This is a genomic window from Rhizobium ruizarguesonis (genome assembly GCF_012349115.1).
Taxonomy (GTDB): Bacteria; Pseudomonadota; Alphaproteobacteria; order Rhizobiales; family Rhizobiaceae; genus Rhizobium; species Rhizobium ruizarguesonis.
The window spans coordinates 1-112316 of sequence record NZ_PQIG01000144.1 but is presented as its reverse complement, the minus strand read 5'-3'; the positions used below and the strand labels follow the sequence as shown (position 1 = coordinate 112316).

108 protein-coding genes, 1 tRNA gene and 3 pseudogenes (1 of these 112 running past the window's edge) are annotated in these 112316 nt (G+C 60.6%); 73 read left to right on the top strand and 39 right to left on the bottom strand.

Annotated elements, in window-relative coordinates; translation table 11 throughout:
- The 17 genes from C3Y91_RS37000 to C3Y91_RS36920 all read left to right on the top strand — a co-directional run.
- Positions 1-228, top strand: the 3' end of a protein-coding gene (locus tag C3Y91_RS37000; protein WP_018070249.1) for an ABC transporter ATP-binding protein. Its footprint begins 1092 nt before the window's first position; the window shows 228 of its 1320 coding nt (coding positions 1093-1320); its start codon lies beyond the left edge, outside the window; the stop codon is at positions 226-228.
- Positions 225-1205: an NAD-dependent 4,6-dehydratase LegB gene (locus C3Y91_RS36995; protein WP_018070248.1), complete on the top strand. Its 981-nt coding sequence runs from the start codon at positions 225-227 to the stop codon at positions 1203-1205. Before C3Y91_RS37000 ends, C3Y91_RS36995 begins: the two co-directional genes overlap by 4 nt.
- Positions 1198-1911 carry a nucleotidyltransferase family protein gene (locus C3Y91_RS36990; protein WP_003545678.1) on the top strand — a complete coding sequence of 238 codons (714 nt, stop codon included), beginning with the start codon at positions 1198-1200 and terminating at the stop codon, positions 1909-1911. The genes C3Y91_RS36995 and C3Y91_RS36990 overlap by 8 nt, the downstream gene beginning before the upstream one ends.
- Positions 1904-2749: an NAD-dependent epimerase/dehydratase family protein gene (locus tag C3Y91_RS36985; RefSeq protein ID WP_164567305.1), complete on the top strand. Its 846-nt coding sequence runs from the start codon at positions 1904-1906 to the stop codon at positions 2747-2749. The genes C3Y91_RS36990 and C3Y91_RS36985 overlap by 8 nt, the downstream gene beginning before the upstream one ends.
- Before the next feature lies 1 nt (position 2750).
- The gene (locus tag C3Y91_RS36980) at positions 2751-3821 is read left to right on the top strand and encodes a radical SAM/SPASM domain-containing protein (protein WP_003545680.1); all 1071 of its coding nucleotides are present in this window, start codon (positions 2751-2753) and stop codon (positions 3819-3821) included.
- Positions 3822-3937: 116 nt separating this feature from the next.
- Positions 3938-4954: an N-acetylneuraminate synthase family protein gene (locus C3Y91_RS36975; RefSeq protein WP_164567304.1), complete on the top strand. Its 1017-nt coding sequence runs from the start codon at positions 3938-3940 to the stop codon at positions 4952-4954.
- Positions 4951-5628: a cytidylyltransferase domain-containing protein gene (locus C3Y91_RS36970; protein ID WP_018070245.1), complete on the top strand. Its 678-nt coding sequence runs from the start codon at positions 4951-4953 to the stop codon at positions 5626-5628. Before C3Y91_RS36975 ends, C3Y91_RS36970 begins: the two co-directional genes overlap by 4 nt.
- Complete coding sequence (locus C3Y91_RS36965) at positions 5610-6575, top strand: PseG/SpsG family protein (RefSeq protein ID WP_018070244.1); 966 nt, start codon at positions 5610-5612, stop codon at positions 6573-6575. Before C3Y91_RS36970 ends, C3Y91_RS36965 begins: the two co-directional genes overlap by 19 nt.
- Positions 6572-7273, top strand: a complete 702-nt coding sequence (locus tag C3Y91_RS36960; protein WP_018070243.1) for a WbqC family protein — start codon at positions 6572-6574, stop codon at positions 7271-7273. Before C3Y91_RS36965 ends, C3Y91_RS36960 begins: the two co-directional genes overlap by 4 nt.
- A complete protein-coding gene (locus C3Y91_RS36955) occupies positions 7270-7902 on the top strand; it encodes a PIG-L deacetylase family protein (RefSeq protein ID WP_018070242.1) in 633 nt (210 codons plus the stop codon). The genes C3Y91_RS36960 and C3Y91_RS36955 overlap by 4 nt, the downstream gene beginning before the upstream one ends.
- Complete coding sequence (locus tag C3Y91_RS36950; protein ID WP_164567303.1) at positions 7887-8753, top strand: motility associated factor glycosyltransferase family protein; 867 nt, start codon at positions 7887-7889, stop codon at positions 8751-8753. Before C3Y91_RS36955 ends, C3Y91_RS36950 begins: the two co-directional genes overlap by 16 nt.
- The gene (locus tag C3Y91_RS36945) at positions 8750-9664 is read left to right on the top strand and encodes a TIGR04325 family methyltransferase (protein WP_018070240.1); all 915 of its coding nucleotides are present in this window, start codon (positions 8750-8752) and stop codon (positions 9662-9664) included. Before C3Y91_RS36950 ends, C3Y91_RS36945 begins: the two co-directional genes overlap by 4 nt.
- A 3-nt stretch (positions 9665-9667) precedes the next feature.
- Entirely contained in the window at positions 9668-10546 is an 879-nt protein-coding gene (locus tag C3Y91_RS36940) for a glycosyltransferase family 2 protein (protein ID WP_018070239.1), read from the top strand.
- Positions 10543-11550 carry a class I SAM-dependent methyltransferase gene (locus C3Y91_RS36935; RefSeq protein ID WP_018070238.1) on the top strand — a complete coding sequence of 336 codons (1008 nt, stop codon included), beginning with the start codon at positions 10543-10545 and terminating at the stop codon, positions 11548-11550. The genes C3Y91_RS36940 and C3Y91_RS36935 overlap by 4 nt, the downstream gene beginning before the upstream one ends.
- 11 nt (positions 11551-11561) lie before the next feature.
- Positions 11562-12695, top strand: a complete 1134-nt coding sequence (locus C3Y91_RS36930) for a CgeB family protein (RefSeq protein WP_130685948.1) — start codon at positions 11562-11564, stop codon at positions 12693-12695.
- Entirely contained in the window at positions 12695-13507 is an 813-nt protein-coding gene (locus C3Y91_RS36925) for a class I SAM-dependent methyltransferase (RefSeq protein ID WP_168576415.1), read from the top strand. The genes C3Y91_RS36930 and C3Y91_RS36925 overlap by 1 nt, the downstream gene beginning before the upstream one ends.
- Positions 13504-14475, top strand: coding sequence for a hypothetical protein (locus C3Y91_RS36920; RefSeq protein WP_130742868.1), 972 nt, complete (start codon positions 13504-13506; stop codon positions 14473-14475). Before C3Y91_RS36925 ends, C3Y91_RS36920 begins: the two co-directional genes overlap by 4 nt.
- Before the next feature lie 43 nt (positions 14476-14518).
- Here C3Y91_RS36920 and rfbB read toward each other — a convergent pair whose 3' ends face one another.
- On the bottom strand, positions 14519-15574 hold the full coding sequence (rfbB, locus tag C3Y91_RS36915) for a dTDP-glucose 4,6-dehydratase (RefSeq protein ID WP_130742870.1): 1056 nt from the start codon (positions 15572-15574) through the stop codon (positions 14519-14521).
- A gap of 181 nt (positions 15575-15755) precedes the next feature.
- Between rfbB and gmd the strand changes: the two genes are divergently transcribed.
- Both gmd and fcl read left to right on the top strand, forming a co-directional pair.
- Positions 15756-16817: a GDP-mannose 4,6-dehydratase gene (gene gmd, locus C3Y91_RS36910; RefSeq protein ID WP_164567302.1), complete on the top strand. Its 1062-nt coding sequence runs from the start codon at positions 15756-15758 to the stop codon at positions 16815-16817.
- Positions 16818-17768 (top strand): GDP-L-fucose synthase, encoded by a 951-nt coding sequence (gene fcl / locus C3Y91_RS36905; RefSeq protein WP_130742874.1) that lies wholly within the window; start codon positions 16818-16820, stop codon positions 17766-17768.
- Positions 17769-17828: 60 nt separating this feature from the next.
- Here fcl and C3Y91_RS38810 read toward each other — a convergent pair.
- Positions 17829-18023: pseudogene (locus tag C3Y91_RS38810) on the bottom strand (IS5 family transposase); the annotation flags it as partial.
- Positions 18024-18215: 192 nt separating this feature from the next.
- On the opposite strand from C3Y91_RS38810, the gene C3Y91_RS36900 reads away from it, so the two are divergent.
- On the top strand, positions 18216-19238 hold the full coding sequence (locus tag C3Y91_RS36900; protein ID WP_018070231.1) for a class I SAM-dependent methyltransferase: 1023 nt from the start codon (positions 18216-18218) through the stop codon (positions 19236-19238).
- 335 nt (positions 19239-19573) lie between these two features.
- Here C3Y91_RS36900 and C3Y91_RS36895 read toward each other — a convergent pair whose 3' ends face one another.
- Both C3Y91_RS36895 and C3Y91_RS36890 read right to left on the bottom strand, forming a co-directional pair.
- Complete coding sequence (locus C3Y91_RS36895; protein ID WP_020397433.1) at positions 19574-21556, bottom strand: acyltransferase family protein; 1983 nt, start codon at positions 21554-21556, stop codon at positions 19574-19576.
- Between the two features lie 507 nt (positions 21557-22063).
- Positions 22064-22137 (bottom strand) — tRNA-Gln (locus C3Y91_RS36890).
- Positions 22138-22379: 242 nt separating this feature from the next.
- Between C3Y91_RS36890 and C3Y91_RS36885 the strand changes: the two genes are divergently transcribed.
- The 3 genes from C3Y91_RS36885 to C3Y91_RS36875 all read left to right on the top strand — a co-directional run bounded on the left by C3Y91_RS36885 (position 22380) and on the right by C3Y91_RS36875 (position 25217).
- Positions 22380-23945 (top strand): Ppx/GppA phosphatase family protein, encoded by a 1566-nt coding sequence (locus tag C3Y91_RS36885; protein WP_168576414.1) that lies wholly within the window; start codon positions 22380-22382, stop codon positions 23943-23945.
- A 9-nt stretch (positions 23946-23954) separates the two neighbouring features.
- Positions 23955-24674 carry an RlmE family RNA methyltransferase gene (locus tag C3Y91_RS36880; RefSeq protein WP_018497452.1) on the top strand — a complete coding sequence of 240 codons (720 nt, stop codon included), beginning with the start codon at positions 23955-23957 and terminating at the stop codon, positions 24672-24674.
- A gap of 159 nt (positions 24675-24833) precedes the next feature.
- Entirely contained in the window at positions 24834-25217 is a 384-nt protein-coding gene (locus tag C3Y91_RS36875) for a VOC family protein (RefSeq protein WP_018497453.1), read from the top strand.
- A gap of 110 nt (positions 25218-25327) precedes the next feature.
- Here the strand turns inward: C3Y91_RS36875 and C3Y91_RS36870 are convergent, their stop codons facing one another.
- On the bottom strand, positions 25328-26752 hold the full coding sequence (locus C3Y91_RS36870; protein ID WP_168576413.1) for an MFS transporter: 1425 nt from the start codon (positions 26750-26752) through the stop codon (positions 25328-25330).
- Positions 26753-27022: 270 nt separating this feature from the next.
- Here C3Y91_RS36870 and C3Y91_RS36865 point away from each other — a divergent pair.
- The 3 genes and pseudogenes from C3Y91_RS36865 to C3Y91_RS36855 all read left to right on the top strand — a co-directional run bounded on the left by C3Y91_RS36865 (position 27023) and on the right by C3Y91_RS36855 (position 30335).
- Positions 27023-28014, top strand: a pseudogene (locus C3Y91_RS36865) (MBL fold metallo-hydrolase).
- A gap of 279 nt (positions 28015-28293) precedes the next feature.
- Entirely contained in the window at positions 28294-29778 is a 1485-nt protein-coding gene (gene guaB, locus C3Y91_RS36860; RefSeq protein WP_075224348.1) for an IMP dehydrogenase, read from the top strand.
- Positions 29779-29780: 2 nt separating this feature from the next.
- Positions 29781-30335, top strand: coding sequence for a hypothetical protein (locus C3Y91_RS36855; RefSeq protein WP_130764981.1), 555 nt, complete (start codon positions 29781-29783; stop codon positions 30333-30335).
- Between the two features lie 8 nt (positions 30336-30343).
- On the opposite strand, the gene C3Y91_RS36850 is transcribed toward C3Y91_RS36855, so the two are convergent.
- Positions 30344-31261 (bottom strand): LysR family transcriptional regulator, encoded by a 918-nt coding sequence (locus C3Y91_RS36850; RefSeq protein WP_130765437.1) that lies wholly within the window; start codon positions 31259-31261, stop codon positions 30344-30346.
- A gap of 91 nt (positions 31262-31352) precedes the next feature.
- Here C3Y91_RS36850 and C3Y91_RS36845 point away from each other — a divergent pair, with 91 nt between their 5' ends.
- The 3 genes from C3Y91_RS36845 (at position 31353) to C3Y91_RS36835 (ending at position 33558) form a co-directional block, all read left to right on the top strand.
- Positions 31353-32108 (top strand): SDR family oxidoreductase, encoded by a 756-nt coding sequence (locus C3Y91_RS36845; protein ID WP_168576412.1) that lies wholly within the window; start codon positions 31353-31355, stop codon positions 32106-32108.
- Between the two features lie 110 nt (positions 32109-32218).
- Entirely contained in the window at positions 32219-32635 is a 417-nt protein-coding gene (locus tag C3Y91_RS36840; protein ID WP_018070193.1) for an MAPEG family protein, read from the top strand.
- Positions 32636-32916: 281 nt separating this feature from the next.
- Positions 32917-33558: a TetR/AcrR family transcriptional regulator gene (locus C3Y91_RS36835; protein WP_075224352.1), complete on the top strand. Its 642-nt coding sequence runs from the start codon at positions 32917-32919 to the stop codon at positions 33556-33558.
- 6 nt (positions 33559-33564) lie between these two features.
- Here the strand turns inward: C3Y91_RS36835 and C3Y91_RS36830 are convergent, their stop codons facing one another.
- Positions 33565-34521: a LysR substrate-binding domain-containing protein gene (locus C3Y91_RS36830; protein ID WP_032989108.1), complete on the bottom strand. Its 957-nt coding sequence runs from the start codon at positions 34519-34521 to the stop codon at positions 33565-33567.
- A 214-nt stretch (positions 34522-34735) separates the two neighbouring features.
- On the opposite strand from C3Y91_RS36830, the gene C3Y91_RS36825 reads away from it, so the two are divergent.
- Positions 34736-35038, top strand: a complete 303-nt coding sequence (locus C3Y91_RS36825) for a DUF1127 domain-containing protein (RefSeq protein ID WP_075224353.1) — start codon at positions 34736-34738, stop codon at positions 35036-35038.
- A gap of 265 nt (positions 35039-35303) precedes the next feature.
- On the opposite strand, the gene C3Y91_RS36820 is transcribed toward C3Y91_RS36825, so the two are convergent.
- From C3Y91_RS36820 to C3Y91_RS36800, 5 genes are all read right to left on the bottom strand, one after another.
- A complete protein-coding gene (locus C3Y91_RS36820; protein ID WP_018497464.1) occupies positions 35304-36158 on the bottom strand; it encodes a DUF937 domain-containing protein in 855 nt (284 codons plus the stop codon).
- 344 nt (positions 36159-36502) lie between these two features.
- Positions 36503-37876: a glutamate--cysteine ligase gene (locus C3Y91_RS36815; RefSeq protein WP_018070188.1), complete on the bottom strand. Its 1374-nt coding sequence runs from the start codon at positions 37874-37876 to the stop codon at positions 36503-36505.
- Positions 37877-38023: 147 nt separating this feature from the next.
- The gene (locus tag C3Y91_RS36810; protein WP_168576411.1) at positions 38024-38761 is read right to left on the bottom strand and encodes a 16S rRNA (uracil(1498)-N(3))-methyltransferase; all 738 of its coding nucleotides are present in this window, start codon (positions 38759-38761) and stop codon (positions 38024-38026) included.
- 120 nt (positions 38762-38881) lie between these two features.
- Positions 38882-40381: an inorganic phosphate transporter gene (locus C3Y91_RS36805; RefSeq protein ID WP_075224355.1), complete on the bottom strand. Its 1500-nt coding sequence runs from the start codon at positions 40379-40381 to the stop codon at positions 38882-38884.
- Positions 40382-40443: 62 nt separating this feature from the next.
- Positions 40444-40974, bottom strand: a complete 531-nt coding sequence (locus C3Y91_RS36800; RefSeq protein WP_018497468.1) for an NUDIX hydrolase — start codon at positions 40972-40974, stop codon at positions 40444-40446.
- 233 nt (positions 40975-41207) lie between these two features.
- On the opposite strand from C3Y91_RS36800, the gene C3Y91_RS36795 reads away from it, so the two are divergent.
- A complete protein-coding gene (locus tag C3Y91_RS36795; protein ID WP_024321330.1) occupies positions 41208-42116 on the top strand; it encodes a LysR substrate-binding domain-containing protein in 909 nt (302 codons plus the stop codon).
- Positions 42117-42208: 92 nt separating this feature from the next.
- Positions 42209-43372, top strand: a pseudogene (locus C3Y91_RS36790) (adenosylhomocysteinase); the annotation flags it as partial.
- Between the two features lie 19 nt (positions 43373-43391).
- Here the strand turns inward: C3Y91_RS36790 and C3Y91_RS36785 are convergent.
- The gene (locus tag C3Y91_RS36785) at positions 43392-44387 is read right to left on the bottom strand and encodes a zinc-dependent alcohol dehydrogenase family protein (RefSeq protein ID WP_024321328.1); all 996 of its coding nucleotides are present in this window, start codon (positions 44385-44387) and stop codon (positions 43392-43394) included.
- A gap of 143 nt (positions 44388-44530) precedes the next feature.
- Here C3Y91_RS36785 and C3Y91_RS36780 point away from each other — a divergent pair, with 143 nt between their 5' ends.
- Entirely contained in the window at positions 44531-45382 is an 852-nt protein-coding gene (locus C3Y91_RS36780) for a LysR family transcriptional regulator (RefSeq protein WP_018070181.1), read from the top strand.
- Between the two features lie 13 nt (positions 45383-45395).
- Here C3Y91_RS36780 and C3Y91_RS36775 read toward each other — a convergent pair whose 3' ends face one another.
- A complete protein-coding gene (locus tag C3Y91_RS36775) occupies positions 45396-46292 on the bottom strand; it encodes a LysR family transcriptional regulator (protein WP_024321327.1) in 897 nt (298 codons plus the stop codon).
- Positions 46293-46453: 161 nt separating this feature from the next.
- Between C3Y91_RS36775 and C3Y91_RS36770 the strand changes: the two genes are divergently transcribed.
- From C3Y91_RS36770 to C3Y91_RS36755, 4 genes are read left to right on the top strand one after another with little or no spacing between them, the layout of a single operon-like run.
- Positions 46454-47893, top strand: coding sequence for an FAD-linked oxidase C-terminal domain-containing protein (locus C3Y91_RS36770; RefSeq protein WP_018070179.1), 1440 nt, complete (start codon positions 46454-46456; stop codon positions 47891-47893).
- Positions 47890-49089 (top strand): glycolate oxidase subunit GlcE, encoded by a 1200-nt coding sequence (gene glcE, locus C3Y91_RS36765; RefSeq protein WP_024321326.1) that lies wholly within the window; start codon positions 47890-47892, stop codon positions 49087-49089. The genes C3Y91_RS36770 and glcE overlap by 4 nt, the downstream gene beginning before the upstream one ends.
- Before the next feature lie 56 nt (positions 49090-49145).
- On the top strand, positions 49146-50456 hold the full coding sequence (gene glcF / locus C3Y91_RS36760; RefSeq protein ID WP_130654713.1) for a glycolate oxidase subunit GlcF: 1311 nt from the start codon (positions 49146-49148) through the stop codon (positions 50454-50456).
- Positions 50457-50498: 42 nt separating this feature from the next.
- On the top strand, positions 50499-50939 hold the full coding sequence (locus C3Y91_RS36755) for a hypothetical protein (RefSeq protein WP_018483290.1): 441 nt from the start codon (positions 50499-50501) through the stop codon (positions 50937-50939).
- A 21-nt stretch (positions 50940-50960) separates the two neighbouring features.
- Here C3Y91_RS36755 and C3Y91_RS36750 read toward each other — a convergent pair whose 3' ends face one another.
- The 3 genes from C3Y91_RS36750 to C3Y91_RS36740 form a co-directional block, all read right to left on the bottom strand.
- On the bottom strand, positions 50961-51635 hold the full coding sequence (locus tag C3Y91_RS36750; RefSeq protein ID WP_018070175.1) for an outer membrane protein: 675 nt from the start codon (positions 51633-51635) through the stop codon (positions 50961-50963).
- A gap of 123 nt (positions 51636-51758) precedes the next feature.
- The gene (locus C3Y91_RS36745) at positions 51759-52451 is read right to left on the bottom strand and encodes a L,D-transpeptidase (protein ID WP_018070174.1); all 693 of its coding nucleotides are present in this window, start codon (positions 52449-52451) and stop codon (positions 51759-51761) included.
- A 239-nt stretch (positions 52452-52690) separates the two neighbouring features.
- Complete coding sequence (locus C3Y91_RS36740; protein ID WP_018483287.1) at positions 52691-53440, bottom strand: L,D-transpeptidase; 750 nt, start codon at positions 53438-53440, stop codon at positions 52691-52693.
- A gap of 228 nt (positions 53441-53668) precedes the next feature.
- On the opposite strand from C3Y91_RS36740, the gene C3Y91_RS36735 reads away from it, so the two are divergent.
- Positions 53669-54298 carry a DNA-3-methyladenine glycosylase I gene (locus C3Y91_RS36735; protein ID WP_130763236.1) on the top strand — a complete coding sequence of 210 codons (630 nt, stop codon included), beginning with the start codon at positions 53669-53671 and terminating at the stop codon, positions 54296-54298.
- On the top strand, positions 54295-54798 hold the full coding sequence (locus C3Y91_RS36730) for a hypothetical protein (RefSeq protein WP_018070171.1): 504 nt from the start codon (positions 54295-54297) through the stop codon (positions 54796-54798). The genes C3Y91_RS36735 and C3Y91_RS36730 overlap by 4 nt, the downstream gene beginning before the upstream one ends.
- 21 nt (positions 54799-54819) lie before the next feature.
- On the opposite strand, the gene C3Y91_RS36725 is transcribed toward C3Y91_RS36730, so the two are convergent.
- Positions 54820-55524, bottom strand: coding sequence for an HAD family hydrolase (locus C3Y91_RS36725; protein WP_018070170.1), 705 nt, complete (start codon positions 55522-55524; stop codon positions 54820-54822).
- Between the two features lie 239 nt (positions 55525-55763).
- On the opposite strand from C3Y91_RS36725, the gene C3Y91_RS36720 reads away from it, so the two are divergent.
- On the top strand, positions 55764-56813 hold the full coding sequence (locus tag C3Y91_RS36720) for an aldo/keto reductase (RefSeq protein ID WP_130763237.1): 1050 nt from the start codon (positions 55764-55766) through the stop codon (positions 56811-56813).
- Between the two features lie 66 nt (positions 56814-56879).
- Here C3Y91_RS36720 and copM read toward each other — a convergent pair whose 3' ends face one another.
- From copM to C3Y91_RS36705, 3 genes are all read right to left on the bottom strand, one after another.
- On the bottom strand, positions 56880-57236 hold the full coding sequence (gene copM, locus C3Y91_RS36715; RefSeq protein ID WP_130666597.1) for a CopM family metallochaperone: 357 nt from the start codon (positions 57234-57236) through the stop codon (positions 56880-56882).
- 75 nt (positions 57237-57311) lie between these two features.
- A complete protein-coding gene (locus tag C3Y91_RS36710) occupies positions 57312-57677 on the bottom strand; it encodes a hypothetical protein (protein ID WP_130688317.1) in 366 nt (121 codons plus the stop codon).
- Between the two features lie 53 nt (positions 57678-57730).
- On the bottom strand, positions 57731-58492 hold the full coding sequence (locus C3Y91_RS36705) for a hypothetical protein (protein WP_026170759.1): 762 nt from the start codon (positions 58490-58492) through the stop codon (positions 57731-57733).
- 232 nt (positions 58493-58724) lie between these two features.
- Between C3Y91_RS36705 and hisS the strand changes: the two genes are divergently transcribed.
- From hisS to hisG, 3 genes are read left to right on the top strand one after another with little or no spacing between them, the layout of a single operon-like run.
- On the top strand, positions 58725-60248 hold the full coding sequence (gene hisS, locus C3Y91_RS36700) for a histidine--tRNA ligase (protein WP_130654717.1): 1524 nt from the start codon (positions 58725-58727) through the stop codon (positions 60246-60248).
- A gap of 42 nt (positions 60249-60290) precedes the next feature.
- Positions 60291-61412 (top strand): ATP phosphoribosyltransferase regulatory subunit, encoded by a 1122-nt coding sequence (locus C3Y91_RS36695; RefSeq protein ID WP_027689606.1) that lies wholly within the window; start codon positions 60291-60293, stop codon positions 61410-61412.
- The gene (hisG, locus tag C3Y91_RS36690; protein WP_018070162.1) at positions 61409-62104 is read left to right on the top strand and encodes an ATP phosphoribosyltransferase; all 696 of its coding nucleotides are present in this window, start codon (positions 61409-61411) and stop codon (positions 62102-62104) included. Before C3Y91_RS36695 ends, hisG begins: the two co-directional genes overlap by 4 nt.
- Positions 62105-62184: 80 nt before the next feature.
- Here hisG and C3Y91_RS36685 read toward each other — a convergent pair whose 3' ends face one another.
- Entirely contained in the window at positions 62185-62622 is a 438-nt protein-coding gene (locus C3Y91_RS36685) for a DoxX family protein (RefSeq protein ID WP_018070161.1), read from the bottom strand.
- Between the two features lie 313 nt (positions 62623-62935).
- Here C3Y91_RS36685 and C3Y91_RS36680 point away from each other — a divergent pair, with 313 nt between their 5' ends.
- The gene (locus tag C3Y91_RS36680) at positions 62936-63646 is read left to right on the top strand and encodes a glutathione binding-like protein (protein WP_024321324.1); all 711 of its coding nucleotides are present in this window, start codon (positions 62936-62938) and stop codon (positions 63644-63646) included.
- 63 nt (positions 63647-63709) lie between these two features.
- Here the strand turns inward: C3Y91_RS36680 and C3Y91_RS36675 are convergent, their stop codons facing one another.
- The 3 genes from C3Y91_RS36675 to groES form a co-directional block, all read right to left on the bottom strand.
- Complete coding sequence (locus tag C3Y91_RS36675) at positions 63710-64156, bottom strand: hypothetical protein (protein ID WP_018496414.1); 447 nt, start codon at positions 64154-64156, stop codon at positions 63710-63712.
- A 633-nt stretch (positions 64157-64789) separates the two neighbouring features.
- The gene (gene groL, locus C3Y91_RS36670) at positions 64790-66433 is read right to left on the bottom strand and encodes a chaperonin GroEL (RefSeq protein ID WP_003545786.1); all 1644 of its coding nucleotides are present in this window, start codon (positions 66431-66433) and stop codon (positions 64790-64792) included.
- 72 nt (positions 66434-66505) lie between these two features.
- A complete protein-coding gene (groES, locus tag C3Y91_RS36665; protein ID WP_003545797.1) occupies positions 66506-66802 on the bottom strand; it encodes a co-chaperone GroES in 297 nt (98 codons plus the stop codon).
- Positions 66803-67193: 391 nt separating this feature from the next.
- On the opposite strand from groES, the gene C3Y91_RS36660 reads away from it, so the two are divergent.
- From C3Y91_RS36660 to C3Y91_RS36645, 4 genes are all read left to right on the top strand, one after another.
- Positions 67194-68042 (top strand): TIGR01459 family HAD-type hydrolase, encoded by an 849-nt coding sequence (locus C3Y91_RS36660; protein ID WP_024321322.1) that lies wholly within the window; start codon positions 67194-67196, stop codon positions 68040-68042.
- A 31-nt stretch (positions 68043-68073) separates the two neighbouring features.
- A complete protein-coding gene (locus C3Y91_RS36655) occupies positions 68074-69057 on the top strand; it encodes a bifunctional riboflavin kinase/FAD synthetase (protein WP_024321321.1) in 984 nt (327 codons plus the stop codon).
- A gap of 286 nt (positions 69058-69343) precedes the next feature.
- The gene (gene ileS, locus C3Y91_RS36650) at positions 69344-72235 is read left to right on the top strand and encodes an isoleucine--tRNA ligase (RefSeq protein ID WP_024321320.1); all 2892 of its coding nucleotides are present in this window, start codon (positions 69344-69346) and stop codon (positions 72233-72235) included.
- 133 nt (positions 72236-72368) lie between these two features.
- Complete coding sequence (locus tag C3Y91_RS36645; protein WP_018070153.1) at positions 72369-72998, top strand: hypothetical protein; 630 nt, start codon at positions 72369-72371, stop codon at positions 72996-72998.
- 50 nt (positions 72999-73048) lie between these two features.
- Here C3Y91_RS36645 and C3Y91_RS36640 read toward each other — a convergent pair whose 3' ends face one another.
- On the bottom strand, positions 73049-73486 hold the full coding sequence (locus C3Y91_RS36640) for a nucleoside deaminase (RefSeq protein ID WP_024321319.1): 438 nt from the start codon (positions 73484-73486) through the stop codon (positions 73049-73051).
- 90 nt (positions 73487-73576) lie between these two features.
- Here C3Y91_RS36640 and C3Y91_RS36635 point away from each other — a divergent pair, with 90 nt between their 5' ends.
- Genes C3Y91_RS36635 through C3Y91_RS36625 form a run of 3 tightly spaced genes read left to right on the top strand, consistent with a single transcriptional unit; the run spans position 73577 to position 77132 of the window.
- Entirely contained in the window at positions 73577-75697 is a 2121-nt protein-coding gene (locus C3Y91_RS36635; RefSeq protein WP_130674770.1) for a pseudouridine synthase, read from the top strand.
- Positions 75678-76238: a 16S rRNA (guanine(966)-N(2))-methyltransferase RsmD gene (gene rsmD, locus C3Y91_RS36630; RefSeq protein ID WP_168576410.1), complete on the top strand. Its 561-nt coding sequence runs from the start codon at positions 75678-75680 to the stop codon at positions 76236-76238. Before C3Y91_RS36635 ends, rsmD begins: the two co-directional genes overlap by 20 nt.
- Before the next feature lie 12 nt (positions 76239-76250).
- The gene (locus tag C3Y91_RS36625; RefSeq protein WP_024321316.1) at positions 76251-77132 is read left to right on the top strand and encodes a patatin-like phospholipase family protein; all 882 of its coding nucleotides are present in this window, start codon (positions 76251-76253) and stop codon (positions 77130-77132) included.
- A gap of 207 nt (positions 77133-77339) precedes the next feature.
- Here the strand turns inward: C3Y91_RS36625 and C3Y91_RS36620 are convergent, their stop codons facing one another.
- The 3 genes from C3Y91_RS36620 to C3Y91_RS36610 all read right to left on the bottom strand — a co-directional run bounded on the left by C3Y91_RS36620 (position 77340) and on the right by C3Y91_RS36610 (position 80238).
- Entirely contained in the window at positions 77340-77885 is a 546-nt protein-coding gene (locus C3Y91_RS36620) for an EVE domain-containing protein (RefSeq protein WP_075224766.1), read from the bottom strand.
- 3 nt (positions 77886-77888) lie between these two features.
- Positions 77889-78260: a VOC family protein gene (locus C3Y91_RS36615; RefSeq protein WP_024321314.1), complete on the bottom strand. Its 372-nt coding sequence runs from the start codon at positions 78258-78260 to the stop codon at positions 77889-77891.
- 163 nt (positions 78261-78423) lie between these two features.
- Positions 78424-80238, bottom strand: coding sequence for a monovalent cation:proton antiporter-2 (CPA2) family protein (locus C3Y91_RS36610; RefSeq protein WP_024321313.1), 1815 nt, complete (start codon positions 80236-80238; stop codon positions 78424-78426).
- A gap of 119 nt (positions 80239-80357) precedes the next feature.
- Here C3Y91_RS36610 and C3Y91_RS36605 point away from each other — a divergent pair, with 119 nt between their 5' ends.
- From C3Y91_RS36605 to lpxK, 6 genes are all read left to right on the top strand, one after another.
- Positions 80358-81704, top strand: coding sequence for a TldD/PmbA family protein (locus tag C3Y91_RS36605; RefSeq protein ID WP_168576409.1), 1347 nt, complete (start codon positions 80358-80360; stop codon positions 81702-81704).
- A gap of 182 nt (positions 81705-81886) precedes the next feature.
- A complete protein-coding gene (locus tag C3Y91_RS36600) occupies positions 81887-82696 on the top strand; it encodes a 3'(2'),5'-bisphosphate nucleotidase CysQ (RefSeq protein ID WP_024321311.1) in 810 nt (269 codons plus the stop codon).
- Between the two features lie 62 nt (positions 82697-82758).
- Positions 82759-83007 carry a DUF4170 domain-containing protein gene (locus C3Y91_RS36595; RefSeq protein WP_017962996.1) on the top strand — a complete coding sequence of 83 codons (249 nt, stop codon included), beginning with the start codon at positions 82759-82761 and terminating at the stop codon, positions 83005-83007.
- A 171-nt stretch (positions 83008-83178) separates the two neighbouring features.
- A complete protein-coding gene (gene waaA, locus C3Y91_RS36590) occupies positions 83179-84498 on the top strand; it encodes a lipid IV(A) 3-deoxy-D-manno-octulosonic acid transferase (protein ID WP_018070144.1) in 1320 nt (439 codons plus the stop codon).
- A 9-nt stretch (positions 84499-84507) separates the two neighbouring features.
- The gene (locus tag C3Y91_RS36585; RefSeq protein ID WP_018070143.1) at positions 84508-85230 is read left to right on the top strand and encodes an HAD family hydrolase; all 723 of its coding nucleotides are present in this window, start codon (positions 84508-84510) and stop codon (positions 85228-85230) included.
- Between the two features lie 103 nt (positions 85231-85333).
- Entirely contained in the window at positions 85334-86407 is a 1074-nt protein-coding gene (gene lpxK, locus C3Y91_RS36580) for a tetraacyldisaccharide 4'-kinase (protein ID WP_024321310.1), read from the top strand.
- Between the two features lie 51 nt (positions 86408-86458).
- Here the strand turns inward: lpxK and C3Y91_RS36575 are convergent, their stop codons facing one another.
- Positions 86459-87343, bottom strand: coding sequence for a GntR family transcriptional regulator (locus C3Y91_RS36575; protein ID WP_018070141.1), 885 nt, complete (start codon positions 87341-87343; stop codon positions 86459-86461).
- Positions 87344-87442: 99 nt separating this feature from the next.
- Between C3Y91_RS36575 and C3Y91_RS36570 the strand changes: the two genes are divergently transcribed.
- From C3Y91_RS36570 to C3Y91_RS36560, 3 genes are all read left to right on the top strand, one after another.
- A complete protein-coding gene (locus C3Y91_RS36570) occupies positions 87443-88501 on the top strand; it encodes an ABC transporter permease (protein ID WP_018070140.1) in 1059 nt (352 codons plus the stop codon).
- On the top strand, positions 88498-89262 hold the full coding sequence (locus C3Y91_RS36565) for an ATP-binding cassette domain-containing protein (RefSeq protein ID WP_017963002.1): 765 nt from the start codon (positions 88498-88500) through the stop codon (positions 89260-89262). Before C3Y91_RS36570 ends, C3Y91_RS36565 begins: the two co-directional genes overlap by 4 nt.
- 78 nt (positions 89263-89340) lie before the next feature.
- Positions 89341-90258 carry a sugar ABC transporter substrate-binding protein gene (locus C3Y91_RS36560; protein ID WP_168576408.1) on the top strand — a complete coding sequence of 306 codons (918 nt, stop codon included), beginning with the start codon at positions 89341-89343 and terminating at the stop codon, positions 90256-90258.
- 507 nt (positions 90259-90765) lie between these two features.
- Here the strand turns inward: C3Y91_RS36560 and C3Y91_RS36545 are convergent.
- Both C3Y91_RS36545 and mutL read right to left on the bottom strand, forming a co-directional pair.
- Positions 90766-90996, bottom strand: a complete 231-nt coding sequence (locus tag C3Y91_RS36545; protein ID WP_003588271.1) for a DUF2093 domain-containing protein — start codon at positions 90994-90996, stop codon at positions 90766-90768.
- A gap of 171 nt (positions 90997-91167) precedes the next feature.
- A complete protein-coding gene (mutL, locus tag C3Y91_RS36540) occupies positions 91168-92970 on the bottom strand; it encodes a DNA mismatch repair endonuclease MutL (RefSeq protein WP_018070139.1) in 1803 nt (600 codons plus the stop codon).
- 183 nt (positions 92971-93153) lie between these two features.
- On the opposite strand from mutL, the gene C3Y91_RS36535 reads away from it, so the two are divergent.
- Both C3Y91_RS36535 and C3Y91_RS36530 read left to right on the top strand, forming a co-directional pair.
- Positions 93154-94875, top strand: coding sequence for a response regulator (locus C3Y91_RS36535; protein ID WP_130764986.1), 1722 nt, complete (start codon positions 93154-93156; stop codon positions 94873-94875).
- Positions 94876-95206: 331 nt separating this feature from the next.
- On the top strand, positions 95207-96571 hold the full coding sequence (locus tag C3Y91_RS36530; RefSeq protein ID WP_018070137.1) for a putative bifunctional diguanylate cyclase/phosphodiesterase: 1365 nt from the start codon (positions 95207-95209) through the stop codon (positions 96569-96571).
- 53 nt (positions 96572-96624) lie between these two features.
- Here the strand turns inward: C3Y91_RS36530 and C3Y91_RS36525 are convergent, their stop codons facing one another.
- The 5 genes from C3Y91_RS36525 to C3Y91_RS36505 form a co-directional block, all read right to left on the bottom strand.
- A complete protein-coding gene (locus C3Y91_RS36525; protein WP_018483249.1) occupies positions 96625-97230 on the bottom strand; it encodes a PRC-barrel domain-containing protein in 606 nt (201 codons plus the stop codon).
- Positions 97231-97463: 233 nt separating this feature from the next.
- Positions 97464-98351 (bottom strand): SMP-30/gluconolactonase/LRE family protein, encoded by an 888-nt coding sequence (locus C3Y91_RS36520; RefSeq protein WP_018070134.1) that lies wholly within the window; start codon positions 98349-98351, stop codon positions 97464-97466.
- Entirely contained in the window at positions 98348-98989 is a 642-nt protein-coding gene (locus C3Y91_RS36515; RefSeq protein ID WP_130681048.1) for a 2-dehydro-3-deoxy-6-phosphogalactonate aldolase, read from the bottom strand. The genes C3Y91_RS36520 and C3Y91_RS36515 overlap by 4 nt, the downstream gene beginning before the upstream one ends.
- A gap of 13 nt (positions 98990-99002) precedes the next feature.
- Positions 99003-99920 carry a 2-dehydro-3-deoxygalactonokinase gene (locus C3Y91_RS36510; protein ID WP_130664132.1) on the bottom strand — a complete coding sequence of 306 codons (918 nt, stop codon included), beginning with the start codon at positions 99918-99920 and terminating at the stop codon, positions 99003-99005.
- Positions 99920-100684, bottom strand: coding sequence for an SDR family NAD(P)-dependent oxidoreductase (locus C3Y91_RS36505; protein WP_024321305.1), 765 nt, complete (start codon positions 100682-100684; stop codon positions 99920-99922). Before C3Y91_RS36505 ends, C3Y91_RS36510 begins: the two co-directional genes overlap by 1 nt.
- A gap of 109 nt (positions 100685-100793) precedes the next feature.
- Here C3Y91_RS36505 and C3Y91_RS36500 point away from each other — a divergent pair, with 109 nt between their 5' ends.
- On the top strand, positions 100794-101591 hold the full coding sequence (locus C3Y91_RS36500) for an IclR family transcriptional regulator (protein WP_024321304.1): 798 nt from the start codon (positions 100794-100796) through the stop codon (positions 101589-101591).
- 253 nt (positions 101592-101844) lie between these two features.
- Positions 101845-102579 (top strand): LuxR family transcriptional regulator, encoded by a 735-nt coding sequence (locus C3Y91_RS36495; protein WP_029767938.1) that lies wholly within the window; start codon positions 101845-101847, stop codon positions 102577-102579.
- Here C3Y91_RS36495 and C3Y91_RS36490 read toward each other — a convergent pair.
- Entirely contained in the window at positions 102556-102882 is a 327-nt protein-coding gene (locus tag C3Y91_RS36490) for a hypothetical protein (RefSeq protein ID WP_130687647.1), read from the bottom strand. The two genes, C3Y91_RS36495 and C3Y91_RS36490, sit on opposite strands and share 24 nt — an antisense overlap.
- Before the next feature lie 229 nt (positions 102883-103111).
- Here C3Y91_RS36490 and C3Y91_RS36485 point away from each other — a divergent pair, with 229 nt between their 5' ends.
- Entirely contained in the window at positions 103112-104290 is a 1179-nt protein-coding gene (locus C3Y91_RS36485; RefSeq protein WP_075224758.1) for an Mrp/NBP35 family ATP-binding protein, read from the top strand.
- A 226-nt stretch (positions 104291-104516) separates the two neighbouring features.
- Here C3Y91_RS36485 and C3Y91_RS36480 read toward each other — a convergent pair whose 3' ends face one another.
- On the bottom strand, positions 104517-104753 hold the full coding sequence (locus C3Y91_RS36480) for a hypothetical protein (protein WP_018495067.1): 237 nt from the start codon (positions 104751-104753) through the stop codon (positions 104517-104519).
- Between the two features lie 39 nt (positions 104754-104792).
- On the opposite strand from C3Y91_RS36480, the gene C3Y91_RS36475 reads away from it, so the two are divergent.
- The 8 genes from C3Y91_RS36475 (at position 104793) to C3Y91_RS36440 (ending at position 111987) form a co-directional block, all read left to right on the top strand.
- Positions 104793-105770, top strand: a complete 978-nt coding sequence (locus C3Y91_RS36475; RefSeq protein ID WP_032989077.1) for a magnesium transporter CorA family protein — start codon at positions 104793-104795, stop codon at positions 105768-105770.
- A gap of 18 nt (positions 105771-105788) precedes the next feature.
- Positions 105789-107687, top strand: a complete 1899-nt coding sequence (locus C3Y91_RS36470) for a potassium transporter Kup (protein ID WP_024321301.1) — start codon at positions 105789-105791, stop codon at positions 107685-107687.
- A gap of 199 nt (positions 107688-107886) precedes the next feature.
- Complete coding sequence (locus tag C3Y91_RS36465) at positions 107887-109080, top strand: cell wall hydrolase (protein WP_029767934.1); 1194 nt, start codon at positions 107887-107889, stop codon at positions 109078-109080.
- Between the two features lie 271 nt (positions 109081-109351).
- Positions 109352-109684: an AtpZ/AtpI family protein gene (locus C3Y91_RS36460; RefSeq protein ID WP_018070123.1), complete on the top strand. Its 333-nt coding sequence runs from the start codon at positions 109352-109354 to the stop codon at positions 109682-109684.
- A 62-nt stretch (positions 109685-109746) separates the two neighbouring features.
- A complete protein-coding gene (locus C3Y91_RS36455; protein ID WP_024321300.1) occupies positions 109747-110499 on the top strand; it encodes a F0F1 ATP synthase subunit A in 753 nt (250 codons plus the stop codon).
- A gap of 67 nt (positions 110500-110566) precedes the next feature.
- Positions 110567-110794, top strand: coding sequence for a F0F1 ATP synthase subunit C (locus tag C3Y91_RS36450; RefSeq protein WP_003545854.1), 228 nt, complete (start codon positions 110567-110569; stop codon positions 110792-110794).
- 77 nt (positions 110795-110871) lie between these two features.
- Entirely contained in the window at positions 110872-111495 is a 624-nt protein-coding gene (locus C3Y91_RS36445; RefSeq protein ID WP_024321299.1) for a F0F1 ATP synthase subunit B, read from the top strand.
- A gap of 3 nt (positions 111496-111498) precedes the next feature.
- Positions 111499-111987 carry a F0F1 ATP synthase subunit B gene (locus C3Y91_RS36440; protein ID WP_024321298.1) on the top strand — a complete coding sequence of 163 codons (489 nt, stop codon included), beginning with the start codon at positions 111499-111501 and terminating at the stop codon, positions 111985-111987.
- The last annotated feature ends 329 nt before the right edge of the window (positions 111988-112316 follow it).

Here is a 112316-nt window from a genome sequence, read left to right as displayed (position 1 = left end):
AAATTTCCGGGATTTCTTCTCAACACGGGCACCTTTTATCTGCGACTGGGCATATCAAGCCGGTTCTCGATCTATTCGGTCGCTGAAGGAATCCGGTTTGACGTGGAGGATAATGTCGGAATTATCCAGATGCTGGGTCAGCAACGTAAGCCGTCGATTTCGGCGATCCAGTTGCCTTGGGAAGTGGAGAAGCTCTTCCTGCGCGATTCTGAGGGTGTTTTGAAATGAAGAGAGCGCTTGTTACTGGGGCAGATGGGTTTATCGGTTCTCATCTTGTTGAGACGCTGGTCAGGTCGGGCGTCGAAGTCCGCGCCCTTTGCCAGTACAACTCGTTTTCCAGCTGGGGCTGGCTGGACCAGTCTGAATACCGCGGCAAGTTCGAGGTGATCCTCGGCGACGTCCGCGATCCAGCTCAGATGCGCAGCGTTGCCAAAGAGGTGGATACGATATTTCACCTGGCCGCTCTCATCGCTATTCCCTATTCCTATCAGGCGCCGTCCAGCTATGTGGACACCAACATTAATGGCACGTTGAATGTGCTTCAGGGCGCTCTCGATGCCAGCGTTGGCCGCGTCATCCAGACCTCGACCAGCGAGGTCTACGGAACGGCTCGCTTTGTCCCAATCAGCGAAAGTCATCCGCTGCAGGCACAGTCGCCCTATTCGGCGTCAAAAATCGGTGCTGACGCGATGGCATACAGTTATCATTCGAGTTTTGACCTACCGGTGACGATCGCACGGCCTTTCAACACTTTCGGCCCGCGACAATCTGCAAGGGCGGTTATTCCGACTGTGATTTCGCAGCTTCTGAGTGGACGAACGACGCTGAAGCTTGGTGCGCTCTCGCCCACCCGGGATTTCAATTTCGTGCAGGATACATGCGACGGCTTTCTGGCACTCGCGGCCTGCGACGAAGCCATCGGACAGACGGTCAATATCGGCTCGGGCAGCGAGATATCGATCGGCGATACCGTCCAGCTGATCGCCGACATCATCGGCGTCAGCGTGGAGATCGAATGCGACGAACAGCGTTTGCGTCCGGCAAACAGCGAAGTGGAGCGTCTGTGCTGCGACAACAGCCTGATCAAATCTCTGACAGGATTTTCGCCGCGTTACAGCTTGGAAGATGGTCTGAAAGCGACGATCGACTGGCTGCGTCAGCCGCAGAACCTGGCGAGATACAAGGCGGATATCTTCAATGTCTAGGCGCGCAGTCATTCTGGCGGGCGGAATGGGAACGCGGTTGCGGCCGTATACTGTCGTGCTTCCCAAGCCACTGATGCCGATCGGCGACTATCCTATTCTTGAGGTGATTATTCGTCAGCTGATATCAGGCGGATTTCAACATATAACACTTGCCGTCAACCACCAGGCCGAGCTGATCAAGGCTTTCTTCCAGGATGGCGACAAGTGGGGTGTACGCATCGACTATTCGCTCGAGGACGAGCCTCTTGGCACCATGGGGCCGCTGCGGCTGATAAAGGATCTGCCGGAGAATTTCCTGGTGATGAACGGCGACATTCTGACGGATCTCAACTATGCCGATTTTCATGATGCTCACGTCCGCGACGGGAATATATTCACGATCTCGTCCAAGACGCGTCAGCATCGCATAGACTATGGCGTTCTTGACACCGGCGAGGCCGGGCTGCTGACCGGTTTTCGAGAGAAACCGACGGCTGAATACAAAGTCAGCATGGGCGTCTACATGGTGTCTTCGAGGGCCGTGGAGCACATACCACAAGGTGGTGCCTACGGCTTCGATCAGTTGATGCTTGATCTTCTTGCGGCCGGCAAGCCGGCCACGGTTCGAGATTTTGCAGGCTATTGGCTCGATATCGGACGGCCTGACGATTATGCCTTGGCGATCGAGCAGTTTGAATCCATGCGGTCCAGGTTCTTGAATGGTTGATGCCATCGTCACCGGTGCTGGCGGTTTTCTCGGGAGCCGTCTGGTCAGACGGCTCAAGGAGGCCGGTTTTGACGTGCTTGCGCTTGACCGAACGCATGGTGACATAAGCGAAGAAAAGGTTTGGCAGGAGCTTCCAGCCGCACGCACGCTGTTTCACCTTGCCGGCAGGACATTTGTTCCAGATAGCTGGAGCCAAGGACCGAGTTTCACGGCCGCCAACGTCCTCGGAACGCAACATGCTTTGAACTGGTGCAAGCGGCACAAGGCCAAATTCGTGTTCGCAAGCGCCTATGTTTACGGAGTGCCTGACCGGCTACCGATCCATGAAAGCGATCCGGTCAGGCCGAACAACCCTTACGCTCTCTCCAAACATCTTGCCGAACAGCTTTGTGAGTTCGCCGCCACGCACGAGCAGATACCGGTGGTGGTATTGCGTCTTTTCAATATATATGGCGCAGGGCAGCGACCCGAATTTCTGATACCGACGCTTCTGAACCAGATACGGGCGAAGCAGGAAATACAGGTCCTGGATCTCAGTCCCCGGCGTGACTATATCTTCGTTGACGATGTCCTGAGCGCCTTTGCCAAGGCCATGGACGTCTTGGAAGGCTACCATTGCATCAATATCGGCTCCGGAACGTCGTATTCGGTGCAGGAAATAATCGACATCTTGCAAGAAGCTGCCGGCACTGCTCTACCTGTAGCGTCATCTTGCACAGTTCGGCGGAATGAAATACCTGACGTGCGGGCCGATATCACGCGGGCTCGCGCCGTTCTCGGATGGCGACCGGAATGGGATCTGCCGGCCGGAATCCGCGCGACGATGAAGGAGTCGTAAATTGAACGAACGTTACGTTCCGATCAACAAGGGCAACTACTCGATGGACACCGTCGAGCGCGAAGCCGCGTTCGACAAATTCCGGGGCGAAGGGTGGGAAGCCGAATACGCAGATTACCGTCGCAAGTGGTCGGAATATGCCCTGAACCAGCAGGTTTCGGATTATCCGCTGCTCGTCGATCTCGAGTTGGCATCGATCTGCAATCTGCGCTGCCCGATGTGCTATACGATCAGCGACGAGTTCAAGAAAAGTGTGAACACGACGCGGATGGACTGGGATCTCTACTGCCGTATCATCGATGAGATCGGCGGCAAGGTTCCTGCGATCCGTCTGTCGCTGCGTGGCGAGGCCACACTGCACAAGCGCTTCGCTGACTGCGTGCGCTATGCCAAGGACCATGGGATCAAGGAAGTCTCGACCCTCACCCACGGCTTCAAGCTCAACAGAGATTATTTCGCTCAGCTTGTCGACGCCGGCATCGACTGGATCACCGTTTCGATCGACGGCACCGGTGAGACCTACGAAAAGATCCGCAAGCCGATCAAGTTCGAGGCGCTACTCGACAAGATCAAGGACATCAAGAAGTACAAAGACGAGCGCGGGCTCCATCGTCCGGTCATTAAGGTGCAGGGCATCTGGCCGGCGATCAGGGAAAATCCGGATCTTTACTATGAGACGTTTGCACCTCACGTGGATCTAGTCGCCTTCAATCCGCTGATCGATTATCTCGGAAACGATTCTGACGTTCAATATCTGGATAACTTCACCTGCCCACAACAATACCAGCGCCTCGTTATCGGCGCCGACGGGCTTGTGATGAAGTGCTCGAACGATGAGGAAAATCGCGAAGTCATTGGTGACGCGACGACGGAGACGGTACACCAGATTTGGCACGGCGAAAAAATGAATGCAGTCCGCGCCTTGCACAAAGAACCGCAGGGCTTCTTGAAAAGCGAAGTATGCCGCCGATGCTACCTGCCTCGCCTGACGGATGACGAGCCGACCGAAATCTGCGGCCGGAAAGTGATCGTCCGGAATTACGTGGATCGGGCTCAGGAAATCGGAAAGTAGAGAAGCAGCCGGGAGTCGTATACCGGTCGTGTGCGGGATGACATCGCACAGAGCTGGACTGAGCTGTGTTACCGCTATTGGAACGCCGGCTGTATAGTGAATTGCGGGAGTAGCAGATGTTCCGGAACTACCGACCTGACCGGTGTTATATTATCGCCGAAATCGGCGGGAATTTTACGACTTTTGATCAGGCAAGACGGCTGATCGACGAGGCCAAGGCGTCCGGCGTGGATGCTGTCAAGCTCCAGACTTATCGCGCAGAGACCCTGTCGAGCCGGAACGCCATGTTCGATATGGAAAACACCGGCGTTACCTCGCAATTCGAGCTTTTCCGTAAATATGAAATCGGTCACGAGCTTCACGAAGCGGTTTTCCGCTATGCCGAGGAGCAAGCGCTGGACTGGTTTTCGTCGCCCTCACACGAAACGGATGTCGATCTGCTCGAGCAGTGTGGAGTTGGTGCCCACAAGGTAGGTTCGGACGATGCAGTCAACATTCCCTTTCTTCGCTATCTGGCAAAAACGGGCAAGCCGATAATCTTGTCGACGGGGATGTCGACGCTCGAAGAGGTTCGGGAATCTGTCGCCGCAATCAAGGAGGCTGGCAATCAGAAGCTCATTCTGCTGCACGCCATCACAAGCTATCCGACGCATCCGGAAAATGTGAACCTGCGTGCAATGCAAACGATGATGGAGGCGTTTCCGGATCTCGACGTTGGCTATTCCGACCATACATTGAACCCTGTCGCGAGCCTTTGTGCGGTCGCGATGGGCGCCCGGGTCATCGAGCGGCATTTCACCTACGACAAGGCCGCTGATGGTCCCGACCACATGCTCTCGGCCGATCCGGCGGAAATGAAATGGCTTGTGGATGCGATCCGTGCGTTCGAGGTCATGAAAGGCAGTGGTCGCAAGGAACCGGCCGCCAGTGAAGCGACGACAAGATTGAACAACCGCAAGAGCATTGTCGTCAATCGACCGCTCAAAACCGGCCATGTCATCTCTGCCGGTGACATCTCGGTCAAACGGCCTGGGACAGGGATTGAACCTAAGCATCTCGAAACTCTTGCGGGGCGGCGGCTCGTAAAGGATCTCGATGCGGACGCCGTTCTCCAGTGGAGCGATCTGGCGTGACGCTTGGAATCATTATCCAGGCGCGCATGGGATCGACTCGATTACCTGGAAAGGTGCTTCGCGACATTTCCGGCAAGCCGCTTCTCGAACATGTCCTGGGTAGGCTTCAGATGTTGAAGCGGCCTGCTAGGGTTGTCGTTGCAACATCATCGGCCAGCGAGAACGATGTTGTCGAAGCCTGGTGCCTTGAGCATGGCGTAAGCTGCTTTCGTGGCGACGAAGCCGATGTTCTCGATCGTTATTTTCAATGCGCAAAATCGCTCGGAATGTCCGACATTGTTCGATTGACCGCGGATAATCCTTTCACTGACATCGAGGAGCTCGAAAGGCTGATCGATTTGCACCAAAGACAGGGATTCGACTACACGCATGCGTTCGGCCAGTTGCCTATAGGCGTCGGCGCCGAAATATTTACCTTCGAAGCGCTCTCACGCAGTCATCGCGAGGGAAAGCTGCCGCACCATCGCGAGCACGTGAATGAATACTTCACCGACCGGCCGGAGTTGTTCAAGATTGGCCAGCTCGATGTGCCTCCAGCCAAAATATCCCCAAATCTGCGTCTGACGGTAGATACTGAGGAAGACTGGAGACGTGCTTGTGCTCTGGCAGCGCGGGGGGGTGGGAACTGGCTCGGGACAGAAGAAGCAATCAGACTATGTTCGTCTTCTGCATAGAAAGTTCACATGCACGCGGCATGGGGCATCTGTTTCGGTCGTTGACGCTCGCCACCGAACTGCGTTCACGCGGTCATCCGGTCCTATTTTTAGCGAACGATCATCCGAATTCGTTGAGAATCATCCGAGAGCGCGGCTTTGATGTGGCGCTTCATGACCTCGCCTCCGTGACCGGATGGGAGAATGGCTTTATCGAACCCGATGCATCATCTTCAGTCTGGATTAATGACCGCCTGAACACGCAGCGATCCCACAGCGAGACGATTAAGCGTTTGGGCGCCAAGCTCGTTACCTTTGATGATCGTGGTGATGGCGCGGAACTTGCCGACGTGAATATCTGCGCTCTCCTGTTCGAAAAGACTGAGGGTCTCAAGGGCAAGGATGTTCGGCTGGGGGTGGAGTATATGATACTCAATCCTGAAATCGCGGCGTTTCGCAGACTTCGGCAAAGCCTTGCATCAATCCTTGTCACGCTCGGCGGCGCCGATACCTACGGAGTGACCGTCCGCGTTGCCAAATGGCTGAGCAGCAAGCCTTTTCCTGTCACCATCGTTACAGGCCCGAGCTTCCAACACATGGCGGAGCTTGAAGAGGTCGTCGCGACCGCTGCACCGGGTCGGTTCAAACTGCTCAACCAGGTGCCATCGCTTGCGGCAGAGATGCATGGACACGATCTGGCGATTACCGGCGGCGGTGTTACCCCATTCGAAGCCTGTGCGGCTGGCTTGCCGTGTGTGGTGATCGCCAACGAACCTTTTGAAATCCCGGTCGGGCGTGCGCTCGAAGATCTGGGAGCGGCGTTCTTTGCGGGGCATCACTCGGCGTTCGACCTCGGCATCCTGGAAACGCCGATCCCCATCAGGAGCATGAGCGAGACTGCCATGACCAAGGTGGACCTTGGCGGGGTCGGCCGCGTTGCCGATTTGCTGGAAAGACTGGCTGCATGACCATCACAGCGGTTATTCATCAGCCGGATTTCGCCTCATATCTCGGCTTTTTTCAGCGTTTTTTGAATGCCAATCTCTATATCGTTCTCGATCACGTTCAGTTTGTGCATGGTACGAGCAAGAGCTGGACGCACCGTGACAAAATAAAGACGGCACAGGGCGATCGGTGGCTCACCGTCGGAATTAGAAAGCCGAGGCTCGGCACCCCGATCAACGAGGTGGAACTGGCGCCCGGCACCGGCTGGATAGACCAAAACCTTTCCCTGCTTCGCGAAAATTATCGCAAGTCTGCCGGTTGGAGCGAGGTCTTTCCCCACATCGAGGCCCTCTACGGCAAGCGGTTTGACCTGTTGGTCGATTTTAACATGCATTTCCTGGAGGGCATCCTGGATATGCTTGAAATTACCATGCCGACGGTGCGGTCGAGCACGTTAAACCCGGAAGGGCATAAGAACGAGTTGCTTGTCGAACTGCTGCGCAAAGTGGGAGCGAGTCGTTATCTCTCAGGTCTGGGTGCACGCGACTATATGCGGCCTGAGGTGTTCGAGACAGCCGGGATCGAGATCGAATGGCAACATTTCGTCCATCCGGTTTATCCACAGCCCTTCGGCGAGTTCATGCCCTATCTCAGCATTCTCGACACACTGCTGAATTGTGGTATTGCAGGCACGCGTGACCTGCTCTGGAGTTGCAAATGAATATTCTCGCGATCGGTGCCCATTTTGACGACGTGGAACTGGGCTGTGGCGGTGCACTGGCACGCCATGCTGCAAACGGCGACACGGTGTATGTCTATGTCGCGACCGTATCCGGCTTTTCCAACCAGTATGATCAGTCCGTGCGCAGCAGCCAGGTTGCCAGAGCGGAAGCGGATGCTGCGATGGAAATTCTCGGCGTCGACAAGATGTTTTGCGGCGAATTCAAAACGCTCCAGATCGAATTCGTCGATCCGCTGAATATCGAGATCCTCAAGCTCGTGCAGGATCTGAAGATCGATATGGTTTACACCCACTGGGTCGGAGACATCCACCATGACCATCTGGCCTTGTCGCGGGCGTCACTGCACAGCTGCCGCCATGTGCCCCGCCTCCTGATGTACCGCAGCAACTGGTATCATTCGACGGTGGATTTCAGGGGAAATTTCTACGTCGACATCACCTCCCATTGGGACCAGAAGGAAAAGGCGATCCTTGCCCATGAATCCGAGATGGAGCGCACGGGGCGGAAATGGGTGAGCTTCTTCCGCAATGAAGCCGAGAACGCCGGCCAGCGCATCGGTGTAAAATACGCGGAGGTTTTCGAGGTGGTAAAGTGGCTGCAGCTTTGAGAAAGATTTTGACCTTTGGCTCCATGCTGCTCCCCTATGGTGTGCATGAGCTGAAGCGCAGGCTAAAAAATCGTCACAAATTCTCTGCTGATGTCGCGAGTTCGCTGGCAGAAAATACACAGCTTGCTGGTCTGCACGCGGGGCAGCGCTGTTTTATTTTAGGCAATGGCCCAAGCGTCAAGGGCTTGGATCTGTCGCGACTTCAGGGCGAAACCGTTATAACCGTTTCCAATGGTTACCTGCACTCCGATTTCGACAAGTTCCAGTCTCGTTATCATTGTGTTCCGCAAATTACCTACGTATCGATGACATCGGAGGATGTGATCGACTGGTTTAAAGAGATGCATTCGCACTTGGGCGCCGCGGAACTGTTTCTCAGTTCCACTGAAGCGGAGCTGGTTCGAAAACACAATCTGTTTTCAGGGCGAACGGTTCGGTATCTCGTGCTCGGTGAAAGCTTCGACGAAAAAACATCAGAGGAAATCGTCGATATCTCTCAACCGGTCCCTCGTGTCGAGTCGGTGCCGGTGATGGCCTTGATGATAGCGATGTATCTTGGTTTCAAAGAGATCATCCTGCTCGGCGTCGACCACGATCGTTTCCTGTCTTCAACCTACCAATATGCGTTTGACCTTAAGGCGCAAAAGGGAAAAGATTTCACCGTAAATGCGGACGGCACGCTGACAAGGGGCCGCCACGACGAGTTTCAGCAGCTGGCGCGGCTGTGGCGACAATATCGAGCCATCGCAAATATCGCGAGAGCGAGTGATATCCGCATCTTCAATTCCACACCCGGCGGAGCACTGGACGAATTTGAGCGACGGCCATTCGAAGCTTGGTTCGAGAAATGAGGCACATTGGTTTTTCGCTACCAGGTCTTCACTGTTTGCTTGAGGTGACGCGGGATTCGCCGCAGGCCCGTCAACAGGACATCTGGAGCGAGTTTCGGCGTCATAACGTCTATTTCGACGGGCCTCACGACGATTGGCGCTCGGCCATGGCTGCTTCAGAGGGATATGATGCGCCGGCTATTCTTGCCAAGGCTCTTGACGCGACACGCGCAGTTGTTCAGGGACGTGCCTCCTACGAGCGAGACACCGTCGTTTTCACGGAAAGAAGCTACTCGCACCCTCTGCTCGCCTGGCTTCTTTATGCAGCGTCCCGGTCCGATCTTCGTTTGAGGGTGGTCGACTTCGGAGGCGCTTTGGGAAGTTCTTACTTCCAGCATCGCTCGGCATTTGCCCATCTCGCGGAATTGAAGTGGTGCGTGGTTGAGCAGCCCCATTTTGTCAACGCAGGTCGAGCAGAATTTGAAAATGAGAGTTTGAGTTTTTGCGATAGCTTGGATGAAGCGATTGAACGTGTGAAGCCTGATGTCGTTCTGCTCTCCGGTGTGCTCCAATATCTTGAATATCCTCATGAGGATCTTGCGAGCCTTCTGTTGAAGGGCGCCAAGTTCATACTAATTGACAAGACAACAGCGCAGTTCGAAATGGCTGACGCACCGTTTGTGCAGCATGTGCCGGCGTGGATCTACAGCGCGAGCTACCCGGTATGGTTCTTGAACGCGCATGAAATGCAGGCCAGTTTTTCCAAGCATGATTATAAAGTTGTGGATCGTTTCCAGCCAGCTGGAGCATTTGGCTTAGTGACGCCGCCGCCCTTGCAAGAATTGAAGCGTTGGGGCATTGGCGTTACACCAGCGCCTCAGCAGCACGAATGGCCTTATGTTGGCTGGTTTCTCGAGAAGCTGGAAATCTAGCGAATGCGCGTGAACGTCATTATCCCTGTCTTCAATCGTCTTGAACACACCCGTAAGGTGTTGGAAGCTCTCAGGAGGCAGACCATCTTTGACGCCTTGACGATTGTCATCGTCAACGATGGTTCGACCGACGGAACGGCAGGATATCTGCAGTCGCAGAGCGATGTGATTGAAATTCGCGGTGACGGCAATCTTTGGTGGGGGGGCGCCGTCGAGGAAGGACTCAAACATGTGCTTCCGTCCTGCCAGCCGGACGACTATGTCCTGCTGCTGAATAATGATACCTGGTTCGACGTGAATTATGTTGAGACCTTGGTGCAGACATCCAGGGAAAATGGCGAGGCCGCTGTCGGGAGCGTCATCCACGAAGAGGGCCGGGATCCGCCCCTTGTCAGTATTGGGGCGAAGGTCAACGTTAACAGACTTGCCGTATGGGATCTGCTTTCGGAATTGAGCGAAACGGAAAAACGATCGCCCAAAAGCCAGTACCCCGTCGATGCGCTGAGTGGTCGGGGAACGCTCTATCCTGCGCCCCTGTTCAAGAAACATGGCGGCATGCGACCGTCCCTTCTACCGCACTATATGGCTGACTACGAGGTCGCCATGCGCTTCGCGCGCGCGGGTGTGCCCCTAGTTGTCAGCAGCAACGCAATCGTTTATTCGCCTCCGATATATGGAAATGACACATCCAGACTTTCCTGGCGGAAGCAGTTATTTGGCAGGCGTTCGCCTCACAACGTGTTTCAGCGCCTCATATTCTATTCGCTTGTCGGTTCACCAGTGCAACGCATGACCGCACCGATCCGAATGGCGTATTTCTCGTGCAGCCGCGCATTTTCGACGTGGAGGTCATTGGCGAAACGAAGGGAAGGAACAATATGAGTGGCGGCCAGCATCAGCAGTGCATCGCATGCGGATCGAAGATGCAAACTTTCATCGAGCGCATCAGCGATGATCGATATGGTTGCCCAGGCGTCTACTCGATAGACCGATGCGTTTCCTGTGGCCACATGTCGACGACACCACGGTTGACGGAAGAGGATCTGCCGGCGCTCTACAGCAATTATTATCCCCGTCGGGAGATCGATTTTGATTCGCTGGAAAAAGAGGCCGCTCTCGTCGAGAAACCTCTCGCCGGGTTCCGCCGATGGATTGCTGGTACCGACAACCAAGGACACTATCTGGCCAAGCCGGGACAGAAGGTACTGGATATCGGCTGCGGTTCGTGCCTCTCCCTTCTGGAGATGCGCAGGCTCGGCGTCGAATGCTGGGGTGTCGAGGCTGATCCGAACGTTCGTACGATCGCGGAGAAATATGCTTTACGCGTTCATATCGGCAACATCTATGACGTGCCGTTCGCCGATCAGAAATTCGACCTCATCGTGCTGAACCAGGTCATCGAACATGTGCCCGATCCGCTTGCAATGCTGGCTGCCCTCAGGGATCGTCTCAATAGAGGCGGACGCGTCGTACTGGCTTTCCCGAATACCGGTTCCTTTCATCGCAAGCTCTGGAAAGAGCGTTGGATAAACTGGCACATTCCATACCACCAGAACCACTTCAATCGAACGTCCTTTGCTCTACTTGCTCGAAAATCCGGTTATGATGTCGAGCGTATCAGGACGATTACGCCCAATCTTTGGTCGGTGCTTCAGCTTAGAATGTCTCGGGAGCAGCGACAGGAGGGCAAGGCGTCCAATACCTGGTCGGAAAGCGGCGACTCTCAGAAGCCGCCGAGCTTTATTCAAAAGGTCCGCAACGTCGCAGTCTCGCGGGGCGAACGCCTTGCCGGTGTGATGATGGGCTTTGGAAACCGAGCTCTGGACGTCATGGGGCAGGGCGATAGTCTCCTGGTAGAACTGCGCCTCTCCGCGACAAAAAACTAGGATTTAGCGTTATGCGGATTGCCGTATTCGATACCTACTATTCCCGATTTCTGACGATGCATTATCGTCGCAATCGTGATCTGAGGTCGGCCTCTTCCCAAAGGCAGACGGACGCTCTGCTTGAGGCAGCGTTCGGCACGTCCGATTTCTATTCGCGCCACCTGAAGGAACTGGGTTGCGACGTCATCGATATCGTCGGCAATTGTGTTCCGCTTCAATCGGCTTGGGCGCGAGAGAACAGCGAACCATTCAGCCCTTGGGCGATGAAGTTGCCGCATCGGTTTTTCAGATTGCCTTATATTGGTGCGCGCCTGGCGGCTCTCCCCGGCTTGCTGGAGGTCGCGATGGCGCGGGTCCGCGCATTCAAGCCTGACGTGCTCTACTGCCAGGATCTGAGCTTTTTTCCGCCTCATGCGCTGAATGAGTTGAAAAAGACGGTGCCGCTCATCGTCGGGCAGATCGCTTGTCCATTGCCGCCCGACGGCTTTCTGCGGCCCTATGACCTCATTCTGACATCCTTCCCTCATTTCGTGCCGCGTTTTCGCGAGATGGGGATAAAATCCGAATATTTCAGGATTGGTTTCGATACCCGGGTGCTCGATATCCTTGGCGATATCACGCGCGATGTGCCGGTGAGCTTCGTCGGCGGCATAAGCCGTCATCATGGCAAGGCGATCCCTTTGCTCGAACATCTTGCCAACACGACGCCGATACAATTTTTCGGCTACGGTTCCAGGACGCTTCCGCGCTCCTCTCCGATTCGAAAACGCCACAATGGCGAAGTCTGGGGTCCGGATATGTATCGTGCTCTGGCGCGCAGCCGGATCACCGTCAACCGGCATATCAATGTTGCCGAGAACAATGCCAACAACATGCGGCTCTATGAGGCAACCGGTGTCGGATCGCTGCTCATAACCGACAGGAAGGATAATCTCGAAGAGATCTTCGAGGTCGGCAAGGAGGTGGTTGCCTATTCCAGTCCTCAGGAAGCCGCCGAACTCATTCGTTACTATATAGACCACCCCGACGAGGCCTATGCGATCGCAAAGGCTGGTCAGGCAAGGACGCTGAGGGACCACACCTACAAATCGAGAATGGGAGAATTGATGCCGATCCTCGAGCGATATCTGGAGAAACAGGGCTGATGTCGTTTCTGCGCGCGAGTCTCAACCGCTTTCCGGGTGTGAAGAGCCAGTTGAAGCGACTGCGTGAACATCTGTCGCCTGCGACATCCGTATCATCACGCTATGTCGAGATAGACGCGGCTCGTAGAGACAGTGAAAGTTCGCGGCTTGCTGCATCTTGGAAGGCGAGTGATCTGCCCGGACGTCAGAGGGCCCTCGTCGAGCGCCAGCTGAAGGAATATCGCAGCGGCGCTTCCATCGATGTATTCGACGTTTTTACCGCCGCTCTGCGCAGCATCGACAATCTGCCGGCGAATGGCTCGCTCCTCGAAATCGGCTGCTCCAGCGGATATTACTCTGAAGTGCTTGAGGTGAGTGGCTCACCTTTGCGCTATCGGGGCTGTGATTATTCCGACGCTTTCATCGATATGGCACGCAGCATCTACCCGGGACTGTTATTCGACGTAGAGGATGCGGCGCGGCTCAGCTATCAGAATGATGCTTTCGATGTCGTGGTCTCGGGATGCTGCCTGCTGCATATTCCCGATTATGAAGCAGCGATCGCCGAGAGCGCCCGTGTCGCCAGGGACTACGTGATTTTTCACCGCACTCCGGTTGTTTATGGCGAGCCGACCAAGTATTTCCGCAAGCAGGCCTATGGCGTCGAGACCATAGAGATCCATTTTTCCGAGCCGCAGCTATTGGATATGTTTCAAGTTCATGGCCTGGAAGTTCAGGCGACCTTCACGCTGAACGAGAACGCCGATCCACGTGACAGTAGCAAGGGCAATGCAAGCCGCACCTATTTGTGCAGGAAACAATCCCAATCATGACGACCTACTTTTGTACCCTTTTCGACAGCGGCTATCTCATCAAGGGGATGGCCATGATGGAGAGCCTCGTCCAGTGGTGTCCCGACGCACATGTTTTCGTGCTTTGCATGGACCAGCAGACGCAGGAGATTTTGATCGCCTCCAAGAGGTCCTACATCACCTGCATTGCACTTGCCGATATCGAGACACCGGAACTCCTGGAAGCGAAGAAATCGCGCGGCGTCGCCGAATATTGCTGGACCCTGTCTCCGTGCCTGCCGAACTTCGTGCTGCAGCACCATTCGGAAATTGATTTCATAACCTATCTCGACTCCGATCTGCTGTTCTATTCACCGCTCCGTCCCATTTTTGATGAGATCGGTAATAGTTCCATCGCCATTATCGAACACCGCTTTGCCCCGCGGCTGCAGAACAGGGAAGTAAACGGCCGCTTCTGTGTGGAATGGGTGAGTTTCCGACGCGATGAAGAGGGAATGCGCTGCCTTGCGCGCTGGCGCGAGCAGTGCATCGAATGGTGCTACTATCGCCTGGAAGACGGCAAAATGGGTGACCAGAAATATCTGGACGAATGGCCGGATCTCTATCCGAATTGCCATATAATCGAGCATCCGGGAGCTGGGGTTGCTCCCTGGAATTACGAAAAGCTGCATTTTACGCAGGATGCATCAGGCAAGATCGAGGTCGATGGTTCGCCTCTGATTTTTTATCACTTTCACCAGTTTCAGTTGCTGACCAATGGCCTGTTCGATCGGTTGTCGACTTTCTACACCGCCGTTTGCGAGGAGCCGGCGGCTGTCTACGAGGCTTACGAGCGCGCTCTGATGCGAGCCCTGAAGGTGATCAGGACGATTTCCCCAGGCTTTTCCGGCGGCCTTCGCCCCTTTTTCAAGGTTATAGCGCGCAGATGGGTGCAACGCCATGTGCCCCTGCCGGTCAAACGCTTCCTGCACAATTTCATCAGGTATTGACGTCACGCTCGGGAGGAGGAGCCGCCTTGCCTCCTCCGACCCGTTATTGATACTGGTGGTCGATCCATTGGCGGTAGCCGCCGCTTGTGACGTTTTCGATCCATGCTCGGTTGGCGAGATACCACTCGACGGTCTTACGAATGCCTGTCTCGAATGTTTCAACCGGGCGCCAGTCCAGCTCCCGCTCGATCTTGGTCGCATCGATGGCGTAACGGCGATCATGACCAGGCCGATCGCGCACAAAGGAGATCTGGGCCTTGTAGCTCGCCCCGTGTGGCAGGGGCCTCAATTCATCGAGGATCTCGCAGAGCGTATTGACCACCGATAGATTGGTCAGCTCGTTTCTGCCGCCGACATTATAGGTCTCCCCAACCTTTCCGTTCTCCAGGACGCGTCGAATCGCGCTGCAATGATCTTTGACGAAGAGCCAGTCGCGTACCTGCATCCCGTCGCCGTAGACTGGAATCTGTTTCCCCGAGAGGGCATTGTGAATGACCAGGGGAATAAGCTTCTCGGGAAAATGATAGGGACCGTAGTTGTTCGAACAGTTCGTGGTCAGAACCGGTAGGCTGTAGGTGTGATGATAGGCGCGAACCAGATGGTCGCTCGCTGCCTTGCTCGCGGAATATGGGCTGTTGGGTTCGTATTTGCGATGTTCGCTGAAGGCCGCCTCCGCCGGGGCAAGCGAACCGTAGACTTCGTCCGTCGACACGTGAAGAAAACGGAAGCTGCTTCGGAAGGCTTCATCCTGTGAGGCAAGAAATCCGCGGATAGCCTCCAACAGGCGAAAAGTGCCGACGATATTCGTCTGGATAAATTCTTCAGGCCCGTGGATCGATCGATCGACGTGACTTTCGGCAGCGAAATTCAGTATTGCGCGAGGCTGATGCGAATGGAGCAATTCTTCAATAAGATCATAGTCCGCGATGCTGCCTTTGACGAAGAGGTGGCGCGGGTCCTCCCAGACGGAGGCGAGGTTCTCCAGGTTGCCGGCATACGTCAGCACATCGAGGTTGACGATCGGTTCATCATGAAGCGCAAGCCAATCGAGTACGAAATTCGCACCGATGAAACCGGCTCCCCCCGTCACCAGGATCATATTTTCCCCCTTGGAGATCTGATAATTTGGAAAAATCTAGTCTCATTGTGGCAGTCCTACGTCAACCGCAGAGATCCGCAATGGCCATTTCGCTTGTCTGGCTCGGTTACATGGGGGTTGCGCTGGTTCGGCCGTTTCCATAAACACATCCCGAAGATTGCATCGAAAGACGACTAAAAAAATGACAAAAACCGCGCTTATCACTGGGGTGACTGGTCAGGATGGTGCCTATCTGGCCGAATTGCTTCTGAGCAAAGGCTATACGGTGCATGGTATCAAGCGGCGATCCTCGTCTTTTAACACCGGCCGTATTGAGCATATCTATCAGGATCCGCATGAAGCGCATCCTCGCTTCATTCTCCACTATGGCGATATGATCGACTCGACCAACCTGCTGCGGATCGTGCAGCAGACGCAGCCCGATGAAATCTACAATCTTGCCGCACAAAGCCATGTGGGTGTCAGCTTCGAAACGCCTGAATATACGGCGGATGCCGATGGCGTCGGGACGTTGAGGTTGCTCGAAGCGATCCGTATCCTGGGGCTCGAGGCAAAGACCCGGTTCTACCAGGCATCGACCTCGGAACTCTACGGTCTTGTGCAGGAAGTGCCGCAGAACGAGAAGACGCCCTTTTACCCGCGTTCTCCCTATGCCGCAGCCAAGCTCTATGCCTACTGGATCGTCGTGAATTATCGCGAGGCCTACGGCATGCATGCGTCGAACGGCATTCTTTTCAATCACGAAAGCCCGCTTCGCGGCGAAACCTTCGTCACGCGCAAGATCACGATGGCGGTGGCTGCCATCCACCTGGGGCGGCAGGATAAGCTTTTCCTCGGCAATCTCGACGCCAAGCGTGACTGGGGCCACGCGCGTGAATATGTCGAGGGTATGTGGCGCATGCTGCAGCAGGACAAGCCGGATGACTACGTCTTGGCGACCGGTGAAACGACGAGTGTCCGCCAGTTTGTGGAGTGGGCTTTTGCCGACGTAGGCATTGCTTTGGAATGGAAGGGGTCAGGCGTCGATGAAAAGGGCTATGACGCCGCGTCCGGTGCGTGCCTTGTAGAAATCGATCCTCGGTATTTCCGCCCGACGGAAGTCGATCTTCTGCTTGGCGACCCGACCAAGGCACGTCAGAAACTCGGCTGGCAGCACAAGACGCCAGTTCGCGAGCTTGCCGCTGAAATGGTGCGGGAGGATGTCAAGCACTGGAAGGCTCAAAACAGCCGGAAAGAGATCTGAGTGTACGACCTGTCCAACAAGAAAATCTGGGTTGCCGGCCATCGCGGTATGGTCGGCAGTGCTCTTGTGCGCCGGCTTCAATCCGACGATTGCAACGTCGTCACGGCCACGCGCCGGGAGGTCGATTTGACGCGGCAGGAGGAGGTCGAGAAATTTGCTGAAGCAACCCGGCCTGACGCGATCATTCTCGCCGCCGCCAAGGTTGGCGGTATCCTCGCGAATGACAGCTATCCCGCAGAATTTATCTATGACAATCTTATTATCGAAGCGAACATCTTCGAAGCCGCCCACCGGGCGGGAGTGGACCGGCTGCTGTTCCTGGGTTCAAGCTGCATTTATCCCAAACTCGCTCCGCAGCCGATTCCCGAAGAGGCTCTGTTGACCGGTCCGCTTGAGCCGACCAACGAATGGTACGCGATTGCCAAGATCACCGGTATCAAACTCGCGGAAGCATATCGTAAGCAATATGGTCGGGATTACATTTCGGCCATGCCCACCAATCTATACGGCCCAGGCGATAATTTCGACCTGAATTCCAGTCATGTGCTGCCTGCGCTTATCCGCAAGGCGCATGCCGCGAAACTTCGCAATGACCCGCATATGGTGGTCTGGGGCACAGGAACCCCGCGCCGAGAATTCCTTCACGTCGACGACTGCGCCGACGCGTTGGTGTTTCTCCTCAAAACCTATTCGGGCTCGCAGCACGTCAATGTCGGCTCGGGTACAGATCTCGAAATTATCGAATTGACGCGTTTGGTATGCCGCGTTGTCGGTTACGAAGGTGAGATCATTCATGATCTTTCCAAGCCCGATGGCACGCCGCGAAAATTGATGAGCAATCAGAAGCTGCAGGACATGGGCTGGAAACCGCGCATTTCGCTTGAGGATGGTATCCGCGCTACTTACGCTTGGTTTCTTGAGTTCGAAAACAGATCTGATCCAGCGGTCTGATACCAGGCCGGTGATGACCGGCATTCTCTGTTCTAGGCTATCCCGTGAATGATGGCAGCAGACCCGCGCGGCAGCCGGAGCGAGGAATGCAGCGAATGACCTTTCCTTTTTGTCGTAACGGGTGGCGATGGCCCGAAACTGCTTGAGCCGGCTGAACAGAAGCGATCTGGGCTTGCCCGCCGGAATGGCCAGCAGGTCCGGAACGGCCTTGTCGCCTGAAGCTCCACCACCCGTCAGGATAAAGCCGAGAGGGCGCTTCGATCTGCAGTTTGCCGACGAGGAAGAGCAACTCGAATAACGTCGCGGCGGTCGGCAGGACAGTTCCACCATTGAGGCGGGAGAGCCCGATAGGGCTAGCGCGGTAAGTATTGTGGAATATGCGAATATGCGCATATTCTGCGGCTGGCGCTGCCGGACAAGACCGGTCGAGGACCTCTGGGGGATCCCATGGAAACAATCGTCGAGGACGCCCATGCTGGCGTCGTGTCGCCCGAACTCGTGGTCGATGCACTGTTTGCATGCCGGAAAACGGCGGCGATCAGGGCGGCCATCGAGCTTGATCTCTTTACTCATATCGGCGAGGGCAAAACGGCAGCGTTGCTGGCGTCGGCAACAGGCGCCTCGGAGCGTGGGGTGCGCATCCTGTGCGACTACCTCGTGGTCCACGGTTTCCTGAGAAAGGAGAGCGGACAGTACCGAATGACGCCCTCGACCAGAATGTTCCTCGATCGCAATTCGCCAGCCTATATGGGCTCTGCCGTCGAGTTCGTCGCTGCACCCGAAATACTCGATAATTTTCTGCGCGATCCGACCGCCGTCGTGCGAAACGGCGGTTCGGCCGGGCTTGCAAACATTTCGGCAGACAACCCCGTCTGGCTGAAGTTTGCGCGCGGCATGGGCTCTTTTACGGGGCTCAGCGCCAAAATACTGGCTGACGAAATCTCCGGCTGGACTAGGCACCCCAAGAAAGTTTTGGACATTGCTGCAGGTCCAGGCTTTTTCGGGATCGAAATTGCGAAGGCCCTTCCATCCGCGGAGATCGTCGCCGTCGACTGGGCCGCCGTGTTGGAGCTGTCGAGGCAGAATGCGGAAAACGCCGGCGTGTCTGACCGGTACCAGACAATTGCCGGCAGTGCCTTCGATGTGGAATGGGGCACGGGTTATGATCTTGTCCTGCTTCCGAATTTTCTGCACCATTTCGATCTGCCGACGTGTGCCCAACTGTTACGAAAGATCGTCGCGAGCCTTGCAGAGGATGGTCGGATCGTCGCGGTGGATTTCGTACCGAACGAAGATCGCGTGTCGCCGCCTTTTCCTGCGGCGTTCTCTTGGGAGATGCTCGCCAGCACGCCGGCGGGCCAGGCTTATACGCAAAGTGAGCTGACTGAGATGGCAGGACTGGCCGGTCTTGCCGGCGTCATCGTCAAACCGTTGCCGCCAACTCCGGCAAGCCTCATCCTCTTTGAATAGCAGCAAGAGGTTGGCGCTCCCATCGTCCTCTATTACACGGGTGTGCCGTCAAGGCTGGCAGATCAACGTCATTGACGCGATCCCGGGCTCTACCACGCTGACGCTCAGGTACGCGCTGCAGGGCAACTATGCGACTGCTATCGGATCGAAGGTGGCCCAAATGCACGCCGGCTCGATCGAGTTCAGCGACGTCTGGTATGAGGACGGGAAGTGGAAGGCGCTCATCGTCTGCTTCCCGTTCATGCGCGATGAGAACCGGCTCATCGAGACGATGGGGTATGCCGAGGATCCAGACTTGAACACCAAGTTCACCGTCGTTCCCGGCGTCTGGCCGCTTAATTTGATGGAGAAGCGGAAGGCGTTCGACCAGCGTTCGGCTGAGAACTTGCAGTTCGTTCGGATTGCCTGGCGTGCGGCGGTACCAGGAAATCGAGCAGACCGTCGCCCCGTAGGTCGGCGGTTCTCTTTTCCAGAATGTCACCAATCAGGGTCGTCAGAAATTCTGCTGTCAGATGGTTCCAGTCTGTGATGAACGGAACACCCCTGCTGCTCGTGAGGCATTTCTCCTTGTCGTAATCGCAGTGAAGCTTGACGATATCGACGTAGGTGAACGCTAGATCGGGTGGGAAAAATGGCAGTTGCTCTAAAGGCTGGTTGGCCGGCGGATAGGTCGCTTCCCGCAGGCATATAGAGGCATCGGATTTTCTCTGAAACATGAGCCCTAGGCACGAGTGTAATTCGTCGAGCTGGAAATAATTTCCGAAAACGAAAATTCGCGCGTCATCCGAGTGGCTTTTCATCCAGGAAAGAAGCTCAAACCTAAAGGGGTTGACGGTGTACTCAAAAGGCCGAAGGCTCGTAAGGAAAATCGCTTTCGTTCGGCTGAGCAATGACTTGTCGTTGATATATTTTTCAAAGGGAATGCAATATTTATCGTAAATGCTGGCGCGAGAGGGGGCCTTAACAATATCGTTCTTGATCTCCACCATGCAGTTTAAGTAGCTGATTGCCACGATTTGATATCGGTCGGCATCGATGTAATTTTTCAGCGCGATCGACCAGTTTCTGGCGTGCGAGTCCCCAATTATGAAGATAATGGGCTTCCCAGCTTGAATGTTGTTGTTCAAGCTTAGAAAAGTGCTTTCGAGCCGTGCTTCGTTCGTCTGCGCGAGCGGTGGATAAATTTGATCCAACCTGTGAGGAAAACCGGCCATAGAGATTGCTGACACAACAGCAGCCGTGATGGTTGCAACTGATGCGCTCAGGTAGATCCAGAAAGCGCGGCTTCTCCTGGTGTGGCGAAGGGGCTTTTCGATAACGACAAAGCTCACGACCGCGACCAAGACCGTCGCTGCGATGGCAAGAACCTTATCGCCGTTGTTGAAATTCAAGCTTGTCAGCCGCGCGAAGGCGAAGACCGGATAATGCCACAAATATAAAGAGTAGGATATTATTCCGGTGAGCGCCGCAGGTCGAGAAGCTAACAGGCGCCCGACCGCGTCCTGCTGACTGGTGAATGCGAGCACCAGACAGGTCCCAATGACTGGGATCACAGTTACCAGGCCAGGATGAACCGTGTCCTTTCTGAACAAGATGAGCGAACCAAGAACGAGGACAAGCCCGGCCGCCGCGAGTAACGGCCGAGGGCGAGTTCGTCCACGCCTCACCTCGTGATAGGCGAGAAGTGTTCCGGCCAACAGTTCCCAGGCCCGGGTGAGTGGTGAGTAGAAGGCCTGTTGCTGATCATACCGTACCGTTACGACACACAATACAAAGCTGAGGGATGCCACGAGCAACACGCATGGCAGAAACCTTGATTTCAAGTATCGGCGCGTGATCAGCAATAAGAGCGGAAACCCGATATAAAATTGCTCTTCGACGCTCAACGACCAGGTGTGAAGAAAAGGCTTGAGAAGGGTGTTGGGCTCCCCGTACTGGGCCGCCGTAAAATAGAAATAGATATTCGATCCAAATAGGAGCGACGAACCTATGGAATTCGCGTAATCCAGGAGTTCCGATGGTAATAAAAGGTAATAAGCAAAAGGAATTGTCGCGAAAATGACTGAAAACAACGCAGGCAGAATTCTTCGCGCGCGCCGAGCATAGAATTTAAGGAAATCAATACGCCCCGTTGCTTCGATTTCTGTCAGCAGAATTTGGGAGATCAGAAAGCCGCTGATCACAAAAAACACATCGACGCCGATGTATCCGCCCCGCAGCAACGTGTGGCCGGCAACCGTGAACTCGGCGTGATACAGAATAACCGCGATCACCGAGATGGCCCTTAAGCCATCGATCTCTGGTCTGTAAACCTTCAATGCTAGCGCCTGCCTTCGATATCGAGAGCGTAACTTTGTCGCGCCCAACATTGGCGCTTTGGGGCTGCCTAACACAGAGATCTTGGAGGGAGAACAGTATGGCCTGATAAAAGATTTGCGGGCGCGGCCGATTTCAATCTTTATTTTCTGCGCTGTTGTAAATCAGCATTCCGGAACCCTCATTAGTTTGCATTTGTCTTCCCAGTCGCTGACCAATTTTGTCTATGGCCGTTCCAGAAGCGAGAAGACGTCTGGCCGATGCCAATAGCGCCTACCATCGCTGCTCGCTACGGCGCGCCCGAAATCAACAAAATCGACATGGGCGCGTGTATGCGTAGATGCTGTAAGATGCTCGCCCGAGCCAGGATGTCGGATTCGCCGACATCCTGCGCCCGTCGATTTAAATGATCAGGGCAACGAAAAGGAAGCAGGCATTGGAGGAGGGGACGGGGAGGGCAGACACAAGCAAACCCGTTTTGCCGTAAAATCAATCGCTTAGTGAAATATTGGCTGGGGAACCTGGATTCGAACCAAGATTAACGGAGTCAGAGTCCGTCGTTCTACCATTGAACTATTCCCCAGCATAAGCGAACCGGCGGGCGGCCGGCTGGTGTGCGGCGCTTATAACCAAAAGCCGGGGGATTGCAAATAGCTGTTTTGAAAAAAATCGGTGCTGCCGGGGAAAGGTGAAATCGCTGCAAATCCCCCGTCCAAAAAAGAATTTGGCGATTTCGGCGGGCGCTGATATTCTTGCCGCAACGCAAAAATCGAATGAGCGCCTGCTGCATACCTCAGGACTTGCGCGGCGCGATGGAAAAACAACGTGGAAGACCCCGAAGGCGGCGCAAAGCCGCAATTTGACGGGGCGTCGGCGGCAGGGCGCAAGGACGGCAAGAAGTCCAGGCGCCGCAAGGGCAAACGTGGCGGGCAATCCCGCAACGCGGCTCACCCCGCTTCGCATGAGCCTTCCGGCGGTGCCGGACAGCCTGCACGCCCGATGGAAGATGCAGCCGGCAATCCGGCTCGCAAGCGCAAGCGTCGCCGTCGTGGCGGCCATGGTGCCGTGCAGGACGGTTCACCTCAACCTCATGTGATGGAACAGGCCGGAGTGGCAGATCATGCCGCCCGGTCCGATGGCGATTCGGCGCCGAGCCGTCGCAACCGCCGCAAGCATCGCGGCAAGCGCGGCCTGCAGGGCCGGCCGCTGACATCGGCAAAACCAGCAGGTGCACCACAGCAGGAAAGCCGCGCGGAAGAGACGGGGCGCATCGCCCTCCCGCGCGAAACCCAAAACGGCGCGGCCGCCAACCGCAAGGGCCGCCAGGACAGCCATGTCCATGCCGGACATCAGGGTGATCGCCAGGCCGGCGAGCATGTGTGGCCGGAGGAGCTCTACGCCGCTCTTGATCTCGGCACCAACAATTGCCGTCTTCTCATTGCCCAGCCGACCCGTCCCGGTCAGTTCCGCGTCGTCGACGCTTTTTCCCGCATCGTGCGCCTCGGCGAAGGCCTTGCGGCCAGCGGCCGTCTGTCCGACGAGGCGATGGAGCGGGCGATCGAGGCGTTGAGGATCTGCGCCTCCAAGCTCAGGAACCGGGAGATCCGCCGCATGCGGCTGATCGCCACCGAAGCGTGCCGCCAGGCGATCAATGGCGAGGAATTCCTCAGCCGGGTCGTTGCCGAAACCGGCCTGGCGCTTGAGATCATCGATCGCGAGACCGAAGCGCGGCTTGCCGTCTCCGGCTGCTCCTCGCTGGTCGGTCGCGAGACGCGCTCCGTCGTGTTGTTCGATATCGGCGGCGGTTCGTCGGAGATCGCCGTCATCCGTATCGGCGACAATCGCTTCAGCCGCCTCGCCAATCATATCACCCACTGGACCTCGCTGCCGGTCGGCGTCGTGACGCTGTCGGAGCGCCATGGCGGGCACGACGTCACGCCGGAAGCTTTCGAAGGCATGGTGCGCGAAGTCGAAGGCATGCTCGGACGCTTCGATTGCCCTGAGATCGAGGTCGCCCAGACCGGCGACTTCCATCTGATCGGCACGTCTGGCACGGTGACAACGCTTGCCGGCGTCCATCTCGACCTGCCGCGTTATGACCGGCGCAAGGTCGATGGCATCTGGCTGTCCGATGACGAGGTCTCCGCCATGCAGGCAAAGCTTCTCTCCTGGGATTTCGCAAGCCGTGCCGCCAATCCCTGCATCGGGCCGGATCGGGCTGATCTGGTGCTCGCCGGCTGCGCCATCCTCGAGGCGATCCGCCGCCGCTGGCCAAGCCCGCGCATGCGCGTTGCCGATCGCGGCTTGAGGGAAGGCCTGCTCACCGACATGATGGCCGATGACGGCGTGTGGCGGCGCCACCGCAACCGCCGCGGCCAGCGCGCGAGATAGGGAAAAGGCATGACCAAGGCACCGATCGCCGGAAACCGCACCGGCCGCAAGCTCGGCCAGCGCGTCAAGAACAAGAAGATGAAGGCCTCCTCCCGCCAATGGCTGGAGCGCCACATCAACGATCCCTATGTGCAGCGCGCCCAGCTCGAAGGCTATCGCGCCCGTGCCGCCTTCAAGCTGCTGGAGATCGACGAGAAACATCATATCCTGCGCGGCGCCAGGCGCATTATCGATCTCGGCGCTGCTCCGGGCAGCTGGTCGCAGATCGCCGCCAAAGTCACCGGCTCGACGGATGATGATATTCGTGTGGCTGCGATCGATTTCCTCGAAATGACCCAGCTGCCGGGGGTCAAGATCCTGCAGCTCGATTTCCTCGATCCGACCGCGCCGGAAAAGCTGTTGGAGGCCGTCGGCGGCACACCCGACCTTGTCATATCAGACATGGCAGCACCCACCACCGGCCACCACCGCACCGACCATCTGCGCACCATGCATCTGTGCGAAGTCGCGGCACATTTCGCCGTCGAAGTGCTCCAGGAAGGCGGCCACTTCCTCACCAAGACCTTTCAGGGCGGCACCGAGCGCGAACTGCTCGCCATGCTGAAGCAGAACTTCCGCCAGGTCGTCCATGTCAAGCCGAACTCGTCGCGCGCCGAATCGGTCGAGATGTTCCTGCTGGCCAAGGGGTTCAAGGGGCGCAAGGCCGAAGGTGAAGCAGAGGAAGCTTGATCTTTGGGCCGGTCCTGTCCGATGATGGCGATCGACTGCCTAATTCCTTAAATCGGAATCGATATAGGGATAAATTATGCAGCAATTGAAAGCGCCACAGCGTCCTTTGCGCGTCTCAAAGGAGGCGCGGCGCTGCAAGGATTTGAACCGCTGATCCCAATGCTTCTTTACGTCACGCTCGGAACCAACGATCTGTATCGCGCAGGGCATTTTTATGATGCCGTGCTGCCTGTGCTCGGTTATCGCCGCCAGCGCTCTTCGGAGGAGGAAATCGGCTATGCCGCCGAGGGCGATACGCGCTGCCGCTTCTGGGTGGTGACGCCGTTCAATCGCCGCCGGGCGACCTCAGGCAATGGCGCCATGGTGGCGCTTGCAGCCGAAACACGGGCGGATGTCGACGCCTTCCATGCGGCAGCGATCGCGGCAGGCGCCGTGGATGAGGGCAGGGCCGGCCTGCGCTCCTACCATGCCCATTTCTACGCCGCCTATGTGCGTGATCTCGACGGCAACAAGCTCTCTGCCGTCTGCGAAAACCCGGAGTAACGGTTTCCAAAAGCGCGTCGCAATCTTTCAGATTCGCTCTCGCGCTTTAGTCTTTATTTCCAACGCATGTCGTTATCGCAAAACCGCTCCACACTTTTGCGCGACACGCTTTATTTCACCGCGTGCTGTTCAGCTTCAACAGTTGCGGCCGTCATCGTCTTCAAGCGGTGTCCGGAAACGAGCGCGCCGGCATTGCGGTCCATCCGGATGAAGGGAATGGTCGCAATAACCGTCAGTCCGGCAATGATGTAGAAGGCAAGGTGGAAATCGGCCACCTGTAGCGCTTCGCCGCTGATATAGATCGAGCTCTCCAGGATGGCGGCGGCGACCGCAACGCCGAGCGCCAGGCTGACCTGCTGCATCACCGAGCTCATCGATGTCGCCTGGCTGGCTTCGGCATCATCGATATCGGCGAAGGCAAGCGCATTCACCCCGGTGAACATGAAGGAGCGGGAGAAGCCGCCGAGCAGCAGCACGCCGATGATGACGAGGTGCGGCGTCGACGGCGTGAAAAGGCCGGTGATGACAGTCACCAGGGTCGTTACCCCGGCGGCGCCGAGAAGCGTCGTGCGGAAGCCGGCAGCGGCGAAGACGCGCTTTGCCATGAACTTGGTGGTGATCGCCCCGATCGCGCCTGCAAAGGTGATGAGGCCGGATTGAAACGGCGTCAGCCCGAAGCCGAGCTGCAGCATCAGCGGCGTCAGGAAGGGCATGGCACCGACGCAAATGCGAAACAGCATGCCGCCCAAAGTGGAGGCCCGAAACGTCGGGTTCTTGAACAGGTTGAGATTGAGGATCGGCGCCGGATGCCGCTTGGCATGGCGCCCGTAGAGGACGCCGCAGATGAGGCCGATCAAGGTGGCGGTGACGCCGATGATCGGGGGCAGGGCTGGCAGACTGACCACCGACAGGCCGAAGACGACGCCTGCGGCCGAAAGCGAGGTCAGCACGAAACCGGTGAAATCGAGCCGCGGCGGCGCCGTCGCTTCCACCTCCGGCAGAAAAATCGTCGCAAGCCAGATGCCGATGATGCCGACCGGCACGTTGATCAGGAAGATCCAGTGCCAGCTGAAATAGGTGGTGATGAAGCCGCCGAGCGGCGGGCCGGTGAGCGGGCCGACAAGGGCGGGGATGGTGAGCAGCGCCATGGCCGAGACCAGATCGCTGCGCTGTGTCGTGCGCACCAGCACGAGGCGGCCGACCGGTGTCATCATCGCGCCGCCCATGCCCTGCAGGAAGCGGGCAAACACGAATTCGACGAGGTTGGACGAGACGGCACAGAAGATCGAGCCGATGACGAAGACCGAGATGGCAAGGCGGAAGATCTTCTTGGCGCCGAACCTGTCGGCCATCCAGCCGCTGACCGGGATGAATACCGCCAGCGCCACCATGTAGGAGGTCAGCGCCAGCTTCAGCGTGATCGGCCCGACATGCAAATCCGCCGCGATCGCCGGCAGCGCCGTCGCAATGACGGTGGAGTCCATCTGTTCCATGAAAAGGGCGACGGCAAGGATCAGCGGGACGATGCGATTCATAGGCGGGAGCCTTGATGGGGCAGCGGATCGAAGCTGGAAAGGCCCGTGCTGTTTAGTCCCAGCTGCGGGCTATGCCAATCCCCAAATCCGGGTCGACGACACGTTTGCTTCACGTCTGCGTGAGACGGCTTGCGCATCAACGTCGCCTGTCAAGATTGACATATGTTTACCTGGCCGGGGCAAGAAATCCGGCCGCGGAATCGACACCGGGGGCCGTGCGGTGACGCACCTGCACGTCATGAAGGCCTGCACGTCATGAAGGATGGACATATGACAATTTCGTCGGGAATAAAGCGGCGCACCCTTTTGCCGCAGGCCTTGGCCTGCTGGCGGCGCCGGCAATTTTTAAAGAGAAGGCCGAAGCGGCCGCAACTGGAGAGCGCAATCATATGGATGGAACGCCTTTGCCCGAGATCAATCAATTTAAGCTTGGTTCCTATAAATTCACCGTCGTCCGCGACGGCACCAGCATTGTCGAAAAGCCCTATGAGACCTTCGGCACCAATCAGGATCCCGAAACGGTCAAGGCGTTGCTGACCGCAAACTTCCTGCCGGCCGACAAGTTCATGAATGGCTATACGCCGGCTCTCATCGATACCGGTTCGGATGTCATCCTCGTCGATACCGGCTTTGGCGCCAGCGGCCGCGCACGCGGTGCCGGCCAGCTGATCGAAGGTCTGAAGGCGGCAGGATATTCGGCCGACGACGTCACCTTGGTGGCGCTGACCCATCTGCACGGCGATCATATCGGCGGTCTGACGGAGGACGGCGCGGCTGCCTTCAAGAATGCCCGCTATGTCGTCGGCCAGGCGGAATATGATTTCTGGTCGGACAAGGCACGCGAGGGCACGCCCGCCGAGGGCGGCCACAAGGCGGTGCTCGCCAATGTCGTGCCGCTCGCCGAAAAGACCACCTTCGTCAAGGATGGCGATAGCTTTGCGTCAGGCGTAACGGCGATGCTGGCGTCCGGCCACTCGCCGGGGCATATGGTGTTCCACGTCGAATCCGAGGGCAAACGCCTTGTGCTCACAGGCGATACGGCCAACCACTATATCCTGTCGCTGCTGCGGCCGGATTGGGAGGTGCGTTTCGACATGGACAAAACGCAAGCGGCAGTCACGCGCCGCAAGGTTTTCGAGATGATTGCGAGCGAGAAGATCGCCTTCCTTGGCTACCACATGCCGTTCCCGGCGGTCGGCTTCGTCGGTCGGCAGGATGGCGGTTATCGCTTCGTGCCGAAGACCTATCAGTTCGACATCTGATCTGGAACGGTTCAGCCTTTCACGGAAGCGCTGGGCCGCTCTAACTTCTTGTTTTTATGCAATTCCGAACGGAAAAGTGCTTGGCGCTTTTCCCGAAATGCTCTGGGCGCATGGCACCCATGACGAGCCTGGCGGACATGCTGGGCTTTTTGCTATTTCCTTCCTGTCATAGACGTGTTACCAGCCCTCGCCAACTTCCAAGCAACCCATGCAGACCGCCGGGGCGGACGATTCGTTTCCGGACAGGGTCGCATTTTTATTAAACGAAGGAATTTGGCCATGGCACGCATCATTGAAACGGCAACCGGCGCAGACGCGCTTACCTTCGACGACGTGCTGCTGCAGCCGGGACATTCCGAGGTCATGCCGGGCCAGACGAATATCTCCACCCGCATCGCCCGGGATTTCGAGCTCAACATCCCGATCATTTCATCAGCCATGGATACCGTCACCGAGAGCCGCCTGGCGATCGCCATGGCCCAGGCCGGCGGCCTCGGCGTCATTCATCGCAACCTGACGCCGATCGAGCAGGCCGAGCAGGTCCGGCAAGTGAAGAAGTTTGAAAGCGGCATGGTCGTCAATCCGGTGACGATCGGCCCCGATGCGACGCTTGCCGATGCGCTCGGGCTCATGAAGTCCTACAGCATTTCCGGCATCCCCGTCGTGGAGAAGTCCGGCCGCCTCGTCGGCATCCTGACCAACCGCGACGTCCGCTTTGCTTCCGATCCGGAACAGAAGATCCACGAGCTGATGACCAAGGACAGTCTGGTCACCGTCAAGGAAAACGTCGATCAGCAGGAAGCCAAGCGCCTGCTGCATTCGCATCGCATCGAGAAGCTTCTGGTGGTCGATACCGAAGGCCGCTGCGTCGGCCTCATCACAGTCAAGGATATCGAGAAGTCGCAGCTGAACCCGAACGCTTCCAAGGATGCGCAGGGCAGGCTTCGCGCCGCGGCCGCCATCAGCGTCGGCGATGACGGCTTCGAGCGCGCCGAGCGTCTGATCGAGGCCGGCGTCGACCTTCTGGTCGTCGATACCGCCCATGGCCACTCGCAGCGCGTCCTCGATGCCGTCAGCCGCGTCAAGAAGCTTTCCAACTCGGTGCGCATCATGGCCGGCAACGTCGCCACCTATGACGGCACCAGGGCGCTGATCGATGCCGGTGCGGATGCCGTCAAGGTCGGTATCGGTCCGGGTTCAATCTGCACGACGCGCATCGTCGCCGGCGTCGGCGTGCCGCAGCTCGCCGCCATCATGTCGGCGGTGCAGGCCGCGAATGATCAGGACGTGCCCGTCATCGCCGATGGCGGCATCAAGTTCTCCGGCGATCTGGCCAAGGCGATCGCCGCCGGCGCTTCCGCGGTCATGATCGGCTCGCTGCTTGCCGGTACCGATGAGAGCCCGGGCGAGGTCTATCTCTACCAGGGTCGCTCCTTCAAGGCCTATCGCGGCATGGGCTCGGTCGGCGCCATGGCCCGCGGCTCGGCCGACCGTTACTTCCAGGCCGAGGTGCGCGACACGCTGAAGCTCGTGCCTGAGGGCATCGAAGGTCAGGTGCCGTACAAGGGGCCGGTTTCGGGCGTCATCCACCAGCTCGCCGGCGGCCTCAAGGCGGCCATGGGTTATGTCGGCGGCAAGGATCTGAAGGATTTCCAGGAGCGGGCCACTTTCGTGCGCATCTCCGGCGCCGGTCTTCGCGAAAGCCACGCCCATGACGTGACGATCACCCGCGAGAGCCCGAACTATCCGGGCGCCGGCCTCTGAGCATGAAGGCGGGCAGCGGGATTCCTCTCTGGATCGTCGCGCTGCTCGCAGCCCTTTGCCTTGCCGTGCTCGCCTGGACGACCTTCGGCTTCGTCGTTCCATTCAAGCACGAAACCGGCCAGGCGGTGCTCGATACCTATTTCGCCGGTTACGACGAGTCGGCGGTCTTCCACATGCAGAAGCTGCTCGATGAGAACGAGACGGCGACCAGGCTGCTGCGCGCCATGTATTTTGGGCCGGAGCTGATCTTTCCGGCCTTGCTGACGGCGCTGCTGTTCCTCGCTTTCCTCAAGCTCGGTCCCGCCGGCTCGTGGTTCGGCCAATCGGTGCATCCGGTCATTGGCAAGGCGGTCTACCTGCTGCCGTTCATCTATGGCATCGCCGACTACGGCGAGAACATCTCGAGCCTCATCGCCTTCGGCAACAGCGCGTATGCAGGTCTTGCAACGCACCTGCTGCCCTGGATGACGCGATTGAAATTCGCAAGCCTCGCCATCTGCTTCATCGTCGCCGCCCGGCTCGCCGTCATGCGCTGGCTCTCTTCGCGTGAACCCTGAAGCGGCTGTCAGCCCCTCCACCGCCAGGCCGGATTTGAAAGTCTTGCCACCATGAAATCGGAAAGGATCTCGACCTTCGCAGGTCGGCTCCGAGCAGAAGGGGTGACGAAATACAGTGCGCCGGCAGGCAGCGTCCAGCCGGAAAGGATTGGCTTCAGCCGGCCGTCGATGAGATAGTCATACGCGAGAAATTCCGGTAGTTCGATGATCCCGAGGCCGCGTAGCGCCATCGGTACCAAGGCTTGCGAATTGGTGGCCCTGAGGGCGCCACTTGGCACTATGACCTCCTCCTTGCCTTCACTGTTACGCAAGCGCCAGACGTCTTGGCGCGGCCTGTAGGCGTATCCGAGGCAATGGTGCGCAGCTAGCTCTCGAGGGTGTTCCGGCGCGCCATGTCGAGCGATGTAAGCGGATGAAGCGAGAATGAAGCGATCAACCGGCGTGAGCCTGCGCGCCACCAATGACGAATTCGGCAGTACCGCAATTCGAAGCGCCGCATCAAAGCCGTCTCCCACGATATCGACGACGGCATCGCTCATATGCAGGTCGATGGAAATGTCCGGATAGAGCTCGAAAAAATCGGGCAGGATCGGGGCCAGCCAGCGTGTGCCGAAGTCCATTGGCGCGGCAAGCCTGATGAGGCCCCTCGGCCGGGTAGCAAGCTCGCGGGCTGTGTTTTCTGCCGCCTCGGCCTCAGCATAGATCCGTGCGGCGCTGTCGATCAGTCGCAGGCCAAAATCCGTCAAGGCGAGCTGCCGCGAAGTGCGGTTGAAAAGCCTTGCTCCCAGCCTCTGCTCAAGCCGGCTCACGGCACGCGAAACGGTCGGCACGGACACCCCAAGTGTTTGAGCAGCCCGCGCGAAAGAACGTTCTTCGGCGACTTTTGCAAACATCGCCAGGCCTTCGAAATCCGGAAATTTAGTCATGTCATTCCTGAAACGATAGCTTTCAATTATTTCTATTTCGAAACGGTCCCTCCGTCCATATCTCAGCTCCAGTCGAACAAAGGAGACGACAATGACACAAAGACTGGATGGAAAGATTGCGGTCATCACCGGCGCCACGTCAGGCATTGGTCTTGCAACAGCGAAGCGTTTCGTGGCTGAGGGCGCACGGGTTTTCATTACCGGCCGTCGCAAGGCTGTTCTCGATGCAGCCATCGCTGAGATCGGCGGCGGGGTTGTCGGCATTCAGGCTGATTCGGCCAATCTTGCCGACCTCGATCAACTCTATGAGCGGGTGAAGGCAGAGGCCGGGCGAATTGACGTGCTCTTCGTCAACGCGGGCGGAGGATCCATGCTGCCCCTCGGCGAAATTACCGAAGAGCAGTATGACGATACTTTCGATCGGAATGTGAAGGGGGTTCTCTTTACGGTGCAGAAGGCCCTGCCACTGCTTGCCCGAGGATCATCGATCATATTGACGGGATCGACAGCAGGCTCGACCGGCACGCCCGCCTTCAGTGTTTATGCCGCATCGAAAGCTGCTTTGCGCAGCTTTGCGCGCAACTGGATCCTTGACGTGAAGGATCGCGGCATTCGGATCAACACGCTGAGCCCTGGTCCGACGGAGACGACCGGGCTGGTCGAATTGGCGGGTAAGGACCCAGCCCAACAGCAGGGCTTGCTTGATTATCTTGCGGCCCAGGTGCCAATGGGCAGGGTCGGGCGTGCCGAGGAAGTTGCCGCAGCCGCTCTCTTCCTTGCCTCGGATGATTCCAGCTTCGTCACCGGTGCCGAACTCTTCGCCGATGGCGGCCGCGCGCAGGTCTGATGAAACCGGGCGGCCCGCCATATTCTGATGGCGGGCCGCCGACGCTGGTATCCTTTTCTCCTTTCGGCTACTGCTCGCAACGAATGCGAAAGCGGAAAGGAAACGGCCATATGACCGGCTATCAAATCTTCTGGCCACTCCTCGCCCATGTCGCCCTGGTCTATGGTCTTTACGCGCTTCTTGGGCTTCGGCGGGCAAAAATGATCCGCGCCGGCAGCATCGCGAAATCGGATTATCGCGAAAACCGCGGCGAGCCGGCCGAGAGCCTTGCCGTCAAGAACTGCCTCGCCAACCAGTTCGAACTGCCTGTGCTCTTCCATGTCTGCTGCATTCTTCTTTATATCACGGACTCCGATAATATCGTCACCGTCGGGCTTGCCTGGATCTTCGTTGCCCTGCGTTATGCTCACGCCGCTGTCCACGTCACCAGCAACGAATTGCGCTATCGCAGCCCGCTTTTTGCGGCAGGCTATGTCGTACTCGCTGCCATGTGGATCTGGCTCGCCGTTTGGATGGCAATGGGCTGAACCTGCGTCGATCGCAGCCAACAGGACTCCGTGCTCTATGTCCTCGACAACGCGAGGACTGTCTCTCTTTTCTGCGGGAGGATGACACAACCTGTCGAGGTCTTTTCGATGCTCCGTCAATCGCCGCGATATGCTGTGAGGGCTTGATTTCACAGGCTTTTGCCGACCGTTAAAATCCGAACGGTTCCATTTACGGCAGGTGAAGGCTTGCATGTCATACCCGCCCGACGCGCTGGTTGGCAGATTGCTTCCGTCGCGAAAGAGATAAGAATGGGAACGACATGGGCGCGGAAAGCATGGATCGGATAGGCCTGCGAAGGAAGCCGAAGCAGGAGCGCAGCATCCAGAGGCTGGACCTCATTCTCGCCGCCGCCGCCAAGATCATCGCCGAAAAGGGCGTCAGCGCCATGCGGATGACGGAGCTCGCCGCCGCCGCCAAGGTGCCGATCGGTTCGGTTTACCAGTATTTCCCGGAGAAGGCGGCGATCGTCAAAGCCCTGTTCGACCAGCACGCCTCGGCGATCCAGGCGAAGATGGCGGCGATGTTCACCAACGTACAGTCACTCGACCAGGCGCTCGACGTCGTCTGCGCCACCATCGACTGGTATTACGATTCCTACCACAACGATCCCGTTTATCTCGGCGTTTGGATGGGAACGGAGACCGATCAGGATCTGTTGCAGCTGAATATCGAGCATAGCGGTCGCGTCGCCGGCATCTTCCATGACGCCGTGCGCCGGCTGGCTCCCGACCTTTGCGATGAAGAAATGTATGCGCGCACTTACCTGTTCAGCCACCTGATCGGCGCCGTCATCCGGCTTGCCGCCGTGAGCGAGGAGGCCTTAGCGCGGCGTATGCTCGATGAGTGGAAGCGCGTCATCCGCGCCTCCCTTTTCACCACGACCGTGTCGCGCGCCGCCTGAGAAATCTTACCAGCTTGGGACCATATTGGCCGCCTTCAGCCGCGGATAAAGGCGCGCCTGGGCGGATTTGACGTCGGCCTCGAGGCTGTCGTCGGCGACAGTGGGCGTGATATTGTCGAGGCAGGCGGTGATATGCGCCGTGATCGCGTTCATCAGTGAGAGCGAAACGCCCGGCCGCTTCATGATGCCGATCTGCACCGGCGGCAGCGCCGGGAAGCCGTCCGCCTGGCTCAACACCTTCATGCCCGTCCGCAGCGCCGATTCCGGCATCACCGAAACCGCCATGCCGGCAAGCACGGCGGCGGCAACGACGGTGCAGGACCAGCTGGTGAACAGGATCTGGTGCTCGCGTCCCACCGCATCGAGCGCCGAGCAGGCGAGCTGGCGCCACTGGCAGTCGCGCCGGCCGACGGCAAGCGGCACCGGCGCGTCGTCGCGGATCGGATGGTTGGCCGAGCCCACCCAGCAGAGCGGCTCGGTTCTCACCACATCGGACATGCGCTCGCGCGGATTGTGGGTGACGAGCGCGATGTCGAGCTCGCCCTTATGCATGCGTTCGGCAAGATCCACCGAGGGCTCGCAGACAATATAGAGCTCGACATTCGGATGCGTCTTGGCGAAGCGGCCGATGATTTCGGGCATGTAGCGGTCGGCATAATCGTCCGGCGTGCCGATCCGCAACGTCCCCTCCAGCCTGTTGTCGTCGAAGGCGGCGATCGCCTCATTGTTGAGGCGGATGATGCGCCGGGCATAGTTGAGCAGCTTTTCGCCCTCGACCGTCAGCCGGTTGCCGCGGCCGTCCTTGATGAACAGCTGCTTGCCGATGCGCTCCTCGAGACGGCGCATCTGCATGGAGACGGCCGATTGGGTCTTGTAGACCCTGTCGGCGGCCTTGGTGAAGCTGCCGGAATCGACGATGGCGATGAAAGTCTGCAATTGGTCGAGATCAAGAGGCGCGGACATGTTGTCACCCATAAAGATAGCTGATGATAATCATTAGAAACATTCGTTGGACTGATCAATAGGTCTTTGGCATCTTCGGGATGCAAATCAAGCAAAGTGAAGGACAGACACCCTGCCTGTCCGAGCCAATTCAGCCTTGCTCCTTCCCGTGCGACCTCGCGGGAGGGGTGGGTTGTTGCGCGCCTAAAAGAAAATCGAAAGAAAGGAGAGTCCCATGCGGATGACAGACAGAACAATAGAACTCGACTGCGGCAAGCTCACCCCGACGTTTCCCCAGCGTCTGGCAGCAGGCCTCGCACCGTTGACCTCCCTCTTTCGCGGGTTCCGCAATCGAATGGATATCAACACGCTGCACGATCTGAGCGACGCTCAACTGAGGGATATCGGCCTTAGCAGGGCCGACCTGACCTCCGCGTTCCTGGCTTCGACCTTTTTCGAGGACCCGTCGGAACACCTGACGCGCTCGGCGCGCAATCGCTGGCGCCTGTCGTCTCTTTTGCGCTCCTACGAAGAGTAGGAGCGTCGAGTTTCCCCGCAGGGTGATAGCCAATAGCCCTGCCGCTTGACCCGGTGATCGGCTTTCCCAAGCCATCTCCGGGTTTTTTTATGCGCTAAAGCATGTCGCGCAAAAGTGTGTCGCGGTTTTGCGATAACGACATGCGCAAAAAATCGAAAGCATGTCGCGCAAAAGTGTGCCGCGGTTTTGCGGCAACGATATGCGAGAAACCAAGGACCTAAAGCGTGGCAAGCGAATCTGAAAGATCGCGACGCGCTTTAGAGCGCTATTCGCTCGTCTTGGACGAGGGCTTCGGCCGATAGGTTTCGAAGATCGCTTCCAGGTTCCTCTGGTAGTTCTTCTGCACTTCCAGTCCGCTGTCGAACATGGTGTTCAGCATCTCGGTATAGCTGTCGGCATTGACCTTCGCCTCTTCCTTCGGCGCCTCCGGCGTCTTGGCTGCCGGTTGCTGGCCAAGTCCGCCCATCATCTCCTGGAAGGCCTTGGCGAAGGGATTGTCGAGGAAGGGGTTTTGCGTCGGCGTCGATTCAGACTTCGGCACCGAAAACATCAACTGCATCGCCTGCGTGAAGGGGTTGTCGAAGATGCTGGGTTCCGGGGCCGTCTTCGGCTTCGGCGCGAAGCCGGTGCTTTCCAGCCATTTCTGGATGGTCTCGCCCATCGCCGTGTTGACGAAGGGGTTGACCGGTGAGGCCATCTGGCCGGTCGTCTGCTTGAAGAGCCCACCCATCAGCGTATCGGCCAGCACTGGCAGCATCTGTTTGTAGATGTCCTGGCCGATGCCGGTCATCTGTGCGGCCTGGGCGGCGACCGCGCGCGAAACCTCCTTCGAGCCGAAGAGTTGGGCAAGGATATTGTTGCCGTCGGAAATACCCTCCGGCGTGAAGGCCCGGCTCATATCCTCGAAATATCGCGCGTAGTTGCCGGAGGAGACCGCCTGCATCAGCCCGACGAAATCATAGGGATTGCTGGTGCTGCGCTTCAGGCCGGCGGAAAAAGCCGGCATCAACGCCGCCATCGCCTTGGTGGCCTGTTCCTGCGCGAGATTGAACTGCCGGGCGATCGCCTCCATCGCCGCGCCGTTCTGCGCCTGCATCATCATGTCGAAGAGTGGCAGCATGGAAGTCCCTTTCCCCAGGTCGTGACGTGTTGTAACGCCACTATAACCGGAAATGGCAATGCGCAAACGGCTTTTTGCCATAAGAACTTAGGGAGGAATTTCGCTAAAGCACGTCTCGCAAAAGAGAGCAGCGGTTTTTGCGACAACGGCATGCGGAAAAACAAAGGATGTAAAGCGCGGCAAGCGAATCTGAAAGATTGCGACACGCTTTAGGGCGTTCGGCTAAGGCCCCAGCGGCAGGTCGCGTGGAGCACCACCTCGCCGGCCTTCAGGCGCGCTGCTCGGAGACGGTCGAAAATAGGGCTGCCAGAGCGATTCCGGGAAAAGGGGAACCGGGATCGGACTCAATACTGATAGTCCTCGAAGACCGGTTCCACGGAGCCGTGCCAGCGGCCGTGATAGAGCGACAGCAGATCCTCGGCGAGCGTCGCCTTCTTGGCGAGCACCTCGTCGAGCGGCGCCAGGAAGATCGTCTCGTCCTGGCCTTCCCGGTTGAGCTTACCGCGCGCCTTGAGGCCGGCCCTTGATATGCCGACCACTTCGCGCGCCATGTCGAAAAGCGGATGTCCGCGAAATTGCGCCTTCAACCCTTCGGCGGGAACGGCATTGCGCAGCGCGCCGATCTCGGCAAAGCTCCAATCCTTCGTCAACTCATCAGCGGCATCGAGTGCCGCATCATCGTAGAGCAGGCCGACCCAGAAGGCCGGCAGCGCACAGATGCGGCGCCACGGGCCGCCGTCGGCGCCGCGCATTTCGAGGAAACGCTTCAGCCGCACGTCGGGGAAAAGTGTCGAAAGATGGTTCGTCCAGTCCCCCATCGTCGGCGCCGGATCGGCGACCTCGCCCTTCAATGCGCCGTTCATGAACTGGCGGAAGGTGACATGGGTACAGTCGTGATAGCGGCCGTCGCGGACGATGAAATACATTGGCGCGTCGAGCGCCCATTCGGCATAGTCGCGGAAGCCGAAGTCGTCGCGGAAGGTGAAGTCGAGCAGGCCGGCCCGCCGGTTGTCGACGTCGCGCCAGATATCGCCGCGCCAGGAGAGCAGCCCGTTCGGCTTGCCCTCGGTGAAGGGCGAGGATGCGAAGAGGGCGGTCGCCAGCGACTGCAGCTTCATCGAGACGCGCATTTTCTTGCGCATGTCGGCTTCCGAGGAGAAGTCGAGGTTCACCTGGATCGTGCAGGTGCGGTACATCATGTCGAGACCCTGGGTGCCGACCTTCGGCATGTAGCGGGTCATGATCTCGTAGCGTGATTTCGGCATCTGCGGGGTTTCCGCATAGGTCCATTTCGGACTGCCGCCGATGCCGAGGAAGCGGATGCCCATCGGCTCGGCGATTTCGCGCAGCGTCGCCAGATGCTGGTTCGATTCCTTGCAGGTCTCGTGGATCGTCTCCAGCGGTGCACCGGAGAGTTCGAACTGGCCGCCGGGCTCGATCGAGATCGCGCCCATGCCGTTCTGTTCGGCAAGGCCGATGATGTTGCTGCCATCGGTGATCGGCTCCCAGCCGCTTTTTTTCTGCAGGCCGGTCAAAAGGGCCGAAATGCTGGCATCGCCGAAATAGGGAACCGGGCTGTTGTCGGCGCGGAAGAAAGCGAATTTCTCGTGTTCGGTTCCGATCCGGAAGCGCTCCCGCGGCTTGTTGCCCGCGGCGATATAATCGGTCAGATCCTGGACCGAAGAGAGCGGTGTCTGGTCGGTAGTGTCGCGGGCCATGCGGGATACCTGTATTCAAAAAGGCGCCCAGGGGGCCGGGCAGTTGGAAGGGTGATTAGGACCCAAGCCACCCATGTTGCAAGTGAAATTCTTTCAACGACGCATCAAAAAAATAACAGCGATTTCCATGTCAACCCGTTTTCGACCTTAGTTCCAGTCACCGATCGCCGCCTGGACCACCGCCAGGGCCGCAACGGCTGCCGTATCGGCCCGCAGGATGCGTGGTCCGAGCGGAATGGCGGTGACGAAATCGAGGCTTCGAAGCCGCGCCCGCTCTTCTTCCGAAAAGCCGCCTTCCGGCCCGACGAGCAGAGCGATATGTCTTTCCCTGATCACTGACAGCACCGGCAGCGGGTTCTGCCCGGCATCGCCCTCGTCGCAATAGATGATGCGGCGCTCGGTTGGCCAGCGGTCGAGCAGGTCGAGAAGCCTCACCGGTTCGGCCACATCGGGGATGCCGAGAATGCCGCATTGCTCCGCCGCTTCGACGACGTTGGCGCGCAGCTTGTCGAGATTGGTGATCTTGCCCTGAACGTGCTGGGTCATGACCGGCTGCAGCAGGCCGGCTCCCATTTCGACCGCCTTCTGCACGAGGTAGTCCATGCGGCCGACCTTGAGCGGCGCAAAGAGATAATGCAGGTCGCAAGGCGGCGGTTGCGGCCTTGTCTCTTCGGTTGCCGTCAGCTGAATGCGTTTGCGCGTGGGGAAGGCGAGGCTCGCCTTCCACTCGCCGTCGCGACCGTTGAAGAGCAGGATCTCCCCACCTTCCTCCATCCTCAGCACATTGCCGAGATAGTTGAACTGATCGGCATTCGCCTCCACGACGGCACCGCGCGTAAGCGGCGCGTCGACGAAAAGCCGTTGCATGCGGAAATTGGCGCGCATTAAAAAACTCGAGGTCGTGAAGCATGTCTCGCAAAACTGTGCAGCGGTTTTGCGATCATGACATGCCAGAAAATAAAGACCTAAAGCGCGGCACGCGGATCTGAAAGATCGCGACGCGCTTTAGACGAAGAGCGCGAACATAACCCAATAAATCATTGCCGCAAGCGCTCCCGAAACCGGCACGGTGACGATCCATGCGGCGACGATTGTCATGAAATGCGAACGGCGCACGAGATAGCGCCGCCGTGTCTCGTGGATATTCGGGTCTTCCGGCTCGTCAATATCAAAGCTCTCGGCCTTGCGCCTTATATAGGCGATGCGGCGCTTCGAATGGCGTGTGTACCATTCGCGGAAGAATCCGACGCCGAAGACCGAACCGACGGCGATATGCGTGGTGCTGACCGGCAGGCCGAGCCAGGAGGCGACGATGACGGTGAAGGCGGTCGACAGCGCGACGCAATAGGCCCGCATCGGATTGAGCTTGGTAATTTCCTCGCCGACCAGGCGGATCAGGCGCGGGCCGAAGAGCAGCAGGCCGACGGAGATGCCGAAGGCGCCGATCAGCATCACCCAGAGCGGCGGATGCCCGATGCCGCCGCCACCACCGATGCCGACCGAATGGACGATCGCCGACAGCGGCCCGACCGCGTTCGAAACGTCGTTTGCGCCATGCGCGAAGGACAGCAGCGCCGCTGAGCCGATCAGCGGCAGCCGGAACAGTGTCCGCAGCGAGCTGTTGCGGTTTTCGAGAGCCTGCGCTTGGGCGACAACGAGCGGCCGGGCGGCAAGCCAGCTTACCAGCCCGATGCCGATCCCGATGAGGAGGATGGTCAGCGGCGGGAACCTGCCCGGGGGCGAGAGCTGCAGCACCATATAGGCCATGAAGCCGCCGGCCATCACCGCGACCAGCACCGGCACCCAGCGTTGGGCCGCCGCGACCTTGTCCTCGCGGTAGATGATCAGGGTCTTGACGAGATAAAGCAGCCCGGCGGCGATCAGCCCGCCGATCAGCGGCGAGGTGATCCAGCTCGAGGTGATCTCCAGCATCACCCGCCAGTTCACCGGCTCCGGTCCGACGGCTGAGATGCCGGCGCCGATCACCGCGCCGACGATCGCATGGGTGGTGGAAACCGGCGCGTTCATCCAGGTTGCGAGGTTGATCCAGAGAGCTGCGGCCATCAGCGCCGCCATCATGATCCAGCCGAGCAGCGCCGGTGGTACCTGGACGGCGTCGACGATGTTTGCGGAAATCGTCTTGACGACGTCGCCGCCGCCGACCGTGGCGCCAAGAACTTCGAAAATCGCAGCGATGACCAGTGCCTGGCCCATCGTCATGGCGCGCGCACCGACGGCGGCACCGACATTGTTGGTCACGTCATTGGCGCCGATGTTCAGCGCCATATAGCCGGCAAGGGCTGCCGCCGCGACGACGAGCACTGCTCCCGGCCGGTCGAACACATAGACACCGGCAAAGAGCATGGCCAGACCGAGGAAGATCAGCCCGAGTCCAGGCGTCACCAGCCGCCGCAAAACATGCTTCGCCACGTCCTCGGCATGGGTGATCTTGTCGAGGTCCTTGTCGAGCGTGCGTTTTGTGAGGACTGCGGGACGTGGCGGCATTCTTGTTCCTGAGGATGAATCTGCTTCTACGCTGCTTTCCTAGCAGTGCAAGATGGCAGGATTCATTCCGCCGGAATTTGTTTCACTTCTGGAATTTGCTTCGCCGCCTTGGCCGCAAGCCTGTCGCCCATCCTTTGCTTGAAGGCGAGGAAAAGGTGGCGAAGCTCGGGTTCACGCACGCGCCCGGCCGCTTCATCGAATGAAACCCATTCGATCCGGCGCTCGCCTTTTTCCTTGAAGTTCTTCGCCATGTCGGTGGCTTCGAGCGCATAGACCTGCACTTTGCAGATCACTTGCACCCCGTCGCGCAGCACCTTCGAATAGGTGTAGGCGCCAAGCGTTTCCGTTTCGACGACGCCGCGGACGCCGGCTTCCTCGAAGGCTTCCTGCATCGCGACCTCATGGGCGCATTTGCGCGTCATCGGCCAGCCCTTGGGAATGACCCAGCGGCCGGTGTCGCGGCTCGTCATCAACAGCACCTCGACCTCACCGCTCTTCTTCTTCACCCGATAGCAGAGCGCACCATATTGCTGTCGCGGCGGACGCCGGAACATCAGCTGCACATCGGAAGCCAGTCGGGCAAAAAGAGTCAATGGTCGGGTCACCTTCGCAGTCGTCGTTAGGAATCACTCATATACGTATATCACGGAAAGCTTACGCAATTCAAAAGGCGCAGTATAACTCGAAACGCGATCTGATCGCCGTTCATAGGGGAAATCGAGGTGGGACAGGTTCGGAAAATCCGTCACACCCTGTCTCGAATGCGTCATATTGCACAGCTGTACAATATGGCGTGATCTTGCCTTTCGTTCAATGGCGAGATCTAGTGATCCACTATGATTTTGTGAATGTCGTCCCCATGCGTCTTCCACCGCTCAATGCCGTCCGCGCCTTCGAGGCCGTCTGCCGTCACGGCAGCATTCTGAAGGCTGCCGAAGAGCTGAAGGTGGTGCGCGGCGCCGTACGCCAGCAGATCGCGACGCTGGAGAATCACTTCGGCCGCAAGCTCTTCACGCGTGACGGCCGCAGGCTGGTCCCGACCCCGCAGGCCAGCGCTTTCGCCGAGGCTTCGAGCGCGGCTTTCGACATTCTGCTGCGCGCCGCTTCGGAACTCGAAGGCGTCGTGCCGGGCCGCATCCGCCTTGGCGTGCCCTCCGCCTTCGCGGTCTGGTGGCTGATGCCGCGCGTGGCAGGCATGCAGGCGAGCCTCGGCGATACCGTCGACATCGTACCGATGACCATGGTCGAGCCGCTGCAGATGCACCCCGAATTGGACGCCGTGATCATGGGTGGTGAATATCGGCCGGCCGCAGGCATCACCGCCCTGCGATTCATGGCGGACGAGTTCGGGCCGGTCACCACCCTGACGCTTGCCGCGACACTGTCCAAGGACCCAGCGGCGATGGGCGCGCTGACGATGCTCGCCAGCCGCAGCGTTCCGAAGCTCTGGGACGAATGGTTTGCCGAAAGCGGCACGCCGCCGGTCGTCTTTTCCCGCGCCCAGGAATTCGAGGATCTGCTGCTGGCGCTGGGTGCCGCCCGCTCCGGGCTTGGCATCGCACTTGCCCCGCGCGCGTCGATCGAAGACGATCTTCAGCGCGGGCATCTGGTCGCGCCCTACGGTTTCATCTCCCGGCCGTCGGGTTACAGCCTCTGTTGCCGGACGCCGGATGCGAAACGGCCAGCCTTTGCAGCCTTGTCCGGCTGGCTGCTTCGTTGCGGGACACCGGCCTGAAAGGGCAGATTTTCTGCCCCCTCGCCAGAATTACTTCCATACTCGCAGCCCTGTTGCTCCGCTAAAAACGGCACCAACACTCACGTAGGAAAGAGATGATGGAAAAGACCGCAATGCGCATCGAGTGGATCGGCAATAGCTGCCGGCTGCTCAAGGCAACGGCCGCCGAATTCGAGCGGACGCGTCCCTTCGAAGGTCTGTCGATCGGCACCGGCATTCATCTCGAGCCGAAGACGGTGGCGTTGCTGATGACGCTTCGCGCCGGCGGCGCGCGTCTCGTCTGCACCGGCAATCTCAACAGCACCCAGCCTTCGACGGTCGAATTCCTGCGTTCCCAAGGCATCACGGTCTTCGCGACGCAGACGACCGATCCCGCCGCGCATCACCAGAGCCTCGAAGCGGTCATCGCGGAAAAGCCGGATCTGCTGCTCGATAATGGCGGCGATCTCTTCGCCATTGCGGCGGAAAAGCCCTACGCCAATCTCCGCGGCGGCACCGAGGAAACCACCTCTGGCCGCACCCGCCTGCTGCCGCTGCGCGAGCGGCTGAACATGCCGATCCTCGTCATCAACGACAGCCCGATCAAGCAGTTCGCCGAAAACAGGCATGCCGTCGGCCAGAGCCTGTTTGAAAGCTACCTGCGCTTCAGCAACCGCTCCACCAACGGCAAGCGCGTGACGGTCTTCGGCTACGGCGCCTGCGGCAAGGGCACGGCTGCCTGTTTCCGCAATGCCTTTTCCACCGTCAGCGTCGTCGATATCGATCCGGTGACGACGCTCGAAGCTCATCTCGATGGTTTCGTCACGCCGCTGCGCGACGCAGCGATCCGCTCGGCCGATATCATCGTCACCGTCACGGGTTTTGCCGGTATCGTGACGGCGGCCGACCTGCCGCTCGTCAAGGACGGCGCGATCCTGATGAATGGTGGCCATTTCCCGCATGAGATCGATGTCGAAGCCTTCCGCCGCCACCCCGATGTCATCGGCATCGACCGCTATGAGGCCGATCATATCGAGACCTTCCATCTGAGCGACGGCCGTTTCTTTCATGTGCTGGGCGGCGGCCACATGGCCAATCTCGCCGGACCGCGGCCACTCGGCAATACGGTCGAATCGATGGATCTCGGCTTCACCCTCCAGGCCCGTTGCCTGGAGCGCATCGCCAAGGGTGAGGCCGACGCCCAATCCTGCATCGTGCCTGTTCCCGCTGATATCGACGCGATGGTGGCGAACGCCTATCTCGATCTGGCGCGCTAATTCCGCCGACGGATTAAGATCAGTCGATCTCGACGACGAGCTTTCCGTCCGCCTGCCGGTCTTCGATCAGCCGATGCGCCTCATCTGTATCGGCAAAGGTGAAGCTGCGCGGGTCGAGCTTCGGCATCACCTTGCCGGCTTCGACGAGCTTCGTCATCTCCCGCATAATCTCACCGTGATGGGCGCGTCCTTCGCCGGTCAGAAGCGGCAGCAGCGTGAAGACGCCGGAATAGGTGGCGGCCTTGAAGGAGAGCGGCGCCAGCGCGTGGCTTCCCCAGCCGAGGCAACTCACGACATGACCGAACCGGCTGACGGCTCGGAATGCCGTATCGAGCCCCTGGCCGCCGACCGTATCGTAGACCAGATCGAAACCCCTGCTGGCGGTATGTCTTGCGACGTAGGTTTCAACCGTTTCCGCATCACGATCGATCGGCGTTGCGCCAAGGCCGGCGAGATAGTCCGCTTTTGAAGCGCCGTCGACGACATAAACCTCGGCTCCCACAGCCTTGGCGATCTGCGCGACGATATGGCCGACACCGCCGCCGCCGAGCACGAGAACCTTCTGGCCGTGCTTGACCCCGGCGCGGTCGACCAGCCCTTCCCAGGCGGTGATTGAGATCAGCGGCAGGGCGGCGGCCTCGCGCATCGACAGATTCTGCGGCTTTGGCGCCAGCAGCGCGGCGTCGACAGCTGCAAATTCGGCAAGCGATCCCTGAATGCCGCCGACCCCGCCGGTCATGCCGTAGACCGCGTCGCCCTGGCGGAAACCGCTGACGCCAGCCCCGAGCTCTTCAACGATGCCGGCCATATCGATGCCGACAATGGCGGGAAGCGGATGGCGGGCATGGGCCGCATTGCCGGCCCGGATCTTGAGGTCGAGCGGATTGACGCCGCTTGCCTTGACGCGCACCAGAACCTGGCCTTCGCCGAGCACCGGTTTTGCAATATCGGCGATGCGCAATGGCGAATTCGGCGCTTCCGCCAGCAACGCTTTCATTGTTGATGGTGCAGACATGGAACTCTCCTTCGTTCGCAATGCGGTGTCTGTAGAGACCTCCGCAATGAGTTTGTTCTGGAAGAAGATGGTTCATTGAAACGCGAATGAAAATGAAAGATAACGACTGAAGTCCATGCATTTTTGTTTGGCGGATGCGAACGATGGAATGGAGCGACCTCAAACTGTTTCTGGCGATCGCGCGGTTCGGCACGCTGGGGGCAGCAGCCCGCAGCCTCGGACTGACGCAGCCGACCATGGGCAGACGGCTGCGTGCCCTTGAAACCTCTCTCGGCCAGACGCTCTTTCAGCGCACGACCGATGGCTTCGTCCTGACAGATGAAGGCGCGGCCGTGTTCGCCGGCGCCGAACGCATCGAGGAGGAGGCGCTCGCTGTCGAGCGCGTCCTTGCCGGCGGCAGCCGACAGCTCGATGGTTTCCTCAGGCTGTCTTCATCCGACTGGTTCGGCGCGCATGTGCTTTCGCCGGTGCTGGCGGAATTCTCGCAAGTCCATCCGAAGGTGGTGGTCGAACTGTTGACTGACAGCCGGCTTCTCAGCCTGTCGCGACGCGAAGCCGACCTCGTCTTCCGCATCCAGCCCTTCGCGGAAGCGGAGGTCATATCGCGCAAGCTCATCCATATCGAATACGGCCTCTACATCAGCCGCGGCGCGCTGCACCCCGAAGCCGGCGACGGCGCGGGCACCCGCCTCATCACCATGGACGAGGCTTTCGGCGACATGCCGGATGTCGGCTGGCTGCAGCGCCTGTTGCCGCGGGCCGACATCGTCATGCGCAGCAACAGCCGCGATGTGCAGGCGGCGCTCTGTGCCAATGGCGCCGGGCTCGCCGTCCTGCCGCGGCCGCTCGGCGATTCCCTTGCGACCATCGAACTCGTCGATCTCGGTGAACCGCCACCCGGCCGCGACACCTGGGTCGGCTATCACCGTGACATGAAGCGCTTGGCGCGGCTGCGCGCCCTGCTGGATCTCGTCATCGAGAGGCTGGCGCGCTGAACCGGCGCTGCCATCAGCGCTCCCAATAGGGGACAGGCCCGTAAAGCTCTGCCAGATAGTCGATGAACAGCCGCACCTTGGCCGGCAGAAACTGCCGGCTGGGATAGACGGCCGACAGCGCGACATTGTGCGAGCCTTCATAGGCCGGCAGCACCTGCACCAGCCGGCCGGCCTTGAGCTCTTCGCCGATATCCCAGGTGGAGCGCAGCGCGATCCCAAGGCCGGCGATCATTGCCTCGCGGATCACCTCGCTGGAATTGGTGATCAGCATGCCTTCCGGCCTGAGACTCAGCGCCCCGTCCGGCCCGTTCAGCCGCCAGGTGTCGTTATTGTGGGCCGGCAGGCAGCGGTGCTGTTTCAGCTCGTCGATGTGCTTCGGCTCGCCATGCGCTGCAAGGTAGCCCGGGGAAGCGCAGAGCAGCCGGCGCACCGGCGCCAGCCTTCGGGCAACGAGGCTCGAATCGGTAAGTTCGGCGATGCGGATCGCCAGATCGAAACCGCCGCCGACGATGTCGCTGAATTCGTCGGTCAGCACCAGGTTGATCGCAAGCTCCGGATGCGCCTCCATGAAATCCTTCAGATGCGGCGCGATATGCATGCGCCCGAAGGAGGTTGGGGCCGAGATCTTCAGCGTGCCGTGCATCTGCGCCGAGCGGCCGGAAATGTAGAATTCCGCCTCCTCAAGCCCGGCGAGAATGCCGAGAACGCGGTTGTAGAAGCCCTGTCCGGCTTCCGTCAGCGAGATCTGCCGCGTCGTGCGCTGCAGAAGCCGCGTGCCGAGCCGGTCCTCCAGCCGCCTGATCCGTTTGGAGACGACGGCCGGCGAAAAGCCGAGCGCGCGCCCGGCCAGCGACATGCTGCCTGTCGAAACGACCTTGGCAAAGATTTCGAGATCACCCAGATTGGTCATAAGGTCTTGTGACTTTTTCCCCTTTTGGCATAAGTGCTTAGCATTTGCGCCACTTTCGGGAAAGTGCTAAGCCGTTTCATCGGCGGCAGGGAGGTTCGCGGCCGGTTTCCGCTGTCATCTTCCCGCTGTTATTCCCCCTCGTCAGGGCCAGGGAGAGCGCCATGTCCGACGCCATTTCGTTTCTCGCCCCGCGCGCCGACGTGCTGGCGCGGCGCGCCCAGATCGTTGCCGATCTCACCGATCTTCTGCCGCCGGAATGCCTGGTGCATGAGGCGCGCGAGCTGGTGCCGTTCGAGACCGACGCCTTCGTGTCCTACCGTCGCCTGCCGCTCGCCGTCGCCCTGCCGCGCACCACGGCTGAGGTTTCGGCGGTCATGCGTTATTGCAATCGCTACGGCATTCCGGTCGTGCCGCGCGGCGCCGGCACCTCGCTCTCCGGCGGCGCCATTCCGCAGGAGGATGCCGTCGTGCTCGGCCTGTCGAAGATGAACAGCATCCTCGAAATCGATCTGCCGAACCGCGTCGCCGTGGTCCAGGCCGGCGTCACCAATCTCAATATCTCCGAATCCGTCTCCGCGGACGGCTTTTTCTATGCGCCCGACCCGAGTTCGCAGCTTGCCTGCACCATCGGCGGCAATATCGGCATGAATTCCGGCGGCGCTCACTGTCTGAAATACGGCGTCACCACCAACAATCTGCTCGGCGTCAGGATGGTGCTGGTCGACGGCACCGTGATCGAGCTTGGCGGCAAGGCGCTGGATGCGGCAGGCTATGACCTGCTCGGCCTCGTCTGCGGCCACGAAGGCCAACTCGGCATCGTCACCGAGGCGACGGTGCGGTTGATCGCCAAGCCGGAAGGCGCGCGCCCCGTGCTCTTCGGCTTCGAGAGCTCGGAGGAGGCCGGCGCCTGCGTTGCCGACGTCATTGCCGCCGGCATCATCCCGGTCGCGATCGAATTCATGGACAAGCCGGCAATCGAGATCTGTGAAGCCTTCGCCCATGCCGGATACCCCCTCGATGTCGGCGCGCTGTTGATCGTCGAGGTCGAAGGGTCGGAAGCGGAGATGGACGCCGCGCTGAAGGACATCGTCGAGATTGCCCGCCGGCACGCTGTCAAGACCGTGCGCGAGTGCCAGTCGGCGACCGAGGCGGCGCTGATCTGGAAAGGTCGCAAATCCGCCTTCGGCGCCACCGGCCGCATCGCCGACTATATCTGCATGGATGGCACCGTGCCGCTCAGCCAGCTCTCCCACGTGCTCAAAAGAACCGCCGAGATCGTCGATCATTACGGCCTGCGTGTCGCCAACGTCTTCCACGCCGGTGATGGCAATATGCATCCGCTGATCCTCTTCAACGCCAACGATCCCGAAGATGCCGCCCGTGCCGAGGCGGCCGGCAACGATATCCTGAGGCTCTGCGTCGATGCCGGCGGCTGCCTGACCGGCGAACATGGCGTCGGCATCGAGAAGCGCGACCTGATGCGCCACCAATATTCCGAAGCCGATCTCGCCCAGCAGATGGCAGCGCGCGCCGCCTTCGATCCCGGCTGGATCCTCAATCCGTCGAAGGTCTTCCCGCTCGAAGGGCGCCCCGCCGCATGATCGATCTGATGCCGACGAGCGAGGAAGAGGCAGCAGTGATCGTCCGCGCCCATGCGGAGGCCGGCCGGCCGCTTGATATCTGCGGCGGCAATACGCGCTCGGGCTTCGGCAATGCGGTTGCCGCCGAGGACCGGCTGTGCTCGACCGGGCTTTCCGGCATCGTCGCCTATAATCCCGGCGAAATGGTCATGACCGTCCGATCCGGCACGCCGCTTGCCGAGGTCGAGGCCGCCCTCTCGGAGAGCGGCCAGATGCTCGCCTTCGAGCCGATGGATCATCGCCCTGTGATGGGCACATCGGGCGAGCCGACCATTGGCGGTGTCTTCGCTGCCAATGTCTCCGGTCCGCGCCGGCTGATCGCAGGTGCTGCCCGCGACAGCCTGCTCGGTGCGCGCTTCGTCAACGGCAGAGGCGAGATCATCAAGGCCGGCGGCCGGGTGATGAAGAATGTCACCGGCCTCGATCTCGTCAAGCTGATCGCCGGCTCGCACGGCACGCTGGGTTTCCTCACCGAAGTCACCTTCCGTGTGCCGCCGCGCCCGAAGACGGAGCGGACGGTGGTGCTATCAGGCCTCAACGACGCCGAGGCGGCAAACGCCATGGCGGCGGCAATGGCCTTGCCGGTCGAAGTCTCGGGTGCGGCCCATCTGCCGCTGACGGTGACCTGGAAATTCCTCGCCGGCAAATTGCCCGAGGGCGAGGCGACCGCTCTGCGCATCGAAGGCCTGCCGGGCTCGGTCGACGTGCGCATCGAAAAGCTTGCGGCGGCCATGTCGGCCTTCGCCACGGTCACGCGGCTGGAACAGCCGGAAAGCTCCAGGCTCTGGCAGGAAATCCGCGACGTGCTGCCCTATGCCGACGGCACCACGCGGCCGGTCTGGCGCGTCTCGGTCGCCCCTGGCACCGGCCATCAGCTGGTTGCAGCCCTCCGCCTTGAGGCCGGCGTCGACGCCTTCTACGACTGGCAGGGCGGCCTCGTCTGGATGCGCATGGAGGCCGGCCCCGAAGCCGAGCAGGTCCGTCGCTACATCAAGGCGCTCGGCGGCGGCCACGCGACGCTGATCCGTGCATCGGGTGAGGCGAGGGCGATCACCCCCGCTTTCCATCCCGAGCCCGAGGCGGTGGCGATGCTGTCGCGCCGGGTGAAGGAGAAATTCGATCCGGCCGGCATATTTAATCCCGGGAAGATGGGATGAGGGATAAGATGGGGCTGACGATACCTGGCATCCTCCCAAAGCGGAGATCTCGCTAGATGCAAACCAACTTCACCCTGACCCAGCTCCTCGACCCCGATGTCGCTGAATCCGAGCAGATCCTGCGCAAGTGCGTTCACTGCGGTTTCTGCACCGCCACCTGTCCGACCTATGTGACGCTCGGCAACGAGCTCGACAGCCCGCGCGGCCGCATCTACCTGATCAAGGACATGCTGGAAAACGGCCGCCCCGCCGACGCTGAGGTCGTCACCCATATCGACCGCTGTCTCTCCTGCCTTGCCTGCGTCACCACCTGTCCCTCCGGCGTCGATTACATGCATCTGGTCGATCACGCCCGCGCCCATATCGAAAAGACCTACAAACGCCCGTTCATGAACCGACTGACGCGCGCCATTCTTGCCGCCGTGCTGCCCTATCCCGGCCGCTTCCGCCTGGCGCTCAATCTCGCCCGCCTCGGCCGGCCCTTCGCCGGTCTGATGCGGGGTGGCGCGCTAAAACCCTTCGCCGCCATGCTGGCGCTTGCGCCGCGCCGCATCCCCGCTGCTTCGCCCTTCGCAAAACCCGGCAGCTACCTGCCCGAGACGGAACGACGCGGCCGGGTGGCGATCCTTTCCGGCTGCGCCCAGCCGGTGCTCGATCCCGGCATCAACGCGGCGGCGATCCGGCTGTTGACGCGGCTCGGCGTCGAGGTCGTGCTGCCGGAAGGAGAGGTCTGCTGCGGCTCGCTGGTCCATCACATGGGCCGCGCCGAACAGGCGCTCGAAAGCGCCCGCGCCAGTGTCGATATCTGGACGCGCGAGATCGACGGGCAGGGCCTCGATGCGATCATTATCACCGCCTCGGGCTGCGGCACGACGATCAAGGATTACGGCCACATGCTGCGCCTCGACCCCGCCTATGCTGCAAAGGCGGCGAGGGTCTCGGCACTGGCCAAGGACGTCACCGAATATCTTGCGACCCTCGATCTGCCGGCGCACGTGCCGAAGGGCATCACGGTCGCCTATCATTCCGCCTGTTCCATGCAGCACGGCCAGCGGATCACCCTCGCACCGAAGCAATTGCTGAAAGCGGCGGGCTTTGCGGTGCGCGATCCGGCCGAAGGCCATCTTTGCTGCGGCTCTGCCGGCACCTATAACATCATGCAGCCGGAGATCTCGGCTGCGCTGAAGGCGCGCAAGGTCAAGAACATCGAGGCCACCAAGGCCGATGTCATTGCCACCGGCAATATCGGCTGCATCACCCAGATCGCCACCGGCACTGGCATTCCGATCCTGCACACGGTCGAACTGCTCGATTGGGCCTACGGCGGCGCTGTGCCGGAAAAATTAACAGGTTTGCCGTTAGGTTGAAGCTTGCGAAGGCCCATCGGGGCGGTCTCGGGAGTTTAGACGATGTGGCGGGGAATGATTGTGCTTGCGGGACTGCTCGGTGCGGCAGGCACCGCCCATGCAAATAGCCGCTATTTCTGTTCCGCCGATGACAAGGAAGCACGCTTCACGCTCGAAAGCGGTTTCGAAAGCGATGCCGGCCACAAGCTCAACCATTTCCGCGGCGCGTTGATCGTCAAGGATGAGGCCCAATCGACCGTATTCGGAAAGCGTGTTTTCGAATCGCAGCACCTGACCAATCACTGGTCGCGCGACGGCGAACTGCTTATGGAGGTCTTTGACGGCGGCGGTGACGATACCGACGGAGCAACGCTGGATCTGGTGGTCGTCGCCGGTGAGCGCGGCAAGCCGTCGGCAAATTTCAGCGGCACATATTCCCTGACGATAGCAGGCGGCGAAAAGCCCTATGCCGTCGAGGGCAAGGTCAGCTGCGGCACCAAATAGCGCCGCAGCCGAAATTTATTCTTACCAGTGGAATGAAACGCCGACGTTGACGGCATTCGTGAAGATGTTGGTCTTCAGGTCCACGCCGCTATCGATCGGAACGTCGATGCGCGAATAGGTGCCCTTGTATTCGACGAAGGTCGACCAGCGCTCGGTCACCTTGAAGTCGACGCCGGCCTGGGCCTGCAGCGTCACGCCGCCGAATTCATAGGCCCAGGTCTTGCCCTCTGGGCGAATCACTTCGACATGCGGAATGTTCACGCCGATACCGGCGCCGAGATAGGGCGTCCAGCGGCGGGTCGGATCCTGGAAGCGATAGAGACCGTTCACCGTGATCAGGTTCAGGCCGTCGGTGAATTCGAAATGCGACCAGCCGGTCTTGGCCAGCGTATCGTCGTCGGCATAGACCTTGTCATGGGTATAATCGAGCGAGATACCCCAGTTCGGTTTGTTGAAGTTCTCGAGCCACCAGGTGACGCGGCCGCCGTAATAAGGCGGGCTGCCGAAGGACTTGCCTTCCCAGCCGGCGGTGAAATGCGTGCCGTCGGAGAGATCGACGCCGCTGTGTGGTGCGGTCTGATAGCCGCCGTAGACGGAGAATTGCAGATCTTCCGCCGAGGCGGAAGCTGCCGAACAGATGGTGAAAAACGCGATGCCCGCAAGCAGTGAAGCGGAGGAACGCAGCGCATATGTCATTGAATAGCCCCGATATTGCAAATGTGTCGACTCTTAGGCAGGTTTGCCAGCTTTCGGCCGCAAAGTCTAAGCAAAACAAAAGGCGCGTCAAAATGCGCCTTTCGTTTTTTTTGAAAGTGTTGCTCAGCCGCCAAACATCGTGCGCAGCACGTCGATGCCCCGGTCTTCAAACGCGACCTTGCCCTGCCGGTTGCCGGGGCCGATGACGATCACCTTGGTGCCGACAGGTGCGCGATCGTAGAGATGCGTCACATCCTCGTTCATCATCCGGATGCAGCCGGAAGACATGTTGAGGCCGATCGTCCAGGGCTGATTGGTGCCGTGGATGCGGAAGATCGTGTCGCGGCCGCCCTGGTAAAGATACATGGCGCGGGCGCCGAGCGGATTGTCCTCGCCGCCTTCCTGGAATGCGGGGATCATGTGTCCTTTGGCGGCCTCGCGGCGGCGCATCTCGGCCGGCGGCGTCCAGGCTGGCCATTCGGCCTTGCGGCCGATCTTCACGACCCCGGACCAGCCGAAGCCATCGCGGCCGACGCCGATGCCGTAGCGGGTGGCGCGGTTGTTGCCTTCGACGAGGTAGAGATACTTGTTGTTGGTGTCGATGATGACGGTGCCGGCCGCTTCCGTCGTCACCAGGCGCACTTTCTTGCGCTTGAACTGCGGCTTCACGTATTTCGGCATCTGCGCCACGCGCACGATCTGTGCCGGGGCCCGTGCATTGTCGGGCGCGGAGCCCGCAGGCGCTGCAAAGGCGGATGTAGACATCAAGGACAGGACAAGTCCGGCAGCAGCCAGACCCGGCATTAGTTTGATCATGATCGATTCCCCTCAAGCAAATCCGCTCGAAGCTACATGAACTTCTGCCTGATTCAAGATCGGCGTGGCCGGATACAGCAATTTTGGAGAAGGGGAGCCGGCTGTTCTTGCGGCTCCTACTGCATAATTTTTCCTCAAATCGGAATCGACTTTAGGAAAAATTATGCAGCAATTTAAAGGTTACAGCGTCCTTTGCGCATCTGAAAAAGACGCGCGGCGCTGTAAGTATTGGCCCACCGTTACATGACGATGACGCGGGTTCCGACGTTGACGCGGTCGTAAAGGTCGACGACGTCTTCGTTGCGCAGGCGGATGCAGCCGGAGGAGACGGCGCTGCCGATCGACCAGGGCGCGTTGGTGCCGTGGATGCGGTAAAGCGTCGAGCCGAGATACATGGCGCGCGCGCCGAGCGGATTTTCCGCGCCGCCGTCCATGCGCGCCGGCAGGTAGTGGCCCTTGGCGGCTTCGCGGCTGATCATCTCGGAAGGCGGCGTCCAGTCCGGCCATTCGGTCTTGCGGGTGATCTTGTGGGCGCCCGCCCATTCGAAACCAGGCTTGCCGACGCCGACGCCGTAGCGGCGCGCCTTGCCGCCTTGCATCACCAGATAGAGGAAGCGGTTGTTGGTATCGATGACGATCGTGCCGGGCTTTTCCGTGGTGTCGTAGTCAACCATCTGTGGCAGGTATTGCGGTTCGATCGGATGGCGGATCGACGGGATGCCGGGATTGATCGCCGAAACGGTCTGCGGTGACACCTGCGGCGCCCGGCGGATGATGCGGCGCTGGAAAAGGCCGCGCTGCTGCGGCTGGATGACCGGCCGCTGGTAGACGACAGGACGAACCGTGCCGCCGCCCAACTGGTTGATCCAGGGCGCGGTCAGATCGGGGCTGAGCACGACGGGCGGGCGAGTGGCGTAGCGGTCGTCTGCAAGCGCCGCCGTGGAGAAAATGCCGAAGAGGGCTGCGGCAAGAACAAGCTGTTTCATCATCGGACGAACTCTCTACAAATGACCGAAAATGCGCTGGCGGGACATGTCCGCCCGGGAAGACGCTGCCACCCAATCCGCCAGCGAATGGTAAAGATCGATTCATGAAAAGCCGACCGATCGGATAAACTTTTCGTCAGGGTTACCGTTCGGTTTGGAAAGACGGTTTGCAAATGGTAAAGCCGGAATCAAGACCGGAGAACGAAGCGGACCCCCGCAGAATGAAGGATCATGAGCGCGACAGGCATCATCATCGGCGAGGACGGCAGGAGCCGCTGCCACTGGCACGCCAATCTGCCCGACTATCTCAGGTATCATGACGAGGAATGGGGCCGCCCGGTCACCGACGACATCCGCCTCTTCGAGAAGATCTGCCTCGAAGGTTTCCAGTCCGGCCTTTCCTGGCTGACGATCCTGCGCAAGCGCGAGAATTTCCGCGCCGCCTTTTCAGGTTTCGATTTCGAGAAGGTCGCCCTCTTCGGCGAAGGCGATGTCGCGCGCTGCCTTGCCGATGCCGGCATCATCCGTCATCGCGGCAAGATCGTCTCGACCATCAACAATGCCAAGCGTGCAATAGAGCTCAGGGACGAATTCGGCTCGCTCGCCCATTATTTCTGGCGCTACGAACCCGGCCATAACGAGCGGCCGGCAGTGGTCGACCGTGATCACATGGTCGCCAATCCGACGACGCCAACATCCGTGGTCATTTCGAAGGATCTGAAGAAACGCGGCTGGACCTTTGTCGGCCCGACCACAGTTTATGCTTTCATGCAGGCGATGGGTCTCGTCAACGATCATCTGGAAGGCTGCTTCTGCCGGCCCGAGGTCGAGGCGATGCGCACCGCCCTGGTTCGCCCATGAAAGATCACTCCGTGAGAACATTGATCGCCGCCGCCGCCCTTTTCCTCCTGACGGTCTCCGCCATGGCGCAGACGCCGCAGCTCGATCCTGGCGAGAAGCTGGAGAAGCTGCAGTTTCCGGCCGTCACCATGCAGTTGAAGGGCTGGACGAAATTCGGCAATGGCCATGTCTATACGCTGCCGGTGCGCGCCGGCCAGCACATGAAGATCAGTTTTTCCAGCAAGAGCAAATTTGCCTTCCTGGCGATCTTCGACCTGTCGAAACCGGATGACGAGGCCTTTTTCGGTACCGACGAGGACGGCACGAGTTTCGAGACGACGGTCAAGGAAAACGCGACCTGGCTGCTGCGTCCCTATTATTCCAAGGTCTCGCCGCGCCGCGGCCTCGGCGCTCCCTTCAGCATCCTGATCGAGCCGTTGGCGGCTGCCCCCCAGCAGCCGAAACCGCCGGCCGAGCCGGAGCGCCCGTCGCTCTTTCCAAAGGCGCCTGCCAAGCAATAGGACAAGGACTGCGAACTGAGCTTAGCCGAGGCGGTCGATCAGGTCGCGCAATTCGCCGAGGTGGCCGATCTTGCGGAAACGCGGCGCCTCTTTCGGCTCGTCGACATGTTCCAGTACCCAGGTCAGTTCGTGCGGTACGAAGACGCCGTAGCTGCCGGCGGCGATTGCCGGCACGATGTCCGATTTCAGCGAATTGCCGACCATCATCGCCCGCTCCGGCCCGTCGCCGACCTTGGCGAAGATGCGGCGATAGGTGACGGCCGTCTTGTCGGAGACGATCTCGACGGCATCGAAGAAGTCGCCGAGCCCGGATTGGGCGAGCTTGCGCTCCTGATCGAAGAGATCGCCCTTGGTGATCATGACCAGCAGGTACTTGCCGGCAAGCGCCTCCAGCGTATCGCGCACATGCGGCATGGTCTCGACCGGATGGTTGAGAAGATCCCGGCCGGTATCGAGGATCTTGGCGATCACGCTCGCCGGGACCTTGCCCTCGGTGATCTCGATCGCGGTTTCGACCATCGACAGCGTGAAGCCCTTGATGCCGAAGCCGTAGTGGCGAAGGTTGCGTTTCTCGGCTTCCAGCAGCCGTTCGGAAATCTTCGGTCCTTCGGCGAAATCGGCAAGCAGCCCGGTGAAATGCGCTTCCGTCAGCCGGTAATATTGTTCGTTCTGCCAGAGCGTATCGTCGGCATCGAAGCCAATCGTGGTCAGTGGTCGCGTCGTCATATGCGCACCTCTTAAAATATGGCCGGCAATCTATCGGCTGCCTGTGTCGAGACAAGGGCATCCGCCTCCGCACAGCCAAGGCGCGGCGTTGAAAAGCGCCGCCGCCGCACTACATGAAAATCGCCTCACCTTTGCAGCCAGCCACGGCTGTGCCTGTCATTTGCAGGCCAATAATCAAAAAATGAAGTTCAGTAGTTCGCAAGCCCCTCTTGCGGCAGACACAAAGGAATTTTTCGACCATGCGTTACAATCAACTCGGAAATACGGGACTTTTCGTTTCGGAAATCTGCCTGGGCACGATGACCTTCGGCGAAGCCAAACAGGGCAGTATGTGGGGCGCCATCGCTGACGTCGACCAGAATGCCGCCGACCGGATCGTCGAGCGCTCGCTTGCATCAGGCGTCAATTTCATCGACACGGCCGACGTCTATTCATCCGGCGAGTCCGAAAGGCTGCTCGGCCAGGCGCTGAAGAATCTCGACATCCCGCGCAAGGACGTCGTCATTGCCACCAAGGTCTACGGCGTCATGGGCGACAAGCCGAACGATCGCGGCGCCTCGCGTGGCCACATCATGGATTCGGTCGAGGCGAGCCTCAAGCGCCTGCAGACCGATCATATTGACCTCTATCAGATCCACGCGACCGATACGGTGACGCCGATCGAGGAGACGCTGCGCGCCTTCGACGATCTCGTTTCCCGTGGTCTCGTGCGCTATATCGGCGTCTCCAACTGGCAGGCTTGGCGCATTTCCAAGGCACTCGGCCTGTCGGAACGGCGCGGCTTCGCCCGCTTCGAAACGGTGCAGGCCTATTACTCCATCGCCGGCCGTGATCTCGAACGTGACATTGTGCCGATGATGCAGGAGGAAAAGCTCGGCCTGATGGTCTGGTCGCCGCTCGCCGGCGGTCTGCTCTCCGGCAAGTATGGTCCCGGCGCGCCCGGCAACGGCGAGGGCCGCCGCGCCAGTTTCGATTTCCCGCCCGTCGACAAGGACAAGGCCTGGGCCTGTGTCGCCGTCATGCGCGAAGTCGCCGAAAAGCACGGCGTCAGCGTCGCCACCGTGGCGCTCGCCTATATCCTCGCCAAGCCTTTCGTCACCACAGTCATCATCGGCGCCAAGCGGGTCGATCAGCTCGACCAGAACCTTGCCGCCGTCAAGCTGAAGCTCGATGAAGACGATATGAAGAGGCTCGACGAGGTGAGCGCGCTTGCTCCGGAATATCCGGGCTGGATGCTGGCGCGACAGGGCGCCGGCCGCCGCCCGACCGATTTCGAGCCGAGGGACTGACCTCGCCAACATAAGTCTTGGGGAACGCCGGATTTCTCCCGGCGTTCCCTTTTCACGAGTGATCGATTACTTGCCGTGGGTCTTGAGCCAGGCGTTCATCTCGGCGATCTCGGCTTCCTGCGCCTTGATGACGGCTTCGGCGAGCTTGCGGATATCGGGATCTTTTCCGTATTGCAGCTCGATCTTGGCCATATCGATCGCGCCCTGATGGTGCGGGATCATGCCGCGGACGAAATCCGCATCGGCATCGCCGCTATACTCGATCATCATATCCTTGTGCATCTTGGCGTTCGCCTCGCTGAAGGCGTGGCTTGCCGCATCGTGGTTGCCCATCGGCTTGCTCATGTCCATCGGCTTGTCTTCGGCAAGGACCGGAGCGGCGACGGCGAGCACTGCGGTGAGGGTGATGATTTTCAAAGACATGAGAGTTCCTTCCTCTGTCTGACAATAGGTCTTCCAGGCGGCCGGGCCGCCCATTCTGCATGGATAGGCGTTGTCTCAGGACAGTCGGGGAGGGGGCGGCTGCGGTGCCGGCTTATCGCCGTCCAGGGCGCGGGCAGGCGCCGGGGTGGGGTAGCCGAAAATGGATTTTCCGCTGGCCATGACCGTCACCGCCGGTGGCAGCAACAGGCAGGCGGCGCAAAGCGGCATATGTGCGGAATTGCCGCTGGCGCAGGGGCCTTTCGAGGGCTCAGTCTTGCCCACCGCCTCGGACATAGCCATGCCGTGCATTTCGTGGTGCATGCCGGTTTCGACGGCAACCGGTGCATTCATCGACGCACATGTCGGACAGCCTGCCCATGCGGACATGGCGCTGTAGACCAGCCAGCCGAGAAACATCGTGATGAGAGCGAGCGTGCGCATGCTGTTTTATAGGCGAAGGCCGGATAGAAGCCAAGCCGGCGGTCACATCCCGGTCACCAGGCGGCAATGACCTTGTGCTCGATCCTATAATCCTTGCTCTCTTCACCGAGTGGCGCGACCGGCCATGTCCAGGCGGCTTTTGCCGGCGGCGGCAAAACGCCATGCAGCAAGTCGGCCTCTTCATGCGTCCTGCCGTTGCGGTCGATGACGGCATAGGCGATGTCGGTCACCAGGCAACTGCGGCAGGGAAGACCCGAAAGCCCGGCAAGATGTGCCGCGATCAACCTTTCAACCGTGTCTTCAGGCATTCGCCCGGCCTCGGCCTCATGGCGCCGTTTCACGCCGCGACCGATCTGCGACAAGAGGTTGGCGGAAACCACGAAATCGAGATAGGGCACGCCGCGCAGGAAGCCGAGCGGTTCGGGTTCGCGGCCGGCGGCAAGTTCATCATAGCCGGAGAGATCGCGCTCGATCAGCCGGACATTCCGATAGAACTTGGCCGACAGCCACAGGCGCACCGAGGCGAGATGAACGAGATCGACCAGGACGACGGTGTCGAAATCTCGCGCCAACACCTCGATCGACACGTCGCGCAACAGGCCGGAGCCGAGGACGACGGCGGTCCGCTTCTGCCTGAGGTCCGCCGTTGCCGCCAAGATCGCCTTCCGGCTCATCTCCTCATGTTCGGCCCAATCCGCCGCGCAGCGCCCGGCCCGCGACCAGAGATTGACGGAATAGCGGATGAACTTTCGATGCGGCTTGCCGGTCAGCGGCAAGGTCGCGGCATAGAGAAGCGCCTCAGTGATCATGAGCATATCCGCATTTCTGATGGATGCCTTTTCGTTCAATCGATTCCGGTCTAGAGCAATTCCAGCAAAAGTGCGCAGCGGTTTTGCGTTCGGAATTGCGTGAAAACAGAGAGATAGAGCATTTCCGTGACTCCGAGAAAAACGGGAATGCTCTTGAGATCAAGGGCCTTCGCCCTTGCCGCTCCCCGCCCAATCCGCTAGGAAACCGCCACTGTCACAGTCAGTGGAATTCCCGGAAATGAACGACAAGCAGAAGAAACCGCAAAAGCTCAAGGCCCGCCTGCCGCGCGGCTTCGTCGACCGAACGGCCGGCGATATCCGCGCCGTCAACGAGATGACGGCAAAGATCCGGGAAGTCTATGAGCATTATGGTTTCGATCCGCTCGAAACGCCGCTGTTCGAATATACCGATGCGCTTGGCAAGTTTCTGCCCGATAGCGACCGGCCGAACGAAGGCGTCTTCTCGCTGCAGGACGATGACGAACAGTGGATGTCGCTGCGTTACGACCTGACGGCGCCGCTCGCCCGTCATGTCGCCGAGAATTTCAACGAGATTCAGCTGCCCTATCGCACCTATCGCGCCGGTTATGTTTTCCGCAACGAGAAGCCGGGCCCCGGCCGCTTCCGCCAGTTCATGCAGTTCGATGCCGATACCGTCGGTGCGCCGGGTGTTCAGGCCGATGCCGAAATGTGCATGATGATGGCCGATACGCTGGAAGCCCTCGGCATCAAGCGCGGCGACTATGTCATCCGCGTCAACAACCGCAAGGTTCTGGACGGCGTGCTCGAGGCGATCGGTCTCGGCGGCGACGACAAGGCCGGCCAGCGGCTCAACGTGCTGCGCGCCATCGACAAGCTCGACAAGTTCGGCCCGGAAGGAGTGGCCCTGCTGCTCGGTCCCGGCCGCAAGGATGAATCCGGCGACTTCACCAAGGGCGCCGGTCTCGACAAGGAGCAGATCGACAAGGTGCTGTTCTTTGTCGGCATCACGGACTATGCCGAAAGCGCTGTCCGTCTCGCCGAGCTGGTTGCGGGAACCGCCAGGGGTGGCGAAGGCGTCGAGGAGCTGAATTTCATTGGTGCGTTGGTGACCAGCGCCGGCTATGGCCCTGACCGCATCAAGATCGACCCCTCCGTCGTGCGCGGCCTCGAATATTATACAGGCCCGGTCTATGAGGCCGAACTGACCTTCGACGTCACCAATGAAAAGGGCGAAAAGGTCGTCTTCGGTTCGGTCGGCGGCGGCGGTCGTTATGACGGCCTCGTCTCCCGCTTCATGGGCCAGCCGGTTCCGGCGACGGGCTTTTCGATCGGCGTCTCCAGGCTGATGACGGCACTGAAGAACCTCGGCAAGCTCGGCGCGAGCGAAGTCATCGAGCCGGTGCTGGTGACCGTCATGGACGGCGATGTCGAGGCGATGGGGCGCTATCAAAAGATGACGCAGGAACTGCGTGCCGCCGGCATCCGCGCCGAGATGTTCCAGGGCAACTGGAAGAAGTTCGGCAACCAGCTGAAATATGCCGATCGCCGCGGCTGCCCCGTCGCCATCATCCAGGGCGGCGACGAGCGCGCCGAAGGCGTCGTGCAGATCAAGGATCTGATCGAAGGCAAGCGGCTCTCCGGCGAGATCGATGACAATGCCAGCTGGCGCGAAGCGCGCGTGGCGCAAGAGACGGCGCCGGAAGCCGATCTCGTCGCCAAGGTCAGGGAGATCCTTGCTGCGCAGGCCGAGGATCGGAAGAGGGCAGGCGGCAATGTCTGAGGCATTTCCGACACGCTCTTTGCCTATCGTTCGGAGGCCCGCATGCCCCTGATCAACCTCCCCGAATTTACCAACGACCTGCTTGCCGAATTCGTCGCGCGCAACGCCGAGCGCATCGATACGCCTGTCATTCAGCCGGCCGAACCTTTCCTTGATATCGCCGGCGAAGATCTGCGTCGCCGCATCTTCATGACGGAGAGCGAAACCGGCGCCAGCCTCTGCCTGCGTCCCGAGTTCACGATCCCCGTCTGTCTGCGCCACATCGAGACGGCGACCGGCACGCCGAAGCGTTATGCCTATCTCGGCGAAGTTTTCCGCCAGCGTCGCGACGGCGCCAACGAATTCTATCAGGCCGGCATCGAGGATCTTGGCGATATCGACCTATCAAACGCCGACGCCCGCGCCATCGGCGATGCCACCGGCATTCTCGCCCGCCTGCTGCCGGGCCGCCGCCTGTCGGTGACGCTTGGCGATCAGGCGGTGTTCGAGGCGGTCGTCCAGGCGCTCGGCCTGCCGCTTGGCTGGCAGAAGCGTCTGATCCACGCCTTCGGCAATATGACGCAGCTGGAGGCGCTGCTTGCCAGCCTCGTCAGCCCGCAATTCGTCACCGGGCTCGACGACGATATCGCCAGGCTGGTCGCATCGGGCGACGAGCAGGCGCTGGTCGCCCATCTTGAGCGGGAGATGCAGAAGACCGGCTATTCGACGAATGCCGGCCGCTCAGCCTTGGAGATCGCCCGAAGGCTCAAGGAAAAGCTCATCCTGTCCGAAACGCGCCTCGATGATGCAGCCTTCCACGTGCTGGAAGAGTTCCTGTCGCTCGACGTGCCGCTGGTCAATGCTTCCGCAGCCCTTTCCGGTTTCGCCGATGCTGCCGGCCTGAAACTCGGCAATGCGCTTTCCCGTTTTAATGGCCGCGTTGCAGCACTTTATAATGCCGGCGTCGATCTTTCCTGCCTCGACTACCGCGCCGCCTTCGGACGGCCGCTCGACTATTACACCGGCCTCGTCTTCGAGGTGACGGTGGAGGGCTCGACCGCGGTGCTCGCCGGTGGCGGCCGTTTCGACCGGCTCCTGACCTTTCTCGGTGCGACGGACCGTATTCCGGCCGTCGGCTTCTCCTTCTGGCTCGACCGCATCGAAACCGAAAGGGCAGCCGCATGACCATCACCATCGCGCTTCCCTCCAAGGGCCGGATGAAGGAGGACGCTTCGGCGATCTTCGAACGTGCCGGCATGACGATTTCCGCGGTCGGCAACGACCGCTCCTATCGCGGCCGCGTCGAAGGCTGGGATGATGTGGAGATCGCCTTCCTCTCGGCTTCCGAAATCTCCCGTGAAATCGGCAACGGCACCGTCGATTTCGGCGTCACTGGCGAGGATCTGATGCGGGAAGGTTTTGCCGAGGTCGACAAGCGCGTCGAATTCTGCGCCCGGCTCGGCTTCGGCCACGCCGATGTCGTCGTTGCCGTGCCGGAGATCTGGCTCGATGTCGACACCATGGCCGATCTCGTCGATGTCGCCGCCGATTTCCGCGCCCGCCACGGCCGACGCCTTGCCATCGCCACCAAATACTGGCGGCTGACCCAGCAGTTCTTTTCGAGCCAGCACGGCATCCAGCTTTATCGCATCGTCGAAAGCCTGGGCGCCACCGAGGGCGCTCCCGCCTCCGGCTCGGCCGATATCATCGTCGATATCACCTCCACCGGCTCGACGCTGCGCGCCAACCACCTGAAGGTGCTCCAGGACGGCGTCATCCTGCATTCGCAGGCCTGCCTGGTGCGCGCCCGCAAGGAAAACCACGCCGGCGAACCCGCTGTGCAGGCGATCATCGACGCGGTGCGCGCCGCCCTCTGATATCAGCCGTCTAGACACAAGAAAAACCCGCCGTCGGATGACGGCGGGTTCTGTATGTCCGGGAGGATGTTCTGCTGGCGTTATGCAGCCGCGTAGGCGCCGCGGCGGGCGTCGAGCGAGTAGGCGCCTGCGCCGTTGGTTGCGAGCATGATATAGGCGCCGGCGAGCGTGATGTTCTTCAGGAAGTTGACGAAGTTCAGGCCGTTGATCCAGCCGTTGGCGGCAGCCGGGAAATCCGGAACGTTGACCGGCGCAAGGTGGAAGACGACGCCGGTGAAGACACAGAAGACGGCCAGCAGCCAGCCGACGATGCGGACCTGGAAGCCGACGAGCACGGCAATGCCGGTTGCGAGTTCGAAGAGGCCGGCGAGATAGGTCAGCGCGGTGGAAGCCGGAAGGCCGGCACCGGCGATCATGCCGGCGGTCGCTGCCGGATCGGTCACCTTGCCGAAGCCGGCAAAGATGAACATGAAGGAAAGAAGAATACGGGCAATCAAGATGATGACGTTGTTCGACATGGACGTTGTCTCCGTTTGAAGGACTCTGGAGATCTTGGTGCCCCGGCACCGGTTCGACCTCGGATGCCTCTATGTCGCTCTTTTCTTGCGTTGTGGAAAGATAAACGGAAGGGGACACTTCGTTCACTAATATGGAACGATCTCCAAAGCGCGTCGCGTTCGACCGCATTCAAGCGACGCGCTTGGATCTTTTGTTTTCATGTAGGTCGTTGTCCCAAAACCGCTGCGCACTTTTGGGCGACATGCACTGGCTGCCCACGCTTGCCTTTGCCGAGCCCGGTTTTTATGGTCGGCGCCCAACATGGAGAATCCGATGGCAGATCTTTCCGCATTTCCGATCACGACGCGCTGGCCGGCGAAAAATCCCGACATCATCCAGCTCTATTCCCTGCAGACACCGAATGGGGTGAAGGTCTCAGTCGCCCTCGAGGAGCTCGGCCTCGCCTATGAGCCGCATTATATTTCCTTCGCCGCCAACGAGCAGAAGTCGCCGGAATTCGAATCTCTCAACCCGAACGGTCGCATCCCGGCGATCATCGATCCAAACGGTCCGGACGGGAAGCCGATCGGCCTTTTCGAATCCGGCGCCATTCTGCTTTATCTCGCGGAAAAAACCGGCAAGCTCATCCCTGCCGATGCCGCCGGCCGATATGAAACCATCCAGTGGGTGTTTTTCCAGATGGCGGGCATCGGCCCGATGTTCGGCCAGTTCGGACATTTCTACAAATTCGCCGCCGACAAGGTCGCCAACAACGCCTACCCGGTGGAGCGTTATCGCGATGAATCCAAACGGCTGCTCGGGGTGCTTGAAGACCGGTTGAAGGGCCGTCAGTGGATCATGGGCGATCAGTACACGATCGCCGACATCACCACCTTCACCTGGGTTCGCGGTGCCGATATCTTCTATGGCGGCCGCGAGGTTCTCGAATACGCGAAATTCCCCGCCGTCTCGGATTGGCTGGAGCGCTGCATCGCTCGTCCGGCAAGTGCCAGGGGCCTCAACATACCGGTCAAGCCGGAGTAACGGACGGATCGCCGGAAAGCACGAAGGCCGCCCTCGAGGCGGCCTTTTATCTTAATTTCCGGCCTATCGCCGGCTTGATATCTGTTTTGCGCCTTCCAGCTTGAAGCGCGGAAAGACGAAGACGCCGACCATGCTGCCGCTGAATTTTTCTTCCAGACCGTTGGACTCGCCCATGCAAAAGAGCGGCTGGCGAAAGCCGTTCGGCATGATGATCGTCGTCGAAAAACAGAAGGAGGAGCAGAGCGTCGCCGCCTGCTCGAACAGCTCCAATATGTGGCCGCGGTCCTTGGTATCATAGCAGCGGATCAAGCTTAAAAGTCCGCATTCCTGTGCGGCGAGGCCGTGCAGCATCGCGCTCCACTCGCCGAGACGGAGCATGCCGCTCGAAAAATCTCCAGTCCAGGCTTCGGAGACGGAAAACTGCGCCAACATCTCGTGATTTTGATTGGCGTCATCAAGCGAGCCGGGTGTCAAAGGCATGGCTGCATTGGCTCTGGCGATCTTAAACAAGGCGTTCCCCCGTTCGGATGCGGCTCCCGCCGCACGCTCGGCAAACACAAAGAAACAGGATCACGCAGCAGCGGGCATGATGCCCGCGCTTACCTCCGGCGATTATTGCCACGGCCATCTGGCCTCCGTAAGCGGAGCCCTTCGAAGCCGAACGTTCATGCATCGCCTTCCGCGCTCCGGCCTCGTCTATTGGCGAAAAATTATCGCCGGCGCGCTTTAATTGCAGCGCGGATTTATAGGGGCTTTTGGACAAACGGCAACGGCTTTTTAAGGGGTATTCGGATCGGCATCCTTTCCCGAGATGTCCGCATTTGCGCGAGCCTTCGCGAGAAACAGCATCCGAAGATCATCCTTGAGGGCTTTGGAAGCGTTTTTCACTCCGCGTCAGGCCGAAAATCTTGCCAGAACGCTGTAGTCTCTCGCATGTCGCTAGGTTGAGAAAGGCGCGGGCAGCGCAAGCTTGGCGCAAGCTTCGCGCCCGGGGCCAGCAATAGAGAGCTGGTCAGACGTTCATCGGCTATGCAAACCAGTGGGCCGCACGTCGAATCGCTTTGGGCAAAAGAAAAGGGCGACCCGAGAGCCGCCCTTCCTATTCCGGATGCCGGAATGGTAGTCAGTGATGGCTTTCGCCGATCACATCATGTCCATTCCGCCCATTCCGCCCATGCCGCCCGGCATGCCGCCGCCAGCCGATTCTTTCTTCGGCAGTTCGGCGATCATGGCTTCGGTGGTGATCAGCAGCGATGCGACAGAAGCAGCGTTCTGCAGCGCCGTGCGAACGACCTTGAGCGGGTCGACGATACCCATGGCGATCATGTCGCCATATTCGGATGTCTGGGCGTTGTAACCGAAGTTGTCTTCGTTCTTGTCGAGGACCTTGCCGACAACGATCGAGGCTTCGTCGCCTGCGTTTTCAGCGATCTGACGAACGAGCGACTGCAGGGCGCGGCGAACGATGTTGATGCCGGCTTCCTGGTCGTCGTTTGCACCCTTGACGGTGATCTTCGTGGAGGAGCGGAGCAGAGCGATACCGCCGCCGGGGACGATGCCTTCCTGAACGGCAGCGCGGGTCGCGTTGAGCGCGTCGTCGATGCGGTCCTTCTTTTCCTTCACTTCGACTTCCGTCGAGCCGCCGACGCGGATGACGGCAACGCCGCCGGCGAGCTTGGCAAGGCGTTCCTGCAGCTTCTCGCGGTCGTAGTCGGAGGTGGTTTCTTCGATCTGGGCCTTGATCTGAGCAACACGGCCTTCGATGTCGGTCTTGGCGCCCGAACCGTCGACGATCGTGGTGTTTTCCTTGGAGATCGAAACCTTCTTGGCACGGCCGAGCATGTCGAGCGTGACGGATTCGAGCTTGATGCCGAGATCTTCGGAGATGACCGTACCGCCGGTCAGGATGGCGATGTCTTCGAGCATGGCCTTGCGGCGGTCGCCGAAGCCAGGTGCCTTGACGGCAGCGATCTTGAGGCCGCCGCGCAGCTTGTTGACGACGAGCGTTGCGAGGGCTTCGCCTTCGACGTCTTCAGCGACGATGAGGAGCGGCTTGCCGGTCTGGACGACGGCTTCGAGAACCGGCAGCATCGACTGCAGGTTCGACAGCTTCTTCTCGTGGAGGAGAATGAAGACGTCTTCGAGGTCGGCGATCATCTTTTCCGGGTTGGTGACGAAGTAGGGGCTGAGGTAGCCGCGGTCGAACTGCATGCCTTCGACGACTTCGAGTTCGGTTTCGGCGGTCTTGGCTTCTTCAACGGTGATGACGCCTTCGTTGCCGACCTTCTGCATGGCTTCAGCAATGTCGAGACCGACCTGCTTGTCGCCGTTTGCCGAAATCGTGCCGACCTGTGCAACTTCTTCCGAGGTGGAGATCTTCTTGGCCTTGGCCTGGAGATCCTTGACGACGTCGGCAACAGCAAGATCGATGCCGCGCTTCAGGTCCATCGGGTTCATGCCGGCTGCAACGGCCTTGTTGCCTTCGCGAACGATCGCCTGGGCAAGAACGGTTGCAGTCGTGGTGCCGTCGCCGGCGATGTCGTTGGTCTTCGAAGCAACTTCGCGGACCATCTGGGCGCCCATGTTTTCGAACTTGTCTTCGAGTTCGATTTCCTTGGCGACCGAAACGCCGTCCTTGGTGATGCGCGGAGCGCCGAAGGACTTGTCGATGATGACGTTACGACCCTTCGGGCCGAGCGTGACCTTCACTGCATCGGCGAGAATGTCGACGCCGCGCAGCATCTTTTCGCGCGCGGTGCGGCCAAACTTGATTTCTTTAGATGCCATATTCTTAACTCCTGAATTCGAGTTGTTCGGGCAAAAGGCCCGTCAGCCATTTCGGGAAAGCAGGTCGGCCGATCAGCCGATGATGCCCATGATGTCGGCTTCCTTCATGATCAGAAGGTCTTCGCCGTCGATCTTGACTTCGGTGCCGGACCACTTGCCGAACAGGATGCGGTCGCCAGCCTTGACGTCGAGTGCGACGACCTTGCCGGACTCATCGCGTGCGCCGGAGCCGACGGCGACGATTTCGCCTTCCTGCGGCTTTTCCTTGGCGGTATCGGGAATGATGATGCCGCCCTTGGTCTTGGCTTCGGACTCAACGCGGCGAACAACGACGCGGTCGTGAAGGGGGCGGAAGTTGGTGCTTGCCATTGTCTAATCCCTCGATCGAATGACATTCGCGGACCGGAGTGGCCCACATGGATAGATGTTAGCACTCCCTTGCGGTGAGTGCTAGCGACGAGCATTTAGGGATGGCTCCGAGAGGAGTCAATGAGAGCAATCACGAATTTTTGTGCCGGAATTGTGAAGAGACCGGAGAATAGTCGGAGATTGCGGCCGAAACCCTGGCGCAGGCGAACTTTGCCGAACTCGTCCGCCGTCGGCGATCTGCCGCTTCGGGATAATCGTCAAACCCCTTGCTATCCGTGCCCTCGGATCGCCTTCGAGTTCTTCGCATGGGCCGGGCAGCGAAGAAAATTCCTTGCCTTCGTCTTGCGCCTTTGCAATGTCACCGGTGACTGAAACAAATCGGGAAATCGGAATGGCCAGGCGGATAGAAAACTTCTCGGAGATATCAGGTCAATATGATGTGGTGCTCTGCGATGTCTGGGGTGTCGTTCACAACGGCGTCGATCCGTTCCCGAAGGCGGCAGCCGCCCTTGAAGCGGCCCGCGAGAACGGCGTCGCCGTCGTCCTCATCACCAATTCGCCGCGCGTTTCCTGGCAGGTGGTCGAGCAGTTGCTCCAGATCGGCGTTCCCGACAGCGCCTATGACAGGATCGTCACTTCTGGCGACGTCACGCGCGGGCTGATCTCCGAAGGGCCGAAGACGGTCTTTCTGCTCGGACCCGAGCGCGACAGCCCGCTCCTTGATGGCCTCGACATCGAGCGCAGGCCCGCGGGCGAAGCGCTATCGCTCGTCTGCACCGGCTTTTTCGACGACGAGACGGAGAAGCCGGAGGATTACACCGACATGCTTCTCGATTTCAAAGCCCGCGACGTGCCGATGATCTGCGCCAATCCCGATCTGGTCGTCGAACGCGGCCATCGCATCATCCCCTGCGCCGGCGCCATGGCCGCCTATTACGAGCAGCTTGGTGGGCAAACCCGCATCGCCGGCAAGCCGCACCGGCCGATCTACGAGGCGACGCTTTCGGCTGCCCGCGAGGTTCGCGGTGATTTCCCCGTCGAGCGGGTGCTGGCGATCGGCGACGGTATGCCGACCGATGTGCGCGGCGCCTTGAATTATGGGCTCGACCTTCTCTACATCAGCGGCGGTATCCACGCCAAGGAATACACCCTCAACGGCGAAACCGACGAGGCGATCCTCAACGCCTATCTCGAACGGGAAAACGCCGCGCCGAAGTGGTGGATGCCCCGCCTTGCATGAAGACACGCCTTGCATGAAGAGAAGCCAGCCGATGACCGTCTTCCACCGCAATGAAACCCGGGAACCCTTGCCCGCCCATCTGAAGGGCGGCGTCATTGCCATCGGCAATTTCGACGGCGTGCACCGTGGCCATCAGTCGGTGCTGAACCGAGCGCTCGAAATCTCCAAGGCGCGCGGTATCCCCGCTTTGGTGCTAACCTTCGAGCCGCATCCGCGTACGGTTTTTCGGCCGCAGGCGCCGGTCTTCCGCCTGACGCCGGCGCCCCTGAAGGCCCGCATCCTGGAAGCGCTGGGTTTCGGCGCCGTCATCGAGTATCCCTTCGACTACGAATTCTCGCAGCGCTCGGCCGATGATTTCATCCATTCGATCCTGAAGGATTGGCTCGGCGCTTCCGAAGTCGTCACCGGATTCGATTTCCATTTCGGCCGTGGCCGCGAGGGCGGTCCCGCCTTCCTGATGAATGCCGGCAATACCTACGGCTTCGGCGTCACCCTGATCGATGCCTTCCGTGACGAAAACGCCGATGTCGTCTCTTCGAGCCATATCCGCGCGCTCCTGCAGGAGGGCAATGTCAGTGAAGTCGCCGGCATGCTCGGTTACCGCTATACGGTGGAAGCCGAGGTGATCGACGGCGAAAAGCTCGGCCGGCAACTGGGGTTCCCGACGGCCAACATGCGCCTGCCGCCGGAGGTCGATCTTGCCGCCGGCATCTACGCCGTCCGCTTCCGCCGCCAGGACGGCACGCTCCACGATGCTGTTGCAAGCTATGGCCGCCGCCCGACGGTGACGGAAAACGGCGCGCCGCTGCTCGAAACCTATCTTTTCGATTTCAGCGGCGATCTCTACGGCCAGCTCTGCTCCGTCTCCTTCTTTGGTTATCTCCGCGCCGAGCTGAAATTCGACGGCCTCGATCCGCTCGTTGCCCAGATCAAGCGCGATGAGGAAGAGGCGAGGGCGCTGCTTGCGGGTGTCAAGCCGCTCGGCGCGCTTGATCGGAAACTCTGCTTTTCCTGAGGTCGCCTTGAGTGCGGCTGTCGCTGGGACACCGGCGATTCCAGCCGTTGATGTCGATTGCCAACCGCGAATTCTTCTCTTCCTTTTCCCGGCAAAAACGCCTATGAACCGGCGCGATGACGAAATATCGGCTGGCAATGATGATGCGAATTATCGGCCCGGCCTTCCGCGCGCGCTAAGCGGCCGGAAGGTCCGGGTTTTTGGCGCTTGGATACGAGCGCTTCCGTCACCAGCTTTTTCACGCCCGTTGCGCCCCTTCCTGGGCCGCCAGAAATGATTGTCCGACATGACCGACACAGCCGAAAAGATCGACTATTCGAAGACCCTCTATTTGCCCGAGACCGATTTCCCCATGCGCGCCGGCCTGCCGCAGAAGGAGCCTGAACTCGTCAAGCGCTGGCAGGAGATGGGTCTCTACAAGAAACTGCGCGCTTCCGCCGCCGGCCGCGAGAAATTCGTCCTTCACGACGGTCCGCCCTATGCCAACGGCAACATCCATATCGGCCACGCGCTGAACAAGATCCTCAAGGACGTCATCAACCGTTCGTTCCAGATGCGCGGCTACGACGCCAATTACGTGCCCGGCTGGGATTGCCACGGCCTGCCGATCGAATGGAAGATCGAAGAAAAGTACCGCGAGAAGGGCAAGAACAAGGACGAGGTTCCGGTCAACGAATTCCGCCGGGAATGCCGTGAATTCGCCGCCGGCTGGATCAAGGTCCAGGCGGAAGAGTTCAAGCGTCTCGGTATCGAGGGCGACTTCGACAATCCCTATACGACGATGAACTTCCACGCGGAATCGCGCATCGCCGGCGAACTCTTGAAGATCGCCGCAAGCGGTCAGCTTTATCGCGGCTCCAAGCCGATCATGTGGTCGGTCGTCGAGCGCACGGCGCTGGCCGAGGCCGAGGTCGAATACCAGGATTATGAGAGCGACACGATCTGGGTGAAATTCCCGGTCGTGGAAGGTCCGGTCGCGCTCAAGGATGCGTTCGTGGTCATCTGGACGACCACGCCCTGGACGATCCCCGGCAACCGCGCGGTCTCCTTTTCCGCGCGTGTCTCCTACGGTCTCTACGAGGTGACGGCCGCCGAGAACGATTTCGGACCGCGTCCGGGCGAAAGGCTGATCTTTGCCGATAAGCTGGCCGAGGAATCCTTCGCCAAGGCCAAGCTGCAGTACAAGCGCTTGAGCGATGTCTCTGCGGCCGACTTCGCAGCGATGACCTGCGCGCATCCCTTCAAGGGTCTCGACGGCGGCTATGAATTCCACGTGCCGCTGCTCGATGGCGATCACGTCACCGATGACGCCGGCACTGGCTTCGTGCACACCGCACCCAGCCACGGCCGCGAAGACTTCGATGCCTGGATGTCGGCTGTCCGCACGCTTGAGGCCCGCGGCATCGAGACCAAGATCCCGTTCCCGGTCGACGACGGCGGCTTCTACACATCAGACGCCCCCGGCTTCGAGGGCGCCCGCGTCATCGATGACAACGGCAAGAAGGGCGATGCCAACGACCGTGTCATCAGGGAACTGATCGCCCGCGGCGCGCTCTTCGCCCGCGGCCGTCTGAAGCATCAGTATCCGCATTCCTGGCGCTCGAAGAAGCCGGTCATCTTCCGTAACACGCCGCAATGGTTCGTCTATATGGACAAGACCCTTGCCGACGGCACGACGCTGCGTTCGCGCGCGCTCGGTGCGATCGACGACACGCGCTTCGTGCCCGCCGCCGGCCAGAACCGCCTGCGCGCCATGATCGAGGGCCGCCCGGACTGGGTGCTCTCGCGTCAGCGCGCCTGGGGCGTGCCGATCGCCGTCTTTGCCGACGAGCAGGGCAAGGTTCTGGTCGATGAAGCCGTCAATGCCCGCATCCTCGAAGCCTTTGAACATGAGGGCGCCGACGCCTGGTTTGCCGAAGGCGCCAAGGAGCGGTTCCTCGGCAATGACCACGACCATTCCCGCTGGACCCAGGTCATGGATATCCTCGACGTCTGGTTCGACTCTGGCTCGACGCACACCTTCACGCTCGAAGACCGCCCGGATCTGAAATGGCCGGCCGATCTTTATCTCGAAGGTTCCGACCAGCATCGCGGCTGGTTCCATTCGTCGCTGCTGGAATCGGCGGCCACCCGCGGCCGTGCGCCTTACAATGCCGTCCTCACCCATGGCTTCACCATGGACGAGAAGGGCGAGAAGATGTCGAAGTCGAAGGGCAACGTCACCGCCCCGCAGGAGGTGATGAAGGACGCCGGCGCCGATATCCTGCGGCTCTGGGTGATGACCTCGGATTATGCCGACGACCTGCGCGTCGGCAAGACGATCATCCAGACCAATGTCGACGCCTATCGCAAGCTGCGCAACACCATCCGCTGGATGCTCGGCACGCTCGCCCACGACAAGGGCGAGGAGATCGCGCTTGTCGACCTGCCGGAGCTGGAGCAGCTGATGCTGCACCGGCTTGCCGAACTCGATGAGATGGTGCGCGAGAACTACGATGCCTTCGATTTCAAGAAGATCGCCCGCGCGCTGATCGATTTCGCCAATGTCGAGCTGTCGGCCTTCTATTTCGATGTCCGCAAGGATGCGCTCTATTGCGATGCGCCGTCGAGCCTGCGCCGGCGCGCCAGCCTGCACGTCATCCGTCAGATCTTCGATTGCATGGTGACATGGCTTGCCCCGATGCTGCCCTTCACCACCGAGGAAGCCTGGCTGTCGCGCAATCCGGCCGCCGTTTCCGTGCATCTGGAGCAGTTTGCTCCGGTCGCAAAGGAATGGCGCAACGATGCCCTGGCCGAGAAGTGGAAGAAGATCCGCGCCGTGCGTTCGGTCGTGACCGGCGCCCTGGAAATCGAGCGCAAGGACAAGCGCATCGGCTCTTCGCTGGAAGCGGCTCCGCTTGTCCACATCGCCGATCCGGAATTGCTGAAGGCGCTGGAAGGCCAGGACTTCACCGAAGTCTGCATCACCTCGGCAATCGAGATCAAGGCCGGTGAAGGCCCGGCGGAAGCCTTCCGCCTGGCTGAGGTGCCTGAGGTCAGCGTCGTGCCGAAGCTGGCAGAGGGTGAAAAATGCGCCCGCTCCTGGCGCATCACCAGGGATGTCGGTTCCGATCCGGAATATCCCGATGTTTCGGCCCGCGACGCCGCCGCCCTTCGCGAACTCGCCGCGCTCACGTGAAGAATATTGCCGGGTGAATTGCGCTTTCGCGGTTCATCCGGTAAAAGCTGCCTGAAAATGGCCGGATTTTTGCGTCAGGGGGACGGTTGTCCGGTTGGGCGATGATTGCACCGGCAGGGCTGGAAGGGTTTTCATGTTAGCAACGCATTGGTTCCGTATGGGCGCCTGCCTGTCTGTCGTCATGGCGGGATGTTCCCTGGTGTCCGGTTGCGCCAGCAGCCCGACCTACGGCACCGACAAGACCGCCATGGAACAGTTGACCGACGATCTCGGCCAGTCCGTGTCGTTGACCGGACCGGACCCGAAGAACAAGGGCGTCAAGTACACGCCGCGACCGACGCTGGTGCTGCCGGCCCAGGCGCAGAAAGAGACCCTCGTTGCGCCGCAGCAGACGGTCGCCAACAAGGACAACCCGCAATGGCTTGAATCGCCGGAGGAGACCCGCGCCCGTCTCGTTTCGGAAGCTGACGCGAATTCGGACAATCCGAATTACCGCTCGCCGCTCGCAAGCTCTGCGATCGAAGGCGGCCGGCGTACGACGGAAGCCCAGACCAAGGCCTATCGCGAAGCCCGCGCCCTGCAGAAGGGCTCCTATATCGATCAGCGCCGCTATATATCAGATCCGCCGCCCGGCTACCGCACCGTTGACGATCCGGCAAAGCTCGACGATGTCGGCGAGCCCGAGTTGAAGAAGCAGAAGAAACGCAAGAAGGATGCAGCGGTCGCCAACACCGGCAAGCAGTGGTGGAACCTCCTGCAATAGCATGTTCGGCGCGCCGGCAAGGATGACGGCGCCGCGCAGAGGCGCTGGGACTACGGCGCCTCTCTCCTTTGCGAAAAGAACCTTCGCAGCATATCGGCCGATTGGACCTCGTTGAAACCGGAATAGACCTCCGGGGCGTGGTGACAGGTCGGTTGCGCATAGAATCGCACGCCATTGTCGACGGCGCCGCCCTTCGGGTCCTCGGCGCCGTAATAGAGCCTGCGGATACGCGCAAACGAGATGGCTGCCGCGCACATGGTGCAAGGCTCGAGTGTCACGTAGAGATCGGCGCCGGCAAGACGTTCCTGCCCGAGCGCTTCGCAGGCGAACCGGATTGCGGCGATTTCGGCGTGCGCGGTGACGTCTTTGAGTTCGCGCGTGCGGTTTCCTGAGCGTGAAACGGCAATATCGTCGATAACGACGACGGCGCCGATCGGCACCTCGCCGCGTTCTCCGGCGGCGCGCGCTTCTTCAAGCGCCATCTCCATGAAACGATTTGTCTTCACGATCGCACGAATTTCCACTTAACCGCAGATGCGTGACCTGATAGACAGGCCCAAAAGGCAGGCAAACAACAAATGACACCCAAAGACAAGCCAAAACGCCCGGGCGCAAAGCCCCTTTCACGGGATATCAGGTCGAAAGCCGACCCGAAGGTGGGCGGCGAGAAGCCGGCAAAGCCTGCGGCCGCACGCGCGATCGCCGCCGAGACCGATGGCGAGGCCAAAGCCGAACGCATTTCCAAGGTGATGGCGCGCGCCGGCGTCGCCTCCCGCCGCGACATCGAACGGATGATCATGGAAGGCCGTGTGACGCTGAACGGCAGGGTTCTCGAAACCCCCGTCGTCAACGTCACGCTCGCCGACCGCATCGAAGTCGACGGCGTGCCGATCCGCGGCATCGAACGCACCAGGCTGTGGCTTTATCATAAGCCCACCGGGCTGGTGACCACCAATGCCGATCCGGAAGGCCGGCCGACTGTCTTCGACAACCTGCCGGAAGAACTGCCGCGCGTCATGTCGATCGGACGCCTCGACATCAACACCGAAGGCCTGCTGCTCTTAACCAATGACGGCGGTCTCGCCCGTGCGCTCGAGCTGCCGGCGACCGGCTGGCTGAGACGTTACCGGGTCCGCGCCCATGGCGAGATCGATCAGGACGCACTCGACAAGCTGAAGGACGGCATCGCCGTCGACGGTGTGCTTTACGGCTCGATCGAGGCGACGCTCGACCGCACGCAAGGCTCGAACGTCTGGATCACCATGGGTCTTCGCGAAGGCAAGAACCGCGAAATCAAGAACGTGCTCGGTGCGCTCGGCCTCGACGTCAATCGCCTGATCCGTATTTCCTATGGCCCGTTCCAGCTCGGCGACTTGCCGGAAGGCCATGTCATCGAAGTGCGCGGCCGCACACTCCGCGACCAGCTCGGCCCGCGCCTCATCGAGGAAGCCAAGGCGAATTTCGACGCGCCGATCTACAATGCGGCGGCCGTCGCTGCCGAGGAAGAGGCAGAGCCCGCAGCGCCGGAAAAGCGCGAACGGCCGCGCCGCGACGAGGACAAGCGCGAACGGGCGCTGAGCCGCCTCGACACCAAGCGCGACGACCGCCACGGCGGGGGGCGCAAAGATGATGATCGCCGCGACGGCGGCCGCAGGGACGACGACAAGCCGAAGCGTCCCCAGCCGCTCGGTCAGCGCCGCAGCGCCAATGTCTGGATGGCGCCCGGCGCCCGGCCTCTTGGCGAAAAGGCAGCGGCGAAAGCTGCCAAGAATGCGCAGACCGCGCGCAAGCGCGGCGAGCAGTCGCCGGCAAAAGGCACTGGTTTCGATCGCATCGAAGATCGCCCGCGTACGCAGGTAAACCGCGTGCGCGAAGAGGATGGCGAATGGATACGCTCCAGCGAGCAGCCTCGTCGCAAGGATGAGGGCGAGGGCTCCGGCCGCAAGCGCGCCTTTGGTGATCGCCCCGCTCGTGAAGACCGCGGTTTTGGCGACCGCCCGGCGCGCGGCGATCGGCCGTTCGGTGACCGTCCTTCGCGCGGTGATCGTCCCTTTGGCGACAAGCCGCGGGGTGATCGCAAGCCGCGTGCGGACGGTGATGAGCGTCCTCGTGCCGCCAGAGCCTCCGCCGGTGAAGGCCGTTCGGAGCGTCCGCGCGGCGACCGGCCGTTCGGTGATCGTCCCTCGCGTGGGGATCGTCCCTTTGGCGACAAGCCGCGGGGTGATCGCAAGCCGCGTGCGGACGGTGATGAGCGTCCTCGTGCCGCCAGAGCCTCCACCGGTGAAGGCCGTTCGGAGCGTCCGCGCGGCGACCGGCCCTTCGGTGATCGTCCTTCGCGTGGAGACCGGCCCTTCGGCGATAAGCCGCGTGGCGATCGCAGGCCGCGCGAGGACGGTGATGAGCGTCCGCGGGCAGCCAGAGGCTCTGCCGGCGAGGGCCGCTCCGAGCGTCCCCGCGGTGAAAGATCGTTCGGCGACAAGCCCTCGGGTGACAAACCTTCTGGTGATAGGCCGCGCGGCAAGGGCTTTGCGCCCAAGCCCGGTGGGCCCAAGCCTGGTGGGGCCAAGAGTTTTTCCGGCAATCCGAAAGGTGACCGGCCGAAAGGCGACCGGTCGGGCGGCGACAGGCCTGCGGGCGGGCCGTCCAAAGGTGGTGGTAGAGGAAAAGGAATGACGCGCGGTGCGGATCGTCGGCGGTGAGTTTCGCGGACGGCCTCTCGCCGTGCCAAAATCCAACGAGATCCGGCCGACTGCCGACCGGACGCGCGAGAGCCTGTTCAATATATTGAGCCATGCCTATCCGGGGTGTGTCGATGGCACCCGGATTCTCGACCTTTTTGCCGGAACCGGCGCCGTCGGCCTCGAAGCGGTTTCACGCGGCTGTCGCCATGCGCTCTTCGTCGAAAACAGCGTCGAGGGCAGGGCGCTGCTTTGGGAGAACATCGATGCGCTCGGCCTGCACGGCCGCACGCGCATCCTGCGCCGCGATGCAACCGATCTCGGCAGCGTCGGCAATCTCGAAGCCTTCGACGTGCTCTTTGCCGACCCGCCCTATGGCAAGGGTCTCGGCGAAAAGGCGATGGCGGCGGCGGCCGAGGGCGGCTGGCTGCAGCCAGGCGCGATTGCGGTGCTCGAAGAACGCGCCGATGTTGTCGTTTCCGTGCATCCTTCCTATGTTTTCCTCGAAAGCCGCATCTTTGGCGATACGAGGGTGCATTTCTTCCGATATCAGCCGCAATAAGCGGGGGCGGGCGTGCAGCAGGCAGAGATCATCAGCCCGAAATTGCCCGCGATCAGCGATTTGCCAACGGTCGCGGTCGCTTTTGGCGGCGGCGGTGCGCGCGGGCTTTCCCATATCCATGTCATCGAGACGCTCGACGAACTCGGCATCCGGCCGGTGGCGGTATCAGGCTCGTCGATCGGCGCGATCATGGGGGCAGGCATGGCCGCCGGCATGTCGGGCGCCGAGATCCGCGAACATGCACTGGCGACCGTCGGCAACAAGACGGCGGTCGTTGCCCGCATCTGGGGCCTGAGACCTGCGACGGTGCGCGATGCGGTGGCCAAGGGTATCCGCATCGGCCAGTTCAATCTGGAGCGGATCCTCAAGGCCTTCCTGCCCTCGGAGCTGCCCGCGCGCTTCGAGGACCTGCTGGTTCCGATGAAGGTCATCACGACCGATTATTACGGGCAATGCGAAGTCATCATCGAGCAGGGCGAACTGTTTCCGGCGCTCGCCGCCTCTTCCGCCATCCCCGCCGTCTTCATGCCGGTGCGCCTGCGCGACCGCGTGATGATCGATGGCGGCATCAGCAATCCGGTGCCCTATGAATGCCTGATGGATCTTGCCGACATCGTTGTCGGCATCGATGTCGTCGGCGCGCCGGAAGGCGACGGCACCCATATTCCGAACCGCATGGAGAGCATCTTCGGTTCCGGCCAGCTGATGATGCAGACGGCGATCTCGCTGAAGCTGAGGCTTCGCCCGCCGCACATCTTCCTGCGCCCGACGGTCGGGCGCACCGGCGTCATGGATTTCCTCAAGGCTCGCGAAGTCCTCGCCATGTCCGTCGGCGTCAAGGACGACCTGAAATTCGCCCTCGACCGCGAGATCGAAGCGCGGCTGAAGCGCTAAAGCGCGTCGCGATCTTTCAGATTCGCTCCTCGCGCTTTAGGTCTTTGTTTTTATGCATGCCGTTGTCGCAAAACCGCTGCACACTTTTGCGCGACATGCCTTAGAGTAATTCCAGGAAAAGTGCGAAGCGGTTTTCTGCCCGGAATTGGGTAAAAACAAAAGGCTCTGTCGCTCGGATTGGCCGTTGGTCCACGGATAAAGGCTTGGTCAGCCGAAGTTCGGTTCGATAGCCCGTGCAGACCCGCGCGAAGATGGACGGGTCAAGGAAGCGGAGGCTGGAGCCCGTGCGATTTTTCGGGAGCTTCGGAGCCGGTCGGGCAGCTCAAATTGCTCGGGCGTACTGAGCATCGCTTCGGCTATCAGCTCGGCATCGTTTTTGTCGATCTCGAAGAAACCAAAGCGGAGTTGATAACCCCAGCTTGCCCGACCGCGTGTGAAAGAAAGTCGGCCGAGTAGTGGCCGGATAGGAGTTTCCATGGCCGGCCACCAGGCGACATCCCGCCTCCAGGGGCGGAAGTCGGGGTGAATTTCCATCTGATATGCATCAGTTTCCTCGACCATGCCAATTGCCGTGAACGCTTGCAGCCGATCCCTGCCGCCAAATGTTTCGGTCGGCGAATAGTAGATCACGCGGTCACCAGGCGCGCTCCGCCTAAGCGGAGCGGCCTTTCCGTGACAGACCTGCATGAAGCCAGCTTCGCGCCCGATGCGTACATGGTTTGCCGATGCCACTGCGATCCAGTTGCGGGACATGTTTCAACCTTCCGCCACGTTATAGACGCGCAGGCGATGCCCGTCGGGATCCGCTGCGACGAAGGTGCGGCCGAAATCGAGGTTGGTCGGCGGCAAGAGGATGGTCGCGCCCTTGCCCTGCCATTCGGCGTGAAGCGTATCGACCGTGTCTGCTGTCGCCACCTTGAAACCGAGGTCGCAGCCGCCGCCCGTCGCAGCCGACGCCGGCTCGACTCCCGTCTTGCTCCAGAGTCCAAGTGCCAGACCCGAAGGCAGGATGAACATGGCGAAGGTCGGGCTGGCCTCAACGGGCTCCTGCCCGAGCAGTTGGCCATAGAAGCTAGCGCTCTTTGGCGCGTCGGTTACGAAGAGTAGAATGCTATTGCTTTCGATCACGGCAAGCTCCTGTTGTCAGTCAGGAGCACCTCTACCGAGACATGCTGACAGATTCTGGCAGTAGCGTTTGTCCCGGCGGTGCCTTTTAAATCGTCTCCAAGTCGTGGTTCGTGTCGGATCTGGCCTTTCGATCCGCTCAAGCTTCACACCTCCTGGAATCGATCTACGCGTCCGCCGCTGCATCCGCGGTGCCGGCCAGCGGATCGTCCTCGAAGGGATCGGCAGCGCGCTTCGGCTTGACCAGCGGTTCGGGGCGGACGGGGTGGGAAAACAGCATGTCGCGCCCGGCCTGTAGCCCTTCGGACACCTGCAGCACCAAGCGTGCCTCGTCGCGCTTGCGGATATCCTCGCCGATTTCGTAGGCGGCGACCTCGGAAACGCCGAGCGCCTCCAGTGTTCGCCGTCCGAAGAGCAGGCCCGATTCCAGCGTTTCACGCAGCTCGTAGTCGACACCCTTGTTGCGCAGTTCGATGGAGTGGATGCGGTCGTAGGAGCGCACGTAGAGCCGCGTGTGCGGATAATCTGCTTGCACCAGCTCTACCACCTTGTCGGTGACTTCTTTCTTCTGCGTGCAGACGAGCACGATCTTCGCCCGGTCGATGCCGGCCGAGCGCAACACGTCCTTGCGGGCGCCATCGCCGAAATAGATGCGGAAGCCGAAGGAGGAGGCCTGGCGGATGCGGTCGGCCGAAAAATCGATGACGGTGACGCTGCGCCCGCCGGCAAGCAGGATCTGGGCGGCGATCTGGCCGAAACGGGAGAAGCCGACCATCAGCACGTCGGCGCCCGCACCCTCGAAATCCTCGTCCAGTTCCTCCTGTTCGTCGCCGCGCAGCAGCCGCTTCGAAAGGGCCGCCCCGATCGGCGTCAGTGCCATGGACAGCGTGACGATTGCGATCAGCAGCGAGGCCGTGCTCGTCGACATCAGCCCGACCGCACCTGCCGCGGTGAACAGCACGAAGCCGAATTCGCCGCCCTGCGGCAACAGGAAGGCGATGCGGATCGCATCGTTGTGCGGGGAGCCCGAGATCCGGCAGAGCCCATAAATGACGATCGCCTTGACGGCCATGATGATCGGTACGGCGACGATGACGAAGAGCGCGTTGTCAGCGAGGACGTCGAGTTCCAGCGACAGGCCGACGGCGATGAAGAAGATGGCGAGCAGCACGCCGCGGAACGGCTCGATATCCGCCTCCAGCTCATGCCGGTAGGAGGATTCGGCAAGCATCACGCCGGACAGGAAGGCGCCCATCGCCATCGAAAGCCCGGCAAGCTGCATCAGGCTCGCCGATCCCATGACGACGAAGAGGGCGGCGGCGATCATCGCTTCCCGCGCGCCGGTCCGGGCGATGATCTGGAAAAGCGGCGTCAGCAGGTAGCGCCCCATGACGATCATCGCCGCAACCGCGCCGACAGCGACGGCGAAATCGAAGAGCGGCGCGTTGTTGCCCTTGTCGCCGCCGTCGAGGATGGTGATCAGCGCCAGCAGCGGCACGATCGCCAGGTCCTGGAACAGCAGCATCGAAAAGGAGCGCTGCCCGTATCTCGTATTGACGTCGCCGTCGCCCTCGAGGATCTGCATGGCAAAGGCCGTCGAAGACAGCGCCAGGCCGAAGCCGGCAACGATGCTGCCGCGCCAGTCGAGAACCTGGGAAAACCAGGCAAGTGCGGTCAGCGCCAGCCCCGTCACCACCACCTGCGCCGTGCCGAGGCCGAAGATGTCGCGCCGCATCTGCCAGAGGCGGGTGGGTTTCAACTCCAGTCCGATGATGAAGAGCAGGAAGACGACGCCGAGTTCGGCGACATTGAGGATCTGTTCGCCATCGGTGATGCCGTGGAAGACCGGGCCGATGACGATGCCGGCGGCGAGGTAGCCGAGCACCGTGCCGAGCCCGAGTTTCTTGAAGATCGGCGCGGCGACCACCGCGCCGCCAAGCAGCAGGATCGTTTCGGAAAAAAGGGCATTGGGCGCTGACATGCTGGCAATTTCTTTCAACGGCGGGGAGCAAGCAAGCAGCCCCGACAAAGAATCGGTGGCGGCGGCCTTGATGCTTTGGAGAGTGCACAATAAATGGAAGCCGAAGGAAAGGCCAAATCATGTCCTCTGAAATTGATTCCTCGACACTTCTTTCCCGCGCAAGTCAATTGATCGATCTGGCAAGGAAGGCAGGGGCCGATGCCGCCGACGCTGTCGTCGTCCGGTCGCGCTCGCAATCGGTCAGCGTCCGCCTCGGCAAGGTCGAGGGCACGGAATCCTCCGAAAGCGACGATTTTTCCCTGCGCGTCTTCATCGGCAAGCGTGTCGCCAGCGTTTCGGCCAATCCGGGCTTCAATCTCCAGGCGCTGGCCGAACGCGCCGTCGCCATGGCCAAGGTTTCCCCGGAAGACCCGTTCGCCTGCCTCGCCGATGAGGCGAGCCTTTCGAAATCCTATCCCGACCTGCAATTGCTCGACACCACCGAGGTCTCCTCCGAGATGCTGCGCGAGGCGAGCCTTGCCGCAGAAGCAGCCGCCCTTGCGGTCAAGGGCGTCACCAATTCCTCCGGCGCCGGTGCGTCGGCCGGCATGGGCGGCCTCGTTCTTGTCACCTCGCACGGTTTCGAGGGCAGTTACATGGCCTCGCGTTTCGGCCATTCCGTCAGCGTCATCGCTGGCGAAGGCACCGGCATGGAGCGCGATTATGATTTCGACAGCCGCCTCTATTATGCCGAGCTCGACGACCCCGCTGAAATCGGCCGTCGCGCCGGCGAACGGGTGATCAAGCGTATCAATCCGCGCCAGGTGCCGACCGGCAAGGACGTCACGGTGATCTTCGACCCGCGCGTCGCCCGCGGCTTCGTCGGCCATATCGCCGGTGCGATCAATGGCGCTGCCGTCGCCCGCAAGTCCAGCTTCCTGCGCGACAAGATGGGTCAGCAGGTGCTGAAGTCAGGCCTGTCGATCACCGACGATCCGCTGATCGTGCGCGGCCCTTCCTCGCGACCCTTCGACGGCGAGGGCGTGTCCGGCGAGCGGCTGGTGATGATCGAGGATGGCGTCTTGAAGCACTGGTTCCTCTCGACCTCGACCGCGCGCGAGTTGGGTCTGGAGACCAACGGCCGCGGCGTGCGCGGCGGCACTTCCGTCTCGCCCTCCTCCACCAACCTCGCCCTGGAACCCGGCGACATCGCGCCGGAGGATTTGATCCGCAGCGTCGGCAACGGTTTCTATGTCACCGAATTGATCGGCCACGGCGTCAACATGATCACCGGCGAATACAGCCGCGGCGCCACCGGCTTCTGGATCGAGAACGGCGAACTCACCTTCCCGGTCTCCGAAGTGACGATCGCCTCGAACCTCAAGGAGATGTTCATGCGTCTGACGCCGGCAAACGATATCGATCGCAAGTTCGGCGTCGCGGCCCCCACCTTCGCCATCGAAGGCATGACGCTCGCGGGGCGCTAGAGCATGTCTCGCAAAAGTGTGCAGCGGTTTTGCGATAACGACATGCGGAAAAGCAAAGACCTAAAGCGTGGCAAGCGAATCTGAAAGATCGCGACGCGCTTTAGAGCATGATGCCGAAAAGTGTGAGCGGTTTTTGGACGATATCCTGCTCCTGCTATTGAATTGAGAAACGGATTGACGGGATGAGCGATAGGGAAAAGGCCCGCTGGCAGAGCGATCTCTCGCTGATCGCCGATGCTGCGAAAGAGGCGGGCGCCGTCGCTTTCAGCTTCTTCAACCAGTCTCCTGAAGTCTGGTGGAAGAATAAGGATCGCTCTCCCGTCAGCGCCGCCGATTTCGCCGCAAACAAGACGCTCGAGACCATCCTGCGCAAAGCCCGGCCGGATTATGGCTGGCTGTCGGAAGAAACCGACGACGATGCCGACCGTCTGTCACGCGAGACGCTGTTCATCATCGATCCGATCGACGGCACGCGCGCCTTCCTCGGCGGCCAGAAGGTTTGGTGCGTCAGCGTCGCGGTGGTTCATCGCGGTCGGCCGGTCGCCGGTGTGCTCTATGCCCCGGCGCTCGAGGAGTTTTATGAGGCGGTTGAAGGTGGCGTGGCGCTGAAGAACGGCGTGCCGTTCACCGTCTCGGCCGCCGGACCGGAAGAGATGAGCCGCCTTGCAATCGGCGAAGACCTGCTGAAGGCCTTTCCGCCGGAGTTTCGCGACCGGGTCACGCGCGAGAAATACATTCCTTCGCTCGCCTATCGCATCGCCATGGTGGCAGACGGTCGTCTCGAAGGCACCTTCGTCAAGGGCAATTCACATGATTGGGATCTGGCCGCCGCCGATCTGATCCTCGTTTGCGCCGGCGGCGGTCTCGTCGACCTCGAAGGCCAGCCGATCGTCTATAATCGCCCCGAAGTGACCCACAAGGTCCTCTGCGCGGCCCCGACGCCCCGCCTTGGCGAATTCCTCGCGGCCTTTGCGGGGCGACGAGACAGTTGACGTTTCCGTCAAAATCCCGCAGATGGGGTGGCGGAGGAGAATAGGCAGAAAGAGAACAAAAAATGACTGAATCCGGTGACAAGAAGCAGCTTTTGCATCTCGTTTTTGGCGGCGAACTGGAAAGCCTCGATGACGTCCAGTTCCGTGATCTGCAGGGTCTCGATATCGTCGGCATTTTCCCGGATTATGCCACGGCGCTGACAGCCTGGAAGGCGAAGGCGCAGCAGACGGTCGACAATGCGCATATGCGCTACTTCATCGTCCACATGCATCGTCTCCTTGATCCGCAGGAAAAGGCCAAGGGCAACTGACCTCGACAAGTGCTACAGGCCGACCGCTCGGCGAGCGGGGTTTTCGTGCATCGGACGCCCGTCGATCCGGATTGCTTGACGCAATCTGAACAAATTGATCGGTCATTGCGGCCGCAACGATAATGAGGGAATGGGTTTGATGTCGATCGGTTTGGATCGGAGGCTGGCGCAATGAGTTCCCGAATGGCGCGGTTCGGTCTGAGCGCATATCGTCTGGCGGGAACCGTTGCCTCTCCTGCTGTCGGCCTTTATCTCCACTACCGCACGGCCAAGGGCAAGGAAGACCGGGCGCGTCGCCTGGAACGCTTCGGCTATCCGAGTGCCAACCGGCCGCAGGGCCCGCTCCTCTGGTTCCACGCTGCAAGCGTCGGTGAAACCAATGCCGTCATCCCGCTGATCCGCGAAATCCGCCGCCGCGACATTCATGTCGTCCTGACGACCGGCACCATCACATCCGCCAAGCTCGCTGCCGAGCGCCTCGGCCAGGAAGCGATCCATCAATATGTGCCGCTCGACCTGAAGCCCTCCGTCAGCCGTTTCCTCGACTATTGGCAGCCCGATTGCGCCATCATCGCCGAATCCGAGATCTGGCCGGCAACAGTGCTGGAGCTTGGCCGCCGCCGCATTCCGCAGATCTTGATCAATGCCCGCATGTCGGACCGCTCCTTCGCCCGCTGGCGCCGCCGTCCGTCGATCGCCGAAGCCTTGTTCGAGAATCTCGCCCTGGTCATCGCCCAGTCGGATGTCGATGCCGAACGTTTCCGCGATCTCGGTGCTGTCCCCGTCATCACCTCGGGCAATCTGAAGGTCGACACCGACGCACCACCTTATGACAGCGCTGTCTTCGCCCGCTATAAGAAGCAGATCGGCGAGAGAAAGACCTGGGCGGCGATCTCGACCTTCGACGGCGAGGAGAATGCCGCCGCCATCGTTCATCGGGCGCTGAGGGAGCGCGACCGGCAATTGACGATCATCGTGCCGCGCCATCCCGAGCGCAGCGACGAGATCGAGGCGGCCCTGGTCAAGCAGGGGCTAAAGGTCGCCCGCCGCACCCGCGACGATATCTTGTCCGCCGATGTCGATATCTTCCTCGGCGATACGATCGGCGAAATGGGTCTCTATCTCCGGCTGACGGAAATCGCCTTCGTCGGCCGCTCGCTCTTTGCCGAAGGCGGCCAGAACCCGCTGGAGCCGGCCATGCTCGGCTGCGCCATTCTCTCCGGCGGCCATGTGCAGAATTTCCGCGAGGCCTATCAGAAGCTTGCCCGCAGCGGCAGCGCCCGCATGGTGCGCGATACCGAAATGCTGGCCAAGGGCGTGCATTATCTGCTGACCAATGACGAAGCCCGCCGCACTATGATCGAAGCCGGCATCACCGCCGTGCACGAGATGCGCGGCGCGCTGACTGCGACAGTCAAGGGGCTGGAACCCTATATCAATCCGCTGACGGTGAAGGCGCGGCTGCTGCCCAAGACCGCGGCCCAGGTCTGAGGAGCTAAGATGTCGGCTGCGACTGGTATCAAAGGCATCCTCTTCGATAAGGACGGCACACTGCTCGACTATGATGAGAGCTGGCTGCCGGTCAACCGCGAGCTTGCCCGCATCGCCGCCCAAGGGGACGAGCTTCTCGCCAACCGGCTGCTTTCCGCCTGCGGCATGAATCCGGTGACCGGCCATATCGTTCCCGACAGCCTGCTTGCCGCCGGCAATACCCGCCAGATTGCCGAGGGTCTCGTTGCCGCGGGTTCGATGGTCGATGTTGGCGAGCTGACGGTCCGCCTCGACGATCTCTTTTCCAGCGCCGCCGAATTTTCCGTGCCGGTGACCGACCTTGCCGGCTTTTTCGCCCGGCTGCATCGGCGCGGCTTCAAGCTCGGTGTCGCCTCCAGCGACAATGAACGCTCGATCCGCCAGACGGCGGAACGCTTCGGTTTCGCCTGCTATGTCGATTATATCGCCGGCTACGACAGCGGTTTCGGCGTCAAGCCGGAGCCAGGCATGGTGCTCGGCTTCTGTGCCGCGACCGGTCTTTCGCCGGCCGAGGTCGCCATGGTCGGCGACAACAATCACGATCTGCACATGGGTCTGAATGCCGGCACGGGCCTGAGGATCGCGGTGCTGACCGGCACCGGTTCGCGAGAGACGCTTGCCGCCGCGGCCGATCATGTGCTCGATGATATCACCGCCATCGAGACGCTGCTGCCGGATCTGCAGCCGGCCTGACGGGTAAGGGCTTGCATTTTTTCAGGTTTTGGCTTCTCAATCCCGCCGTCGAGAAGCAGGGGACTGGCCGTAACAGAGGCGGGCAGGGGAGCGGGACGGCAAGATGATATCCGAAGCGCCGCCGTTCTGGTGGAGGAAAGCCGATTGGCGGGCCTGGCTGCTGCTGCCGCTTTCTTTTCTCTATGGCCGTATCGCCGGCCACCGCATGGCCCATGCGCGCCGCGCCTCCGTTCCCATTCCGGTCATCTGCGTCGGCAATTTCACCGTCGGCGGCGCCGGCAAGACGCCGACGGCGCTGACGATCGCCCGTGCCGCCAAGGCGAAGGGGCTGAAGCCCGGCTTTCTCAGCAGAGGATACGGCGGCTCGCTCGATGTGACGACCGTCGTCGATCCCGATCATCACCGGGCGGGCGCCGTCGGCGACGAGCCGTTGCTGCTTGCCCAGGAAGCGCTGACGGTGATTTCCCGCCGACGCGTCGAGGGTGCCGCACGCCTGGTGGCGGAGGGCGCCGATCTCATCATCATGGATGACGGTTTCCAGAGCGCCCGGCTGGCGATCGATTATGCCCTGCTCGTCATCGACGCGACCCGCGGCCTCGGCAACGGCCATATCGTGCCCGGCGGCCCGGTCCGCGCGCCGATCCGCCAGCAGCTGCGTTCTGCGACGGCGCTGCTGAAGGTCGGCGGCGGCAATGCCGCCGACAGGATCGTCCGCATGGCGGCGCGCGCGGCAAAGCCGTATTTCACCGCATCGCTGAAAGTGCGCGGCGACAATACGCTGGCCGGCACGAGGGTGCTCGCCTTCGCCGGCATCGCCGATCCCGCCAAATTCTTCCGCACGGTCGAATCCCGCGGCGTCGAAATCACCGTCGCCAAGTCCTTCGGCGATCACGAGCACCTGACCGAGGAGGAGATCGACGACATCCTGACGACCGCCGAGCGGCAGGGCCTTCTGATCGTCACCACGTCCAAGGATTTCGTCCGCCTCTCCGGCCATCACGGCAAGGCGGCGCAGCTTGCCGAAAAGAGCCGGGTGATTGAGGTCGACATGGTATTCGAGGATCACCTCGCCCCAAGCCTCATCATCGACCGGGCGATCGCCGCTTGCCGCGAGCGGCGCCTGCGGGAGATGAAGGCCGGGGTTAAAGCGATTCCAGGAAAGGCTGAACCGCTCTGACAGGCTGCTGCAAAACGCATCGTCCTGCGCACATCTCTGCATGCAACGCTATCACGCGATCGAGTGAAGCAAAGTTTCGCGGGCGGAAGTCAGATGCAACCGGCATGCGCGATCGATCAACGCGATATTCCGGCTTTCGAGGGCTTCGATCAGCGCGAGATGTTCCCCAATGGCGACCTCATTCCGCGCGCGTTCATCACGCTTGTTCCACTGATAGTGATAGTGGAAGACCATGGCTATCACGTCTTGGAAGCTTTCGATAAAGCGGTTTGGCGCGACTGCCGTAATCAGCCGGTGGAAGCGGCTGTCCAGCTCGGAGAAATCCTGAAACCGAGCGTCGATATCCGCGAGCAGTTCCAAATGTGCCGCCCGCATAGATTGGATCTGCTTCCAGACCGGCGACCCGTCGGGCAGCGTAGCGAACAGCCGTGCGGAGCGCATTTCGAACATTTCTCTGATCTCGAACAGTTCGAGTGCGAAACTGGCGGTGAACCCTTTAAAAACCCAGCCTGCATTCTGACGTTTCTCGATCAGCCCATATTTCTGAAATCGATTGAGAAACTCACGCACGATCGTTGTCGCGACGCCGAATTTCCGAGCTAATTCCGCCTCATTGATTTCTGTACCCGGACAGGCATCGCCGCGCAGCATCCATTCCATGAAACTCGTCTCGACCTGTTCCGAAATGGCTAAGGTCTCTTCCTTCGGATAGCGCTCTATCTGCTGCGGCTGTTCACCTATGATCCGCCTGTGCGCTTCAGATATGATGATCCCACGTGCGGACATCCCGGCCAGCACCTTCCGCACCGTTGTTCTGCTCACGCCAAGCTGGGCGCGCAGTGCATTTTCGGACGGCAATTCCTCCCCAAGATCGAGCGTCCGAATGATATCGATCATATCATTGAATGCCCGCTTGAAGGTCGTATCCGTTCTCATGGCACAACTCCTGGCATGATTACTTATCCATAAAAAACAAGTTGACGCACGTGTATCATATGTTTCTTATGTATAAAAAACGGGGGAGGCTAGGGGAATTTGGAAGACTCCGGGATTATGCCTCAGAATTCGTCCCGGCCTGGTGGTTCGCAAGATGCAACCTTCCATCCGAGACAATCCGGCATCACATTCGGACTGAAGCTATTGAGCCTTGGGCCTCTATTGATCCTGATTATGCTCATCGCCGTCGTCAGTTTGATCACGCCGGCTTTTCTCAAGCCCGTTAACCTGGGGAACATCCTGGCGCAGACAGCAGTGATTGCTGTTGTGGCAATGGGGCAGCAACTCGTTATCCTGACGCGCGGCATCGACCTGTCTGTAGGCTCGAATCTGGCGCTAGCAACCGTCATCGGCGGACTTGTCTACCAGCAGGTTGATTCCTCGATCGTCGTCATTATCGCCATGCTGCTTGCCGGCGCTGCTATCGGTGCGGTCAACGGCCTGGTCTTTGTCTATGGCCGGCTGCCACACCCCTTTATCATTACACTTGCGACCTTGAGTATCTGCCGTGGCCTGGCACTTGCATTGGCGCCCGGCCACACCACCATGCGCGGGATGCCCGATGCGGTGACTGCAATCGGCGGCGGTACGACGCTTGGTGTGCCCAATTCCTTCTTTGCCGTCGCGATGTTCGGGCTTCTTTTTCTGATCCTGACGAAGTCGATGGTCTTTGGCCGATGGATCTATGCGGTCGGCGGCGCGCCGAGTGCCGCCAGAAGCATGGGTATACCGGTAAAGGGCGTCCTGCTCGCAACCTACATTATTTGCGGCTTTTGTGCAGGTGTCGGCGCGGTGCTGCTCGCAGGACGGACCGCTGCCGCCTCGCCAATCTACGGCAATCTTTTGGAGCTCGACACGATTGCTGCGGTGATTATCGGTGGCGCCAGCTTCCTTGGCGGACGAGGCCATCTCGGCCACGCCCTGATCGGCGCCGTGCTGATCGGCGTCATCCGCAACGCCCTTAACCTTCTAGGGGTCGACGTGTTCTTTCAAATGATCGCGATTGGGCTCGTCATTGTCATCGCCGTAGAGGCCGACGTGCTTCGTAACCATCTCGAGGCGCGCGCGCGTGTGCTTCAATCGGCGAGAGTGCAATGAACCCTGCATCTACCACACCGGCCCTTTCGGTTCGAAACGCCCAGAAGCGCTTTGGCGCCATCCATGCCCTGAAAAATGTAAGCTTTGATGCCTATGCAGGTGAGGTAACCGCGCTCTTGGGTGACAACGGCGCCGGCAAGTCGACGCTCGTCAAATGCATCAGTGGGCTTCATAGTCTCGACGAAGGAGAGATCCTCGTGGATGGTGCGCCCGTATCGCTCCATTCAACGGCGGCGGCCCGCCGCGCCGGTATTGAAACCGTCTATCAGGATCTGGCGCTTTTCGACAACCTGACCCCGGTACAGAATTTCTATTGCGGACGAGAAATCTCTTTCCCCTCTTGGCTGCCGCGCCCGCTCCGCTTCCTCAACACCGGCGCGATGAAGCGGGAGGCAGCAAGTGTCATCGATCGCCTGAAGGTTAAACTGCCGAGATTCGACGCGCCGGTCGCGCTGATGTCTGGGGGGCAGCGACAGGCTATCGCGGTCGCGCGCGCCATTGTTTTTGCGCGCAAGCTGGTGGTCCTTGACGAGCCAACGGCCGCCCTCGGTCTTCGCGAGTCTCGCCAGGTTCTTGACCTTATCCATCAGCTCAAAGCCGACGGCAATGCCGTGATCATCATCACGCACAATATGGAGCATGTCGTCGAAATCGCCGATCGGGCGGTTGTGCTGCGGCAAGGTCGCAAGGTGGGTGAACTGAAGCCGACTGAAGCGAACAAGCAGGACGTTGTCGCCATGATTGTCGGCGCCGAGGCTTAAGGGAGATCGCTGCTTCGTTGGGGCAGCGGACAACGAGATCGCTCTAGAGGAGGGCGGTCGAAACATGGGAGATCTATCATGAAACCGCAATCCCTGCTGGGAGCTCTTGCGCTCCTGGCCGTCGCTGCAGTGCCGGCCTTGGCGCAGGAGCCGGTCAAGCTCGGCTTTATAACCAAATTCCCTGTACCGTTCTTCGCAACAATGGAGAACGCCGCCAAAGATTATGCGAAGAGAAATCCCGGCGTCGAGATCATCTACGGGCAGGGTACGTCAGCAACCGACATCGAGGGCCAGATTGCACAGATCGAATCCATGGTGACACGAGGCGTGCAGGGCATTGCCCTCACGCCCGTCGATCCTACCGTGTCCACTGCGCTGGACAAGGCGGTGGCGGCCGGTATCAAGGTCGTGCTGATGGATAACAACATTCCGGATTGGAAAGGCAGGACGGCGCTTGCCACGACCAATAATTTCGCTGCGGGCAAAATCGCCGGCGAATATCTCAAAACTGTTCTTAAAGCCGGCGATACGCTCGGGATTCTCGAGGGCGTGCCCGGTGTGCCGGCGCTTGATGACCGCGTGAACGGTATGCTTGAAGGGCTGAACGGCCTTGATGTCAAGATCGTCGGGAAAGGCGCAACCAACTGCACCGAGGAGCTCGGGATCAGTGTCGCCGAGGATCTGCTCACGAAGAACCCGGATCTCAAGGCCATTTATGCCGCTTGCGGCCCGCCCGCTGCTGGCGCGGCGCGCGCAATCAAGAACGCTGGCACTGCCAATGACAAGATTGTGCTAGTCGGTTTCGACTTCTGCTGCGGCGAAGAGGACGCGCTGAAGAGTGGAGTCGAGGATGCGTCGGTGGCGCAGTTCCCCACCAAGATGGCCGAACTCGGTGTGGATGCGCTGGTAAAATCGATTCGCGGAGAGAAGGTTGAGTCTTTGATCGATTCCGGCGCTGCGCTCGTGACGCCTGAGAATATGGCAAAATTCAAGTGAACCGTTGCCCTATGTCGATCGCGTAGGCGGGGAGTCAACCTCCCCGCTGTCGGGAATGATATCGTCGAGCCCTGCGGCCCGGAGCCACGTTGGCCAGTCGATACGGACGTTGTCGTGGATGAGCCTGTGATATTTCAAGTCGCCGGGTGACCGGGGCGGATATTCTCCCTGCAGCAGCTCCGGGCTGCAGACCGGAGAACCATCTCAGCCAGAACCTCCGACGGGGATCGCAACATCTAGAGCCTTTCCGGGTTAGATTGAAGCATTCTGTTGGCTCAAACGGAGTCGGATGGTCGACCGGCTGGCGCGCGTCGTAGCCCATCTCTACGGCCAAGCCGGCCGGTCGATCAGCCGGCCCGTTTCAGCCAACCCGAAGGGCCGGGCATCTTTCCGCCAGGATCAGAGGCGATCGGCTCGGACGTACCAAGGGGTATGCCCTTCGCCAATCGCCTCTGCCCTGACGAAAACCTGCTCCGGCAGAATGCTTCAATCTAACCCGGAAAGGCTCTAGCGCCGCTGGTTCGGCAGCACGCCGGCGCGTTTGTCGGCTTCGATTGCCGAGATCACGTCAGCATAAGGTTCCTGCCGGGCGACGCTCCAGTAGCGTAACTCGTCGAGCGGGATCTGTTTTCCCGTCATCGCGCAGACGACATAGGAGCCGGGCGAGAGAATCTGGAAATCGCCATCGAGATACCGGATCTTCGCTTCGCGGTTTCCGTGCCCTTCGAACAAATTCATGCGCTCCGTTCCCTGCCGTCTGTCATTAGAGCATGTCGCGCAAAAGTGTGCCGCGGTTTTGCGATCACGACATGCGGAACACCAAAGCCCTAAAGCGTGGCACGCGAATCTGAAAGATCGCGACACACTTTAGTCTGCCATACTCCCGCAAGGGCTGCTTTTCCAGCTTTTTTAGCTTCTGCCGAAAAGCCGTTCGATATCGCTGAGCTTCAATTCGATATAGGTCGGCCGGCCGTGATTACACTGGCCGGAGCCGGGCGTCACTTCCATCTCCCGCAGCAGCGCGTTCATTTCCTCCGGCCGCAATCGCCGTCCGGAGCGCACCGACCCGTGGCAGGCCATGGTCGCCGCCACATATTCGAGCTTGGCCGATAGGCCTGACGCCGTGTCCCATTCGGCAATCTCGTCGGCGAGCTGGCGGATCAGCCCGTGCGCATCGACCTCGCCGAGCATCGCCGGCGTCTCGCGCACGGCGATCGCACCGGGGCCGAAACGCTCGATCGCCAGGCCGAGTTCGGAAAGCTCGGCGGCATGCTGCATCAGCCGGTCGCAATCCTCTTCCGGAATATCGATGATCTCGGGGATGAGCAGCACCTGCGAGGCCAGCCGCTTCGAATGCAGCGCCTTGCGCATCGCTTCGAAGACCAGCCGCTCATGCGCGGCATGTTGATCGACGATGACGAGCCCGTCCTCGGTCTGGGCGACGATGTAGTTTGCGTGGATCTGCGCCCGTGCCGCGCCGAGCGGATACCGTGCATTTGGTTCGGGCTCTGCCGGCTGCGGCGAAAACTGCGGCTCGGCTCGCGCCGTCGGCATTGAAAGTCCGTCGAAGGACGCCTGGGGCCGCTCGCCGAAACCCGTTGTCGGCTGATAGGGCCGGGAGGGCGACGTTTCGGCCGACCATGCCGTTTGCGGCCGCTGGCTATTCGGCTGGAAGCCGGGGCGGAAGGAACGCAGCATGTCGCTCGCTCCGGTCGTCGCCGCCCGGCTGCCGTCACGCGCCAAGGCCTCGCGGATGGCGCCGACAATCAGGCCGCGCACCAGGCCCGGGTCGCGGAACCGCACGTCGGATTTTGCCGGATGCACGTTGACGTCGACGAGAGCGGGATCGAGCGTGATCGACAGTACCGCCACCGGATGGCGTCCTGAAGGGATCGTCTCGGCATAGGCGCCGCGGATCGCCGAGAGGATCAGCTTGTCCTGCACCGGCCGGCCGTTGACGAAGGCGTATTGATGGGCGGAGTTGCCGCGATTGAAGGTCGGCACGCCGGCAAAGCCGGTGAGCGAGATCTCTTCGCGCACGGCGTCGAGCGCAATGGCGTTGTCGCGGAATTCCTTGCCGAGCACCTGCGCCATGCGCGCCAGATGATCATCGCCGGTCGCCGGGAATTCCAGCGTCGTGCGGTCCGAGCCCGACAGCACGAAGCGCACGGCCGGAAAGGCGATCGCCATGCGCTTGACGATCTCGGTGATGGCGCCAGCCTCGGCTTTCTCCGTCTTCAGGAATTTGAGGCGGGCCGGTGTGGCAAAGAACAGGTCGCGCACTTCGACGATCGTCCCGGGGTTAGCGGCAGCCGGCCGCATATGCGCGATCTTGCCGCCGGCAACGGCGATCTCGTGGCCGCCGGCGCTGTCGCGTCTGCGGCTTGCAATGCTGAGCCTTGCAACCGAGCCGATCGAGGGCAGCGCCTCGCCGCGGAAGCCGAGCGTGCGGATATCCTCGAGCGTCTCGGAGATCTTCGAGGTGCAGTGACGCCTGACCGCCAGCTCCAGGTCGGCAGCATCCATGCCGGAGCCATTGTCGCTGACGCGCAGCAGCGCCTTGCCGCCGCCAGCCGTGGCGATTTCGATGCGCGTCGCGCCCGCGTCGAGCGCGTTTTCGATCAGTTCCTTGGCAGCGCTCGCCGGCCGTTCGATGACTTCGCCGGCGGCGATCTGGTTGATGAGCGTTTCGGAGAGCTGTATGATGGCCATGGGCCATTTTCGGGGATTCGCGGGCCGGAGGGAAGGGGTTTCGATGCGCTTTCCCAAAGCGTGATCACGGCCATCCCCGAATTTGGGGGTGGCTAGTGTTAAGCCGGTTTTAACATAAAAATGGCATTTCTAATCACATACTTCCGGAAGCTGTGAAATCGAACAGATGTGGGACGCAACAGAATGAGTGCCGGCTTCGAAAAGGCGGACACATCATCAGAAATCGATGGGTCTCCCGCCGAGGCCGATCTGCAGACGGCGCTTTTCGATGTGGTGTGCGACAGCCTTTCCGCAGCTTTCATCATCTACGACAAGAACGATCATCTGATCTTCGCAAGCCGCCAGACCCTCGAATTCTTTCCGCTGCCCGCCGAAATGCTGAAGCCGGGCACACGGCTTCGCGATTTCCTCGGCGCAATGTACGACACCGGCATTCGCCAGCAGTATGATGTCAGGCAGGGCGGCTCTCTGAGCCGCGAAGACTGGCTGTCGGAGAAAATCGCCTCTCATTGGCGCGAACGCTTCGACGCCGTCGAGCGCCATGGCACCGACAGCTGGGTCCGCTTCGTCAAGCGCAGGCTGCCGGGCGGCTACGGCGTCACCATCATCTCCGACATTTCCGAGAACAAGAAGCGCGAAGAGCAATGGCGCTCCGATCTGGAGCGCGTGCAGCTCACCGAGGACATTCTCGACAATCTGCCGTTTCCGCTTTTCGTCAAGGATCGCAACCTCACCTATGTCGCGGTGAATCTCGCCTTCTGCGAGAAATATCAGACGAGCGCTGACGAGGTGCTCGGCCGTAAGAGCGGAGATCTTTTTTCAGAGGAGATCGCCAAGCGCTTCGAGGAGAGCGATCGCCACGTGCTGGAGACCGGCGAGATGTCGGTCTCCCGCCAGCGTCAGATCTCCCGCGACGGCAGCGAGCGCGACATCGTCAGCCGCAAGCACCGCATCGGCAAGCCCGGCCGCTATTTCCTGGTGTCGACCATGCAGGACCTGCCGCGCGACGGCGCCGATCTCGACGAGTTCGGCCAAGCGTCCGCGATCACCGCCTCCAGCAATCAAAGCTATCGCCGGGCCTATGTGCCGGTACCAACCGGCGTCGAGCGGCGCGAACCAGCGGCGATGGAAGCGATTGTTCCGGAGAATTTCTCCGGCCGCAAGGTCCTCGTCGTCACCGCCGACCTCGCGGCCGAGACAGCCGCGCTACGGACACTGACGAAATACGGCTTCGAATCCTCCTCGGTCCGCGGCGAGGACGAAGAGGAGCGGTTCCTGGAAATCGCCACCTCCTCCGGCATCTCGCTCGATCTTTTGATCATCGACAACCAGATGGGCATGCGCTGCCTCGAGCTTGCCGAGCAATACGGCATCCCGGCGCTCGTCATGGACGGCTTCCAGATCGCCAACGAGCTCACATTCCAGATCGCCCGCCATTTCAATCGCAACAGCCGCAGCGCCGCCGGTTCGGATGCGGATTGGGAAATCAGCACTTCCGACGATGTGGTCGGCCTGCAGATTCTTGTCGCCGAAGACAACGATATCAACCAGATCGTCTTCTCGCAGATCCTCGAAGGCCTCGGCTACCGCCATATGCTTGCAGCGACCGGCGACGAGGCCGTGCGCCTCTGGGCCGAGCACCGGCCGCAGATCGTGCTGATGGATATTTCCCTGCCGGGTTTCAACGGCTTCGAGGCCGCCCGGCTCATCCGGCAGATGGAGGAAACCGGCGACGGAACCCACACCCCGATCATCGGCGTGCTCACCCAGGCCTTCGAGCGCGACCGCGCCGAATGCGTCAAATCAGGCATGGACGACGTCATCATGAAACCCGTCAGCCCGGACATGCTCGAAATGGTATTTCAGAAGTACCTAATGGGCGAGGCCTTGCGGGCGCGAAACTGAAGCATGTCGCGCAAAAGTGTGCAGCGGTTTTGCGCTAACGACATGCGTAAAAACAAAGACCTAAAGCGCGAGGAGCGAATCTGAAAGATCGCGACGCGCTTTAGAGTAATTTCAGGAAAAGTGTGAAGCGGTTTTCCGTCCGGAATTGCGTAAAACAAAATGTTAGAGCGGTTCGGCGCTTCCATGAGAAGCTGAACCGCTCTAACCGAAATACCCGTCAACTCCCTAGATTTTGGGCGTTTTAGGCGGCACAGGCCGCTGATTTCCTATCGAATTGTTAAGACATGCCGGTCATTCTTTTGCATAGCTGCGGGGGAAAGCTCGGGTTTGCATGATAAAATCGGCGGAAATAGCTTTCTTGACCGTGGGTCAGAATGAGCTTCAGGCGATGGCCTACACCGATCCGCTGACCGGATTGGGAAACCGCAATCGTATGCGGGACAAGGTCTTGCAGATCTCTTCCGAGCGCGCCAGCGATCCGGCCCCCTTCACCATCGGCATCGTCAACCTCGACAGCTTCAAGCCAATCAACGACCTGTTCGGCTCGACAGCCGGCGATGAAATCCTCTGCCAGGTCGCCCATCGTCTCAGGGCCTGTATTCCTGATGGCGCGCTTGTTACCCGCCACGATGGTGACGAATTCGCCTTCGTGCTGCCGTTGATCTTCGAGCGGGCGAGTGCCGAGAAATTCGGCCAGATGATCCGCGAGGTGCTATCGGCCCCCTATGACCTCGGTGACCGCAATGTCCGTCTCTCCGCTTCCCTCGGCTTCTCCATATATCCGTTCGCCGGAGAGGATTGCGAGGAACTGCTGAAGAGCGCTGAAACTGCCCTCTACCGTTCCAAGCGCCGCGGTCGCGGCCAGATCACTGTCTATTCGCGCGAGATCGCGCAGGAAATGAAACGCGCGACGCAGCTGGAGCAGGCGCTCAGAAACGCCATCATCTCGGATGCGATCGACGTGCATTTCCAGCCGATCGTCTCGCTGTCCAACAATCAGGTCGTCGGCTTCGAGGCGCTCGCCCGCTGGAACGACCCCGATCTCGGCTTTGTGTCGCCCGGCGTCTTCGTGCCGCTCGCCGAAGAGCGCGGCTTCATCGATGCGCTGTCGGAGGCGTTGCTGCGCAAAGCCGCCGAAGCAGCACTTTCCTGGCCGCGCGAACTCTTTCTGTCGTTCAATCTATCCTCGGCCCAGCTGATGGATCCGGGCACGAGCAGCAGCGTCCTGTCGATCCTCGGGCGCGTTGGCTTTGATCCGCATCGCCTGGAGCTGGAGATCACCGAGACCGCGGTGATGAGTTCGGCCGACACCGCTCATCGCATCATCGCCGATCTGCGCGCCGCCGGTGTGCGCATCTCGCTCGACGATTTCGGCACCGGCCAGTCGAGTCTCGGGCGCTTGCGCGACTTCATCTTCGACAAGATCAAGATTGACCGTGCCTTCGTCTCGCGCATCAATTCCGATCGCGCCTCCGAACACATCATCAAGGCGATCCTTACCATGTGCGAGGGTTTGGAGCTGGAGGTCGTGGCGGAAGGCATCGAGGATTATGCGGAGGCAGTGAAGTTGCGCATGCTCGGCTGCGGCATGGGCCAGGGCTATCACTTCGGCCGTCCGGCCGATGGTATCGCCACGCTACGCTTCCTGCACGAGAACTACTACGATCCGACCGTGATGGAGCGTGTCAGCGCATAAAGCGATGGCGCCCCTAGGAGCGCCATCGCCTACGCTATACTACCGCGCACGGATTACTTAGGCGTGGTCGAGCCGGTCGCCGTGGTATCGGTACCGGTTGCAGCCGGAGCCTTTTCGGCCGACTGCATTGCCAGCGTCTTGAACTCAGGTGCGGCCTTCAGCGATTCAGCCGTTTCGCTTGTCGTCAGCTTGACGCTGCCGTCCTGGGTGTTCTGCGCGACGGTGATCTTTTCCATCGGCACGGCGACATTCTTTTCGCCGATGCCCAGGAAGCCGCCGACACCAACGATTGCAGCAACGAAGCCGCCGTCCTTCTTGAGGATCAGGTCGTTGACGCTGCCGATGCTTTCATTGTTGCCGTTATAGACAGACTGGCCGATATAGGTGTTGGCACTGATTTGATCCGGAGACTGCTCCGTCAGATAGCCGGCCTGAGCCGTGTCTGCCGTCGGTGCTGCGGCCGGAGCCTGTGCGGCATCGCCTGCAGGCTTGGTGACATCAGGCGTCATCGGCTTCGGGGCTGCCGGATCGGCGGGAGCCGCCTGGGTCGGAGCGGCGGGGTCCGCAGGCTGCGGGGCCGTCTGCGAGAATGCCGCCGGTGCGAAAGCCGTGGCAAACAGGGCGCCAGCGGCAACGGTCGTCAAAAGTTTGCGTGTCATTTCGAACCTACCTTCGTTTTTCCCTAGAGTGATCGCTGGCCCGGCAGCACCTGTTTCCCAGGTATGATTGCCGCGCCGGTTCGAAAGGAAAATGACTGGTGGGCCGATTGGTTCCGGTTGAAAACACGGAAAATTTCTCGATTTTCACGGAACATTTATCGAAGAACCGCCGCCAAAACGAGAAAAGGCGTTCCGGTCGGGAGCGCCTCTGATGGCCGCAGATCACCCCGAGATCAGATCACATAGACGGGATCGAACACGCCTTTGACGTCGATGCCGAGTTCCAGCAGAGCGCCGGCACTGGGCTGCGCCGAACGGGCATCCTCGTCCAGTCCTTCCCAGGCGGTCGTTACCGCCAGGCGGTCGGCATTGACGCCGATGAAGGCAGGGCAGGAGGGCTGGACAGCCGGAACCTTGTAGCGCGAGATGCGCAGGCCGTCCGGACTGTAGCGGTCGACGACGCCGGCGCCCCAGCGCGCATTCCACAAATAGCCGTCGGCATCGACCACCGAGCCGTCGATGTCGCCGGGGTCGTTCATGCTGTCGACGAGCACGATCGGCTCGCCCGAGGGCAGGCCGGTCAGCGGATCGACCATGACGCGCATCAGCCGGTTGATGCGGGAATCCGTATAATAGCCGATCGTGCCGTCGGGCGAGAAGCAGATCGAATTCGGGATGCTGATGCCGTTGAAGATCTTCGTCACCTTGCCGGAGGCGACATGATAGATGGCGCCGGCTTGGTTTTCTGCCCGCTTGCTCATCGTGCCGATCCAGAGCGCGCCGGAAGGATGCGTGCGGCCGTCGTTCGAACGGTTTTCCGGCCTGTCGTTTTCGAGCGCGGCGTAGAAGGTGAGGTTGCCGCTTGCCACGTCGCGCACGAAAAGCCCTTCTTCCGTCGCGATCAGCTGCCGGCCGTCGTCGATGCGGGCAAGCACGCTCGCCATCACAGGCAGCGGATGCACCTTTTTCGCGCCTGTCGAAAGATTGAGCTCGTGCAGTTCCTTGCCGAGGATGTTGAACCACCAGACGGTATTGCTGTCCGGATCATAGGTCGGGCCTTCGCCGAGAACGGAATTGGTATTGCAAAGTGTTTTGCCCTCGAACTCATAAATATCGGTCATACGTTCACGCTCCCAATGGCTGCATCATAGGCGTAAATGGTCGCCTTGGCGCGCTCGGCAACCTCTGACGCGGTCATTCCTGGCTTATAGATGCTGGTGCCGAGGCCGAAGGAGAAGATGCCGGCCTTGGTATAATCGCCGAAATTCTTGTCCGACACACCGCCGACGGCGGCAATCGTGAGCTCCGGCGGCAGGATTGCCCGGATCGCCGTGATGCCGGACGGACCAAGCACGCTGGCCGGAAAGAATTTGAGACCGGTGGCGCCGGAGCGCGCAGCCGCCAGCGCCTCGGTCGGCGTAAAGACGCCCGGCATCGTCACCATGCCGTATTCGCGCGCCCGGATGATCACCTCGGGCTCGACATTCGGGGTGACGAGCAGCTTGCCGCCGGCCGCATGCAGGCTGTCGACCGCCTCGACCGTCAGCACCGTGCCGGCGCCGATCAGCACCTCGGCCGGCGCCATCTTTGCGGCGATCTCGATGGATTTGAATGGTTCCGGCGAGTTAAGCGGAATTTCGATCGCCGTCAGGCCATTTTCAATCAGAGCACCGACGACGCTTTCGGTCTCGTCAGGCCGGATGCCGCGAAGGATGGCGATCAGCGGGCGCTTCATGTCGGGGAAGGGGATACGGTTCATCGTGTCAGCTTTCTCAATTCGGCCAGATGGCTTCGGCGGCAGCCGAAAGCCCGCGGCGCACGGCGGCGTCGGCGTCGATGGCGGTGAAGGCAAGGGAGAGGGTTTTGAAGGCCTGTTCGTAGAGCGCCTGCAGCCGCCCTGAGGCGACGAGGGTGATGTCGGTGCCGTTTGCCGCATCCTGCAGCGCCCCGGCAATTTCGAGGCCGATCAGCGTGCCAGAAAGCCGGGCTTGCGCGGCGGCGGCTGAAATGCCGTGCAGGAGCTGGCCCGAGCGGGCGGTGAACAGCAGGTTGGAGGCAAGGGCCGGGCGCGCAAAAGCGGCCGAGACGGCGGCCTCGAAGGCTGCCGCATCTGCCGGCTGCTCTGCCGCACCGGCAACGGCATGCGAAAGGATCGTGTGTTTGCTGATGACGTCGAAAAGCTCGCCGGTCATGAAGGTCGAAAAGCCGGTCACCTTGCTGTCCGTCACATGCACCCATTTCGAATGCGTGCCGGGCATGCAGACCGCCTGCGCTCCGGAGCTTGCACGGCCGAGCGCGCCAAGAAGCTGGGTTTCCTCGCCGCGCATGACGTCAGGTATCGCGATGTCCCGCTGGGCAAGGCCCGGCAGGATGCGGATGTCGCGGCTTTCGCCTGGCACGGAGACCGCCCCGGTCAGGATCGAGGCAAGCGGGGCGGGCACGTCGATATAACCGGCCTCGACCCAGCCCTGCCTTGCGCCGGCCATGCCGCAGACGATCACCGGCAGGTTTTCCGGCGCCTCGATGGCGGTGAGATGGCTGGCAAGCACGGCGGAAAAGCCGGTCTTTGCCGCGCTCGTCATGCCTTCGCCGCTGCGGCGTTCGGCAAGGACGGTGCCGTCCCTGCCGATCAGCCACAGCCGAAAGCTGCTGGTGCCCCAGTCCACCGCGACATAAGCGGGATTTGCCATTACAGAACGCCTCCATCGACAATCAGGGACTGGGCGGTCATCGCCGCCGCGCAGTCGGATGCAAGAAACAGGCAGGGACCGACGATCGCATCGGGTTTGAGCGCAACCTTCAGGCACTGGTCCTCGACCGAGCGCGCAATGCTCTCCTCGGTGAGCCAGTGCTGCATCTGCCGTTCGGTGACCACCATGCCGGGCAGGATGCAGTTGACCCGGATGTTCTCCGGCCCGAGCCTGCCCGCCAGGCTCTTCGTCAGCCCGACGACCGCCGCCTTGGCTGCCGCATAGGCGGGAAAGCCGCCCATGTTCAGCTTGAAGGCGATCGACGACATATTGATGATCGTCCCGCCGCCGGCCACCCGCATCGACGGCACGACTGCCTGCGAGGCGAAGAACACATGCTTGAGGTTGACCGCCTGGTTGTTGTCCCAATAGGCCTCGGTCACCGCGTCGAATTCATGGCGGTCGTCCCAGGCGGCATTGTTGACCAGCACGCGGATCGGCCCCGAGCTCGCAATGACGCTATCGACCGTGCGCCGGATCGCCTCGATGTCGCGCAGGTCGGTATGGTGAAAGGAGACCGGATGCGCCGTCTCCCGCGACAGCCTTTCGGCAAGTTCGCGGCCCGCGGCCTCGGCGATATCGATGAACGAGACCTTGGCGCCCTGGCGCGCGAAACCTTCGACGATCGCAGCACCGATGCCCGATCCGCCGCCGGTCACCAGCACGGCGCGGTCTTTGAACTCGGGAAATTGTGCTGCCATCATGGTCACCGTCGCCTCCCGACCTTTATCATTGTTCCATTATTTGGAACTTAATTTGACTATATGGAATTATCGAATTACAGTGCCCTTTCTGTCAAGGGTGGATGAAGCGATGAATTCAAACGGCGACGGCACAGCACGCGCACGCGAGACCGGCACGCTCGGCAAACTGATGGTTCTGCTCGATCTTGTCACCCATGCGGATGCGCCGCTGCGTTTCACCGATATCCTGGCTCTCGCCGGCCAGCCGCGCGGCACGCTGCATCGCCAGCTGAGCCACATGGTGGAGGAAGGGCTGATCGAGCTCGATGGCGACGGCCGCTATGCGCCAGGCCTGCGCCTGCTTGATTTCGCCGCGCGCAGCTGGGCGCGCAACGAATTCCGCTTGATCGCCGAGCCGCACCTCGCCGATCTGCAGCGGGCGACCGGCGAGACGGTGCATCTCGGCGTTCTGAGAGGCCAGTCGATCATCTATCTCGACAAGGTCGAAGGCCGCCAGCCGGTGCGCATGTATTCGCAGATCGGCAATGCCTCGCCTTGCTACTGCACCGGCGTCGGCAAAGCGGCCCTTTCGCTGCTGCCGGCCGAAAGTCTCGTCGATCTCGTCGCCAGCCTGAGCTTCACCAGCTTTACCGCCTCGACCCATGGCTCGGCCGAAACGCTGCTTGCCGAAATCCGCGAGATTGCCGATCAGGGTTATGCTTTCGACCGCGAGGAGCATGAGGCCGGCATCTGCTGCGTCGCCGCACCCGTCTGGTCGGAGGATCGGACCTTTATGGGGGGCATTTCGATTACGGGCCCGGCCTATCGATTGTCGATGGAACTTCTGCACCAATGGGCCGTTCCGGTTCAGTTGGCGGCTGGGAGGATCATGGAGGGCATGCGCGTCCGTCTCGGTCCGCGCCGCTGAGGGAAAAATTGCAATCGGCCCGCTGCTGGACGCGATCGCAGAGCATGCTTATGATGAGCGCGATATTGAGATTTGCCGACGAATCACCACAACTAGAACGGTCCGCGAAATCTACAACCAGTCACCGGCCGAACGCTCAACGCTGAAGCCGATTCCACCAGCGATCGTCGTTCCCCCATGCAATCGAAACACCCATAGCGGGCAGGTTTCGCAAACGGTTTGCCGGCCGCTGTGCCGAAGATGAAGAAATGTGATGGCACCCTTGTCGCAAACATCCACGGAAGAAGACGATTATGTTCAGGAAATAGCGGGCCTGAAGACCCAGTTCGATATTTTCCGTTTCATGAAACGGGTGACGGAAGCCTATCGCAGCCGCGCCTTCATGGTCCTCAACCTGCCGCCGATCACCTCCTTCGATCTTCAGGGCAGCACCGTCATCACCAGCTGGCCGGCCGAGCTTCTGGCTCTCTACGACCAGGAAGGCCTGATGGTGAACAGCCCGGTCCTCAGACGCCTCAGAACATCCGCGCGGCCCTTCTTCTACGACATGTCGCGCCAGAACTGGTCGAGGGACGACGGCAAGTCCATTCTCGTTGCCTCGCTGTTCGAACGTTTCAAGATGATGCGCTGCGCCTATTTCCCGACGCATGAGCCCTCCGGCCTGCGCGGCGCCATCTCTTTCGCCGGCGACCGCGAGCCCTTTAGTCCGGCCGAGATGCGCGAGCTGTGCTACATCGCCATCCACGTCTTCGACAGGCTGGCCGAGATCCGCAACCTCGATACGCGCATGACGGACACGCTGACCGACCGCGAGATTGATTGCCTCAACTGGACGGCGGCCGGCAAGACCAGTGCTGAAATCGCCGAAATCCTCACCCTCTCCGAGCACACGGTCAATCACTACCTCAACCGCGCCACCAAGAAGCTCGACACGGTCAACCGCACCCAGGCCGTCGCCAAGGCGCTACGCATCGGCCTGATCAAATAAGTTGCAAAAACAACCGACTGCTTTCGAAGCCGCCCAGCGCGTAGGCATATCTTTCCCGCTGAGGGGCTGCCGCAAGCGCTTTTGCGCTCTTTTTCCTGATTTTCCATCTGGCACGCTTTCTGCATCTCTTCTGCGAGAGGTCCAGAGGGGACTTTGAGACCAGCGCCAGGAAATGGCGCGGCCGACACACCGCTGCCCGACGCCGATGCCGCTTTTCTCCCGGCTCTTCGGTGTCGGCGGCGGTTGTTGCGTTTTGGCACCGCTTCTTTCGCAGCTGTTGGCGATTTCATCTTCCTTGTTCACTTTTTGCTGGTCTTTTTTTCGGCTTGCGCTAGTTCGCCCCGGATTGCGCCGGTTCTCGGGGAGACCGTTGCGGCCATCAGGGCGAAAGCCCGGCGGACTTGATGGCCGCAACGGATTGCCAATTCTCCCCGGCGCTCTTTTGGCGCGCCGGATTTTCCTCCCGATGATTTTGTTTGGCGAAGGCTTCCGTCTCCACTATTTGTGATCTGCAAGAAGCAGTGAGGGTGGAATGGCCGACGTCACCAAGGAACAAGTTCTCGAAACGCTGAAGACCGTGCGTGGACCCGATCTCGAGCACGATATAGTCGAGCTCGGCATGGTCTCCGACGTCTTCATCTCTGACGGCAAGGTTTATTTCTCCATCACCGTCCCGGCCGATCGCGCCAAGGAGCTGGAGCCGATGCGGCTCGCCGCCGAGCGCGTCATCAAGGAAATGCCGGGCGTCAAGGGTGCCCTCGTCACACTGACGGCGGACAAGAAGGCGGCCGCCGCCGCTCCGGCTGCTCGCCCCGCGCCGAACCCGCCGCACGGCCATGCCGGCCACGATCACCAACATGATCACGCGGGCCACGCCCACGCTCCTCAACAGCCGCCGCGCGCCGGCAAGATCGGTGTGCCCGGCATCGGCGCCATCATCGCGGTCGCCTCGGGCAAGGGTGGGGTCGGCAAGTCGACCACCGCCGTCAATCTTGCACTCGGCCTGCTCGCCAACGGTCTTCGCGTCGGCATTCTCGATGCCGACATCTACGGTCCCTCGATGCCGCGACTGCTGAAGATATCGGGCCGCCCGACGCAGATCGACGGCCGCATCATCAATCCGATGGAGAATTATGGCCTCAAGGTCATGTCGATGGGCTTCCTTGTCGACGAGGAGACGGCGATGATCTGGCGCGGGCCGATGGTCCAGTCGGCGCTGCTGCAGATGCTGCGCGAAGTCGCCTGGGGCGAGCTCGACGTCCTCGTCGTCGACATGCCGCCCGGCACCGGCGACGCGCAGCTGACCATGGCCCAGCAGGTGCCGCTTGCCGGCGCCGTCATCGTCTCGACGCCGCAGGATCTCGCTCTGATCGATGCCCGCAAGGGCCTCAACATGTTCCGCAAGGTCGAGGTGCCTGTGCTCGGCATCGTCGAGAACATGAGCTATTTCATCGCCCCTGATACCGGCACCCGCTACGACATCTTCGGCCATGGCGGCGCCCGCAAGGAGGCCGAGCGCATTGGCGTGCCCTTCCTCGGCGAAGTCCCGCTGACGATGAACATCCGCGAAACCTCCGACGCCGGCACGCCGCTCGTCGCCTCCGAGCCGAACGGCGTCGTCGCCGGCATCTATCGCGGCATCGCCGCCAAGGTCTGGGAACAGATCGCCGGCCAGTCCCAGCGCCCGGCACCGGCGATCGTCTTCGAATAATGCATGCCGCCCGGAAGTGTGTAGCGGTTCCGGGATAACGGCATGCATAAAACATAATGCATGCCGCCCGGAAGTGTGCAGCGGTTCCGGGATAACGGCATGCATCACAACAAATGCATGCCGCCCGGAAGTGTGCAGCGGTTCCGGGATAACGACATGCATAAACCAAAGAGTTGACGCGCGTCGCATGAATCGGGTTCGATGCGAGGTGCTTTAGCGAGCCGAATCACCGCGGCGGATACCCCAAATTGTGGGGGAAACGTGGTGAAAAGCCGCGCTTCACGGAAGATGTCTTGATTATTTCACGGCTTTGCTTCATATGCCGCGGCGCCATGATGGCGTTTTGCTGCAGATGCTCAATGAGGCCGTCTTCGTTTCGAAGGGTCCGGCCCGCCTGCAAGTTCGGAGTTGTCTTGTCGATCGAAGGATTGGGAACTGCGATGCGGTTGAGCACAATGCGCATGCCGGCCTTTGAGGTTGGATGCAGCCGGAGAGACGACCGGTGATTACCGCTTACTGTTCCAATTGCAAGTCGGTCGAGATCCGCGATCTGTCGCATGCCGCCTCCTTTCCCGAGGATGTCGTCTGGATCGACATGATCGAGCCGACCCGCGACGAGGAACTCTATGTCGAGAAGGTTCTCGGCATCGAGGTCCCGACCCGCGACGATCTCAAGGATATCGAGCCTTCCGCCCGTCTCTATGTCGAAAAAGACGCCGTCTTCATGACCGCTTCGCTGCTCTGGAAAGCTGACACCGACGTACCGACACTGACCGACGTCGCCTTCATCCTGGCCGGAAACCGCTTGGTCACCATTCGCTACGCCCATCCCAAATCCTTTGCGCTGTTCATCGCTGCCCTCCACCGGCTGCCGGAAAACTGGCGCAGTGGTGCCGCCCTTCTCGCCAAGCTCTTGGAGACGATCGTCGACCGCACCGCCGAGATCCTCGAGATCTCCATCTCGCGCCTCGACATCTTGTCGACGCATGTCTTCGGCGATCGGGCAAGGAAGGTGCGCAAGCCTTCGAACTACCTCGAGGAGAAGTTGCGCGATATTGCCGGCCATCACCGGATGATCAGCAAGGTGCGCGACAGTCTCGGGTCGCTTGCCCGCCTGCTGACGTTCTTTCACACGATCCCGGCGATCCAGCAGGACCGCGAGGCGAAGGAGCTCTGCCGCACCGTCTCGCGCGATGTCCAGTCACTGTCGGAGCATGCTTCTTTCGTCGCCGCCAACATCACCTTCCTGCTCGATGCTTCGCTCGGGCTGATCAACATCGAGCAGAACTCGATCATCAAGATTTTCTCGATTGCCTCGGTGGTGTTCTTGCCGCCGACATTGGTCGCCTCCATCTATGGTATGAACTTTCAGGTCATGCCGGAGCTGACCTGGGTCGCGGGTTATCCCTATTCGCTGGCCCTGATGGTGATTTCAGCCGTCATCCCCTTTTTCTTTTTCCGCTGGAAAGGCTGGCTCTGAGGAGCCTGTTGCAACTTCATGTCCGAAGAGAGCCATCCGAACGAAAGCCATATGACGCCGCGAAAGCTGTTCTATCTCGCGCTGGGTTCCGTCGGTGTCGTCTACGGCGATATCGGTACCAGCCCGCTCTATGCTTTTCGCGAGGCGCTGAAGCCGGTGGCGCATGACGGCGTCACCCGTTTTGAAGTCATCAGCCTGATCTCGCTGATGATCTGGGCGCTGACGATCATCGTCACCATCAAATATGTGCTCTTCCTGCTGCGCGCCGACAACGACGGCGAGGGCGGCACGCTGTCGCTGCTTGCCCTGCTGATGAAGACCGCCAACGGCCATACCGCCATCCTGATGCTGCTCGGCCTGATGGGTGCGGCCCTCTTCCTCGGCGATGCGATGATCACGCCGGCGCTTTCGGTGCTGTCGGCCGTCGAGGGCCTGAAGCTCGTCACACCCAGCCTCGCGGACTATATCGTGCCGATCTCGGTGGTGATCCTGGCGCTGCTCTTCTTCGTGCAATCGCGCGGCACCGGCGCCGTCGCGAAGTTCTTCGGCCCGATCACCGCCGTCTGGTTCCTCGTCATGGCCGCCGCCGGCATTTCTCATATCTCGGACGACTACGGCATCCTGGCCGCCTTTAATCCCTATTATGCCGTCAGCTTCCTGTTGCATGAGGGCTTCTACGGCGTCGTCGTGCTCGGCGCCGTCTTCCTGACGGTGACCGGCGCCGAGGCGCTCTATGCCGATCTCGGCCATTTCGGCCGCCGCCCGATCCAGTGGGCCTGGTTCCTGCTGGTTTTCCCGGCGCTGACGCTGAACTATCTCGGGCAGGGGGCGCTCGTTCTCGGCAATCCGATGACGATGTCCGATCCCTTCTATCTGATGTATCCGAAATGGGCGCTGCTGCCGGTCGTCATCCTGGCGACCGCCGCGACGATCATCGCCAGCCAGGCGGTCATCACCGGCGCCTTCTCGATGGTGCGCCAGGGCATCAACCTCGGCTTCCTGCCGCGGATGGAAATCCTCTTCACCTCGGAAACCAATACCGGGCAGATCTTCGTGCCTTCGGTCAATGCCGTGCTGTTCATCGGCGTCATCTTCCTGGTCCTGAGTTTCAAGACTTCGGACGCGCTGGCGACCGCCTATGGCATCTCCGTCACCGGCGCCATGGTCGTCACCTCGATCATGGCCTTCGAATTCGTCCGCGCCCGCTGGAACTGGTCGCTTCCGGTTGCGGTGATCGCGCTTGCGCCGCTGGTCGTGCTCGAAATGATCTTCCTCGGCGCCAATCTTCTGAAGATCCACGATGGCGGCTATATCCCGATCATGATCGCCACGGCCTTTACCGTCGTCATGTGGACCTGGCGTCGCGGCACGGCGATCCTGATGGAAAAGACCCGCCACACCGATATTCCGCTTGCCTCCTTCGTCAGCTCGATCGAGCGCAAGAGCGAACATTCGCCGGCCCAGGTTCCGGGTACCGCGATCTTCCTGACCAGCGATCCGGAATCCGCCCCCGCCGCCTTGCTGCACAATCTCAAGCACAACCACGTGCTTCACGACCGCAACGTCATCCTGACGATCCGCACGGTCAACAAACCGCGCGTCCCGAGCCAAGACCGCTACAGGGTCGAGCAGATTTCCGAGCGTTTCTCCCGTGTCGAACTGCTCTTCGGCTTCATGGAATCGCAAAACGTCTCGCAGGCCCTGGCGACGCTGCGCAAGACGGGACTGAAATTCGACATCATGTCGACCTCCTTCTATCTCGGCCGCCGCAAGCTGGTGCCGGACGCCAAGTCGGGCATGCCCTACTGGCAGGACCGGCTCTACATCGCTCTCGCCAACGCCGCCGCCAACCCTTCGGACTACTTCCGCCTGCCGGCCAACCGCGTGGTGGAACTGGGCTCGCACGTTATTATTTGATGGGTGGAGACTCCTCTGTTCCTCTTCTCCCCGCTGGGGAGAAGAGGAAGCAAGCCCGGACGCACGTACGAAATTATCAGCCACATTAGAACATCCAAAAGTTCTCACGGTCACATTTCGGCACAGCCCGTTAACCGGACATCAAGGTTAATGCGAGATTTTTAATGGAATGTTCCCGCGTTCCATGCCGGAGTCCGTGTTGCGTCGAAAGAGCCCTTCCCGTAGCAAGCTGCGTCTTATTCCCGAGAATTGGGTGTCGCCCGTCATCTTCGGTCTCGCCGGCTGGCTGATTTTCCCGAGCGTCGCATCCCATGCCGATCTCGCCGCCATGCTTGCCGGCCTCGATCATGAGGGTGAGAACTGGCGCATGGTGCTGACCAATTCGCCGGCCGGCTCCATCCACCAGGCCGAACTCGCCTTCGCCGAGCCGATGGTGACGGGTTCGATCTCTGCCGGTGCCGGCATGGTGCTGCCCGATGGCCGCAAGGTCGCCTTCACCGCCAAGGACAAGGGCACTGCCAAGGATAGGGGCCACGAGGACACGCCGGACGAGGATCGCGTCAATCGCCGCACCAAGAAGGGGCGCGTCGTCGCCGTCGAGCAGATGCAGCCGCCGAAAGATTTTTCCGCCGGCTCGATCCTCGAACGTACCAAGATGCTCTTCACCCCGAGCTTCGATCTCAAGGACCGCTCGGCCTTCGTCAAGCCGAAGATCCAGGGCAAGGAAATCGAGATCGCCACATCTTTCTATAAGAAGCAGCCTGTTGTGACCGACAATGGCGTGCCGGCAATGCTCGCAAGCCTCATTACCAGCAACAAGGCCGATGTGCTGGCCACCGCCTATGCGCCGGCAGCACCCGACTATTCTCGCCAGTCGCCGTTCGATTCCATCCTGGCCGATCAGGACAGTGGCCGCTTCGTCCCGGAAATCGGCCCGCGCGACCACGCCTGGGCCGCAAGCGTGCTGCCGCCGAGCGTCTTTTCCGCCGGCGAGCAGCAATGCCTCGCCTCTGGTATCTATTTCGAAGCGCGGGGGGAATCGGTGAAGGGGCAGGCGGCCGTTGCCCAGGTCATCCTCAACCGCGTCCGCAATCCGGCCTATCCCCATACGATCTGCGGTGTTGTCTATCAGAACGAGGATTGGCGCAACCGCTGCCAGTTTTCCTTTGCATGCGACAGCATCAAGGACAGGGTGAACTCGGAATATCACTGGCGAGTCGCCCGTGATGTGGCGATGGCTGTGACGGCAGGCAAGATCTGGCTGCCGCAGGTAGGCTCGGCGACGCACTATCATGCCGTCTATGTCAGACCGAAATGGGCAAAGACCATGGAAAAGGTCGGCCGCATCGGACTTCATGTCTTCTATCGCACCTATGGCGGCGGCTGGAGCTGAGATAAATCGCTTGGGTAAGCCGATTTCCGGCCCGGAAAAGCGGATTCTTTCCGTCGAATTTGCGCGATCGACCCAGAGTCGATTTATCTCTTTGATTTGATGGAATTATTTTCTCGCTGGACAGAAGCTGTCTACGCCTTGACTATGCTAATCCCTAAAACTATGTTGCGCGCGACTTCAGAACGGGCCGGAAGGGTCTCAACCTTCGCGTCCGGGGTCCGAATGACCGGGGTAGCGGGAGTGCGGGCGACGGGCAGACGAGGAGAGATCCATGGCGGACGACCGCGAGGAAAGTCTTGAGAAGCGCCGTGCGCAATTGGAAGCGAAACTCGCGACCAAGCGCGTCGAGACGGGAGAGGACGAGGCCAGGGAAGCCCGTGCCGAGGTAAGCCGCAAAGGTTATGCCCAGGCGATGAAGCTTTCCAGCGAGTTCATTTCCGCAATCGTCGTCGGTGCCGTCCTTGGCTATGTCCTCGACCGTTTTGTTGGCACGGCGCCTTGGGGTTTGATTGTTCTTCTGCTTCTCGGATTTTGTGCCGGCGTTCTGAACGTGATGCGTTCTGCGGGGGTGGTGGCCCATCCCCTGGACGACGACAAGAAATAAGGACCGGGTCCGGTCCAGTGCAATGACCCCGCGTTCTGCGGGCCAAAGAGAGAGAACAAGCGGTGTCTAACGATCCGACTCATCAGTTCCTGATCCAGAAGATTGTGCCGATCGAAATCGGCGGAATTGATTTTTCGTTTACCAATGCATCGCTCTTCATGGCCGTTTCGGCCGCCGCTGCCGCCGGCTTCCTTTATTTCGCGACCTCGAACCGCGCCATCGTGCCGGGCCGTTCGCAGTCCATCGCGGAAATGTCCTACGAATTCATCGCCAATATGCTGAAGGAAGGCGCCGGCAAGCAGGGAATGAAATTCTTCCCGCTGGTCTTCTCGCTCTTCATGTTCGTGCTGACGGCGAACTTGCTCGGCATGTTCCCGTATTTCTTCACGGTGACGAGCCAGATCATCGTTACCGCCGCGCTGGCGATCCTCGTCATCGGCACGGTTGTCGTCTACGGTTTCTACAAGCACGGCTTCAAGTTTCTGAATGTCTTTGTGCCCTCGGGCGTACCGGGCATTCTGTTGCCGCTGGTCGTCACGATCGAAATCATCTCCTTCCTCTCCCGTCCGATTTCGCTCTCGGTTCGTCTTTTCGCCAACATGCTCGCCGGTCACATCACGCTCAAAGTGTTCGCAGGCTTCGTCGCCTCGCTCGGAACCTTGGGTGCCCTCGGTGTCGGCGGCGCCGTTCTTCCCCTCATCATGACCGTCGCCCTGACCGGTCTCGAGTTCCTCGTCGCCTTCCTTCAGGCTTATGTCTTTGCGGTGCTGACTTGCATGTACCTCAACGACGCAATCCATCCGGGCGGGCACTAAGGATAACGACATCGACGTCAAAGGGCGTCAGTCATTCGCCGCAACAACCATTTCAAAGGAGTTCAACATGGAAGCGGAAGCAGCAAAGTACATCGGTGCAGGCCTGGCTTGCTTTGGTATGGCCGGTACGGCTCTCGGCCTCGGCAATATTTTCGGCAGCTACCTCTCCGGCGCTCTGCGCAATCCGTCTGCCGCTGACAGCCAGTTCGGCCGTCTGGTATTCGGCTTCGCCGTTACGGAAGCTCTGGGCATCTTCTCGCTGCTCGTCGCTCTCCTCCTCCTCTTCGCCGTCTGATATCGGCGAATAGATGGATCACGGCCTGCGATCGCAAGCCGTGATCCTTTGCATTTGCAGTCCACCTGGAGGTGAGCATGTTTTTTGTGACCCCGGCTTACGCTGAGGAAGCACCGGCGGCAGCGACGGGTACGGATGCGCATGCCGCTCCGGCCGCAGGCGAGGTCCATACCGAGACTGGTGTTGCCGAAGGCGGACACGCCCGCGGCCCCTTCCCGCCTTTCGATTCGACGACCTACGCGTCCCAGCTGCTCTGGCTGGTGATCACGTTCGGCGTCTTCTATTTGCTCATGCAAAAGGTCATCGCGCCGCGCATCGGGGCGATCCTCGATCAGCGTCACACGCGCCTCTCCCAGGATGTGGAAGAAGCAGGCCGCCTGAAGGCGGAGGCCGACGCCGCCGTCCGGACCTATGAAGGTGAACTGGCCGCTGCCCGTGCCAAGTCCAATGCGATCGGCACTGCCGCACGCGACGCTGCCAAGGCCAAGGCCGAAGAGGATCGCCGCGCCGTCGAGGCAAGCCTGTCGGAAAAGATCAAGGCTGCCGAGGTCCGCATCGGCGAGATCAAGGCCAAGGCCTTCGCCGATGTCGGCACCATTGCCGAGGAAACGGCAGCTGCCGTTATCGATCAGCTGATCGGCGGCACCGTCGCCAAGGCCGATGTCGCCACCGCCGTTGCGGCCGCCAAGAAGGAGGCTTGATCGATGGAATTTCTTGATGCGACTTTCTTCGCCTTTGTCGGCCTCGTCCTCTTTCTTGCGCTGGTCGTTTACCTGAAGGTTCCGGGCATGATGGCGAAGTCGCTCGACGACCGCGCCGACCAGATCCGCAACGATCTGGCCGAAGCCAAGCGTCTGCGCGAGGAAGCCCAGCACCTGCTCGCCGAATACCAGCGCAAGCGCAAGGAAGCGGAAGCCGAAGCGGCCCACATCGTTGCCGCCGCCGAACGCGAAGCCGAAATGCTGACCGCCGAAGCGAAGAAGAAGACGGAAGAATTCGTCACCAATCGCACGGCGCTGTCCGAGCAGAAGATCAAGCAGGCCGAGGTCGAGGCGATGAAGGCGGTGCGTTCCGCCGCCGTCGATCTTGCTATCGCGGCCGCAGAAACCGTGCTTGCCAAGCGGGCCGACGCCAAGGTCCAGTCCGAGCTCTTCGGCAATGCCGTCGGCCAGGTCAAGACGCGGCTCAACTGAGCGTTTCGAAAAGATTGAGAGGGAAGGCCGGGCATGTCCCGGCCTTTTCTTTTGTTGGCAAGGCTTGGTCTTTGCTTCTCGTGCCGAGGACCGTGGTGCCGTTGATCCGGCATTGCCACTTTCGCCTGGGTCGAGCCAGGTGTCTCGTGCCGTCCTTCGGACCGTCGTAAGCAAAGGCGAAGGGGTATGCCACGGCCTCTCGATTCCCTCTTCTCCCAGTGGGGAGAGCGACTGTCTTTGCTGTCAAGCGTTTTGCCATGGTCGTCCGTCCCTGATGATGGCGTTGAGGATGGTGAGCAGCTTGCGCATGGTTGCGACGGTGGCGACGA

Excerpts from the sequence above, each read along its gene's own strand:
- C3Y91_RS36850 (WP_130765437.1), bottom strand. The coding sequence starts at position 31,261 with ATGACTAAATTTCCGGATTTCGAAGGCCTGGCGATGTTTGCAAAAGTC.
- C3Y91_RS36975 (WP_164567304.1), top strand. The coding sequence starts at position 3,938 with ATGTTCCGGAACTACCGACCTGACCGGTGTTATATTATCGCCGAAATC.
- C3Y91_RS36940 (WP_018070239.1), top strand. The coding sequence starts at position 9,668 with ATGCGCGTGAACGTCATTATCCCTGTCTTCAATCGTCTTGAACACACC.
- ileS (WP_024321320.1), top strand. The coding sequence starts at position 69,344 with ATGACCGACACAGCCGAAAAGATCGACTATTCGAAGACCCTCTATTTG.
- C3Y91_RS36725 (WP_018070170.1), bottom strand. The coding sequence starts at position 55,524 with ATGACGACGCGACCACTGACCACGATTGGCTTCGATGCCGACGATACG.
- groL (WP_003545786.1), bottom strand. The coding sequence starts at position 66,433 with ATGGCATCTAAAGAAATCAAGTTTGGCCGCACCGCGCGCGAAAAGATG.
- C3Y91_RS36855 (WP_130764981.1), top strand. The coding sequence starts at position 29,781 with ATGAAGGCGGGCAGCGGGATTCCTCTCTGGATCGTCGCGCTGCTCGCA.
- C3Y91_RS36815 (WP_018070188.1), bottom strand. The coding sequence starts at position 37,876 with ATGGCCCGCGACACTACCGACCAGACACCGCTCTCTTCGGTCCAGGAT.
- C3Y91_RS36880 (WP_018497452.1), top strand. The coding sequence starts at position 23,955 with ATGACCAAGGCACCGATCGCCGGAAACCGCACCGGCCGCAAGCTCGGC.
- C3Y91_RS36535 (WP_130764986.1), top strand. The coding sequence starts at position 93,154 with ATGAGTGCCGGCTTCGAAAAGGCGGACACATCATCAGAAATCGATGGG.
- C3Y91_RS36470 (WP_024321301.1), top strand. The coding sequence starts at position 105,789 with ATGTCCGAAGAGAGCCATCCGAACGAAAGCCATATGACGCCGCGAAAG.
- C3Y91_RS36545 (WP_003588271.1), bottom strand. The coding sequence starts at position 90,996 with ATGAATTTGTTCGAAGGGCACGGAAACCGCGAAGCGAAGATCCGGTAT.
- C3Y91_RS36930 (WP_130685948.1), top strand. The coding sequence starts at position 11,562 with ATGCGGATTGCCGTATTCGATACCTACTATTCCCGATTTCTGACGATG.
- C3Y91_RS36660 (WP_024321322.1), top strand. The coding sequence starts at position 67,194 with ATGGCCAGGCGGATAGAAAACTTCTCGGAGATATCAGGTCAATATGAT.
- C3Y91_RS36680 (WP_024321324.1), top strand. The coding sequence starts at position 62,936 with ATGGCAGATCTTTCCGCATTTCCGATCACGACGCGCTGGCCGGCGAAA.
- hisS (WP_130654717.1), top strand. The coding sequence starts at position 58,725 with ATGAACGACAAGCAGAAGAAACCGCAAAAGCTCAAGGCCCGCCTGCCG.
- waaA (WP_018070144.1), top strand. The coding sequence starts at position 83,179 with ATGAGTTCCCGAATGGCGCGGTTCGGTCTGAGCGCATATCGTCTGGCG.
- C3Y91_RS36480 (WP_018495067.1), bottom strand. The coding sequence starts at position 104,753 with ATGCGCATTGTGCTCAACCGCATCGCAGTTCCCAATCCTTCGATCGAC.
- gmd (WP_164567302.1), top strand. The coding sequence starts at position 15,756 with ATGACAAAAACCGCGCTTATCACTGGGGTGACTGGTCAGGATGGTGCC.
- C3Y91_RS36935 (WP_018070238.1), top strand. The coding sequence starts at position 10,543 with ATGAGTGGCGGCCAGCATCAGCAGTGCATCGCATGCGGATCGAAGATG.
- C3Y91_RS36900 (WP_018070231.1), top strand. The coding sequence starts at position 18,216 with ATGGAAACAATCGTCGAGGACGCCCATGCTGGCGTCGTGTCGCCCGAA.
- C3Y91_RS36495 (WP_029767938.1), top strand. The coding sequence starts at position 101,845 with ATGGCACCCTTGTCGCAAACATCCACGGAAGAAGACGATTATGTTCAG.
- mutL (WP_018070139.1), bottom strand. The coding sequence starts at position 92,970 with ATGGCCATCATACAGCTCTCCGAAACGCTCATCAACCAGATCGCCGCC.
- hisG (WP_018070162.1), top strand. The coding sequence starts at position 61,409 with ATGACCATCACCATCGCGCTTCCCTCCAAGGGCCGGATGAAGGAGGAC.
- C3Y91_RS36755 (WP_018483290.1), top strand. The coding sequence starts at position 50,499 with ATGTGGCGGGGAATGATTGTGCTTGCGGGACTGCTCGGTGCGGCAGGC.
- C3Y91_RS36685 (WP_018070161.1), bottom strand. The coding sequence starts at position 62,622 with ATGTCGAACAACGTCATCATCTTGATTGCCCGTATTCTTCTTTCCTTC.
- C3Y91_RS36565 (WP_017963002.1), top strand. The coding sequence starts at position 88,498 with ATGAACCCTGCATCTACCACACCGGCCCTTTCGGTTCGAAACGCCCAG.
- C3Y91_RS36560 (WP_168576408.1), top strand. The coding sequence starts at position 89,341 with ATGAAACCGCAATCCCTGCTGGGAGCTCTTGCGCTCCTGGCCGTCGCT.
- C3Y91_RS36775 (WP_024321327.1), bottom strand. The coding sequence starts at position 46,292 with ATGACCAATCTGGGTGATCTCGAAATCTTTGCCAAGGTCGTTTCGACA.
- C3Y91_RS36450 (WP_003545854.1), top strand. The coding sequence starts at position 110,567 with ATGGAAGCGGAAGCAGCAAAGTACATCGGTGCAGGCCTGGCTTGCTTT.
- C3Y91_RS36440 (WP_024321298.1), top strand. The coding sequence starts at position 111,499 with ATGGAATTTCTTGATGCGACTTTCTTCGCCTTTGTCGGCCTCGTCCTC.
- C3Y91_RS36990 (WP_003545678.1), top strand. The coding sequence starts at position 1,198 with ATGTCTAGGCGCGCAGTCATTCTGGCGGGCGGAATGGGAACGCGGTTG.
- C3Y91_RS36785 (WP_024321328.1), bottom strand. The coding sequence starts at position 44,387 with ATGTCTGCACCATCAACAATGAAAGCGTTGCTGGCGGAAGCGCCGAAT.
- C3Y91_RS36705 (WP_026170759.1), bottom strand. The coding sequence starts at position 58,492 with ATGCTCATGATCACTGAGGCGCTTCTCTATGCCGCGACCTTGCCGCTG.
- C3Y91_RS36750 (WP_018070175.1), bottom strand. The coding sequence starts at position 51,635 with ATGACATATGCGCTGCGTTCCTCCGCTTCACTGCTTGCGGGCATCGCG.
- C3Y91_RS36525 (WP_018483249.1), bottom strand. The coding sequence starts at position 97,230 with ATGACACGCAAACTTTTGACGACCGTTGCCGCTGGCGCCCTGTTTGCC.
- C3Y91_RS36820 (WP_018497464.1), bottom strand. The coding sequence starts at position 36,158 with ATGCTGCCACTCTTCGACATGATGATGCAGGCGCAGAACGGCGCGGCG.
- C3Y91_RS36695 (WP_027689606.1), top strand. The coding sequence starts at position 60,291 with ATGCCCCTGATCAACCTCCCCGAATTTACCAACGACCTGCTTGCCGAA.
- C3Y91_RS36960 (WP_018070243.1), top strand. The coding sequence starts at position 6,572 with ATGACCATCACAGCGGTTATTCATCAGCCGGATTTCGCCTCATATCTC.
- C3Y91_RS36600 (WP_024321311.1), top strand. The coding sequence starts at position 81,887 with ATGAGCGATAGGGAAAAGGCCCGCTGGCAGAGCGATCTCTCGCTGATC.
- C3Y91_RS36840 (WP_018070193.1), top strand. The coding sequence starts at position 32,219 with ATGACCGGCTATCAAATCTTCTGGCCACTCCTCGCCCATGTCGCCCTG.
- C3Y91_RS36655 (WP_024321321.1), top strand. The coding sequence starts at position 68,074 with ATGACCGTCTTCCACCGCAATGAAACCCGGGAACCCTTGCCCGCCCAT.
- C3Y91_RS36710 (WP_130688317.1), bottom strand. The coding sequence starts at position 57,677 with ATGCGCACGCTCGCTCTCATCACGATGTTTCTCGGCTGGCTGGTCTAC.
- C3Y91_RS36805 (WP_075224355.1), bottom strand. The coding sequence starts at position 40,381 with ATGCCGCCACGTCCCGCAGTCCTCACAAAACGCACGCTCGACAAGGAC.
- C3Y91_RS36605 (WP_168576409.1), top strand. The coding sequence starts at position 80,358 with ATGTCCTCTGAAATTGATTCCTCGACACTTCTTTCCCGCGCAAGTCAA.
- C3Y91_RS36730 (WP_018070171.1), top strand. The coding sequence starts at position 54,295 with ATGAAAGATCACTCCGTGAGAACATTGATCGCCGCCGCCGCCCTTTTC.
- C3Y91_RS36510 (WP_130664132.1), bottom strand. The coding sequence starts at position 99,920 with ATGGCAAATCCCGCTTATGTCGCGGTGGACTGGGGCACCAGCAGCTTT.
- glcE (WP_024321326.1), top strand. The coding sequence starts at position 47,890 with ATGATCGATCTGATGCCGACGAGCGAGGAAGAGGCAGCAGTGATCGTC.
- rfbB (WP_130742870.1), bottom strand. The coding sequence starts at position 15,574 with ATGATCCTGGTGACGGGGGGAGCCGGTTTCATCGGTGCGAATTTCGTA.
- C3Y91_RS36735 (WP_130763236.1), top strand. The coding sequence starts at position 53,669 with ATGAGCGCGACAGGCATCATCATCGGCGAGGACGGCAGGAGCCGCTGC.
- C3Y91_RS36500 (WP_024321304.1), top strand. The coding sequence starts at position 100,794 with ATGAATTCAAACGGCGACGGCACAGCACGCGCACGCGAGACCGGCACG.
- C3Y91_RS36740 (WP_018483287.1), bottom strand. The coding sequence starts at position 53,440 with ATGATGAAACAGCTTGTTCTTGCCGCAGCCCTCTTCGGCATTTTCTCC.
- C3Y91_RS36955 (WP_018070242.1), top strand. The coding sequence starts at position 7,270 with ATGAATATTCTCGCGATCGGTGCCCATTTTGACGACGTGGAACTGGGC.
- C3Y91_RS36575 (WP_018070141.1), bottom strand. The coding sequence starts at position 87,343 with ATGAGAACGGATACGACCTTCAAGCGGGCATTCAATGATATGATCGAT.
- C3Y91_RS36985 (WP_164567305.1), top strand. The coding sequence starts at position 1,904 with ATGGTTGATGCCATCGTCACCGGTGCTGGCGGTTTTCTCGGGAGCCGT.
- C3Y91_RS36645 (WP_018070153.1), top strand. The coding sequence starts at position 72,369 with ATGTTAGCAACGCATTGGTTCCGTATGGGCGCCTGCCTGTCTGTCGTC.
- C3Y91_RS36620 (WP_075224766.1), bottom strand. The coding sequence starts at position 77,885 with ATGTCCCGCAACTGGATCGCAGTGGCATCGGCAAACCATGTACGCATC.
- C3Y91_RS36520 (WP_018070134.1), bottom strand. The coding sequence starts at position 98,351 with ATGACCGATATTTATGAGTTCGAGGGCAAAACACTTTGCAATACCAAT.
- C3Y91_RS36845 (WP_168576412.1), top strand. The coding sequence starts at position 31,353 with ATGACACAAAGACTGGATGGAAAGATTGCGGTCATCACCGGCGCCACG.
- C3Y91_RS36965 (WP_018070244.1), top strand. The coding sequence starts at position 5,610 with ATGTTCGTCTTCTGCATAGAAAGTTCACATGCACGCGGCATGGGGCAT.
- copM (WP_130666597.1), bottom strand. The coding sequence starts at position 57,236 with ATGTCTTTGAAAATCATCACCCTCACCGCAGTGCTCGCCGTCGCCGCT.
- C3Y91_RS36780 (WP_018070181.1), top strand. The coding sequence starts at position 44,531 with ATGGAATGGAGCGACCTCAAACTGTTTCTGGCGATCGCGCGGTTCGGC.
- glcF (WP_130654713.1), top strand. The coding sequence starts at position 49,146 with ATGCAAACCAACTTCACCCTGACCCAGCTCCTCGACCCCGATGTCGCT.
- C3Y91_RS36485 (WP_075224758.1), top strand. The coding sequence starts at position 103,112 with ATGGCCGACGTCACCAAGGAACAAGTTCTCGAAACGCTGAAGACCGTG.
- C3Y91_RS36505 (WP_024321305.1), bottom strand. The coding sequence starts at position 100,684 with ATGATGGCAGCACAATTTCCCGAGTTCAAAGACCGCGCCGTGCTGGTG.
- C3Y91_RS36595 (WP_017962996.1), top strand. The coding sequence starts at position 82,759 with ATGACTGAATCCGGTGACAAGAAGCAGCTTTTGCATCTCGTTTTTGGC.
- C3Y91_RS36925 (WP_168576415.1), top strand. The coding sequence starts at position 12,695 with ATGTCGTTTCTGCGCGCGAGTCTCAACCGCTTTCCGGGTGTGAAGAGC.
- C3Y91_RS36445 (WP_024321299.1), top strand. The coding sequence starts at position 110,872 with ATGTTTTTTGTGACCCCGGCTTACGCTGAGGAAGCACCGGCGGCAGCG.
- C3Y91_RS36870 (WP_168576413.1), bottom strand. The coding sequence starts at position 26,752 with ATGAATCGCATCGTCCCGCTGATCCTTGCCGTCGCCCTTTTCATGGAA.
- C3Y91_RS36830 (WP_032989108.1), bottom strand. The coding sequence starts at position 34,521 with ATGTCCGCGCCTCTTGATCTCGACCAATTGCAGACTTTCATCGCCATC.
- C3Y91_RS36920 (WP_130742868.1), top strand. The coding sequence starts at position 13,504 with ATGACGACCTACTTTTGTACCCTTTTCGACAGCGGCTATCTCATCAAG.
- lpxK (WP_024321310.1), top strand. The coding sequence starts at position 85,334 with ATGATATCCGAAGCGCCGCCGTTCTGGTGGAGGAAAGCCGATTGGCGG.
- C3Y91_RS36810 (WP_168576411.1), bottom strand. The coding sequence starts at position 38,761 with ATGCGCGCCAATTTCCGCATGCAACGGCTTTTCGTCGACGCGCCGCTT.
- C3Y91_RS36995 (WP_018070248.1), top strand. The coding sequence starts at position 225 with ATGAAGAGAGCGCTTGTTACTGGGGCAGATGGGTTTATCGGTTCTCAT.
- C3Y91_RS36585 (WP_018070143.1), top strand. The coding sequence starts at position 84,508 with ATGTCGGCTGCGACTGGTATCAAAGGCATCCTCTTCGATAAGGACGGC.
- C3Y91_RS36610 (WP_024321313.1), bottom strand. The coding sequence starts at position 80,238 with ATGTCAGCGCCCAATGCCCTTTTTTCCGAAACGATCCTGCTGCTTGGC.
- C3Y91_RS36835 (WP_075224352.1), top strand. The coding sequence starts at position 32,917 with ATGGGCGCGGAAAGCATGGATCGGATAGGCCTGCGAAGGAAGCCGAAG.
- C3Y91_RS36515 (WP_130681048.1), bottom strand. The coding sequence starts at position 98,989 with ATGAACCGTATCCCCTTCCCCGACATGAAGCGCCCGCTGATCGCCATC.
- C3Y91_RS36635 (WP_130674770.1), top strand. The coding sequence starts at position 73,577 with ATGACACCCAAAGACAAGCCAAAACGCCCGGGCGCAAAGCCCCTTTCA.
- C3Y91_RS36530 (WP_018070137.1), top strand. The coding sequence starts at position 95,207 with ATGATAAAATCGGCGGAAATAGCTTTCTTGACCGTGGGTCAGAATGAG.
- C3Y91_RS36460 (WP_018070123.1), top strand. The coding sequence starts at position 109,352 with ATGGCGGACGACCGCGAGGAAAGTCTTGAGAAGCGCCGTGCGCAATTG.
- groES (WP_003545797.1), bottom strand. The coding sequence starts at position 66,802 with ATGGCAAGCACCAACTTCCGCCCCCTTCACGACCGCGTCGTTGTTCGC.
- C3Y91_RS36875 (WP_018497453.1), top strand. The coding sequence starts at position 24,834 with ATGCTTCTTTACGTCACGCTCGGAACCAACGATCTGTATCGCGCAGGG.
- guaB (WP_075224348.1), top strand. The coding sequence starts at position 28,294 with ATGGCACGCATCATTGAAACGGCAACCGGCGCAGACGCGCTTACCTTC.
- C3Y91_RS36720 (WP_130763237.1), top strand. The coding sequence starts at position 55,764 with ATGCGTTACAATCAACTCGGAAATACGGGACTTTTCGTTTCGGAAATC.
- C3Y91_RS36825 (WP_075224353.1), top strand. The coding sequence starts at position 34,736 with ATGCGGATGACAGACAGAACAATAGAACTCGACTGCGGCAAGCTCACC.
- C3Y91_RS36945 (WP_018070240.1), top strand. The coding sequence starts at position 8,750 with ATGAGGCACATTGGTTTTTCGCTACCAGGTCTTCACTGTTTGCTTGAG.
- C3Y91_RS36770 (WP_018070179.1), top strand. The coding sequence starts at position 46,454 with ATGTCCGACGCCATTTCGTTTCTCGCCCCGCGCGCCGACGTGCTGGCG.
- C3Y91_RS36640 (WP_024321319.1), bottom strand. The coding sequence starts at position 73,486 with ATGGAGATGGCGCTTGAAGAAGCGCGCGCCGCCGGAGAACGCGGCGAG.
- C3Y91_RS36745 (WP_018070174.1), bottom strand. The coding sequence starts at position 52,451 with ATGATCAAACTAATGCCGGGTCTGGCTGCTGCCGGACTTGTCCTGTCC.